This is a genomic window from Psychrobacter sp. NG27, assembly GCF_016106655.1.
GTDB lineage: Bacteria > Pseudomonadota > Gammaproteobacteria > Pseudomonadales > Moraxellaceae > Psychrobacter.
In genome coordinates, this window is record NZ_JADGIN010000003.1 from 57,672 (window position 1) to 173,014 (window position 115,343).

At 43.9% G+C, this 115,343-nt stretch carries 86 protein-coding genes and 2 tRNA genes (2 of these 88 cut by a window edge); 43 read left to right on the forward strand and 45 right to left on the reverse strand.

Features of this window, described 5'->3' with window-relative positions; translation table 11 throughout:
- Together IP485_RS06355 and IP485_RS06360 are read right to left on the reverse strand one after the other, a co-directional pair.
- A protein-coding gene (locus IP485_RS06355; protein ID WP_198326528.1) for an Arm DNA-binding domain-containing protein crosses the window boundary here: on the reverse strand, positions 1 to 328 show its beginning. 917 nt of this gene lie to the left of the window's left edge; the window shows 328 of its 1,245 coding nt (coding positions 1-328); it begins with the start codon at positions 326 to 328; its stop codon lies off the left edge, out of view.
- A gap of 26 nt (positions 329 to 354) precedes the next feature.
- Positions 355 to 570 (reverse strand): hypothetical protein, encoded by a 216-nt coding sequence (locus IP485_RS06360; RefSeq protein WP_021815097.1) that lies wholly within the window; start codon positions 568 to 570, stop codon positions 355 to 357.
- Positions 571 to 692: 122 nt separating this feature from the next.
- Here IP485_RS06360 and IP485_RS06365 point away from each other — a divergent pair, with 122 nt between their 5' ends.
- A complete protein-coding gene (locus IP485_RS06365; RefSeq protein WP_192519426.1) occupies positions 693 to 929 on the forward strand; it encodes a helix-turn-helix domain-containing protein in 237 nt (78 codons plus the stop codon).
- 476 nt (positions 930 to 1,405) lie between these two features.
- On the opposite strand, the gene IP485_RS06370 is transcribed toward IP485_RS06365, so the two are convergent.
- A tRNA-Gly gene (locus IP485_RS06370) sits at positions 1,406 to 1,480 on the reverse strand.
- 261 nt (positions 1,481 to 1,741) lie between these two features.
- Between IP485_RS06370 and IP485_RS06375 the strand changes: the two genes are divergently transcribed.
- The 3 genes from IP485_RS06375 to IP485_RS06385 all read left to right on the forward strand — a co-directional run bounded on the left by IP485_RS06375 (position 1,742) and on the right by IP485_RS06385 (position 6,043).
- On the forward strand, positions 1,742 to 3,412 hold the full coding sequence (locus IP485_RS06375) for an alpha-keto acid decarboxylase family protein (protein ID WP_198326529.1): 1,671 nt from the start codon (positions 1,742 to 1,744) through the stop codon (positions 3,410 to 3,412).
- A 207-nt stretch (positions 3,413 to 3,619) separates the two neighbouring features.
- Positions 3,620 to 3,955, forward strand: coding sequence for a GlpM family protein (locus IP485_RS06380; RefSeq protein WP_320154187.1), 336 nt, complete (start codon positions 3,620 to 3,622; stop codon positions 3,953 to 3,955).
- Between the two features lie 294 nt (positions 3,956 to 4,249).
- The gene (locus IP485_RS06385) at positions 4,250 to 6,043 is read left to right on the forward strand and encodes a potassium/proton antiporter (protein WP_198326530.1); all 1,794 of its coding nucleotides are present in this window, start codon (positions 4,250 to 4,252) and stop codon (positions 6,041 to 6,043) included.
- A gap of 34 nt (positions 6,044 to 6,077) precedes the next feature.
- Here IP485_RS06385 and IP485_RS06390 read toward each other — a convergent pair whose 3' ends face one another.
- Entirely contained in the window at positions 6,078 to 6,980 is a 903-nt protein-coding gene (locus IP485_RS06390) for a LysR family transcriptional regulator (RefSeq protein ID WP_227669559.1), read from the reverse strand.
- A 184-nt stretch (positions 6,981 to 7,164) separates the two neighbouring features.
- Between IP485_RS06390 and speB the strand changes: the two genes are divergently transcribed.
- The 6 genes from speB to IP485_RS06420 all read left to right on the forward strand — a co-directional run bounded on the left by speB (position 7,165) and on the right by IP485_RS06420 (position 15,901).
- Positions 7,165 to 8,133: an agmatinase gene (speB, locus tag IP485_RS06395; RefSeq protein WP_194364116.1), complete on the forward strand. Its 969-nt coding sequence runs from the start codon at positions 7,165 to 7,167 to the stop codon at positions 8,131 to 8,133.
- 149 nt (positions 8,134 to 8,282) lie between these two features.
- A complete protein-coding gene (locus IP485_RS06400; RefSeq protein WP_227686456.1) occupies positions 8,283 to 10,025 on the forward strand; it encodes a 5-guanidino-2-oxopentanoate decarboxylase in 1,743 nt (580 codons plus the stop codon).
- Between the two features lie 53 nt (positions 10,026 to 10,078).
- Entirely contained in the window at positions 10,079 to 11,947 is a 1,869-nt protein-coding gene (gene dld / locus IP485_RS06405; protein WP_198326531.1) for a D-lactate dehydrogenase, read from the forward strand.
- Positions 11,928 to 13,334 carry a YjiH family protein gene (locus IP485_RS06410; protein WP_198326532.1) on the forward strand — a complete coding sequence of 469 codons (1,407 nt, stop codon included), beginning with the start codon at positions 11,928 to 11,930 and terminating at the stop codon, positions 13,332 to 13,334. Before dld ends, IP485_RS06410 begins: the two co-directional genes overlap by 20 nt.
- A 187-nt stretch (positions 13,335 to 13,521) precedes the next feature.
- Entirely contained in the window at positions 13,522 to 15,066 is a 1,545-nt protein-coding gene (locus IP485_RS06415) for an aldehyde dehydrogenase family protein (protein WP_227686457.1), read from the forward strand.
- A 223-nt stretch (positions 15,067 to 15,289) separates the two neighbouring features.
- Positions 15,290 to 15,901, forward strand: coding sequence for a TetR/AcrR family transcriptional regulator (locus IP485_RS06420; protein ID WP_198326533.1), 612 nt, complete (start codon positions 15,290 to 15,292; stop codon positions 15,899 to 15,901).
- A gap of 112 nt (positions 15,902 to 16,013) precedes the next feature.
- Here IP485_RS06420 and IP485_RS06425 read toward each other — a convergent pair whose 3' ends face one another.
- The 7 genes from IP485_RS06425 to IP485_RS06455 all read right to left on the reverse strand — a co-directional run bounded on the left by IP485_RS06425 (position 16,014) and on the right by IP485_RS06455 (position 24,447).
- On the reverse strand, positions 16,014 to 16,643 hold the full coding sequence (locus IP485_RS06425) for a CDP-alcohol phosphatidyltransferase family protein (protein ID WP_198326534.1): 630 nt from the start codon (positions 16,641 to 16,643) through the stop codon (positions 16,014 to 16,016).
- Between the two features lie 71 nt (positions 16,644 to 16,714).
- Complete coding sequence (locus IP485_RS06430; RefSeq protein WP_198326535.1) at positions 16,715 to 17,347, reverse strand: ATP-binding cassette domain-containing protein; 633 nt, start codon at positions 17,345 to 17,347, stop codon at positions 16,715 to 16,717.
- A gap of 79 nt (positions 17,348 to 17,426) precedes the next feature.
- On the reverse strand, positions 17,427 to 19,190 hold the full coding sequence (locus tag IP485_RS06435; protein WP_198326536.1) for an ABC transporter permease: 1,764 nt from the start codon (positions 19,188 to 19,190) through the stop codon (positions 17,427 to 17,429).
- Positions 19,187 to 20,485 carry an ABC transporter substrate-binding protein gene (locus tag IP485_RS06440; RefSeq protein WP_198326537.1) on the reverse strand — a complete coding sequence of 433 codons (1,299 nt, stop codon included), beginning with the start codon at positions 20,483 to 20,485 and terminating at the stop codon, positions 19,187 to 19,189. Before IP485_RS06440 ends, IP485_RS06435 begins: the two co-directional genes overlap by 4 nt.
- A gap of 196 nt (positions 20,486 to 20,681) precedes the next feature.
- On the reverse strand, positions 20,682 to 22,835 hold the full coding sequence (locus IP485_RS06445) for an FAD-dependent oxidoreductase (RefSeq protein ID WP_198326538.1): 2,154 nt from the start codon (positions 22,833 to 22,835) through the stop codon (positions 20,682 to 20,684).
- A gap of 228 nt (positions 22,836 to 23,063) precedes the next feature.
- Entirely contained in the window at positions 23,064 to 23,468 is a 405-nt protein-coding gene (locus tag IP485_RS06450) for a hypothetical protein (protein WP_198326539.1), read from the reverse strand.
- A 445-nt stretch (positions 23,469 to 23,913) separates the two neighbouring features.
- Positions 23,914 to 24,447, reverse strand: coding sequence for a DUF2058 domain-containing protein (locus IP485_RS06455; protein WP_198326540.1), 534 nt, complete (start codon positions 24,445 to 24,447; stop codon positions 23,914 to 23,916).
- A gap of 321 nt (positions 24,448 to 24,768) precedes the next feature.
- Here IP485_RS06455 and IP485_RS06460 point away from each other — a divergent pair, with 321 nt between their 5' ends.
- The 7 genes from IP485_RS06460 (at position 24,769) to IP485_RS06490 (ending at position 42,210) form a co-directional block, all read left to right on the forward strand.
- Positions 24,769 to 25,632 (forward strand): universal stress protein, encoded by an 864-nt coding sequence (locus IP485_RS06460; protein WP_198326541.1) that lies wholly within the window; start codon positions 24,769 to 24,771, stop codon positions 25,630 to 25,632.
- A 78-nt stretch (positions 25,633 to 25,710) separates the two neighbouring features.
- The gene (locus IP485_RS06465) at positions 25,711 to 26,379 is read left to right on the forward strand and encodes a cupin domain-containing protein (protein WP_198326542.1); all 669 of its coding nucleotides are present in this window, start codon (positions 25,711 to 25,713) and stop codon (positions 26,377 to 26,379) included.
- 1,505 nt (positions 26,380 to 27,884) lie between these two features.
- A complete protein-coding gene (locus IP485_RS06470; protein WP_198326543.1) occupies positions 27,885 to 31,748 on the forward strand; it encodes an Ig-like domain-containing protein in 3,864 nt (1,287 codons plus the stop codon).
- 177 nt (positions 31,749 to 31,925) lie between these two features.
- Positions 31,926 to 36,845, forward strand: a complete 4,920-nt coding sequence (locus IP485_RS06475) for a CapA family protein (RefSeq protein ID WP_198326544.1) — start codon at positions 31,926 to 31,928, stop codon at positions 36,843 to 36,845.
- Positions 36,846 to 37,091: 246 nt separating this feature from the next.
- Entirely contained in the window at positions 37,092 to 38,636 is a 1,545-nt protein-coding gene (locus IP485_RS06480) for a TolC family protein (protein WP_198326545.1), read from the forward strand.
- 74 nt (positions 38,637 to 38,710) lie between these two features.
- Positions 38,711 to 41,038, forward strand: a complete 2,328-nt coding sequence (locus IP485_RS06485) for a type I secretion system permease/ATPase (protein WP_194364187.1) — start codon at positions 38,711 to 38,713, stop codon at positions 41,036 to 41,038.
- Positions 41,039 to 41,040: 2 nt separating this feature from the next.
- Positions 41,041 to 42,210: an HlyD family efflux transporter periplasmic adaptor subunit gene (locus IP485_RS06490; protein WP_194364188.1), complete on the forward strand. Its 1,170-nt coding sequence runs from the start codon at positions 41,041 to 41,043 to the stop codon at positions 42,208 to 42,210.
- Between the two features lie 142 nt (positions 42,211 to 42,352).
- Here the strand turns inward: IP485_RS06490 and IP485_RS06495 are convergent, their stop codons facing one another.
- The 7 genes from IP485_RS06495 to IP485_RS06525 all read right to left on the reverse strand — a co-directional run bounded on the left by IP485_RS06495 (position 42,353) and on the right by IP485_RS06525 (position 48,295).
- Positions 42,353 to 43,111, reverse strand: a complete 759-nt coding sequence (locus IP485_RS06495; RefSeq protein WP_198326546.1) for a hypothetical protein — start codon at positions 43,109 to 43,111, stop codon at positions 42,353 to 42,355.
- A 115-nt stretch (positions 43,112 to 43,226) separates the two neighbouring features.
- Positions 43,227 to 44,189 (reverse strand): acyltransferase, encoded by a 963-nt coding sequence (locus IP485_RS06500; protein WP_198326547.1) that lies wholly within the window; start codon positions 44,187 to 44,189, stop codon positions 43,227 to 43,229.
- Between the two features lie 345 nt (positions 44,190 to 44,534).
- Positions 44,535 to 45,077 (reverse strand): peroxiredoxin-like family protein, encoded by a 543-nt coding sequence (locus IP485_RS06505; RefSeq protein ID WP_194364191.1) that lies wholly within the window; start codon positions 45,075 to 45,077, stop codon positions 44,535 to 44,537.
- Between the two features lie 178 nt (positions 45,078 to 45,255).
- On the reverse strand, positions 45,256 to 46,131 hold the full coding sequence (gene yghU / locus IP485_RS06510; RefSeq protein ID WP_198326548.1) for a glutathione-dependent disulfide-bond oxidoreductase: 876 nt from the start codon (positions 46,129 to 46,131) through the stop codon (positions 45,256 to 45,258).
- Between the two features lie 85 nt (positions 46,132 to 46,216).
- Entirely contained in the window at positions 46,217 to 46,870 is a 654-nt protein-coding gene (locus IP485_RS06515; RefSeq protein ID WP_198326549.1) for a DsbA family protein, read from the reverse strand.
- 126 nt (positions 46,871 to 46,996) lie between these two features.
- Positions 46,997 to 47,551, reverse strand: a complete 555-nt coding sequence (locus IP485_RS06520; RefSeq protein ID WP_194364194.1) for a carboxymuconolactone decarboxylase family protein — start codon at positions 47,549 to 47,551, stop codon at positions 46,997 to 46,999.
- A 477-nt stretch (positions 47,552 to 48,028) separates the two neighbouring features.
- Positions 48,029 to 48,295 (reverse strand): putative quinol monooxygenase, encoded by a 267-nt coding sequence (locus tag IP485_RS06525; RefSeq protein WP_198326550.1) that lies wholly within the window; start codon positions 48,293 to 48,295, stop codon positions 48,029 to 48,031.
- A 199-nt stretch (positions 48,296 to 48,494) separates the two neighbouring features.
- On the opposite strand from IP485_RS06525, the gene IP485_RS06530 reads away from it, so the two are divergent.
- Together IP485_RS06530 and IP485_RS06535 are read left to right on the forward strand one after the other, a co-directional pair.
- Entirely contained in the window at positions 48,495 to 49,175 is a 681-nt protein-coding gene (locus tag IP485_RS06530) for a glutathione S-transferase family protein (protein ID WP_198326551.1), read from the forward strand.
- A 146-nt stretch (positions 49,176 to 49,321) separates the two neighbouring features.
- Positions 49,322 to 49,906, forward strand: a complete 585-nt coding sequence (locus tag IP485_RS06535) for a TetR/AcrR family transcriptional regulator (RefSeq protein ID WP_198326552.1) — start codon at positions 49,322 to 49,324, stop codon at positions 49,904 to 49,906.
- 168 nt (positions 49,907 to 50,074) lie between these two features.
- Here IP485_RS06535 and IP485_RS06540 read toward each other — a convergent pair whose 3' ends face one another.
- The 4 genes from IP485_RS06540 to IP485_RS13970 all read right to left on the reverse strand — a co-directional run bounded on the left by IP485_RS06540 (position 50,075) and on the right by IP485_RS13970 (position 53,134).
- Positions 50,075 to 50,986: a haloalkane dehalogenase gene (locus tag IP485_RS06540; protein WP_198326553.1), complete on the reverse strand. Its 912-nt coding sequence runs from the start codon at positions 50,984 to 50,986 to the stop codon at positions 50,075 to 50,077.
- A gap of 410 nt (positions 50,987 to 51,396) precedes the next feature.
- Positions 51,397 to 52,098: a DUF1003 domain-containing protein gene (locus tag IP485_RS06545; RefSeq protein ID WP_198326554.1), complete on the reverse strand. Its 702-nt coding sequence runs from the start codon at positions 52,096 to 52,098 to the stop codon at positions 51,397 to 51,399.
- A 34-nt stretch (positions 52,099 to 52,132) separates the two neighbouring features.
- Positions 52,133 to 52,828 carry a VIT family protein gene (locus tag IP485_RS06550; protein WP_198326555.1) on the reverse strand — a complete coding sequence of 232 codons (696 nt, stop codon included), beginning with the start codon at positions 52,826 to 52,828 and terminating at the stop codon, positions 52,133 to 52,135.
- 114 nt (positions 52,829 to 52,942) lie between these two features.
- Entirely contained in the window at positions 52,943 to 53,134 is a 192-nt protein-coding gene (locus IP485_RS13970) for an IS3 family transposase (RefSeq protein WP_413787022.1), read from the reverse strand.
- A 592-nt stretch (positions 53,135 to 53,726) separates the two neighbouring features.
- On the opposite strand from IP485_RS13970, the gene IP485_RS06555 reads away from it, so the two are divergent.
- Entirely contained in the window at positions 53,727 to 55,409 is a 1,683-nt protein-coding gene (locus IP485_RS06555; protein ID WP_198326556.1) for an NAD-dependent malic enzyme, read from the forward strand.
- A gap of 160 nt (positions 55,410 to 55,569) precedes the next feature.
- Here the strand turns inward: IP485_RS06555 and IP485_RS06560 are convergent.
- From IP485_RS06560 to IP485_RS06590, 7 genes are all read right to left on the reverse strand, one after another.
- Positions 55,570 to 55,646, reverse strand: a tRNA-Ile gene (locus IP485_RS06560).
- 94 nt (positions 55,647 to 55,740) lie between these two features.
- Complete coding sequence (locus IP485_RS06565) at positions 55,741 to 56,553, reverse strand: pteridine reductase (protein ID WP_198326557.1); 813 nt, start codon at positions 56,551 to 56,553, stop codon at positions 55,741 to 55,743.
- Between the two features lie 32 nt (positions 56,554 to 56,585).
- Positions 56,586 to 57,773, reverse strand: a complete 1,188-nt coding sequence (locus tag IP485_RS06570) for a tRNA nucleotidyltransferase (protein WP_198326558.1) — start codon at positions 57,771 to 57,773, stop codon at positions 56,586 to 56,588.
- A 314-nt stretch (positions 57,774 to 58,087) separates the two neighbouring features.
- Complete coding sequence (locus IP485_RS06575) at positions 58,088 to 60,409, reverse strand: NADP-dependent malic enzyme (RefSeq protein ID WP_198326559.1); 2,322 nt, start codon at positions 60,407 to 60,409, stop codon at positions 58,088 to 58,090.
- 333 nt (positions 60,410 to 60,742) lie between these two features.
- Positions 60,743 to 62,209, reverse strand: coding sequence for a protein adenylyltransferase SelO (locus tag IP485_RS06580; RefSeq protein ID WP_198326560.1), 1,467 nt, complete (start codon positions 62,207 to 62,209; stop codon positions 60,743 to 60,745).
- 325 nt (positions 62,210 to 62,534) lie between these two features.
- Positions 62,535 to 63,713 carry an acyl-CoA desaturase gene (locus IP485_RS06585; RefSeq protein WP_194364516.1) on the reverse strand — a complete coding sequence of 393 codons (1,179 nt, stop codon included), beginning with the start codon at positions 63,711 to 63,713 and terminating at the stop codon, positions 62,535 to 62,537.
- Positions 63,714 to 64,185: 472 nt separating this feature from the next.
- Positions 64,186 to 64,914 carry a glycerophosphodiester phosphodiesterase gene (locus IP485_RS06590; protein ID WP_198326561.1) on the reverse strand — a complete coding sequence of 243 codons (729 nt, stop codon included), beginning with the start codon at positions 64,912 to 64,914 and terminating at the stop codon, positions 64,186 to 64,188.
- 342 nt (positions 64,915 to 65,256) lie between these two features.
- Between IP485_RS06590 and IP485_RS06595 the strand changes: the two genes are divergently transcribed.
- Positions 65,257 to 66,207, forward strand: a complete 951-nt coding sequence (locus tag IP485_RS06595) for a hypothetical protein (protein WP_198326562.1) — start codon at positions 65,257 to 65,259, stop codon at positions 66,205 to 66,207.
- A gap of 139 nt (positions 66,208 to 66,346) precedes the next feature.
- Here IP485_RS06595 and IP485_RS06600 read toward each other — a convergent pair whose 3' ends face one another.
- Entirely contained in the window at positions 66,347 to 66,943 is a 597-nt protein-coding gene (locus tag IP485_RS06600) for a cob(I)yrinic acid a,c-diamide adenosyltransferase (RefSeq protein WP_198326563.1), read from the reverse strand.
- Positions 66,944 to 67,159: 216 nt separating this feature from the next.
- Here IP485_RS06600 and cysS point away from each other — a divergent pair, with 216 nt between their 5' ends.
- The 5 genes from cysS to pdxH all read left to right on the forward strand — a co-directional run bounded on the left by cysS (position 67,160) and on the right by pdxH (position 74,995).
- Positions 67,160 to 68,620 carry a cysteine--tRNA ligase gene (gene cysS / locus IP485_RS06605; RefSeq protein WP_198326564.1) on the forward strand — a complete coding sequence of 487 codons (1,461 nt, stop codon included), beginning with the start codon at positions 67,160 to 67,162 and terminating at the stop codon, positions 68,618 to 68,620.
- Between the two features lie 265 nt (positions 68,621 to 68,885).
- Entirely contained in the window at positions 68,886 to 70,877 is a 1,992-nt protein-coding gene (locus tag IP485_RS06610) for a mechanosensitive ion channel family protein (protein ID WP_227686458.1), read from the forward strand.
- A gap of 335 nt (positions 70,878 to 71,212) precedes the next feature.
- Positions 71,213 to 72,685 (forward strand): IMP dehydrogenase, encoded by a 1,473-nt coding sequence (gene guaB / locus IP485_RS06615; protein WP_198326565.1) that lies wholly within the window; start codon positions 71,213 to 71,215, stop codon positions 72,683 to 72,685.
- A gap of 215 nt (positions 72,686 to 72,900) precedes the next feature.
- Positions 72,901 to 74,271, forward strand: coding sequence for a phosphoglucosamine mutase (gene glmM, locus IP485_RS06620; RefSeq protein ID WP_198326566.1), 1,371 nt, complete (start codon positions 72,901 to 72,903; stop codon positions 74,269 to 74,271).
- Between the two features lie 52 nt (positions 74,272 to 74,323).
- The gene (gene pdxH, locus IP485_RS06625) at positions 74,324 to 74,995 is read left to right on the forward strand and encodes a pyridoxamine 5'-phosphate oxidase (RefSeq protein WP_198326734.1); all 672 of its coding nucleotides are present in this window, start codon (positions 74,324 to 74,326) and stop codon (positions 74,993 to 74,995) included.
- A gap of 136 nt (positions 74,996 to 75,131) precedes the next feature.
- Here the strand turns inward: pdxH and IP485_RS06630 are convergent, their stop codons facing one another.
- The 7 genes from IP485_RS06630 to IP485_RS06660 all read right to left on the reverse strand — a co-directional run bounded on the left by IP485_RS06630 (position 75,132) and on the right by IP485_RS06660 (position 83,701).
- A complete protein-coding gene (locus IP485_RS06630; RefSeq protein WP_198326567.1) occupies positions 75,132 to 76,409 on the reverse strand; it encodes an HlyD family secretion protein in 1,278 nt (425 codons plus the stop codon).
- A gap of 89 nt (positions 76,410 to 76,498) precedes the next feature.
- Entirely contained in the window at positions 76,499 to 78,187 is a 1,689-nt protein-coding gene (locus tag IP485_RS06635; protein ID WP_198326568.1) for an MFS transporter, read from the reverse strand.
- 308 nt (positions 78,188 to 78,495) lie between these two features.
- Positions 78,496 to 79,125, reverse strand: coding sequence for a glutathione S-transferase family protein (locus tag IP485_RS06640; RefSeq protein WP_198326569.1), 630 nt, complete (start codon positions 79,123 to 79,125; stop codon positions 78,496 to 78,498).
- Positions 79,126 to 79,169: 44 nt separating this feature from the next.
- Positions 79,170 to 79,847: a type 1 glutamine amidotransferase domain-containing protein gene (locus IP485_RS06645; RefSeq protein WP_197177729.1), complete on the reverse strand. Its 678-nt coding sequence runs from the start codon at positions 79,845 to 79,847 to the stop codon at positions 79,170 to 79,172.
- 246 nt (positions 79,848 to 80,093) lie between these two features.
- Positions 80,094 to 81,143 (reverse strand): NADP-dependent oxidoreductase, encoded by a 1,050-nt coding sequence (locus IP485_RS06650; RefSeq protein ID WP_198326570.1) that lies wholly within the window; start codon positions 81,141 to 81,143, stop codon positions 80,094 to 80,096.
- 159 nt (positions 81,144 to 81,302) lie between these two features.
- On the reverse strand, positions 81,303 to 82,514 hold the full coding sequence (locus IP485_RS06655; RefSeq protein WP_198326571.1) for an iron-containing alcohol dehydrogenase: 1,212 nt from the start codon (positions 82,512 to 82,514) through the stop codon (positions 81,303 to 81,305).
- A 587-nt stretch (positions 82,515 to 83,101) separates the two neighbouring features.
- Positions 83,102 to 83,701: a TetR/AcrR family transcriptional regulator gene (locus IP485_RS06660; RefSeq protein ID WP_197177732.1), complete on the reverse strand. Its 600-nt coding sequence runs from the start codon at positions 83,699 to 83,701 to the stop codon at positions 83,102 to 83,104.
- A gap of 352 nt (positions 83,702 to 84,053) precedes the next feature.
- On the opposite strand from IP485_RS06660, the gene IP485_RS06665 reads away from it, so the two are divergent.
- Positions 84,054 to 85,538 carry an aldehyde dehydrogenase family protein gene (locus IP485_RS06665; protein WP_198326572.1) on the forward strand — a complete coding sequence of 495 codons (1,485 nt, stop codon included), beginning with the start codon at positions 84,054 to 84,056 and terminating at the stop codon, positions 85,536 to 85,538.
- A 115-nt stretch (positions 85,539 to 85,653) separates the two neighbouring features.
- Here the strand turns inward: IP485_RS06665 and IP485_RS06670 are convergent, their stop codons facing one another.
- Positions 85,654 to 85,902, reverse strand: coding sequence for a hypothetical protein (locus IP485_RS06670; protein ID WP_057760515.1), 249 nt, complete (start codon positions 85,900 to 85,902; stop codon positions 85,654 to 85,656).
- Positions 85,903 to 86,101: 199 nt separating this feature from the next.
- Here IP485_RS06670 and IP485_RS06675 point away from each other — a divergent pair, with 199 nt between their 5' ends.
- From IP485_RS06675 to IP485_RS06690, 4 genes are all read left to right on the forward strand, one after another.
- On the forward strand, positions 86,102 to 87,484 hold the full coding sequence (locus tag IP485_RS06675; RefSeq protein WP_198326573.1) for a DASH family cryptochrome: 1,383 nt from the start codon (positions 86,102 to 86,104) through the stop codon (positions 87,482 to 87,484).
- A 69-nt stretch (positions 87,485 to 87,553) separates the two neighbouring features.
- Positions 87,554 to 87,991, forward strand: coding sequence for a DUF3429 domain-containing protein (locus tag IP485_RS06680; protein ID WP_198326574.1), 438 nt, complete (start codon positions 87,554 to 87,556; stop codon positions 87,989 to 87,991).
- Between the two features lie 163 nt (positions 87,992 to 88,154).
- A complete protein-coding gene (locus IP485_RS06685; RefSeq protein ID WP_320159122.1) occupies positions 88,155 to 89,447 on the forward strand; it encodes an NnrS family protein in 1,293 nt (430 codons plus the stop codon).
- Positions 89,448 to 89,559: 112 nt separating this feature from the next.
- A complete protein-coding gene (locus IP485_RS06690) occupies positions 89,560 to 90,075 on the forward strand; it encodes an Rrf2 family transcriptional regulator (RefSeq protein ID WP_198326575.1) in 516 nt (171 codons plus the stop codon).
- A 123-nt stretch (positions 90,076 to 90,198) separates the two neighbouring features.
- Here the strand turns inward: IP485_RS06690 and IP485_RS06695 are convergent, their stop codons facing one another.
- Entirely contained in the window at positions 90,199 to 90,945 is a 747-nt protein-coding gene (locus tag IP485_RS06695) for a hypothetical protein (RefSeq protein ID WP_198326576.1), read from the reverse strand.
- A 106-nt stretch (positions 90,946 to 91,051) separates the two neighbouring features.
- Positions 91,052 to 91,804: a hypothetical protein gene (locus tag IP485_RS06700; protein ID WP_198326577.1), complete on the reverse strand. Its 753-nt coding sequence runs from the start codon at positions 91,802 to 91,804 to the stop codon at positions 91,052 to 91,054.
- A gap of 553 nt (positions 91,805 to 92,357) precedes the next feature.
- Between IP485_RS06700 and IP485_RS06705 the strand changes: the two genes are divergently transcribed.
- From IP485_RS06705 to mmsB, 8 genes are all read left to right on the forward strand, one after another.
- Positions 92,358 to 93,521 carry an MFS transporter gene (locus IP485_RS06705; protein WP_320159124.1) on the forward strand — a complete coding sequence of 388 codons (1,164 nt, stop codon included), beginning with the start codon at positions 92,358 to 92,360 and terminating at the stop codon, positions 93,519 to 93,521.
- Between the two features lie 216 nt (positions 93,522 to 93,737).
- Positions 93,738 to 95,408, forward strand: a complete 1,671-nt coding sequence (locus IP485_RS06710) for a fatty acid--CoA ligase (RefSeq protein WP_198326578.1) — start codon at positions 93,738 to 93,740, stop codon at positions 95,406 to 95,408.
- Positions 95,409 to 95,728: 320 nt separating this feature from the next.
- Positions 95,729 to 97,750, forward strand: coding sequence for a propionate--CoA ligase (locus tag IP485_RS06715; protein ID WP_198326579.1), 2,022 nt, complete (start codon positions 95,729 to 95,731; stop codon positions 97,748 to 97,750).
- A 348-nt stretch (positions 97,751 to 98,098) separates the two neighbouring features.
- Complete coding sequence (locus IP485_RS06720) at positions 98,099 to 99,583, forward strand: CoA-acylating methylmalonate-semialdehyde dehydrogenase (protein ID WP_198326580.1); 1,485 nt, start codon at positions 98,099 to 98,101, stop codon at positions 99,581 to 99,583.
- A gap of 199 nt (positions 99,584 to 99,782) precedes the next feature.
- A complete protein-coding gene (locus tag IP485_RS06725; RefSeq protein ID WP_198326581.1) occupies positions 99,783 to 100,943 on the forward strand; it encodes an acyl-CoA dehydrogenase family protein in 1,161 nt (386 codons plus the stop codon).
- Positions 100,944 to 100,975: 32 nt separating this feature from the next.
- Positions 100,976 to 101,758, forward strand: a complete 783-nt coding sequence (locus IP485_RS06730; RefSeq protein WP_198326582.1) for an enoyl-CoA hydratase — start codon at positions 100,976 to 100,978, stop codon at positions 101,756 to 101,758.
- Between the two features lie 55 nt (positions 101,759 to 101,813).
- Positions 101,814 to 103,079 carry an enoyl-CoA hydratase/isomerase family protein gene (locus tag IP485_RS06735; protein WP_198326583.1) on the forward strand — a complete coding sequence of 422 codons (1,266 nt, stop codon included), beginning with the start codon at positions 101,814 to 101,816 and terminating at the stop codon, positions 103,077 to 103,079.
- A gap of 131 nt (positions 103,080 to 103,210) precedes the next feature.
- Positions 103,211 to 104,131 carry a 3-hydroxyisobutyrate dehydrogenase gene (gene mmsB / locus IP485_RS06740; protein ID WP_227686459.1) on the forward strand — a complete coding sequence of 307 codons (921 nt, stop codon included), beginning with the start codon at positions 103,211 to 103,213 and terminating at the stop codon, positions 104,129 to 104,131.
- 156 nt (positions 104,132 to 104,287) lie between these two features.
- On the opposite strand, the gene IP485_RS06745 is transcribed toward mmsB, so the two are convergent.
- On the reverse strand, positions 104,288 to 105,046 hold the full coding sequence (locus IP485_RS06745; protein ID WP_198326585.1) for an IclR family transcriptional regulator: 759 nt from the start codon (positions 105,044 to 105,046) through the stop codon (positions 104,288 to 104,290).
- 604 nt (positions 105,047 to 105,650) lie between these two features.
- Here IP485_RS06745 and IP485_RS06750 point away from each other — a divergent pair.
- Complete coding sequence (locus IP485_RS06750) at positions 105,651 to 106,553, forward strand: hypothetical protein (RefSeq protein ID WP_198326586.1); 903 nt, start codon at positions 105,651 to 105,653, stop codon at positions 106,551 to 106,553.
- Between the two features lie 124 nt (positions 106,554 to 106,677).
- On the opposite strand, the gene IP485_RS06755 is transcribed toward IP485_RS06750, so the two are convergent.
- The 3 genes from IP485_RS06755 to IP485_RS06765 form a co-directional block, all read right to left on the reverse strand.
- Positions 106,678 to 107,520: a 4'-phosphopantetheinyl transferase superfamily protein gene (locus tag IP485_RS06755; RefSeq protein ID WP_198326587.1), complete on the reverse strand. Its 843-nt coding sequence runs from the start codon at positions 107,518 to 107,520 to the stop codon at positions 106,678 to 106,680.
- Positions 107,521 to 107,706: 186 nt separating this feature from the next.
- Complete coding sequence (gene pal, locus IP485_RS06760) at positions 107,707 to 108,225, reverse strand: peptidoglycan-associated lipoprotein Pal (protein WP_198326588.1); 519 nt, start codon at positions 108,223 to 108,225, stop codon at positions 107,707 to 107,709.
- A 150-nt stretch (positions 108,226 to 108,375) separates the two neighbouring features.
- Positions 108,376 to 108,978, reverse strand: a complete 603-nt coding sequence (locus IP485_RS06765; RefSeq protein ID WP_198326589.1) for a DUF6231 family protein — start codon at positions 108,976 to 108,978, stop codon at positions 108,376 to 108,378.
- Positions 108,979 to 109,304: 326 nt separating this feature from the next.
- Here IP485_RS06765 and pepN point away from each other — a divergent pair, with 326 nt between their 5' ends.
- Entirely contained in the window at positions 109,305 to 111,905 is a 2,601-nt protein-coding gene (gene pepN, locus IP485_RS06770; RefSeq protein ID WP_227686467.1) for an aminopeptidase N, read from the forward strand.
- Between the two features lie 116 nt (positions 111,906 to 112,021).
- On the opposite strand, the gene IP485_RS06775 is transcribed toward pepN, so the two are convergent.
- Entirely contained in the window at positions 112,022 to 113,104 is a 1,083-nt protein-coding gene (locus IP485_RS06775; RefSeq protein WP_198326591.1) for a 3-deoxy-7-phosphoheptulonate synthase, read from the reverse strand.
- 485 nt (positions 113,105 to 113,589) lie between these two features.
- On the opposite strand from IP485_RS06775, the gene lpxB reads away from it, so the two are divergent.
- Together lpxB and IP485_RS06785 are read left to right on the forward strand one after the other, a co-directional pair.
- Positions 113,590 to 114,837 carry a lipid-A-disaccharide synthase gene (gene lpxB / locus IP485_RS06780; RefSeq protein WP_227686468.1) on the forward strand — a complete coding sequence of 416 codons (1,248 nt, stop codon included), beginning with the start codon at positions 113,590 to 113,592 and terminating at the stop codon, positions 114,835 to 114,837.
- A 51-nt stretch (positions 114,838 to 114,888) separates the two neighbouring features.
- Positions 114,889 to 115,343 carry the 5' portion of a ribonuclease HII gene (locus IP485_RS06785; RefSeq protein ID WP_198326593.1) on the forward strand. Its footprint extends 430 nt past the window's final position, so the window shows 455 of its 885 coding nt (coding positions 1-455); its start codon is at positions 114,889 to 114,891; its stop codon lies off the right edge, out of view.

Here is a 115,343-nt window from a genome sequence, read left to right on the forward strand (position 1 = left end):
GTATCTTTTGCCGATAGCTCGGCCGCCATTCAATCTTTTTCTCCTCAAAAAACGTTTCCGAAAACTCCTTAAAGGTCGGATTGCGACTGATACAAGCTTCGGCTCTATCAGCCAGTGCCGTCATCTCCTGCGCTCGTTCACTCTTTGGGAAGTAAGCAGCATAGTCGAAGATGCCTAGGGTAATTTCTGCTTCCATTTTTTCGATAATTTTAGCCAGCTTCTTTCGATTAGCTGGAGTGTCTGTGAGATTAGTCGTCTCACGGCAACGCATATTCATATATCGAAAATCTACGAATAGCTTGCCACGTCTCGATCTTATTGACGCCATTATTTGACTCCTTGTTTAAATAAAACTTACTGTAAAGCCATACCGTTGATGGCACTCATAACCGGCTTGCACATATCCTCTTCGATACGCTCCCAAACGTACAAAATCTTGCGACCGCCAAAAGGACGAATGTAATGGATATTTTCAATCAAAACAGTGTCCTTAAGTTGGTTACGGATAGTACGTGCATCGTATTTGATACGATCGGCTAATTCTTGAGTAGTGAGATAAGTCTGTGACATAATAGTTCTCCATGTGAAATAAATTTACTATTAGTGAATGATTAGTTATCACTAATGAGTACATATTATCTATAAATATTATCACTTGCAAGCACTTTTTTATCACTTTAGGGATTTTATAAATGATTAAGCTCAATTTACCTGTTTTATTTGCACAAAGAGGCATCCGTGTAGCTGATGCTGACAGGATGTCTAAACTAGGAAGATCTACTTTGTATCGAATGTACAATAATGAAGTCACTAGAATAGACTTTGATTCATTAAATGAGCTTTGTAAGCTTTTAGATTGCACACCCGGCGATATTATCCTCTATGAAGAAGATGAAGTTTGTGAGGAAGGGGGTTCAGAAGAAAGTTAGAATGCTTAATAGAATGGTTCTTTGGAGTGTCTTGAAAATCATCAAGCTTAGCGCCGATAAATATTCTACTCGCCCTAATTGTTTTCAAATAGTAGGTTGTGGTCATTACTGTTTAAACGACAATTAATTTTGGATGTTATAGAACTAAAATGCATTTTAGAAACATTAGACCTCTGAGAAACACATTTTTTGCTGAATTGAGGTTGGGTTCAAAAATTAGCATAGTGACAAATTCACTAGGTTAGGTGTCATGATGATTTTTGAACCAAAAATAGCTAGGTTGTGGTCAGATACGTATACGCAGTTTTAGGGCAGGGCACAGTTTGGGCACCAAATGGGCACCGCACCGAAAATGGACTTTTTGACTGAGTAGTTAGACTTAACTATATTCAAAAGATATTTCGAGAATTTCCTTACAAGCTCATGAAAATTAGACAAAAAAAAGCCTCACTGTTAAGTGAGGCTTTTTAAGTATTTGGAGCGGGAAAAGAGATTCGAACTCTCGACCCCAACCTTGGCAAGGTTATGCTCTACCACTGAGCTATTCCCGCTAATTATCAATTAACTATCGTCAGTTGATGATGGCGTATTATACGCAGTTTTTTTGGTGTGTCAACACCCAAAACGAAAAAAACCAAAGTTAATAAAATAGGCGTTTTCTAAGGCCGTGTATGTATGTTATAACGGTTTATTATGATATGTATTCCAAAAGCTTTGTATTGCATAAATAAGCTGGGATACATTTCATAATTTAATCTTAAATCACATTCACAATTATTAATGCTTATAAAGATAAGTCATAGGGATATACAATGAGTCAACACTATACCATCGCCGATTATTTGTTTGATCGTGTCGCAGAAGCAGGTGCTTCTGAGATATTTGGCGTACCTGGTGATTTCAACTTAACTTTTCTAGATAATGTGCTAGCCTCTGATAAGCTACGCTGGGTGGGTAATACCAATGAGCTAAATGCAGGTTATGCAGCTGATGGCTATGCTCGTGAGCGTGGGTTTGCTGCGATGGTGACGACCTTCGGTGTTGGGGAGTTGTCTGCGATTAATGCGACGGCAGGCTCTTTTGCAGAGTACGCACCAGTACTTCATATCGTGGGCGCGCCAAGTACGGCAGTGCAAGACTCAAAACGCCGTATTCATCATTCGCTTGGTGATGGGGTGTTCAATCATTTTATTAAGATGGTTGAGCCAGTAACTGTGGCACGGGCACAGCTTACACCAGAAAACGCTGCCTCAGAGATTGACCGTGTCATTCGTCTGATTCTTAAAAAACACCGCCCTGGTTACTTATTGCTATCGCCTGATGTGGCAAAAATGCCAATTTATCCACCAACGACTAAACTGATTGATAGCCAAGAAGATATTACCAGTCAAGCAGCACTGGCGGATTTTAAAAAAGCGTTAATAGAGTTTTTGCCAAACAAGACCACGACGCTGATGGCAGATTTGATGGTGCATCGTTTAGGGCTACAAAATCAGCTCAAAGCACTCATTGCTGATACCGATATTCCTTATACCACGCTGTCTTGGGGTAAGACATTACTCGATGAAAACAGCGAGCGCTGGGCAGGGACTTATGCAGGGGTTGCTTCACGTCCTGTCGTCAAAGATGCGGTAGAGAACTGCGAATGTCTGATCAAAATAGGGGTGCAGTATACCGACACCACCACCGCAGGTTTTAGCCAAGATATCAACGAAGATGCCGTAGTAGACTTGCATTATGAACGGGCTTCTATCAGCGGTCAAAACTTTGCACCGATTGCCTTGAAGGACGCGCTGCAAGCGTTGCATGAAGTCATGACCTCTGGTATCAATATCGTGCCAAAGGTCTTTTGTGAGCCGGTCAACCCACATGAGCAAAATGGCAAAGATGATGAAGCCATTCGCCAAGATGATCTTTGGCACATCATCGCTGATCGCTTAGACCATAATAATTTGGTGTTTTCTGAACAAGGAACGGCCTATTTTGGTATCAGTGATGTGCGTCTACCAGAAGGGGTGACGTCATATGGGCAGCCGATGTGGGGATCAATTGGCTATACCTTGCCAGCCAGCCTAGGTGCTGCTATTGCCTCGCCAAACAAGCGCAGTGTTTTATTGATTGGTGATGGCTCAGCCTTATTGACCATTCAAGAGATAGCGGTCATGATTCAAGAGCGTATCAATCCAGTCATTGTCCTAATCAATAACGACGGCTATACGGTAGAGCGTGCGATTCATGGTGAAAACCAATACTACAACGATATTCCTAAATGTGACTGGCAGATTATGCCGCAAGCATTTGGTGCCACTAAAGAAAACAGTCTCATGCTGAAAGTCGAAACCGCAGGAGAACTCAAAGCGGCGTTTGATACGGCCGCCGCCACCACCGATAAGCTTATTATGATAGAGGTCATTGCCGATAAGCATGATATTCCGCCATTGCTTGCCGACATCAGCGCGGCACTAAAGCCAAAAGCCGATTAAATAACGCGCAGATAAAACAATGCGCAAATAACACAGACAACAGAATCAGATCACCCCATCTAGCACACAGCTAGGTGGGGTTTTTTTGGTATCTTTACTATATGAATGAATTAAACCAATATCGCTCTTACGTCTGTCTACAGACTTTAGTATCATGGCGGATTGGGCTACGTTCAGCCTTTATATTCAATAGGAGATGGACCCGACGTGATTTGGTTAAAAATGCTTATCGGCGCATTGATGGTACTGGCGATTCAACTATTCGCCCAAACCCGATTTTTTTATTTGGCTGCACTTGCGCCACTATTTCCTACATTTACGTTAATCAGTCACTTCATCGTCGGCACTGAGCGTAGCCCTGCTGATTTAAGAGTAGCACTGATCTTTAGTATGCTCGGTGTCATACCTCATTTGATTTATACCTTTGTGGTGTTTTTCAGTATTGGTTATATGAGTTTGTATAAGGCTTTACTATTAGGCGTCGTCGCTTGGATGATAGCCGCGGCTATCTTAGTACTGACATGGCAATACATTCAAGCTTAACTTAGCTGATACAGATGGCAATTATCGTCGAATAAAAATTGACGCTTACATGAGGTAGTACAGACAGCTTTCATCTATAAACTGATATGATTTGGCTAAAATATCTTTTATAAAATTTGATAGTAGATGTTACGCTTGGCAGTGGTCGATTGACCATCGCTGATAGGCGCTTATCTGGTGTGATATCTACTGACAGTGCGACAACGTAAGTTTTTTTTGAATCAAGTAATATCTCACTTATCATAAATATAACCACAAATACAATCACGACAACGACAAAATAGGGCTTAAAAAATGGATACCTTAAATATCCTCTACTTGGTAGGCGCGATATTAATTTTTGCCAGTATTATGGCAAGCACCTTATCAGCACGTTTGGGTGTACCTTTGCTATTACTGTTTTTGATAGTGGGCATGCTGGCAGGCGAGCAGGGTATCTTGGGTATTGAGTTCTCGCAATATGCGTTGGCCAATTTTGTCGGACAGGCGGCCCTTGCCTGTATCTTGTTAGATGGTGGGTTACGCACCTCGTTCAAGTCGTTTCGCGTTGGGTTAAAACCCGCGATTACCTTAGCCACATGGGGTGTGTTGGTCACGGTGATGGTGCTTGGGGTGTTCGTCACTTGGTTGCTCGATGTCGACTGGCGTTTTGGTTTGTTGATGGCTGCCATTGTCGGCTCAACCGATGCTGCTGCCGTATTTTCGCTGCTGCGAAATGGTGGCGTCAAGCTCAACGATCGCGTCCAAGCCACGCTTGAGCTAGAGTCTGGTGCCAATGATCCGCTGGCCATTTTATTGGTCACGGGTCTTATCGCCTTAAATGTCGATCCTGATGGTCAGACAGTATTTGGCTTCCTCGTTTTGCTGGTGCAGCAGTTGAGCTTTGGGCTAGGCATGGGCCTACTGTTTGGGTACTTTCTATCTCGGCTACTACCAAAAATTCATTTGGCAGAAGGCATGTATGCGATCCTAATCCTCTCTGCAGGATTGGCTGTTTTTGCCGCGACCAACCTAATTGGCGGTAGTGGATTTTTGGCAGTGTATCTCACAGGAGTGTTGATCGGCAATCATAAGGTGCGCTCGACTGAGCATGTCATGCGAGTGATGGACAGTTTTGCTTGGCTATCACAAGCGGTACTGTTTGTCGTATTAGGGCTATTGGTCACGCCGTCCAATGTGCTGAATGTCTGGCACTATTCGGTGGCGATCGCCGCCTTTATGATTTTTGTCGCTCGCCCCATCGCCGTCTACACGAGCGTCAAACCCTTCAAGTTTAAAGACAGAGAGATTGGGTTTATCTCTTGGGTTGGTCTGCGCGGTGCAGTACCTATTACGCTTGCTATCTTGCCCGTCATGGCGGGGATAGATAACGCCTTTATGTTGTTTGATATTGCCTTTGGCGTCGTAGTGCTATCGCTAATTTTGCAAGGTACGACCATCCCGACCATGGCAAATTTGTTTAGAGTACGCATTCCAACCAATAAAGATCCTAAAGAAGAGCATGAAGTATGGGTATCAGATAAGGCAAGTATCACACTATACGAGTTTGAGGCAAAATCTGGTGCCTTTGCGATTGGTCGACACCCAAAAGGCATCTCTAAGAGCATCAGCTCTAATGAGATTAGTGTCTTTGCATTGGTACGTGGTCAGCAGATCGTAGTCGTGGATGAGAGTACCAAGCTGAAATTTGGCGATAGTGTTTGGTATGCGATGAGAGGCAATCATGCCAGCAAAATTGCCAAGATTTTTAATGATACCACCCTAGATCGTAAGGCTATCGATGATTTTTATGGCGATTGGTTGCTATCGCCAAATGTCAAGCTTGGGGATTTGCCATTTTTTACGGAAGCAATGACATCCGAAACACTGGTAAAAACCTTAAAGACGACAGATGAGGACCTCGCGAAAAATATGTGGGAGCAGACGGTCGCTGAATATGTGACATCACATTTGGGTACGGCACCCGTCTCAGGTGACACAGTCGTGATAAGTAATGAATGGTCATTGGTTATCAAAGAAGTAGATGACAAAGGTAAGCTCAGAAACATTGGTCTAAAATACCAAGAGCCTGTAGCAGTTACATCGTAATATTTGTGGTTTTTAGGGCGTTTGTAAACATGCCTTATAGTAGATTCATCATTTTATTCAAAAAATCAGCGATGTGTTTGTGCTGGTTTTCTCGGTATGCCCAGTGGTGCTCGACAGCATAACTGGCTTCCTCTCGCAGTAAAACCTTCATTAGTCCCATTTTCTCATAACGGGCTGCCAGATCACGAGGTAGATAGCCAACATGGTGACCGGCTAGAATCAACTGTGCGGTTGCCTCCATATGATATGTGGTGGCACTCAAGGTTTTGGGGCGCACATGATGGATGCTGACATCAGTGATATAGCCTCTTTTTATCCAAGGATGGTTTTGTTCTAAGTCCTCTAATGTCAAACCTTCTGCATTATAAAACAATCGATGCTCGCGTCCGCAGCACACGACCTGTCTTTCTACAAAGGCGGGCTTAAACGTCAGCAGCGGTGGAAAGCTGCCAAAATAACCAACGCCAATATCGCTTTCATTACTGAGCAGTTTCTCTAACATGCTTTCAGGGCTTTGCACGTCGATAGAAAAGTGTATCAATGGGTTATTACGGTAGCTGTTAGCAAGCCGTTGTCTAAGCACGTCATAAAAAAAGTTGGGCATTTGATCGGTTAGGCACAGTCTGATATGGCCGCCATGAACGGAGTCTAGTTGCTGAATATAATGCAGCTGATGTTGGAAATTGGCGACTGACTCAGTAAAGGCGACGCAAGCCTCATAAACCGCTGCGCCATCTTCTGTCAGCTTAAACCCTGCGCGACCACGATGACATAATGTCATGCCTAGCCGATCTTCTAAATGCGTTAAATGACCGCTGATTACTGAAGGTGTGACGTTTAGGCGTGTCTGCGCGGCTGTCACCCCTTGACAGTCTACAATAGCCATAAAGCTACGCAGCGTTTTTACATCTATTTTGATCAACTCATCTAATATCAAGAACCATCCTCCGATAAATACTCTGTTCAACAAACTTCTGCTAATAACGTATAAGTCTGTTTTACTACGAAAAACCAGAAGTTTACTTCTGAATTTTACCATGGTTCATGCGCTTATATTTATGTATTGTCAATGGCATGTAGCAAATTGTGTACTTAAACCAAATAGAACAAGGAAGTAATGTATGAGCTTCAATCAACCACTCAGCGGTAATGAGATGCCAAGATTTGGCGGTTTCGCCACTATGATGCGCCTGCCAACCCAAGCAGATGCCGAAGGGTTAGACGTGGCGTTTGTTGGCGTACCTTTAGATATTGGTGCATCGAACCGTAGTGGCGCAAGACTAGGCCCAAGACAGATTCGTGATGAGTCAAGAATGATTCGCCCTTACAACGTGGCCACACGCGCCGCACCCTTTGAGTCATTACAAGTCGCTGATATCGGCGATGTTCCTATCAACACCTTCAACTTGCTAAAAAGCGTTGATATCATCGAAAAATTCTATACCGATAAAATCGTCAAACATGGCGCGATTCCTTTAACACTAGGCGGCGACCATACCATCGCATTGCCTATTCTACGTGCCCTTGCCAAAAAACATGGCCCTGTCGGTATGGTACATATCGATGCTCATGCTGATATCAATGATGATATGTTTGGTGAAAAAATCGCTCATGGTACACCGTTCCGCCGCGCGGTCGAAGAAAACCTCATCGACGGTAATCGTGTGGTACAAATTGGTCTGCGCGGTACAGGCTATAGCGCAGAAGAGTTTGATTGGTCAACCCAGCAAGGATTTCGCGTGGTACCTGCTGAGGAGTGCTGGTACAAGTCATTGGCGCCGCTCATGGCAGAAGTTCGCGAAAAGCTAGGCGATGGCCCTGTCTACTTGAGCTTTGATATCGATGGTATCGACCCTGCGTTTGCACCAGGTACGGGTACTGCTGAGATCGGTGGTCTAACATCTACTCAAGGTATCGAAATCATTCGCGGTATGCGCGGTCTTGATGTGGTTGGCGGTGATTTGGTAGAAGTATCGCCACCTTATGACCCATTTGGCAACACCTCTGTACTGGCTGCAAACTTATTGTTTGAGATGCTATGTATCCTGCCGGGCGTACGCTATGACGATAAGGTCAAAGCAGTTTATTAATAGCCATCATTTATTACCTCTATAATTAGCAACCTTTGTAGCCAGTAATTAGTAACTAGTAATCGGTATTAAAGAAAAGATACAAAGGTTGTTTTGAGGTATTGATAATTATCTGAATATTCAGCGAAATTTTTTAGGATGACTGACCCATGACCCAATTGACCCAATTGACGCAAATGCCTGACTCATCGCCTGTTAATTCTTCTGACAGCCCCTCTCTGACCTGTGGTGAGCTATTGGTACAGTGGCTAGAACATTACGGGGTAGAGACAGTTTTTGGTATCCCAGGGGTGCATACGGTTGAGCTGTATCGCGGCTTGCCAAATACCAATATCCGTCATGTGACGCCGCGCCATGAGCAAGGCGCTGGGTTTATGGCTGATGGCTACTACCGTGCTTCTGGCAAGATCGGTGTGTGCTTTATCATCACAGGCCCTGGCATGACCAATATCATGACAGCGATGGCGCAAGCATTGGCGGATTCGATACCGATGCTGGTCATCTCTAGTGTCAATAAAGTCAAAGACACTGGCAGCGGTGAAGGGCACTTGCATGAGTTGCATGATCAGCAGGGCATGGTCAGTAAAGTAGCACTTACTAGTAAAACCATTTGGCAGCCTGAATCGCTACCGAAAGTCATCGCAGAAGCCTTCGCTTTATTTAATGGTGCACGTCCCGGACCAGTTCATATTCAATTGCCAATTGATGTCATCACTGCTGATGCCAGTCATGTCGCTAAGCCGCCTAAGTTAAATGCTGTAGTAAATAGCGAAGCTGGTACAAACAGCTTGAGCCTACCACAGGTCACAAGACCACTACCGAATCCTACGCAATTAGGCCTAATCGTACAGTCATTACAAACCGCGAAAAACCCTGTCATACTTTATGGCGGCGGCTGTGTCGATGTCGACCACGATGCACAACGATTGGCAGAGCTGATAGATGCACCAACATTTTTGACGATTAATGCCAAAGGTCTACTACCACCTGGTCATCCGTTAAGTCTGGGTAGCAACCAGTCATTAGACGCAGGCCGCGCTGTAATTACCGAGGCGGATTGGGTGTTAGCGATTGGTACTGAGCTTGGTGAGACTGACTATGATGTGTTTTTTAATGGTGGGTTTAAGATAAATGGCACGCTAGTACGTATCGACTGCGATGCCCAGCAATTGCAGCGTCCATTTAGAGCAGATATCGCGGTACTGTCCGACGCGCAGATGGCGATTAGTGGTTTATGTAGCCGCTTAAAAGATCAGACATTTGATCATCAGGCATTGTCGCGAGTGAATGAGGCAAAGCAGGCCATTTTAAAGGATGTAACAACAGACTTTGCAGGTCAAAATGCTCTACTGAAGCTGATCAGAGATGAAGTGGAAGACGTCATTTTCGTTGGTGATTCAACACAGCCTGTCTATAGCGGCAACCTTGGTCTTGAAGCCTTAGCGACGCGTAAATGGTTTAATTCATCGACAGGTTTTGGCACGCTAGGCTATGGTTTGCCTGCTGCTATCGGGGCCATGGTTGGCTCAAAATTGCCAGTAGTCAGCTTGATGGGTGATGGCGGTATTCAGTTCACCATTGCTGAGCTCATCTGCGCCGCTGAGCTTGAGCTCCCATTGATTATTTTATTATGGAACAACCAAGGCTACGGTGAGATTCGCCGTTATATGGAGGAGGGCGGTTTACCCCTGATCGGCGTCAATATCAAAACACCTAACTTTGAGCCATTAGCGGCAGGATTTGGCGCTGGCTATCGCAGAATCACCGACAAGCAGCAACTGCTAGACGCATTGAAAACAGATATCAATGGCAAGCAGCCTTTCATCTATGAAGTTGACGAAGCCGATGACTTTCTCAAAGAGATGGGCAAGACGATGACCTATTTTAGTTAAGAGGATAACCGTACCCAAACCCAAGGCTGATCATTCAAGGAAGAAGGTCTCTCATGTCAGATGTGTCACATATTACAAGCGACTCAGCAGCCAAGCATAAGCAGCTACCGAACTTGTTATCGGATTTAGCAGCTGCGGTTAGCGTGAGTAATGTGTTGACCAGTCCCAGCCAGCAGCAAGCTTATGTGCAAGGCGCGATTGATACAATCACGAATGCTACTGTAGCAGTTGTGACACCGCCCACACTTGTGGCACTATGGCGCGCCATCAATGTCTGTGCTACGGCCGATGTGATTATCATTGCTCAAGCGGCCAACACCGGATTGACGGGTGGTTCAACACCGTATGGTGAGTATGACCGACCGCTGGTTATGATTTCTATGCAGCTATTGAGTGGTATTTATCTGCTCAATGACGCGACAGAGCTCATCGCTTTGCCAGCTGCCACGCTGCAGAAATTAGAGTCCACCCTTGCGCCATTAGGCCGTGAGCCGCATTCAGTATTGGGCTCTAGTTGTGTTGGTGCCTCGGTGATTGGTGGTATCTGCAACAGCTCAGGCGGCATGTTGGTGCAGCGTGGCCCTGCTTATACTGAGATGGCGCTGTTTGCCAGACGTAACAGTTCCGGTCATTTTGAGTTGATCAACCATCTAGGCATTGAGTTGGGGACGCAGCCGGAGGAGATACTTGAGACTCTGCAAAATGGCACATTTGATAAAGCCTCAACACCTGCTAGTAGTTCTAGCACTACTGACGACACTCATAATATCAGCCAGAGCAATACTTGTAGCAATCATCATTACCAGCATAAAGTACGTGACTGTGATTCCGATACGCCAGCCAGATTTAACAATGATCCTAATGGCTTGTATGAGGCATCAGGATCGGCTGGCAAGGTCATCGTGTTTGCAGTGAGAGTGGCGACCTTTGCCAAACCTAAGCGAGAGAAAACCTTTTATATCTCGACCAATGATGCAGATACCTTGACCTCGCTGCGTCAGCAGTGGCTAAAAAGCGAGCTAAACCTACCAGTGTTTGCTGAATATATGCATAGAGACTATAACGACATCACCCTGCGTTATGGCCGTGACACTTGTTTGAGTATGCGGAGATTACCTGCAAGTCAGATAGGCGCGCTGTACCGTCTACAAGCCAGAATTGGCTATTACTTGAATAAATGGCGCTTGCCCAAAACATTGCCCGATCGAATATTACAAATGGCATCGAGGTTTATGCCGCCATCATTACCTGCGCCTTTGAGCACGCAAGCGCTCTCATACCGTTATCATTTGATCATAAAAGTAGCAGATGGCGTTGATACAGATACCGGCCATAACGATAGCAACGATAAAGACAAAGATAAAAAAGACCATATTGCCGCAGCTAAAGCTTTTTTGCAAAACCACATACGGCAGTATAAAGGCGCATTGCATCCGTGTACTGAAACAGAGGCCCAAGCATTATTGGTGTTTCGCAGTGCCGCCACCGCTGCTATGTTTCGTTATCATAATCTCAACCACACCGAATTTGGTGAGCTGTTAGCGACTGATATTGCCTTACCAAGAAACGCGACAGATTGGGATGAGACTTTACCTCATCACTTAAAAGAACAAGTCAGTAAAACCTTTTATCTGGGGCATTTTTTCTGCCATGTCATGCACCAAGACTATTTTTTAAATCCCAAAACGGGTGCTAAGCAGTTCAAGGAAGACCTGCTGGCATTTTATGATAAGCGTCATATTGAGTATCCCGCTGAACACAATGTGGGGCACGTATACCCTGCAAAAACGGCCCTACATTATTTTTATAAGAAACTGGATCCAACCAATTCGCTAAACCCAGGTATTGGTCAGACAGAGAAATGGAAAAACTGGCAATCATCGCCCATTAAGGAGAAGTTCAATGACGAGTTATATGGATAAGTCGCAGCAGCCGATTTTAGGGAATAATACGGTCGATCCAGAAACGCCAAAAGCAGGACAGTGGCGTGCAGCAATGTGGAAGTTCCTATTGTTTTCAGCATTGGGTATTGCGCTATTTATCATTCCCTTTCAATGGGATGGTAAGGTCACGATCTTATTGGGTGTATTGACCGATACGCTACAAGTGGCGTTGGGCGGTTTTGTGGTCTATATCACCATGGCCATCGTGTCGGTCTCCTTTATTGGAGCGTTGGCAGTCAAAGTGCTCAAACCCAATTTGCCTGCAGACTCACTGGTCAAAAAGCTGTTCGATGTTGATTGGTTTTGGTTGACCACGCGATTTTTGGGTACGCTGTTTGTTTGGATGATTTACCTGCAAGTCGGCCCTGAGTTTATTATTAACCGTAATACTGGCGGCGTCATTTTCGAAGATTTGATTCCTATTCTGATTCCGTTGTTTTTCTTTGCCATTTTGTCGCTGCCATTTTTGACTGATTTTGGCTTGATGGAGTTTTTGGGTACTTTAGCCAGTAAAGTGTTTATCAAGCTATTTAAGTTGCCGGGTCGTTCTGCCGTTGATGCGATGTCTTCTTGGTTTGGTGCCGCCTCTATCGGTTTGCTGGTCACCATGCAAGAGTATGATAAGAGTTTTTATAGCCAGCGCGAAGCGGCAATCATCGCGACCACTTTTTCCGTAACTTCTATCGCCTTCACCTATGTGGTGGCCAAAACCATCGGCGTGGACAATAACTTCGTCTATTTTTATCTGACTATTGCGCTGACGGGCTTTATCGCTGCGATCATCATGCCGCGTATCCCGCCATTATCGCTCAAGCCTGATACCTATCATTCTGGTAAAAGTATGCTGGATGAAGGTATTCCTGCTGAGTACACCACGTATCAGTGGGCAGTCAACCGTGCTGTGACGCGCGCGCATTCTATGCCAAGCTTGGGTCAGGTATTCAAACGCAGCCTACACAATCTATTTGATATCTATTTTGGCCTCATCCCTGTTATTTTTGCGATTGGTACTATCGGTCTTGGTTTGGCTGAGTACACGCCTGTCTTTAACTGGTTGGCCACGCCATTAGTACCAGTCCTTGAATGGTTACAGATTCCAGAGGCGGCAAAGGCAGCTCCTGCCATGATTATGGGCTTTGCGGATATGTACCTCCCAGCATTGGTCGGCAAAAGTATCGAGAGTGAGATGACACGATTCATCGTTGGTGCGGCCTCAATCACCCAGATTATCTATATGTCTGAGGTGGGTGCGCTGATTTTGAAATCTAATATCAAACTGAATGTGCTAGAGCTGTTCTTCATCTTCGTACTTCGTACACTGATCAGCTTGGTAGTTATCACATCCGTAGCGCATCTGCTCTATTAGTGTTGCGTTTACTATCAATAGAGCATCTCGCATAAAAACAATCGGTTTTTCTGTAGGTAGGAAAACCGATTGTTTGACTCAGTATTTTACGCACGCTATGTACAGCAACTGTCATATTAATAATAGCGACATGATTCATAGCGCAGCATATCAAGACCATTTGATTCGAGAATAAAGGTGATTGACCATGATGGATACGCTGAACCCTGAAAGCTTGACCCGAGAAAGTGCCATACAAACAGCTCAAAATGAAGTTGTGTTAAACGCTGCTTATATCAATGGCGACTGGATTACGATTGAAGCACTGGCGACTGACTCTGTTGTCATGTCTTCTAATAATATAGGCTCTGATAACGCAAACGAGCATGCGTTGTATGATCCAAACTCAGGCGAGGTGATTGCAACGACGCGTCTGTGTACCAGTGCTCATGTAGAAATGGCAGTTAGCGCTGCTTCTGAGGCTGCTGTTAGCTGGTCTCAAACCACGGTAAGCGAACGCGCAGGGTATCTCAATACGATTGCAGATTCTATGGAGCAGCGATTTGATACCTTGGTTGGATTGTCTGTGCTAAATAACGGCAAGCCAATTGAGGAAGCAAAGATAGACGTTGGCGATGCTATCGCTTGCTATCGTTATTATGCCAACCTCATCACGGAGCAGGCAACGTGGTCTGAAGTATCAACGCTTGAGTCAGGCATACGATTGTTAAAGACATATGCGTCTGTGGGTATCTGCGCGCTGATTACGCCTTGGAATTTCCCGATGGTAACGACTTCTTGGAAGCTAGCGCCTGCGTTAGCAGCAGGTTGTACTGTATTATTAAAACCGTCTGAGGTGACATTATTACCAGAGCTCATGCTAGGTAATATCTTATCTGAGATAGGCTTGCCAAAAGGGGTGGTCAATATTTTACCGGGCGCGGCTGAAGTAGGTGCCGCCATGACCAGTCACCCATTCATTGATAAAGTCTCTTTTACGGGTAGTAACGTGGTTGGTGAAAAGGTGATGAGCCAAGCCGCGAAAAGTGTCAAAGACATCAGTTTAGAGCTAGGCGGTAAGTCTGCCATCGTGGTATGCGCAGATGCTGATATTGACCATGCTTGTGATTTAATCATTGGTGGAATATTTACCAATGCAGGTCAGATATGCTCGGCCACTTCGCGATTGGTTGTACATCAAGATATCGCTGAACCGCTTCTTGAGACGTTAAAAGTAAAAACAGCAAGCCTGCAAATTGGCGATGGCTTTAATACTGGTACGCAAATGGGCCCACTGGTCAGCGCGCAGCAATTGACCCAAGTTAAAAAGTATTTTGATATTGCGACAGCTGAAAATCTGGATTGTTTAACGGGTGGCGAGATAGTTGATGGCGCAGGATATTTTGCCCGTCCAACGATTTATACCAACGTGCCAACGACCAGTCAGTTGTGGATGGAGGAAGTGTTTGGGCCTGTATTAGTCAGTACAACGTTTACCGACAATATAGAGGCAATTCGACTCGCGAACGACAGTAAGTATGCCTTGGCGGCGACCATCGTCAGTGCGGATGAAACGGCTGCGCTAGAAATGGCATTACAAATCCAAGCGGGTCATATTTGGATCAATGAGCAACAGATTGTATTGCCAGAGGCTGGATGGGGCGGGTTTAAACACAGCGGTATCGGACGTGAGCTGGGTAGTGACGGTCTATCCGCTTATCAAAAGAGTAAGCATGTATTATTGACTCATTAACCAGATTTTCACGTTTCTCGCTAGCTGTTATTAAGATTTGCACCTAGCTACCATTAAGGTTGTTGATAGCTAGGTCGCGCTCTAACATTACGTTTGTTTACCAGACCGTTTCTTATATTAACTTTACTGTTATGCCCATTCAGGATAAAATTGAGCAATCATTCAAGTTTTCTAGCCGTGCTCATTTTTATATGAGGTCACGGCTTTTTAAATGGGGCACATTATGTCACGCACCGCACTTTATAATCGTCAGGATGCCTTGGAGCGCGCGCTACAGCTTTTTTGGCAAAAAGGTTTTCATGCCACCTCACTGAAGGATATCGAACAAGCGCTTGATATGCGTCCAGGCAGCATTTATGCCGCTTTTGGAAGCAAAGATGGCTTGTTTCAAGAGGCCCTAGAATACTATGCACGTCTAGGACTGACTGAGCTTGAGCGCGTATTAAGCCATCACTCAACGCCATTGCTAGGTCTGGCAGCTTATATCAGACAGCTTGGCGGGATTCTTGATAAAGCGTTACCGAGCCGAGCTTGTATGTTGGTCAAAAGCTTATTAGAGCTCGGTACTCGTGAGCAAACGGCATTGGATAAGGTTGAGATGCTGCTGGCTGGTATGGAGACGCGCTTTATAGAATGCTTTAGAGCTGCTCAAGAGATGGGCGAGCTAGAGAATCAGCTAGATGCCGTGAGGCTCGGACGAAGACTACAAGCGGAAGTCATGGGTCTGCGTGCTTTTGCACAGCGTAATGTTGATAGCTCGGCGGTACATGAGCTCGCTGAGGATATGGCATTATCGATAGAGGCCATGCGAGTGGATGATTTTGCTCAGGTGTAGCTTGTTTATATGTTAGATGACTTAGCGATTTTTGAATTCAGTTTTTGAACTGAATCTTTTATCTTGATCCCTATTAACCTAAATTCAGTCAATAATCCCTTGTCATAGCATACTACCGCCGCGCCGTTTCTAACTGCTTGAGAGTATGATAACCACCATGTATACGGGTAAAAATTGTAATAGCGCAAGCTGCGGCGAAAATACTGGCAAACCATACAAAATGCTGTGGCCAAATGCAGAAGGCGATGAATAACACAATGGTTTCGGTGCCTTCAGTGAGGCCATTGAGGTAATAAAAGCTTTTATATTTAAACTGAGGCTTGTCTAGTGCAAACTTTTCTGCAGCGATGGCAAAGGCCAAAAAGCTCGAACCTGTACCGATAAATGCCGCCAGTAGTAATGCACCTGCAATAGCGTTTTGTGCAGGATTGGCCAAGATAAATCCAAGCGGTACGGCTGCGTAAAACAGAAAGTCGAGGGTAATATCGAGATAACCGCCTGCACTTGAGCTTTGCTGTGCATATCGTGCCATCGCACCATCTAGCCCATCGAAAACACGATTGAGAATAATCGCGGCCAATGCACCATACCATAGCTCAAATGCCAGTAGTGGCAGGGCCAGCATCCCAATCAAAAATCCCACTACCGTCAGCTGATCAGCAGTAACGCCGAGCTTATGCAATGTCGCTACTATTGGGGTTAGCAGCGGCTTGATAACGGGCGTGATAAACTTATCTAACATGCGAGCTGCCTTTTGTATTTTGATACTTTGGTTTGGTATTTAGCGTTGATATTTGGCTTTGATACTCGAAACTATCGTCCTACCTGAATAACCTTGCCATTTGCTGCTTCGGCATCGCTTTGATCGTGCGTGACCATGATAGCAGGCAACTTATGAGTACGAATTTGCTCAAACACCAATTGCCGCGTATCCATTCTCAGCTGGGTATCGAGCTTGCTAAAGGGCTCATCAAGTAGTATCGCTTTGGGCTCACTCAGTAGCGTTCGTAGTAGGGCGACACGCGCTTGTTGACCGCCTGATAGGTTATCAGGGTGACGATCTCCCATCCCTTCTAATCCCACTTGAGCTAACGCCTGCGCTATTTTTTCAACTCGCTGCTTTTTATTTCCTTTTGGCATGGCAAAAGCAATGTTGCCCGCGACTGATAGGTGCGAGAACAGCAGGGCATCTTGATACAGCACACCAATACGGCGCAAATGTGCTGGCAGGTGAGTCACGTTTTCATCGTTCAACCAGACAGTACCAGACGCGGTAAAATCGCTCGCCAAAGTGCCTGTCAGCCAGTTTAGTAGACTGGACTTACCACTACCAGAAGGCCCCATCACGGTTAGGATCTCGCCACCAGCGATGTGCTCATTGATACTCAATAACTGCTCGTTCTGACGAAACAGTTGTAAGTCTTTTATCTGTAAAGATGATGGCATCAGGAACCCTTTGGTTGCATTTTTTAAGACTGATTATTTTAATGTTTGATAACGTTTGCTTTCGTTTATGATTAGCGTGCTATCGAGTGCCACTTCTAAAAAAGTATTTGGGTAGCATCCAAGCCAATATAAAACCGATGAGCGGTAGCGCCATTTGCATAATGGCATAGACAGCACTGGTACGCCTACTGGCACCATTCGCTAGTGTCACCGCTTCAGTCGTGATAGTGGCAATACGTCCGCCACCTGCCAATAGAGTTGGCAAGTACTGACCAAAGCTGATCGCTAGACCGAGTGCTATAGCAATCAAAATAGGGGCAAACAATTGCGGCAGTTTTATCTGAAAAAACACTTTAATGGGTGCAGCGCCAAGGCTGGCAGCCACATGAGCAAAACGAGGGTCTAGGCGTCGATAGCTACTGGCCAGTGATAAAAACACATACGGCAGCACGAATAAAAGATGCGCAAAAGCCACATTAAAAAATGCTGACTGATGATTGGCCAACTGCTGTAACCATACCAAGCCAAACAGAAACGCAATACTTGGCACCAAGAGCGGTAAGTAAATAATAAAGCTGGTGAAGTGTGACAGCGGCTTAGCACTCAGTTGCTCAGCTTCCAAGCATAACAAAGTCAGAAAAACAGCAAAGGCGGTACTGACGGCACCAATGGTAAGCGTATTGACCAGTGGTGTGCTCATTTGGGTAAAGGCACTTTGAAAATGTAATAGCACGAACTGCTCTGGTAGCATCGCCGGAAATCGCCAAAATCCTGCAAATGCCCATAGTACAAGCCCAGCGAGCGACAATATCATAAAACCAATCACGCCTACGGTAAGTATAGCGGTGACTTTTTGCCAGATAGTATCTGCATAATGACGCTTGCCATTGATTGACGAAACACTAAACATGGCTTTGATAGCTTTTTCGCCGCCCAGCCAAAAGGCGACTAAACCTGCTGTCAGTACAAGCTGTAATAATGCGCCTGCTGATGCTTTGATACGCAATGTCAGATCGACATCGTTAAACCATTGTATGATAGAGACAGCAAGCGTTGGCGGTGTATTAGGACCTAATATCAATGGCATCTCGACACTTGCGCTAGCATAGGCAAGCACTGCTAAAATCGGTAAACGTAGAAAAGGATATAACAGAGGCAAGACCGCCTTAAAAAAAGCAGTAATTGGGTAATAACCTAAATTGAGCGCAACGGTATACTGTTGGCGCAATTTTTTGCCAAGCTCAGGCTGAGCAAGCGCGCCCAAGGCCATTAATAACAGAAAAGGCAGCTCTTTTAAGGTTAAACCCAAGATGATGCTAATGCCGTATGGATCATGCGGAAACATACCATCGGGTGCCATCTCCCAACCAGTTAGCCACGGGGAGATGAGCCGTGCAAACATACCTGATGGTGCAATCAAAAACCCAACGGCAATGGCTGCAGCTGCATGAGGAATGACCAAGATAGGACTTAATAAATGCTCAATACGCTGCAACCAAACACTGTTAAAAAACGCAGCCAATATCATCAGGGCAATGACAAAAGCAAGTAGGGTGCTGATAAGTCCTGTAGCGAGACTTAATGCAGCCATTTGCGTGATGCCAGGTGTTTGCCACAGGTCTATAAACCCTTGCAGGTTCAAGGTCGTTTTTTCAAGGGCAGGAAGCCAGCTCAGGGCAGGCAGTAGTACACAGATGAGGCCACAGAGTACCGGTAGTATTAATATGAGAATTAAGAGTTTGGGACTAAAAGACACGATGCGCGTAAACAGGTCTTTTTTCTCAAGCGTAATAGGTCTAGGTTTATCACCTTTTTTTGTTATTTTATCAAAACCTTGGCTCATGGACTTACCCCATAACGTGCTTGCCAGCCTTGCTGGATGGCCTCTACCCAACTTGGATGCGGCTCGCTTACCGTGCGTTTAACACTGTCAAAGGGCAGGGCGCTTGGATGGGGCTGCTTGGTTTTGAATAATGCTTGTTGTGCAGGGCTAAGCGTAGATTGAACCAGTACGCTTTTGTCACCCCATACCGAAGGAGTTTGTTTTTTTGCTTGGGCTTCTGGACTCATCAAAAAATTGGCTACTAATTGTGCCGCCTGAGGGTGGCTAGCATTATAAGGAATGGCAACAAAATGAGTATTGCTTAAGCTGCCATCACTCATCGCATAGCTGCGAATGCTTTTGGGCAAGTCATAACGTTGTACGGCCGCCGGAACTTCCGGTGCCGAAAAGGTAAAGGCAAGACTCAGCTCCGTATCATCGACCAGTCGCCGCATCTGCGCACCTGTCTGTACGAACTGCTCGCCATTACGCCATAGCGTGGGATGAAAATCATCCAAAAATGCCCATAACGGATCTAATACGAGCGCGGCATTGTCTTCAGTGGCAGGCAAGTTGAGCTGCGCGCTAGTATTTTTACCCGTTTGAGCGTCTTGTTGTTCATGCAGCATGACTAAAACGTACTTTAAGAAGCTCATACCCAAAAAATCTGGCGGCTTTGGGTAGCTAAAGCGTCCAGGGTTTTGTGCTGTCCAAGCGGTTAGCTCAGTTAGCGTCGTTGGCGGTTTACTGGTCGATAAGTTGTCGTAATAAAACGTCAGAGAGGCTTGTCCCCATGGTGCTTCCATACCGTTGGTCGGCACACCAAAGTCGAAATTTACGGTTGGATTATTCTCTGGATCAGTCAACGCAAAGTTGGGCAGTTTATTGGCCCATTGCTTAAGTAATAATGAGTTCTCACTCATGGTGGCAAAGTTAGCACCATTGATCCAGACCAAATCAACACTGCCTTGATCGTCATTATGAGCGGATTTTTCTGCGAGTACCCGACTGACTGCTTCACTGGTATCGCTTAATTTGACATGCACTAAGTTGATATTATATTTGTCATCGACTTGATCGCCAACCCACTGTAGATAAGCATTAATCTGTGGATCACCGCCCCATGCATAGAAATAAACGTCTTGATTGCTACCTTGGGCTTCTATCTGCTGCCAAGGTGACAAGTCTTGGTTAATGTTGGCAGTAGTAGGTGATGCGGTGCTTGCTGATATACCAATACAAATGCTCATCACCATAGCGTAGGTGCTATAGCGTGTAAGATGTTTGAGCATCGGTAAAGCGGTAATAACGTGCATTCAAGTTTCCGTCATGATTCAAATGTTAGTAAAGCCGGTAAAGATCTCATAGCCTGCCATGTCAAACCAAACAGATACTACGAAATCTAAACCAGCTTTATTGGAGTCTTTTAGAACTTTGCTACCAGTCGCATCATTTAATGACGTTGATCAGCAAACTGCCATTAATTAACTACTATTAACTAACCGCCATTAATTAACCGCGACGCCAAGTATGGTATTTCTCTAACCAACTTAATACGGTCTCAGGGGCGTGAGCACGTTTCCACTCACCAGCGGCGTATTTGTTACCTTCTGCCCAAGTCGGGTAGCTATGAATGGTGCCCAATATCTTATTAAGACCCAGACCGTGTTTCATGGCCAGTACAAATTCAGCGATTAGGTCGCCTGCATGTTCAGACACCACCGTAACACCCAATATTTTGTCTTTACCTTTTGGCGTAATGACTTTGATAAAGCCTTTAGCCGCGCTATCTGTAATGGCGCGATCTAGCTCTTCAAACTCAAAACGAGTGATTTCGTAATCGATGCCTTTATCAATGGCTTCTTGCTCGTTGATACCGACACGAGCGACTTCTGGGTCGATAAACGTAACCCAAGGAATGACACGATAATCTACTTTAAACTTTTTCAGGTTGCCAAATAAACCATTCACTGCGGCATACCAACCCTGATGAGCGGCGACATGAGTAAACTGGTATGGACCGACGATATCGCCTGCAGCAAAAATATTAGGATATAACGTCTCTAAGTATTCGTTGGTCACGATGGTACGATTGGTTTCGATACCTAGCGCCTCTAAACCATAACCTTCAAGGCGTGCGCTACGACCAACGGCACAAAGTAGCTCATCATACTCGATATCGATTTCTGTTTCATTGTGTTTGACGATAATGTATTTTTTACCATCACGCATCTCGCAGCGCATCGCTTGATGCGAGGTTAAAATATTGACGCCACTTTCAGTGAGCGACTGATGAGCAAAGGTAGAGACTTCAAGGTCTTCTTTACCCATAATACGATCGCTCATCTCAATTTGCGTCACGTTAGAGCCTAAACGGGCAAAGCTTTGAGCAAGCTCGCTACCGATGGGCCCACCGCCTAGTACTACTAGCTTCTTAGGGGCTTCTTCTAGCTCGGCAAACTTAGTCCATAACGTGTCACTGGTTACGTATCCTGTTTCTTCTATACCTGGTAGAGGTGGTACAAATGGACGGGCGCCCGTGGCAATGACGATGGTACGCGCTGTTAGGGTTTGCATGCCACCATCATTCAGTTTGATTTCTACTGTCCATGGGTCGATCAATTTGGCATAGCCTTTGACCACATCGACGCCCAGATTGGTATAGCGCTCAACGCTGTCGTGCGGTGCGATATCAGCCACTACTTGCTGTACACGTGCCATCACTTTTTTGAACGAAAACTGCGGCACGGTATTCTCTAACCCGTAGTTTTCACCATGACGAATTTGATCAGCGATTTTTGCGCTTTTGATAATGGCTTTACTGGGTACACAGCCATAGTTAAGGCAGTCACCACCCATTTCACCCGCTTCAATCAATGTAACTTTTGCTTTGACGGCAGCAGCAATATAGCTTGTAACCAATCCACCAGCGCCTGCGCCAATCACAATCATATTGCGATCGAACTTTTTAGGCTTAGTATGGTTTTTATAAACACGGCGTTTTTTAAACATGTTCAACACTCCTTTTGCTATTAATGGGAAGAAGCCTAATAACGCAAACGAGACAATTAAGTTGAAAGATAAAATACCCGATAAGCTGTCTATCTGTGCCAGCTGTGTCCCTGCATTGACAAAGACAAATGTCCCAGCCAACATACCTATTTGACTGACCCAGTAGTAAGTCCATGTTTTAATAGACGTCACACCCATCAATAGGTTAATCAAAAAGAATGGAAATATGGGTACCAGACGTAAGGTAAATAAGTAAAATCCACCTTCTTTTTCGACGCCTGCATCAATAGCCGACAACCGCTCAGGAAAGCGCTGTTTGATGGTGTCACGCAGTAAATATCGCGATGCCAAGAAGGCAATGGTAGCACCAATACTCGATGCGAACGATGCTACTAGCAAGCCTTGTACCAAGCCAAATAAAGCACCAGCAGCTAGCGTTAAAATCGCAGCGCCTGGTAAGGAGAGGGCAGTGACGACGACATATAGTAAGAAAAACCCACCGATAATCAACAGCGGTGACTGCGCTTTGTATTCATTAAATTGCGCCATCGACCCTTTTAAGCCATCAAGCGTCAATAATTGATTTAGGTCAAAATAAAAAAAGCTTGCCGCTAATATCAATATTAATAGTATTAAAAATATTCTTTTAATCATGAAAAATCCGGCCAAATAAGGGAGCGAAGGCTAAAATCGTAGTTATTGCTCAAACAGTAGAACACTCATCCCTGAGTACCCCTGTTTAAGTAATGGTGGCGATCAAATCGAATCGTCTGAATCGCCTAACCACGATAAAAAGTTTAAGTCGGTAGTCTCAATAGTATATACATTGTGTCTTGTTGTCTGATATTTATACTATAGAGCAATAAAAACTGCTGCCGACGTTTATACTGGGAGATTGTTTTTACCCAATGTTAGGGTGTCATAATCTCTCATTAAGAAAAGCGCTATACAAGCCGCCAACATTGGCCATGCAGCAAAGAACAATAGATTGTCGAAAGGAGTGAGATAGAGACCGAAAGTGGCAAAAGTAGAAACCGCGTGTAGCAATAAGACAATGCCGTATGTCCATTTTTTAAACAGACCCATTACGAACGAGAAGATCAGTATGATTTGTAAGCTACCAATAACGTATACGATACTGGTGCCTAAGCCTTCTAGTGCATAAAATTTAGCAAATACATTGGCGGTGTGGTCAGGATTGACAAATTTGTCGAGCGTCCAAAAAAAGAACACAATGAAGACACCAAGTCGAAGGAATAATAGTGAGAGTGGTAAATGTTTTGGCATAAATAATCTCTTGTTGAGAAAAACTGAAAGTGAATTGAAACAAGCTAAGCAAATAAAACGGGCACTATTGCACTGGACTATCAGATAACAAACACAGGTAAAATATGAACAATATTGAGTGATTACTCAAAAATAAACAAAGTATTACCACTAGAAGTGCTAAAAACGCATTGTAGTGGTTATTGAATGGCTGTTCAAGTTGATATATTCAAATTAGGGCAATTATAGGACTGAGTTACCTTTTTCGACCAAACCAGCAATACTGGCTTAAAGGAGGCTGACTCTAGGTACGTTTGATGGGATATGCTGATACAAAATATGATCGTAGATAACGAGGCCAATGATAAAAAACCCCACATAGAGCAGGCACTCTATGTGGGGTTTTGATTAGATAGTGGGTAATATTCTGATGATTAAGACTGCTAAAACCACAAGAAGCAGGCAGTTACCACATCAAATCATCTGGAATGACATAAGCGGCATAAGGATCGTCTTCTGCCAATGCTTCTTCGGCAGTATCGTTAGACACCACCATAAAGCCTTCCATCTTTGAATCAATACGGTCAGCGAGTGGGCGAGGGAGCAGTGCATAGCTATCTTCTAACCGCGCAATCACCACATGACCTGCCACGATTTGATCATATAGCTTTTGGGTAATAGCAATCTTCTTAACTTTAGACTCATCGACGAACTGATAGCTGATCTCGCCTTGTGTATCCGCAATTTGATGCTGTTTAATCATTTGGACGATATTGGCTTTTAGGGCTTTTTCTTCTAGTGCCTGCTGTTTTTCTTGATTGAGCTTTTGATCTTTCTCCAGTTTTTTTGCTTGTGCCTCTGCCAGTGCTTTCTTTGTCTCTAGGCTTTCTGAATCGCCCGTACGTTTGGCATGTTGAGTTTGCTTGCTGATTTTATTGGCTTTTTTGCTATCAACCAATCCAGCCTTTAATAATTGAGCTTGTAGGGCGTTTTTTGCCATAATCCAATCACCTAAATAACGATAGTTAAATCACAAATACTAAAAAACATATTGTAGCAAACTTTACCAGCGCTTGTGGTTAGACAATGACCAGAGTGGATAGGCGGATCAATATAATACTCTTGCACACCATAAGTAATGATAGGAGTAGCATGTTTGTGATGATGGCAAAAGCGTATACATCACTGGATGAAGCCGCCCAAATTGGTTATCATCAAATTAAGGGATATATTTTCTGTAGATGTCTCCCCAATAAAAGGCATAGCTTGGTTAAGTATGACCAGCTGTATAGGATTAAATAATTCAATCTAAGGACAGATTATGACAACATCACAGCACATTTTGGCCTGTATTGATGGCTCGGCAGTGACTGAATCCGTTTGTGACTATGCCGCTTGGTACGCCAGCAAGCTCAATTTGCCTGTTGGGATATTACACGTCAGCGACATACCGGCATCGAGCAGACGAGACTTATCAGGAGCGATAGGGGTAAATAGCCGCCAGTTTTTGTTAGAGGAGCTGTCCCAATTAGATGAACAACGTGCAAAAGTGGTCAACAGCTATAGCAATGCATTGGTACAAGATGCCAAAAGCCATGTGCAGAGCAGCTTTGCAGAGGTGGGTGTTCGTATCTATCAACGTCATGGCAAATTGCTGCCCAGTATCGAGCATTTTAAAGAAGAAAACCGTGCCATCGTGATGGGACGCCGCGGAGAGGATCATAAGAACAGTCGGATCAATATAGGTAGTCAGATCGAGACCGTTGCCCGCGGCTCAGAGGTGCCGATACTTATTTGCTCAGAGACGTTTGAAGAGCCAAGCTCTTATATGATTGCCTTTGATGGTAGCAAAACCTCTATTAAGGCTGCATGGATGGTGGGCAAAAGCCCTCTATTAAAGGGCTTGAAAGGTCATATTGTCATGGTAGGTAACCATAACGATGCCGCCAAGCAAAGCATGAGTGCGGCAGCGGCGCAACTAGAAGATGCAGGATTCATTGTCGAAGCGCATCATATATCTGCTGCTGATGCCGTTGATGGACTGTTAACGTTTCAACTGGAGTATGATGTCGATATTATGATAGTGGGGGCGTATGGTCATTCTAAATGGCAGCAATTGTTTCTGGGTAGTACCACCACAGAAATCATAGCCAGTACCTTGTCTCCTGTAATCTTAGTACGATAAATACTGAATAAACACCATTTCTAGAGCGTGTTCTGATTTTTTAATTAAGAACGCGCTCTAATACCTTTGGAATACTTTATGCGTCTCAATGCAGATTTTTCCCAACGCGCTTCGCTAGCACCTGAATCCCATCAGTGGGTAAAATCCCCTCAAAATGGTGTCGAGCGCATCATGCTTGATCGAATAGGAGAAGAGAAAGCCCGCGCTACCAGCTTGGTACGATATGCGCCCAGCTCTTATTTTCCGCATCATTTACATCCGGGCGGTGAAGAGATTTTGGTGTTGTCAGGGACTTTTTCTGCAGATGACACTCATTATCCAGCAGGCTGGTACTTGCGCAATCCACCCGCTTCAGGTCACACACCTTATAGTGATGAGGGTGCAGTTATTTTTGTGAAGCTGCGTCAGATGTCGCCGGATGAATCTGACTATGTGGCGATTGATACCCAAGATAGCGCTCATTGGCAGCAACACGGTACCCGTGAGGTTTGCCCTTTATTTTTAGATGATAATGAGCAGGTGAGCTTACAACGTATCAATGCAGATGAGCGGCTATTTAATGAACCTGTCAGTGGTGGGGCGGAGCTGTTGGTGCTGGCAGGTACACTCATAGATGGTGGGCAAGTGTATTCGCGTGGTGGGTGGATACGTCTGCCTACCGATGAGCATCCGCAGATCAAAGCAGGCCTAGAGGGCGCTACGCTGTATCTCAAGACAGGGCATCTCGATCAAGTGATCGGACTGTAGCCAATCCTCTATAAATTAGATGCGGTGTCAGTCTCGCTTGGTCTACTACTTGTCCTACTTTCACTCGGCTTCCTTGTATCTAAATTATATTGGACATTTCGTCTATATAGTCGGTTCAATATAATTTCTGCACTCGCTGTTTTTAGTCCATTCAGATAATCAATTGGTATTACTTGATCTATTAATGTGCTACTTGTACAGATTTTTTTACGTATTGTGCTGCTATAGACATAATCTGCAAATACTTATGCCAGTAATACCGACTCGACTTTGAAGTAAGTCAGTTATATCAATTATTTTTCAGTCGTTGACTATCTTTTGTAGGCTCAGCCTATGGTTGAGAAAAAATCTATTTTCAGTTCCTCTTTTTAAGTATCTCCGCTTAATGAAAAACTCAATCACACACTTCTTAAACTGCCTCAATATCCATTGATGCCCAGTCATGGAGAAGTGTGGTCACGTTGTTTGTACCTACAGCACCGTTTTTTCATTCAATCAGTAAGTGTAATTTTGTCGATTGATAATCGCTTACCTAGAATGATTATTTCAAGAATATGTCACTAAATAGGTGGCAAAAATCAGCTTTTCGAGCCAAAAATATTGCATAAAATTATCTAATTTATCCAATTTTATCTAATAAAATTCAGGTAAAGAGATTCTTTGTTAATTTTTTATAATATATTCAATTTTTGATATATTTTTAATTTAATAAAAATTAAATGCAGTTAAGTATTATTAAATAGTGAGGCTCTATAGCTGTTTATTTGAAATGCCTAATTCACTGAAATGAGTAGATAGAATCTATCTTATAACAAATAACTTTACCAACTATTACAAGAGATTAAGCAGTTACTTCTGAAGAGGAATGGTATGTTTCATAGCTTGATTACTAGCTGAAAAATCTAAATATAATGCCCAATATTCGATAAATTTAATATGTAAATTATATTTGTTATCATGAATATAATTTACATATATATAAAACTAATTATATTGAACGATAAAAAAATATAGCTATTATGAAGATAGGGTAATGAAAATGATAAGCGAATTGTTATCTTTTTAATGTATGTCTGTTTATTTTTAATTTAGATTTCTAGTAAATCAGAGTATGCATTTGTAACTTTATATCATGTGTACAGGGAGTACCGTACTATGAACAGCAGGGCCGTACTATTATCGGCTAAAAGAGCCAGTTTAGTAGGTTGTGAAACGACGCAGGCAGATATGGATTTGCTTAAATCCAGTATGATCGACCCATTCAAAATAATGCCGAAAAAGATAAGTGGCCATGCTGCTTTTTGTTCTAAAAACCATCAATTTCTTTCTCTCATAAAAACATGCTCAATAGCATGTTTGCCTAAAAAAAATCTCGTTTTCATTCAAAAAACATTAGTTAGTAGAACTCTGTTCTTACCTCATTCAATTTGTCAAATCAGCTGTCGTCTATCGAACGGCTTTAATGACACTCATGCAAAATTAATTAACTAATCAGGGAAGATATTATGAAAAATATAATGGTTAAAGTTAATAATCAAGTTGAGACAGTTGCTGAGTATCAAATTGCTACTCAAAGTGGTGCTGCTAAAGTTATTCAAGCTGTCGATAAAACCAATTATGAGCTTTTTGATCTAGACGCTGGGCAAGCACCAAAAAATATTGTCACTAAACGTATGGGTAAAGATCTTCATATTTCATTTGAAAATGAAAGTATCGACTCTGACCTGATTATTGAAGGTTTTTATGACGGTATTGATAGTGCATTGATAGGTATCACGGAAGATGGTAGCTACTCCTATTATGTGCCAAACACTGGCGAAGTAGTAGATGCGGTGACTGAGTTGCAACCCGGTGATATTGAGGGACAGACACTGGGTGGAGACTCACAAGCATCTCCTTGGTGGATAGGCGCTGCAGATGGCTCTAATGCTATGCCTTGGCTATTAGGTTTAGCAGGTATAGGTATTGCAGGTGCTGCACTCTCTGGCGGTGGTAGTAACAATAACAATAATAACGATAATACCGCTCCCGATGCACCAACTGTCGATCCTATCACAGGAGATGACATTATTAATGGCAGCGAAGCAACAGATGGTTTTGATGTCACGGGTACAGGTGTTACTGGTGATACGATTACTTTAACAGATGGTAATGGCAACGTTATTGGGACTGCTACCGTTGGTGCAGATGGTACGTGGAGTATTCCGGTTGATCAAGATGATGTGGACGCGATGGGTGAAGGGGCAGAGCAGTTAACCATAACTGCAACAGATCCTGCTGGTAATGTCAGCGACCCTACGACTATAGATATCAGTGTAGATACGATGGTGCCTGCCACACCGACTCTCGAAATTAATGAAAATGGAACGGAGATTACAGGGACTGGAGAGCCTGGTGCTACGATCGAAGTAGACACTGACGGTGATGGTGAACCCGATTATACCGCTGTAATCGATGGTGATGGTAATTATAGTATTGATACGAGCAGTAACCCATTGATAGATGGTGAAACGGTTACAGCCATTGTCGTTGATACTGCGGGTAATGAAAGTGATCCAATTAGCATGATGGCGCCGGACATAGATGATACAGATGCCGACGCCGACGCCGATGCCGATGCCGACGCCGACGCTGATGCCGACGCTGATGCCGATGCCGATGCCGATGCAGACGCTGATGCCGACGCTGATGCTGACGCTGACGCTGATGCTGACGCTGATGCTGATGCTGATGCTGATGCTGATGCTGACGCTGATGCTGATGCTGACGCTGACGCTGATGCCGACGCTGATGCCGATGCCGATGCCGATGCCGATGCAGACGCTGATGCCGATGCCGATGCCGATGCAGACGCTGATGCTGATGCCGATGCTGATGCCGATGCTGACGCTGATGCTGACGCCGATGCTGATGCTGACGCTGATGCTGACGCTGATGCCGACGCTGATGCCGACGCTGATGCTGATGCTGATGCTGATGCTGATGCTGATGCTGATGCTGATGCCGACGCTGACGCTGACGCTGACGCTGACGCTGACGCTGACGCTGATGCCGATGCCGACGCTGATGCTGATGCTGATGCCGACGCTGACGCTGACGCTGACGCTGACGCTGACGCTGACGCTGACGCTGACGCTGACGCTGACGCTGACGCTGACGCTGACGCTGACGCTGACGCTGACGCTGATGCCGATGCCGACGCTGATGCTGATGCCCCAACCGCACCAACCCTCTCAGCCTCTGCCGAGCTTGAGTTAGGTGAAGCGACTGCCGGTACACTCATAGCAACCGCAAGTGGTTCAACCGATCCAAATGGCGATGCGGTCACCTATGAGCTTGACGCGGCCTCAGCGGTGAACTATGACATTGATGCAGACACCGGTATCATCACGCTGACCCAAGCGGGTGCGGACCTTGTAAATAGTGGTGGTTCACTACCAGCACCAGTGGTCAATGCCACTGATGGTGAGTTGGATAGTGCAGGGACAACGGGCGGGGTTCCAACTATCGTAGACAACAATAACGATGCCCCAACCGCACCAACCCTCTCAGCCTCTGCCGAGCTTGAGTTAGGTGAAGCGACTGCCGGTACACTCATAGCAACCGCAAGTGGTTCAACCGATCCAAATGGCGATGCGGTCACCTATGAGCTTGACGCGGCCTCAGCGGTGAACTATGACATTGATGCAGACACCGGTATCATCACGCTGACCCAAGCGGGTGCGGACCTTGTAAATAGTGGTGGTTCACTACCAGCACCAGTGGTCAATGCCACTGATGGTGAGTTGGATAGTGCAGGGACAACGGGCGGGGTTCCTGTTATTGTTGTGCCACCTATCATTGCTCGAGATGATACTGATAATCTTGAGTTGGAATTACAAGTAGAAACTACTGTACCAATAGATCAAGAGAACTTTACATTGCTTGGAGTTATTGGTGGAAGTGATGGCACGAATAGTAATCTCGGCTTTACAGTGAGTGAAAGCACCAACGGTACTGTCAACATTGAAGTTAAACAGACCGCTTTATTGCAAGTAGCTGATGCGATTAGTCTAGAAATTTATGATAACAATAATCAGCTTCTTTACATCGCTGCTAACGAGAATAATCCACTGGTAGGTAATGTTCTTGGCTTAGAAGTTTTAGGTTTAACAAATAATGCTGGTGGTTTGACAGCAACCGTATCTGGTTTAGAGCCAGGTGACTATAAAATCGTAGTTCGTAAAGATAATAGTTTATTAACAGATTTGGTGAACGACCTTACGTTAGCAGAGCTAGGTGAGTCTGGAGTGGTGTTAGGGCCTAACAATCAAACTGCTGTTTTAAATGCAGTTGAAGATGCCTTAGGACCCTTTGGAGGGCTAACTTTTTCAATTCTTAGCCCTATTCTTACCCCATTGCTAGCTGCCCCTGGAGGGTTAGGAATTGATGGTTTAATAAATACTCTGGGAGTTTTCCTGTCAGACGCACAAATTGACAGAGTACTTGATGATTTAGTGGCTCCATTGCTCAGCAATACTTTGACACTGCTTGAAACGACTGATGTCACAGCCACATTGATTGAGTATAGTTTCGCTAACGATACCGTAGTGACAGGCAATGTTATCGACCCTGATCCTTCAGCAACTAATGAGTCAGGCGAAGATACTGTTAATCCAATTACCACACTTAATATGATAGCAAGCAGTAATAACTCAAACTCAGTACCAACTGCTACTGAACTAAACGGTGTTGACGCACTCTCTATCAATGGTGAATATGGTGTGCTCATTATTAATGAAAATGGTGGTTATACCTATACAGCTAATGGTGATTATGAATCGTCAGGTCAGTCAGATACATTTACATATACTATTTCCGATGGTACCAATAGTGTTACGGCAGATTTAGTGATTGATCTTGACTTCACAGTTAATATGGCAGGTGGTGATGACGTTGTTAATATTACAAATAATATTGTTCAGTCATCTCTAGTTGAATTAGATGGGTTAGATGATAGTGCAAACACGATCAATCTCGACTCGGCTCTAAACGTCAGTATTATAGGTGGTGATGGAGTAGATACTATTAACCTAACTGGATCAAGCCAAACGCTAAGTCTATCTGATATATTCCAAACGGAAGTGCTCGATATTAGCGGTACTGGCGCCAATACACTGCTAGTTCAAACAGCAGATATTGCTAATTCAGAGGTATCTAGTCCTATCTATGTCAAAGGTGATAGTGATGATACGGTCGATCTAGAAGGCGATAGTTGGTCTAATGTGGGACAGACTGCCTCAGAAGGTGAGACATATAATGTGTGGCAAGCAGGTAGTGATATCTCTACACAGATTTATATCGATACTGATATTACCAATATTATCTAATACCAATTAGTCTAATTTCAATTTTAAAACGCTTCCGAAATGGAGGCGTTTTTTACAATGTCTATCTGATTTTTTTGAGATATAGTGAATAAAATTGAAGAATATAGTCTTAATATAAGTGCTGTATGTTTATAATTAAAATATGACAAAGCGCAAGATGCTATAGGACAATAAAACATGGACGAACATATAAACTCAAATTTTTTGGTTAATTTTTTAGAAAAAAAATTACCAGCTATTTATGATAACTGGACGCAGTCACATTTCACAAAATTGAGTCAAGAAAAGGAGAACGGTTCAAATTGCCTAGCGCTAGATACTTTGGCCAATACTTTTATATTGTCGGTATCTGATGGTCACAAAAAAGCCAAAACCGTCTCTTTTATCGTTGATAATTCAATGTTATTGAATGAAATACATAACACTAATAGCTTCTCTGACTTTGGACGAATATTGCCCATCGTTATAGAAAAGTTAGACAAGCTGTCCACAAAATTTGATGCCCCCATTATATGGCTAAGGCTTGAGTGGATCAATCAAGCCTCATTTACCACTTGGTCGGATTTTCAGCAAAGCTTAAAACGATTTAAGCGTAATTATTATCGCTCCGGCATCGCATTTGAAGGTGTACGTGAGCCGTGGTTATTATTAACTGAAATGGAATTGAATGCCAATGCTTGCCTTTATATGGGCAATACCGTCTCTCATGCAGGGGTCAACGCTAACAACTTGAACGTGTATCTGAAGGCGCGTCATGGCAGCAGCCAAATTCCCAACTTTCACGATGATCTGCCTATTGTTAGCTTTAATACCGCTGGTGTATTTATAAATATAGAGACAGGTGAGTACCACACTCTCGAAACCAAACCTCGTCATAAGGGCCATCGTAAATTACGACCCCTGTCGGTAAGCAGCACCCAACCTATTATTGAGCAGGCCACGCATTACCTTGCTAGGCAGGTCACGCCATCAGGCAAATATGTATATGGCTATTTCCCTTGTTTTGGTCGAACGATAGATACTTATAATAGCTTACGTCATGCCAGTAGTACTTATGCGTTGATAGAGGGCTATGAGGCCTGTCGTGGTTTTTATACCGCCCGTAACGATGATACGACAACTGCTTTGACTGATATGCGGAACAATACTGACAATGCGATGGGCTATTTGATTGATGAGCTTATTCAAATTTATGATGACAAAGCATATGTGGTTGATACTGGTGGAGAGATTAAGCTGGGTGCCAATGCGGTTGCGATACTGACACTGGTCAAATATCTGCAAGTATTTGAGGATACGCCTTTTGCAGGCAAATATCATGAGCTAGCAACCAAGTTAGCGTTAGGTATTATCGCGATGCAAAAAGAGGATGGTAGCTTCGTCCATGTATTGCATAGTAAGGATTTATCACTCAAAGCCAAAAACCGCATCATCTATTATGATGGGGAGGCGGCATTTGCATTAATGCGTCTATATGGACTGACTAAAGATGAACGCTGGATTAATTGTGTCACTCGCGCTTTTGATTATTTCATTGCTGCCAAACATCATCAAGCGCACGATCACTGGTTATCATACTGCTCAAACGAGCTGATTATTTACAAACCTGAAAAAAAGTACTTTCAGTTTGCAGTTGATAATATTAGAGGCTATACCGATTTTATCAAAACTCGTATTACTACGTTTCCGACCTTGCTTGAGCTGTCTATGGCGTTTCACAAAATGCTTTTGAAACTAAATGAGCATCCTGAATTTCAAGATGTGTTAGCAGGTTTTGATGTTGAAGGGTTTTATGAAGCGCTACATGCGCGTGCCAATCATTTGATGAATGGTTTTTTCTTTCCAGAAATGGCGATGTTTTTTAAAGCGCCACAAACCATTTTGCATGGGTTTTTTATCCGTCATCACTCATTTAGAGTACGAATTGATGATGTAGAGCATTATTTATCAGGGCTAGTGGCATATCAAAAGCTGCTTGATAATAATACTTATCCCAATATTCTATCGACCATAAATCGTGTCACTGAGCAACCGCTTGTCCCAGTAATAGAAAAAAAGTCAAATAAATCTACGATAGCATGGGGCGGTGATGTAAATTTAGGGCGAAGACAGCATTTTTTAACCAAGCGTTATGGTATAGACAATGTATTGGATATAGCCGCCTTAAAAGAGTCAGATTTTACCATTGTGAACTTAGAGTGCGTGATTTCGGTACTGGGTAATCAAGGCAGAGCGAAAGGCAGGGGTGGTCATTACTATTATCGTGCGCGTCCCGAAATGGTCGAGATACTGCGTACGGCTGGCATAAATGCAGTGGCTTGCGCAAACAATCATAGCGGTGACTACCGGGCAGTAGCACTGTTACAGCAGCAAGAGATATTGGCAGTAGCAGGCATTGACTCCATTGGTACTGGCAAAAATAAAGAAACCGCTTTCGCCCCATTGTACCATCAACTACCCAATGGTATTCGTGTGGCCGTCTTTTCGGTAGATGCCACCATTTCTTATTTTGCAGCGACTGAAGAGACTGCGGGTGCAGCGTATATTGATCCTAAAGATCATTCGCTATGGACAGACACTTACACGCCTTTGTTTAAATTAGCCAAAGAGCAATCAGACTTGATTTTGGTTGCGATCCACTGGGGTGCCAATCGAGTGGATCGACCTGATTTAGATGAAATAGAAATTGGGCATCGATTAATAGACGCAGGCGCCGATGCTGTATTAGGTGCGTCTGCCCACCAGTTACAAGGAATAGAGATTTATAAGTCTAAGCCGATCATACATGATGCGGGTGACCTGCTTTTTGATGCTATGGTTTCTACACCTAAAGCTGGCGGTGTTTTTCAGCTAGAGATTGGCCTAAGCGGCATTGAGCGTATTCGGTTTTATCCTGTACACGTAGGATACGGTCAAACGCAACCTGCAACGGGTGAACAAGCCGTGGCTATCAGTCGTGACTTTGCTTCTATGTGTGCGGCAATGGGTAGTCAGGCGTCATTGCATGAAGATGGTAGCTTGTCGTTGGTGATTGAGCCAAGCTTAAAAAAAGAAAGAAGCACCGCCTCTATCAACCCAAAAGCGAACATCCCTCCTTTGAAAAAGCCGCGTATCAATTATGCTCAGTGGTCAGCACAAGAGCGTAGCGCTTTAGTCTTTGATGAGGTACCGGCAGATGCTCGCATTGAGCCGATTCATTTTGGTGCATTACAATTGGTAGGTGTAAGGGCCAGCCCAAGATTTTTTAACCGCCGCCGCATGTTAGGGATAGAGAGTTTTTGGCAAACCACTGAAGTGTTATCAGAGGATATTCGAATACATTTTAGGGCAAAACCTACCTTTGCCACTGAAAAAATGCGTGCGTGGGGTGTTGGGTCTGATCACGATCCTTGTGATTGGCTCATCCCAACCTCACACTGGCGTACTGATAAGGTATATCGCGACTTTTATGGATTACGTCCACCTTTTCTGACCGCATGGGAGGATGGTGTTCTACAGTTGGAAGTGGGTATTGTAGACAATAAAAAGCAGCATGCCTTTGTGGCATTGCCATTTCATTTTGTATTGTCGGCTGATAAGGTCAAGTATTCTGATCAGCTAGCCAAACACATGCATTACCGTCAAGCTTTTACTGATAAAGTCTATGACAATCATACCAACGGTACGTGGAATGCAGAACAACTGGCGTTAATTACGCGTGGAAAATGGCTGGTTGCACCGCCTGCTGATTGGTATGTGGATTCTCTCGTCGCTGGTTGGAGTCATGTAGGTCTGGCCTCTGGTAAAGTCATGTTTGTTGCTAACAATAATGACAACCGAGCCGCTCATGAAAACAGCATAAAAAAACCGAAACCATTTGATAGACATGATTTTCTGTTAAAGCTTCAAGACAGTTTGGCAGGTGCTATTGTTGATCATCCTGTAAAAAATTTGCATCCTGATTTTCCTATCTTGCAGGTAGATGACCCAATAAAAGCTTGGATGGAAATAGGCATTGCTGCTCGTACTCGATTCGCCAAACCGATTGTAGCAGTCACAGGTACAGTCGGTAAGTCTAGTACTTGCCATATGATACGAACCATGATGGGTGATGACCAGCATGTGTTGACCTCATTAGCGAACTATAACTCTCGTGTGGGTGTGCTTGGCATGCTAGCAAGCTTATCACCAAATCATGATGCAGCTGTCATAGAGGTGGCCCAAAGCGCCTTATGGATGAACCGAGGACCCATCACGCGTTTCTTGCGTCCTAACGTGGCGCTCATAACAGAAATTGGTATCTCACAAATTGAGATGGTCAAAACATTAGAGCGGGCAGTACGTTTTAAATGTATGGTGTTTGATGGTCTGGCTGGTGATGCTATTGCGGTTGTTGGGGCTCATTTACCACACTTTGATCAGGTGCTAGGCTATGCCCGTAAGCACGCTAAAAGCGTCCTTATATATGGCGACCATATAGATAGTGACATACGTGTAAAAAACATAGAAAGCACCTACTTTGGCAGTCAGGTGGCGCTTGATACCAATCGCGGAAGTTATTCATTCTCTATACCAATGCCAACAGCAGGTATGGCAAAAAGTGCCATCGCAGCGTTTGCAGTGATGTATGCGCTGGGTGAAGACTTGGACAAGGCTTGTCAGAATATTGGTCAATACCAATCTATCGAAGGACGGCTGTTAACCCACGAGGTTGCAGTAACTGGCGGTAATGTGACTATTATTGATGACAATTGGAATGCTCTATACGAGTCTATGGTCAACGCGCTGTCATTGTTTGGTGCACAAAGAAAGTCAGATAAACGCTTTATCTTTGTATTGGGACGCTTGGTTGATTTGGGTGAAAAAACCAAAGAGATGCACCAAAGCTTGTCAGTGCCTATACTAGAGAGTAAACCTGACCTCGTTATTACCCATGGTGAAGAAATGAAGTATCTACGCGAGGTACTACCTAAAGACATGCTAGGCGAACATTTTGACAACGTTGCTGATTTGGCTATGTATATAAAAAGTTTATGGCAACCGAATGATGTTATTTTGATCAAAGGCTCGCGAACTGGTAGTGACTTTGTGGGGTTATCTCCATTATTACAAGGCTGATATCAGAGAAGATTTTGTCAGACGATATTGCTGGTATCTTTGATGTTGGCGCCTTGGATATTGATACCCTTGATATGGCGTATGATTTCATTATCACGATAATCGTAATAGTATCAGAGTCAATATTTTTCTATGTTTTATTCATGCTCTCGTTGCCTTATCAAGTCAAATTTAGTAAGGTTTGTTGCATAAACACTAAACATCTCGTTAAAAGCACCTTCACGAGGCCAACCACTGAAACTTCATATGAAAAAATTGTTAAATAAAAAGCAGCTATTTTGTAGCCTATCAGTGCGTCATCATATCGCGATTATGGTGGCTGGTATGTGCTTTACTATGACAGCGCAAGCGGCAGTACAAGATTTGCAGATCAATAGTCTGGTTGCTCAAGCGGTTCAAATGCACCCTTTAGTCGGATCGGCCAGAGCGAGCCAACAAGCGACCACGGAAGGAATCAATGCCGCCAAATTGAATCTTTTACCGACGCCAAGCGTGAGCTCAGGTTACGATCGAGACAATGATTTTGTCTCAGAGGTGACCATTCGTCAGCCGTTATGGACAGGGGGGAAGCTCACCGCAGATGTCAATCAAGCCATATTTGATGACAAAGCTGCAGTAGAGTATGTTTATGAGCAACAAAACCTCGTGGCCAAAACGACGATTGAGGCTTGGCAAAGCTACATTCAAGCTGTCAACAAGCAACAAGTGCATATCGATAATTTAAAAGAGCTTGATGATTTTGAGGCCATGATGCAGCGCCGCGTGGGTCAAGGCGTGTCCGCTCGTATTGAGCTAGATCTGGTGACCAATCGCATCTTACAAGAGCAAACGTCTTATCAGGCGGCAGTCGAGCAGCAACGAATTGCCGCTGCTAGGCTTGAGCAAATCATCGGTCAACCCTTGTCTCAATTGAGCTCAACAAGTGTGCCAAACATCAAAGTATTGGTGAATGAGGCCAAGAGACAAGCGGTTGATTTTGAGAAAATGGCGTTCGATCGGGTGGGGTTTTATAATCCTACTGTCGTAAAAGAGCACTTTCAAATCGAATCTGCTAAACAAGGTGTCGAATCGCAGCAAGCGTCTCGATACCCGACCGTCTATGCTCAGTATGAACATGCTTACTATCACGAAAATAAAGAAAACGATGGTCAGTTTTCATTGGGGCTAAGCTATGCACCAGGGGCAGGGTTTTCTAACTTTGCGCTCGCCCGTGCCTCACAAGCAGAAGTCAATAGCTTGATACAGTCTCAAGAAGCAGCTCGCCGTAATGTCATAGAGGAAATTCAAGTACAGTACCAGCAATTTGTGAGCGCCAAGGATCGAGAGACCTCGCTGGTGGCTGCGGTTGCAGGGGCACAGATTGTGGTAAATTCCTATCGCAGACAGTTCATTGCAGGACGTAAGTCATGGCTTGAGGTACTCAATGCGGTGCGTGAGCATAATGATTATCAAGTGCAACTGGTACAGACTCGTGCGGAGATACTCGGTGCTTTTTATAGGTTACAAGTAGATTTTGGTCTGATGCCGTGGCAACAGTTCTCTCATAATCGTAAGCCTGTAACCTTATTTAGCCCGACAGCCTCTGTCAAAGAATGGTTGCAGAAGCAAGACAAACGCGCGGCTGCGGCTAGTGAAAACTTTGGCTATGGTAAAAACACAGCAGAAGAGTATGTTGAGATTAACTTACCTGAGACGGCAGAGCAAAGTTTGAATAATGGCGAATACCTCATGTTAAATGACGACTATAGTATTACACCGATAACCGACCAAGGCGATAGTGAAAACAATTAAATAAAAATGCCATATAAGATCGTCTACAGTATCTTGAATACGCAATTATCTCAAATATCAAATAAGTGATTCATATGAGTGCACCTTTACAAACGACATCCTCTCAGCCTGTGAGTCATCATGACGCATTGCCACAGTCAAGTGAGCCGAATTTTACCGAGACGCTGACAGATGCTATTAAACATTTGCTTGGGCAGCAAGGTTATCCTGTCGATAATATACGGCTTCATGATGTTGTTAAGCGCCACAGTGAGCTATCGGATAGACAAGGCCAAAGCATTCATGAATTGGGCGGTGTCATTGCAGTACTCAAAGGTATTGGTATCACAGACACGCCTGAAATATTAGAGCAGCCTGATGCCGCATTTCTGCCGTTATTGGCTTATCGCTCAGATATCGGTTGGGGCGTGATCGACAGCCAAACCCCGCAAAAAATCTGGAATTTTAGACAAGCAGATAAGCAAGTGCATACGCGTGTCGATGAGCTGTCATTGGTATTACGTATTCGTCTACAAGACGACCATGTTAAGCAGCGAAAAGCCTCATTCTCTGATTTGCTCAAGTCTGATTTAGGCAACTATAAAGGCATCCTTGTTGAAGCAGTTATTGCAACATTTTTGATCAATATGCTAGCGCTGGCTGTGTCGCTATTCTCAATGCAGGTTTATGACCGTGTGATACCGACACGTAGCGAATACACACTTATTATTTTGGCAAGTGGCGTGTTCTTGGTCATTATATTCGAAGCGTTCATGAAATTCTCACGATCGCGCATCATGGATAAAGTGGTCGTCGGGCTCGATCAGTATCTGTCTCGAGAAGTATTTCAACGTTTACTCAAAGTCCGTATCGATCAGATGCCAGGGTCAGTGGGTTCAATGGCAGCGCAGTTGCGCGGTTATGAGCAAGTACGCAGCTTTTTTACGGCCAGTACATTGTTCGGATTGGTCGATTTGCCCATGACTATTATTTTCATCAGTTTGATCGCTTTTATCGGCTCTCCTTTAGTCGCAGTCGTACCGGTGATTGCTGCGGTCATCGCTATCACGATGGGACTGATCGCACGCAAACGTATTGATGCGATTGCAGCAGAAGGTGCTAAGGCTTCTTATTACAAAACAGGCTTGCTCGTCGAGGCTGTGGAAGGGGTTGAAACCATAAAAGCAGGCGCGGGCAGTTGGAAGTTTTTGTCGCGTTGGCTCAATGTGATGGATGTCACGATCAAAAATGATCTGGACATGAAGCATGCCAACGACAATCTGACGTATTTTACGCAGATGCTACAGCAAACTAGTTATGTCGGTATCGTGATCGTGGGGTCGTTTGTCGTGATGCAAGGCGATATGACCATGGGTGGATTGATTGCCTGCTCGATACTTGGTGGTAGGGTGCTCGCACCAGTGATGGCCATACCAGGTCTGTTGGTGCAATATGCTCATGCTAAGGCGGCCAAATCAAATATCGAGAGTTTATTTGCCCTAGAGCAGGACAATCAAGGCGTTGCCTACCCGTTGTCGCCCACACATATTAAAGGTGCCTATCAGTGTGACGGCATGACATTCAACTACCAAGGCAATGATCGACCAGCCATCAATGTGCCGAAACTGGTGATCAAACCAGGGGAGCGTATAGCGATACTTGGGCCGATTGGCTCAGGCAAGTCTACATTGCTCAAAGTCCTAGCAGGTCTGTATGCGCCTACAGAAGGTCGAGTGTTATTGGATGGGTTGGATATCCATCAAATCAGCCGTGATACGCTGAGCGAACGTTTGGGATATTTGCAGCAAGACCATCGATTGTTTCAAGGAACCCTGCGTGAGAACCTATTGATTGGTATGGCAGCGCCAGACGATGATATCCTACAAGACACGCTGAATAGAACGGGGCTGATTAACTTAGTGTCTAGCCACTCAAGTGGTCTTGATTTACCAATCAGTGAAGGTGGTAAAGGGCTATCCGGTGGACAAAAACAACTGGTGGCATTCACCCGATTACTATTGACCAAACCTGATGTGTTTTTATTAGATGAGCCCACCGCTTCTATGGACAATCGCCAAGAGCAGCGCTGCCTACAAGTGCTGCGTCAGGAGTTGACGAAGGGGCAGACATTCATCGTGTCTACCCACAAAACCGCATTACTGGATTTGGTTGACCGTCTTATTATCATGGACAATCAGCGTATTATTATCGATGGCCCAAAACAGGCGGTACTCGACGAACTCCGAAAAAATGATCAAGTAAAAAACAAGACGACCATACAGCAAAAAGACAAAATCGTTGATAAGACCAAACAATCGACAAAAGAGGGTGCTGATGACTCAACGCCTACTAGATCTAGAGTGCAAAGCATCAGTGTAAAACCCATCAGTGCTAAAAAACCAACAGACGATCAAGGGAAGTAGGCATGTCAGAGTATAAGTACACACCCACCAAGCCCAAAGTTGATCGTTCAAGATTGAGTATTTGGATCGCTTTGATTGGTATCATTGCTTTGATTGTTTGGGCATCATTTGCCAAAATTGATCAAGTCACTCGCGCACAAGCAACCGTCATTGCCAGCGCTCGCACGCAAGAGATTCAAGCATCAGAGGGCGGCGTATTGACCAAGCTTGCGGTCTCAGAAGGCCAAGAGGTCAAAGCGGGGCAGCTATTAGTTGTCTTAGAAGAAGAACGTGCCAAAGCTGCTGTCGATAATTCAGCGTCTAAAACAGCGGCGTTGACCGCGAAATTGGCGAGATTAAATGCTGAAATTTTCGAAAAACCATTGGTGTTTCCTAAAGGGGTACAGCAATATCCTGAATATGTACAAAACCAAAGAGCGCTCTACAATCGACGCCGTCAGGCCATCAATGAAGAGGTGTCTTCTCTTGAAAAAATGCTAGTACTGGCTCGACAAGAGCTGAGCATGAATGAGCCATTACTCAAGTATGGCGATGTCAGTCAGGCTGATGTCATAAAGCTGAGCCGCCAAGTTGCTGATATCGAAGCGCAGATTAATAACAAGCGCAACAAGTACTTTGAAGAAGCACAGGCTGAGATGACCAAAGCTCAGGAGGAATTAGATACTGAGCTTGAACAGTTACGAGACCGCGCGCAAGTTTTAGAAGAAAAGCGTTTGATGTCGCCCACAGATGGGAAAATTAAGAATATCAATGTCACTACTATCGGCGGTGTGGTCAAGCCAGGTGAGGTCATTATGCAGATTTTACCGACCAGTAGTGATTTGGTTATCGATGCCAAGGTCAGCCCTGCTGACATTGCTTATGTTAGAGAAGGGCAAGATGCGACGGTCAAGCTTGATGCCTATGACTATTCTATTTTTGGGGCGATGAGGGGCACGGTCAACTATATCAGTCCAGACACATTGATGGAGCAAACGCCTAAGGGAGAAGAGCCTTACTATCGTGTGCTGATCGTGATTAATGGTGCCGAATTTAAAGGTCGCGGTGATGAAATCGTCATCAAGCCTGGTATGACGGCATCAGTGGATATCAAAGCGATGGAGCGAACTGTACTGTCTTACCTGACTAAGCCGATTACTAAGACCTTATCAGAGGGTCTGGGTGAGCGATAGTCTAAGGATAAGTGCTTAATTGCTGAATCTATAAACGCTGAACAGATAACAAAAGCCCCAGTCATTGACTGGGGCTTTTGTGTTATATAGGCTAGCATCGTATATAAACTGAATGATAATCCTATATTTGAAACTGAGATTTTCATTCAGAACTTTCTATCGAGTTTTGATTATTTTGAATGATTGTCTCATCTCGTAACGCTTGCCTGTTATCAATTTTTTGCTGATTGCGTTTTTTGACTTCATTGATGGCTGAGCTTAATTGATTGTTGATTTCCTCTACTTCAGATTTTGCAGACAAATAGTCTTTATCCAGTTTGACATTACTTTGGCGTGTGGGAACGTCGATATCCAATAGTCCTGCATTATTTCTGAACGTCTCTAGGGTTTCATTAGAGTTTGTCACTATAGATTGAGTGTTTTCATTCAATTGGTTTTCTAGAAGCTTGTTGTTTTGACGTGCACTTTTTTGAGTAGGGACATCATTTTCTTGAGCAGTTTTTTTAGCAGTAGATGCTGGTTTTTGAGCGTTATCTTCAATACTGCTTGACGTGTTAGCAGATGTTTCTTTGTTACTGCTCGTCAGTTCGGTACGGCTGGATGTGTCAGTACCTGTACGATCAGCAGCATTGACAGCAGTATCACCACTGTCAGAGCCTGTACTGTCAGAGTCTTTACTGTCAGATGCTTCCGTACTTTTAAGCGTTGTAGTATAGATTTTATCTGGAACAGACGAGTCTTGACTGTTAATAGCCAAGGGTTCGTCTTTATTTATACTGCTACTAGCAACGTCTGACGAGTCTGTCTTATTCATGTTCATATAAAAAATAAAAAAAACAGCTACATGTACCAATACAGCCAGACATAGTGCCCAAAACCATTTTTCACGGAACTTTATCATTGTATGGCGTCACCTTGTTTAAGCTAGGGCTTGTCATTATTTAACCCACAGAGAGACAGACAAGCAGCATATTATAAGGTTATCAAACAATAAAGTAGATGGCCATCAGTATCTGCTAGGCGCTTTTGGCTGCATCTGTGGTTTCAAATTCGGCAAGCATGTCCGTGATAAGTTGATCCTTTTGCTGCCATATCTGTTCGACCCATTCAAACATCTGCGCTTTTATGCTCTCGTCTGCTTCGTAGCCACCTTCTTTAATAGCCGTAAATAGCGCTGGAGGTATCTCGATATGTCGCACATCGACGCCCAGACGTTTGATATTGCCTTTCCACAGGTCACTATAAGTAGGCACGCCATCAGGATAGACAATCGTCATGTCCAAAATACCATCAATCTCTTCGCCCAATGCACTGATAGCAAGTGACAATCCGCCCGCGCGCGGCTTGAGTAAGTGGGTATAAGGTGAGTTCTGTTGTTTGCTTTTAGAAGGAGTGAAGCGTGTGCCCTCTAAATAATTCAATAGCGTGAAAGGTTTGTCTTTTAGCAGTGCACAGGCACGCTTTGCCTCTTCGATATCCTTGCCCTTTAATGCAGGATTTTTGGCAACAGCTTCTTTAGAATGTCTGCGCATCATTGGAAAATCAAGAAAGTAAAAAGCTTGACCAATGACTGGAATATAGATGAGCTCAAACTTGGTAAAAAACCGCGTCAATGGCAAACGTTTTTCGCTGATATATTGCACGATGCTGGTATCGACCCATGACTGATGGTTACTCATCAGTAAATACTTACCATTTATATGCACATCGTCAGGCAAACTGATGCGCCAGTCTTTTTTTGGCAATACGTTATCGATCAGCGCATTATTGCTATTGATCCAGTAATTGGTCACATCGATGACCGCTTTATCCGCAATGGCCGCACCAGTGATGGCTTTGGTTGTACCCATCACCCAGATAGGCAGTCCAGCCAGCATGCTGTTAAAGGTGATAACGCTAGTAGCGGTGGTAAGCGAGGCAGCTTTGCCCAATATAGGCGCACGTTCATGTAGTTTTTGAACGATCGATTTCAATCGCATATTAAATCCTTTTTGCTCATACTTCTGATGAGGTGTTGAGAATATCACGGTATGATTTTAGCAGAAATAAATCTCAGTGTACGACTGTTGACAACAAATAATACACAACAGATTGTCTTAGATAATAGATATCTTATAGTCCATCTAGAATAAAATAGATAGGTTGTCCAGTGATAAGCCCTAGATAAGAAAAGAATAGCGAAAAAACAGGCAAAAATAAGGGCGTACTGAGAATTCTCCTCAATACGCCCTTATCATTTTTTATTCACTTATTTGTGCATTAGCCAAACAGTCAAAGATAACAAGGTGCTATGTCTGACCATTTAGCTATCAAGCTAATAGTACTTATTGATGCATACCGCGAATTGGGTAGTTGTTTTCTGGCTTTCTAACAAAAACCAAGCCGTTTGCCAATGCTTCAAGGTCAGGTCTTGCAAAAGGCGCATTTGAGATATCAACGATTTGAATCTTACCATCACCATTGATGACAAAGACAGCAGGCTCTGCAAATGGATGATCTGTCTCTTTTTCTGAGCGTGGATCAGAGACATATAGACCTAGCGTGTTCATTTGCTCGACAGTGAGACCATAAGCAATAGGGAAGCTGATGTCTAAATCATTCAAATGGCCTTCTAGTTGCTCTTTGCTGTCACCAGATACGGCAATCACGTCAACACCGTTGTCATAAAATGAAGGCAGAACAGTCTCTAACGTATTCAGATATTTGGTGCAAATTGGGCAATGCTTGCCGCGATAGACCACGACCAGTTTCCAATCATGACCATTTTTAGGCTGACCTAACTGAGTCATTTCTCCGTTCAGCACTTGCACTTCCATTTCAGGGAAAGTAGCGCCAGCTTGAATTTTTTGTGCATAATCGTTTGACATAATATTATCCTTTTTAGTGGTGTTTTTGTCATTTTTACATTCATACCTTAACAGCCATAAATGTAAAAGTATTGAATGTTTACAGTAATCCAAAGTAGTCATGGAAAACGTTAACATTGGTTATAAAACCACCTAATAAATCTGTTTAAACTAGGTGGCTATTGCTTGATATAAAATATTATTTATCTGTTTGAGCGTCTATCTTGTCTTGGGTTTTTAACTCGAAGTCTGATGCATCATGACGCTCATGTAACTGTTCGGATGGCTCGCCCCATGTACGGTTTACCTTGCGGCCGCGCTGTACAGCAGGACGTTCAAGAATCTCGGTTGCCCAGCGGCGCACGTTTTTATAACTTTCAACTTGCAAGAATTCGGCTGCATTATATGCCTCACCTAGTATCAGGTTGCCATACCAAGGCCAAGTGGCGATATCAGCAATCGTATACTCATCTCCGCCCAAATAGCGGTTTTCTGCCAGCTCTCTATCCAATACGTCTAATTGGCGTTTGACTTCCATCGTAAATCGATTGATAGGGTACTCAAATTTTTCTGGCGCATAAAAGTAAAAGTGTCCGAAACCGCCACCTAGATAAGGCGCAGACCCTTGCAGCCAAAATAGCCAGTTCATCACTTCGGTACGGGCGGCGGCATCTTCGGGCAGTAATTTCCCAAATTTTTCAGCCAAATAAAACAAGATGGCACCACTCTCAAACACACGGCTACCGGTATCAGTATCGAACAAGGCAGGGATTTTTGAGTTTGGATTGACATCCACAAATCCTGATGAGAACTGATCTCCCTCACCAATTTGGATAAGGTGCGCATCATATTCAGCTTCTGTGACGCCTAACGCTAGCAACTCTTCCGCCATGATGGTCACTTTTTGACCATTGGGTGTTCCTATTGAATAGATCTGCAAAGGATGTTTGCCACGAGGCAAGGCTGCCTCATGCGTTGGACCAGCGATAGGGCGATTGACACTGGCCCATTTACCGCCGCTTTCTGCATCCCACGTCCAAACGCTGGGCGGCTCGTAATGAGTAGAATTTGACATAATTATGATACCTTTTTAAGTGGTGTGTGCAGTATGAGATAGGTGCGAACGGGTGGTTTTAGCTTTGGCTTTGTGAATGCCAACGCTAGTCGGGCATGTCCGCCAATTGCTTTAGAATGTTTTTATAATTTTCGACCCCTTGGGCACCGCTAACCAAATGACGACCATTAAAGATAACGGATGGCACACTTTGAATGCCTTGTTGTTTAGAGTGTTGTACCGACTGACGTATGTCTTCAGCAAAGCGCTGATCTTCGATAACAGTGAGCGCTTCATTACGATCGAGTCCAATACTGGCGGCAACATCGGCAAGCACAGTGCTGTCACCTACATTAAGATTATCGATGAAATGTGCGATGAACAATGCTTGTTTTAGGTCATGCATGCGCCCTTGCTGATCTGCCCAATGTAGCAACTGATGGGTGTTGAATGTATTGTAGGTATGAAAGTCATCGGTAAATTGAAAGTTGAAACCGACTTCTGCACCTGCTGCTGTCATTCTATCTCGGTTCTCTTGAACGTCTTCAGCGGTGTTGCCGTACTTTTCCATGATGTGCTCACGATAGTTGCGTCCTTTAGCTGGCGTGTTAGGATTTAGCTCAAAAGGATGCCAGTGTATCTCAAAAGGCGTGTTGGTTTGCTTTAATGCTTCAGCCAATTGGCTATAACCGATCGCACACCAAGGGCATACAACGTCTGACACAATATCTATTTGTAATGGTTTTTCTGAATGCTGCATATGATCCCTCATTAGCGATAAGTTAAAACGAAAAAACTGCTGCCCGAAGATGTTTCGAACAACAGTATGAAAACATCAAATAAACTATATTACCGTAAATTGAGCTATCGTAAACGGCTAAATAGATTAGTCAGCTTTGTGCCATTCGAATTTTTGAAATGGTTTGTCGATTGGGGTATTGGCCAGATGGTTTGTGTAGTTACTCATGACTTTCTGAGCAGCACCTAGGATAACTTCTAGAATCTGACGTTTGGTGTAGCCAGCATCCAAGAATGCTTGCACTGCGCTATCATCAACGTTACCACGACCACGAACCACAGAAAGCGTGAAATCGCGAAGGGCTTCTAGGCGTGCTGTTGGTAGTGGTGTCTCATCACGTAGTGCATCAGTGATGGCGTCATCTACTTTCATGCTTTTCGCAATACCAGTATGGGCAGGAACACAGTAATGGCAAGCATGTTCAACGTTGATGGTTTGCCATACGACAGTGGTTTCTTCATCGTCAAAGCTGCTGTTTAAAAACAATTCATGCAGACGTTGATAGCCTTCTAGCAAACCTGGCGCTTCAGCCATGACTGCATGTAGGTTCGGCACCATACCAAAAGCGTTGATAGATACGTCAAGTAGTGCTTTGCTTTCTTCTGGGGCGCTGTCTTTATCGTGAAGGGTAAAGTCGGTCATAATATTATTCCTAATAATAGGTGTAAGATTTGGTTTGTTTTAGAGTTTTCATGCCAGCTTTAAAGCAGTTGCCGATTTCAATTTAGTGATTGGCTTGAGTGATTACTCAAAATCAGCGACTTTTTTGCTTAGTAAGCGAGTCAATAGAGACTACTATAAAGGATATTGAGCAGTCGCTCAATAATTATTTGAGTAATCATTCAAATAAATTGTAATGGTGCGATTACACTTCTCTGTTTTATTATAGTTATGATATAAATATCAATAACTTAATAAAGTAACACTGTGTAAGTAATGGCATGAAAATAACAAGAGAAAAGTTATTATTGGGCGTTGAGAGGATTTATAATGTTCAGAAAGTTAATCGAACTGCCCTCTTAAAGTGTTAGTAAAGAAACAGAAAAACAGAGCAGGGTATAGCTCTCCTTATAATTACCGATATATCGTGATTCTAGTAATCAATGAATCGAGACGATATTAATTAACTTGCGTCATTTCATGTAGAACAAATGATTTCACCTCACCTTCTGTGGCAGTTGAAAAATCTTTTAGAGTTTGGTTTTCCATATGTATTTGCCATAACTCGCGCGTCGCCCAGCTCTCATGAAACATAAAGTGAGTAGGTTTGTCGTTATCTTGGAACAGATCATAACGAATACAGCCTTCTTCACTACGTGTCACTGGTATCAGTTTTTCGAGCTCAGACTTCACGAGGGCGATGCTATTGTCTTTTGCCGTTATCATTCATTCATAGGATGGATAGAGTAGCCTGTATGGGTACATAATTGACCATATCAATATATTACTACTTGAACGTACGTTCATTTATGGCTATAGTATTTGTCAGACAATAAGAAAATGCTTCAGATCACGATGCCTATTTTTTGTTATCTCTTACCCCTTTTATAGTCATCAGACTACCACTTATTAATAGGATAAGATTATGTTTAAGTTGTATTTCCATCAAACCCCAAATCCAATGAAAGTAGCACTGTTTTTCGAAGAGACTGGGCTGCCTTACGAGCTTGTGGCAGTAGATACGCTAAAAGGGGAGCAACATACGCCTGAGTACTGTGCTATTAACCCAAATGCCAAAACGCCAGCCCTTGAGGACGATGGCAAGCGCGTGTTCGACTCTACTGCTATCTTGATGTATTTGTCTGAAAAGACAGGATTGCTGGCAGGACAGCCAGAAGATCGTAGTGAGATGCTGTCATGGCTACTGTTTGTTGCATCAGGGTTGGGTCCTTTTTCTGGTCAATCGGTACACTTTCAACACAAAGCGCCAGAAAAAATCCCTTATGCCATCAATCGCTATTTGCGTGAAGCACAGCGTCACTACGAAGTGCTAGACACGCATTTAGAAGGTCGTGAGTATATGGTCGGCGATAGCTATTCAATTGCTGATATTTCTACTTGGGGCTGGATTGATAAGGCGACATTTGTATTGGGCGAGGGCGGCTTGGATAATTACCCGAATCTAAAGCGTTGGTTTGCTAGTATTGATTCCCGTCCTGCTGTGCAAAAAGCCCGTGATATCCCTAAAGGTATTGATTTCAAGACAGACTTCGATGACGTGGCTGCACGCGCCCTTTATCCGCAAAATTTTGACAAAAATAGTTAATCACTACTAGATATAATGTATGGGTGTTAAACAAGCCTTATACTATAAAAAGTGATTAAAACCAATGATTGGGGCATGCCCTAAGGTTGATTCTACAAACTTTGCCTTAACATAGGTGTTAAGGCAAGGATATTAAGGTGAAAATTATGAGTGCTCCGATAAAGTTCAATCGTGATGAAGTGATTGAAAAAGCAAAAAATCTCTATTGGGAAAAAGGCTATCACGCAACCTCAATGCGAAACCTGCAAGATGTGGTGAACATGCACCCAGGCAGTATTTATGCCGCTTTCGGCAGTAAAGACAAATTGTTTACAGAATCGCTCAATCGTTATGCAGTAGAAGGCGCTAAACGCTTGGCGGACTGTGTGGCGCAAAAAGACACGGTGTTAGACGGCTTAAAGCATTTTATTCATACAGTGATAGTCTGTAATAAAGCCACGGCGCCAAGTGGTATGTGCATGATTGTAAAGACAGTCGCCGAGCTTACGCAAAATGACAGTCCAGAATTGCTGGCTCATGCCACGAGCATCTTAGAGGGTATTGAGGCATCATTTGCCAAGCTGTTTGCACAAGCTGTCGATAGTAGCGAGATTGGCAAAGACAAAGACCCGATCGAGTTGGCACGTTATCTTCAGATTCAAATCATCGGTCTACGCACTTATGCTCAAGTGACGAGTGATCAGCAGGCAGTAGAAAGATATATTAATAATATTTTCAAGAACATGTTGTAAGAAATCTACTACTATATCGACCACAAATTTGCTTTTCTCATCAATATAATTCTTTCTCTTACAAAAGTAGTTATATACCTCATAAAAAACCGCACGCTAAACAGCGTGCGGTTTTTTGATGCTATGTTTAACCTATTAATATATCAAGACAGTGATGAATAAGATGTATTAGGCTGGATTATCTTCGATAAATTTCAGCAACAGCTCAGCCAACTTTTCGCCTTGGTCTTCTTGTAGAAAATGACCGCCGTTGACAATGGTCGTATGGTTTTGACCTTTGGTACCCGGAATGAGCTTTTGCATGATCCGATCACCGCCACCAGTCACTGGGTCAGAATCACTAAACAGTGTGATAAAAGGCTTTGTCCACTTGCTCAGCTCGACCCAAGCGGCACGGTTGTTTGCTGAAGCGGGATCATCTGGTGTAGTGGGCACAAGCAACGGAAACTGTCTGGCGCCTTCTTTATAAGACTCATCAGGGAATGGCGCATCGTAAGCATCCAGTACGGCTTGTGACAGCGTTGTTGTGGTACCACTTTTGATAGTCGCTCCTGCATTGAATTGAGGTGTCTCTTGCGAAAACTGCTGCCATTTACGAAACCCTTCGCCAGGATCGTGATCACCAGTAGGAAGCATGGTATTACCAGCCGCTACCCGAGCAAACTTATCAGGATGTGCTGCTACCAAGCGTAGACCAATTAAACCGCCCCAATCCTGACAAAACAACGTGATGTTTTTTAAATCTAATTGATCGAGCACCGATTGCATCCAGTCGACATGGCGCTGATACGTATAGTCAGTACGAGAGGCGGGCTTGTCTGAGCGTCCAAAACCAGGAAGGTCTGGCACAATCACACGGTGTCCTGCTGCTGTTAATATTGGAATGACTTTACGATACAGATAAGACCAGGAAGGCTCACCGTGTAGTAGTAATACGGGGTCAGCATCACGTGGGCCTTCATCGAGGTAATGCACCCGCAGCTCACCGCCCTCGGTATCATCGACCATCAGATAGTTCGGTTCAAAATCGTAATCTTGCAAGTTAGCAAAACACGAATCAGGTGTCCTAAGTGCTTTCATATATCGTCCTTGAGTGAGATAAATAACGGTGCGTTCTCGCACGGATATCAAAAATTGGTTGAAGAATGGATGCTGGTACGCTCATGTATTCATGTTTGTAGGTACACAGCACTGACAGAGTAGAGATTATGATGTAAAAGGCTGTCTGTATTTTATGCCAGTCACTGGCTATGAAATACCATAAATAAAGACTATAACGTATAAACCTTAGCCACTGCAAACCATTAGCATGTGGACGGTCCGTTCTTTGATTTTAGTGGTATACGTTTTTCTTCAGTTATTCCTAATCGTCTGGATATTGCGCGACGTCTTTAAGATTGGGTCTCTTGCCAAGCCATCGTTAAACATTGAAGCTTTCACTTACTTGAAGTGGATTTAGAGTTATCTCAAATAGCAGGGTGCGCACTATCCTAATCTTTTTTGCCCATCTCAGATAATAAATCGAGTTGTATTTCTTGTATTTCAGCCAGCCTTTCCCATTGATGAATCAAAAGGTGATCCAACTTTTCATGTAAATGCTGAATTTCAAGCTCGGCTTTGAGGTTAATTTGATAATCGTTTTCTGAGCGCAATCTATCTTTTGATTCTTGTCTATTTTGGCTCATCATAATTACCGGCGCCTGAATAGCCGCAATACACGATAGTATTAGATTTAACAGAATAAAGGGATAAGGATCAGATGGACGTGTCACCATAACCATCGTATTAAAAGTAATCCAAACCGTTATAAAAATAGCAAAGCAGATGAGAAAAGACCAACTACCACCAAACGTTGCAATTTTATCTGCCAATCGTTCACCCAAAGTCCAGTTTTGATCTAGCGTGCTGTCAGTGTTTTTGGTGATTAAATCATGCTCTTGCATGCTTTTGATCAATTCGTACTCAAGATCAGTCACTTCTCCTTTCTCAGATTTTAATAACGAGTGGACATATTGCATGCGATATTTGCTCAAATCTGTCTGACAAATATAGTTTTTCGATGAACATTCTGGAAAGTCATGTGAAATCTCTGCCATAACCACTTTTCGTACGGTGCCTATAGGTATAAGGCTGTCTATCGGATAGTTTAGTTTGCATATACAACATTGATGCAAGTCGTTTTTTTCGCTCATAGCCACACTCTTTATCATAATTATTAATATATGTTTATGCCACGCCAAATAAACGTCCGATCAACGATGTGGCTAGCATGGCAAGCACACCCCAAACCACTACTCGAGCAGTAGCAGGAATGATAGGCGCGCCACCCAAGCGTGCTGACACTATACCTAGTAATATCAATCCTAATAAAGTTATAGACGCTAACGACCAGATTAATGATTGCGCTGGCAATATCAAAATACCAAGAATAGGTAGTATAGCGCCTGCGATGAATGACAATCCTGAAGCAATTGAGGCATGAATCGGCTTTGCTTGGCTAAGATCGGTCAAGCCTATCTCATCACGAGCATGGGCTTCAAGCGCATCGTGCTCCGTTAAGGCGATGGCAACTTGATGCGCTAAGGCATGATCAAGTCCACGAGCCTCATAAATTTTCGTCAGCTCAAGCATCTCGCGTTCAGCATTATGAGTCAGCTCGTAAAGCTCCTTTTCTAAATCAGCCTTTTCAGTATCCGCTTGTGAGGACACTGAAATATACTCGCCAGCAGCCATCGATAGCGCACCTGCGGTTAGTGCTGCCATCCCTGTTAGCAATAACGTCTGACTGCTTGGGTTTGCCGCTGCAACACCAACTAATAAACTGGCAGTTGAGATCAGTCCATCATTTGCACCCAACACCGCTGCGCGCAACCAATGATTACGGTTACTTAAGTGCGCCTCATTATGAATAGAGTGATTCATAAATACCCTTAAATATTAATATATGGATTTCAGTACTAGGGTCTGTTTGATATTCAAATTCTTTAATAACATTCTGCACACAGAAGCCTAAGAGAATACTGAACCGCCCCGACTTTATCGGAGGCTGATTAATTTGAGACAAGCAGCAATGCCTGACAGGGTTAAATGATTATAATAGCGCTTTTCAAACTTAAAAGGTGACACATAACCGATCGTACTATGTAGACGAGACTTATTGAAGCAGTCTACCCATTCAAGAACTGCAACATCGTTAACGCTATTGCAGTTCTCTTTTAAATAATGAATTACTTCAGTCTAATAAAGGCCATTGACCGTTTCAGCCAATGCCTTGTCGTATGAATCACCAGTCGTAACTACAGAAGTAACAATGCAGAGTGAGTCATACTAGAAGGGTAGCGAATAGACAGATACTGACCATCTCTATCACTATGGTAAATCACATCTTTGGGGTTGTTTCTGTCTGTTATCGCTTGATCTAATCGGCGTGTGATTTACTTGATTGCTTCAAGAATTGCCATAACTCCAGTATAATAGGGTGCTGCGGTGACAAGCGTGCTTTGACGGGCTTTATTCTGCCAATGAGATAATGCTTCTGTCTCTACTTCTGGCTACCAAAGACTTGTACTTAAGTGCGCATTATTAGTGGCTGTTTTTTTGATTGATTCGACTTTGAATTCCGTATTATCGCTCTGTACTTTCTTGCTCGTGATACACTTGCTGTCAAGTGGTGGGTTGATCAATCCATTGTACTGCCACGATTGTTTTAGCATCGCTCAATCAACTTGAATAATGACTCTGAGTTCGATGAAATAGTCAAATCATTCAAATCATTAAATTTTATTCATATACCTTCAATAATTAATAAGAAGATTTTATTATGCAAACCAAACGTCCGTTATATATCCCTTTTGCTGGACCAGCATTGTTAGAAACCCCTTTATTAAATAAGGGCAGTGCTTTTTCATCAGAAGAACGTGATAGCTTTAATTTAACGGGTTTATTGCCTCATAACATTGAGACGATTGAAGAGCAGTCATTACGTGCTTATCATCAACTTCGCTCATTCACTAATGATATGGATAAGCATATTTATTTGCGTAACATCCAAGATACCAATGAGACCTTATTTCATCATCTGATTGAACAGCATATCGAAGAGGTCATGCCGCTTATATACACCCCAACGGTTGGGCAAGCGTGTGAAAAATTCTCTCAGATTTATCGCCGCAAACGTGGGTTGTTTGTCTCTTATCCTGAGCGTCATAAAATCGATGACATGCTGCAAAATGCCACCAAACAAAACGTGAAGGTAATCGTTGTCACCGATGGTGAACGTATATTAGGCCTAGGCGATCAAGGTATTGGCGGTATGGGTATTCCCATTGGTAAATTGTCGTTATATACGGCTTGTGGTGGTATCAGCCCCGCTTATTGCCTACCAATTTTGTTGGACGTTGGCACAAATAACCAACAGTTGCTTGACGATCCTATGTACATGGGCTGGAGAAATCCACGCATCTCGGGTGATGAATATAATGAGTTTGTAGATTTATTTATTCAAGCCGTTAAACGTCGTTGGCCTGAGGCATTATTACAATTTGAAGATTTTGCCCAAGAGAATGCGACACCATTATTGAATAAATATCGTGACCAATTATGCTGCTTTAATGATGACATTCAGGGCACTGCTGCTGTTTCAGTCGGCACCTTGATTGCAGCGTGCTTGAATAAAGGTCAAAAACTTAGCCAACAGAATATCGCGTTTTTAGGCGCAGGATCTGCTGGTTGCGGTATTGCTGAGCATATTATTCGCCAAATGCAGCGTGAAGGCTTAACGGAGGCGCAGGCTCGCAGCCAAGTCTTTATGGTTGATCGTTATGGCTTGCTTACTGATGGCATGACAGAGCTACAAAAGTTCCAAGAGCCGTTAGTACAAAAAGAATCGGCTATTGCAAGCTGGGATAGAAGTAAGAAACTTGGTTTAGCGCAAGTGGTCAAACAAGCAAAAATAACCGTATTATTCGGTGTCAGTGGACAAAAAGGTTTGTTCACCCAAGAGGTGATCGAAACGCTATGTGCTAATACGGAACATCCGATTGTATTACCGCTGTCAAACCCAACGTCGCGTGTTGAAGCAACACCGCAAGAAGTGACTAATTGGAGTAAGGGTAAGGCAATTATTGCAACCGGTAGTCCTTTTCCTCATACCACTTATGAGGGTCAAACTTTTGAAGTGTCGCAGTGTAATAACAGCTATATTTTCCCCGGTATTGGTTTGGGTGTTTTAGCCGCACGTGCAACGGGCATTAGCGATAATATGTTGATGGCGGCAAGCCAAGCACTTGCAGATATATCTATGGAACACGAAAAGGCACCAGGCGCTATATTGCCGCCAATTAGAGTTATTAGAGAGATCAGTGAAAAAATAGCCTATGCAGTCGCACAACAAGCGATTGAAGATAAATTGGCACTACCTGTCACTGCAGAGAATTTAGAGCGTCAATTAAAAGCCAATTTTTGGTTACCGACATACCGCAACTATCGCCGTACCTCTTTCTAATTTTATAAAGCACATATAAAAAGCCAAATGTTACTCTTAGCGGTAGCATTTGGCTTTTTTATTATAGGATATTATGAACATATTATATCGTTCAAAACCCATAAAAAAAGGCTTGCCGCATCGCTGCGAACAAGCCTGATTTCTTTTTGCACTATAAATTTGGTGGGCCCAGTAGGACTTGAACCTACGACCAAAGGATTATGAGTCCTCTGCTCTAACCAACTGAGCTATGGGCCCTAACGCTAGACGGACAATGATACCTTATTTTTTGAATTTTTCAAGCAAAAAATGGGCCATTATCAAGATATTTTTTATAAAATGCTATTTTTTATCAAACCTGACCACCAGCCAATGTCAGGCTGCGACCCCCATCAACAGTAATCATTTCACCAGTGACATAATTGGCTTGCACCAAATACAGCACAGCATGAGCAATATCATTAGGTGTACCGATGCGCTGCATCGGAATAGAGGCAATGATATTTTGCTGCTGCGCCTCAGCAATCGCTTGATCGCTATTAGCATCAGGAAGAATATTGACCCCTGGTGCGACACCATTTACACGTACATCTGGTGCCATCTCTAATGCTAATGACTGTACCATCATACGGTGAGCCGCTTTTGCCATATTATAGACAGCATAATTGCTAAAGGGTCTGTCCTGCGCATGAATATCTAATAAGCTGACAATACAACCTTGTTGCTGTTTAAGATAGGGTAGTAGTGCTTGGCTCAACAATAAAGGCGCTTTTGCATTGGTCAACATCAGCTCGTCCCACTGTGCATGGGTGATGTGTCCGAGTGGACTGGGATAAAATCGCGATGCATTGTGTATCAGTACATCGAGCTGGCCAAAGGCATCCATAACATTTTGAATAAACAGATCCAAGGCTCTGTCGTCATTGACGATACTTAAGTCAGCAACAACGATTAAAGCACTATTAGCACGGCAGGCATTGAGTTGGTCAGCCAAAATAGTAGCGTCCTCTATGCTACGGTGACAATGGATAATGACGCGGTAACCTTCGCTATGAGCAGCTGTAATGATAGCGGCACCAATACGTTTGGCACTCCCTGTGACGAGCATGACGGGCGCAATAGCGTCAGTATGCTCTGATGAACACCCATTTAAATCTTGGCTCATGATGACATTCCTACTTACTTTTTAAGCTTTCTTTAATATAAGTGCTGCGCTTGCAAATGCTCAATTCTAGATTGGCGCAGCGCTGCACCAATCGCTGGGCCGCGCAGATCTGGCTCAATATCAGCCATATTAACTGCATGAAAACTGTTTAGCGCTATCATCATTTGACGGTGCTGCATGGCCAGTTGTAATACATGACTACACACGAGTAATTGAGACAATTTATCAGGTTCTTTATGAGCCCCGCAAGTTTGTATCAGGTCGATTTTTTCAGCAGCGCTCAGGCTATTTATCTTGCTGAGATTTTCGGCTTGTTGTACAAATAAATTGGCAAACTGGGTGTGTGCTTTTGGTACCTTAGTGATGTTGCCTATATCGTTGATGCCTTTTATATGGGCTGCTGTATTAGCGTTTTTGTTTGTAGGCTCTGAGGTAAATAGAGATAGATTAAGGCTACTCATTAGCAGCGCCCAACGCTGTGACAAATTAAGCTGCATTTGCCCTGCGAAATATAGCGCAGTCTGTACGGTCTCTCGTATTGGAGTATCAGTCCACGCCTGATGCAATGGCGCAAAATACTCTGTCAGTGCACCGATTTCGAACAGCTGTTGCCAGTAGACTTGGGGTGATAACTGCATCATCGCACGGCTTGACTCTTGCCAAATGCGTTCGCTACTTAGATGTGTCAGCTCACCTGAGTCGACCAGTTGGCGCATTAGCGTCAAGGTATCCTCTGCGATACTGAACCCTAAATCATAGTAACGACTATAGAAACGAGCTGTTCGGAGCACGCGTAATGGGTCTTCGCTAAATGCACTTGATACATGGCGCAAAGTTTTGTTTTCTAAATCAACCAGTCCACCATAATAGTCAATGACGTCACCATTGATAGGGGTGTCATCATTTAGGCTAGTGACTTCTATTGCCATGGCATTGATGGTCAAGTCACGGCGTTGTAAGTCGTCTTCTAAACTCACATCAGGACTGGCATGTATGCTGAAGCCTTTATAGCCCGAGCCTTGCTTGCGCTCTGTGCGAGCTAGGGCATATTCTTCGTGACTGGTCGGGTGCAAAAACACCGGAAAATCGGCACCGACTTGTTGAAACCCTGCTTCAAGCATCTGTGTCACGGTGGCACCAACGACGACGAAGTCTTTATCTTTGATCGGACGTTTCAAGAGTCGATCACGTACCGCACCACCCACAAGGTAAATCTGCATAAAAGCCTCTGTTTGTTTAGCCAAATATCGCTGTACTTATCACCGCTGTACTTATCAACGTATCATTAGCTTAATTTTTTATAGTCAAAGAAATCTAAAATTGCTACAAGGCAGCCGCCTGCAGATTGTACAAGTAGTACATCTAGGAAGGCTAACACCGTAGCAGTTTAGTAGTTCTCTAACTATACATCAAAAAAAACAGCCAATGCTTTATAGGTCGCATTGACTGTTTTTAGTATAGCAGACGGGCTTTGTGAATAGATAACAGCACCCGTCTTAATCAAGCATTCTTATTGAATACGAGGTTTCACTGACTACTGGGCTTCGCTTTCTAAGTCTTGAGCTTCAGTCACTGTCAGTGCAGTCATGTTGACGATACCACGTGCAGTCGCTGATGGCGTCAAAATGTGGACTGGCTTATTGGTACCCAATAGGATAGGACCAATAGAAGCACTGCCAGTTGCTGTTTTAAGCAGGTTAAAGGCAATATTCGACGCATCAAGTGTTGGTAAGATGAGCAAGTTTGCTGCACCTTTTAATGGGCTTGATGGCATGTCGTTTAAGCGGATATGTTCATTCAAAGCGGAATCACCTTGCATCTCGCCATCAAACTCAAAGTCTACATTCATGTCTGTCAGTATCTGGTATACCTTGCGCATTTTAACAGCGCTGGTACGGTTTGAGGCACCAAAGTTAGAATGAGACACTAATGCGACACGTGGTGTGATACCGAAGCGGCGTAACTGATCCGCAGCCAAGACGGTCATTTCAGCCAACTGTTCAGCGGTTGGATCTTCGTGGATATAGGTATCTGCGATGAAAATATTACGATCTTGCATGAGTACTGCATTCATCGCATAGAAGTCGTTCATACCTTGTTTTTTGCCAATGACGCTTTCGACATATTTCAGATGCAATTGGTAATGACCAAATGTACCACATACCATACCATCCGCTGCACCATTTTCGACTAACAAAGAACCTATCAGAGTCGTCTTACGGCGAACATCACGACGAGCAAGCTCAATGCTTACGCCGCGGCGTTTGTTTTTCTCGTAATAGCCTTGCCAGTAGTCTTTATAACGAGGATCGTCATCAACGTTAACGATGGTAATATTCTCGCCAGCTTTTAAACGTAGGCCCAGTTTTTCGATATTGGCTTCAATCACAGCAGGACGACCAACCAAGATAGGTTGTGCTAGTTTCTCATCAACGACCACTTGCACAGCGAGCAGGATATTGTTGTCTTCACCTTCACAGTACACGATACGTTTTGGATCGGCTTTAGCACGAGCAAATATTGGCTTCATGACAAACGCTGAGTTATAAACAAACTCAGACAGACGCTGACGGTAGGCTTGCATGTCATCGATCGGTAGCGTGGCAACGCCAGAATCCATCGCTGCTTTGGCTACAGCAGACGCGATCTCAATGATTAGATTTGGCTCTAGAGGGCCTGGGATTAAATAGTCACGACCAAAACTCTGCATCTTTTCGATGTTTCTAGCGCTGGTAGTTGGAGTGGCTTCGACGTGCGCCATCGCAGCGATTGCTTTTACGCAAGCCACTTTCATCTCTTCGTTGACAGTTGTTGCACCAACATCCAATGCACCGCGGAAGATGTACGGGAAGCACAAGGCGTTGTTTACTTGGTTTGGATAGTCTGAGCGACCAGTTGCCATAATGACGTCTGGACGTACCGCATGTGCTAATTCTGGCATGATTTCAGGTGTTGGATTGGCAAGTGCAAAGACGATAGGGTCTTTTGCCATACGGCGAACCATATCTTCTGATAGTGTACCGGGCATTGATAAGCCTAGGAACATATCGACATCGTCCATGACCTCTTCGATAGAAGTAGCCGTGATATCACGAGCATAGCGCTGTTTGGTTTCATCAAGGTTTTCACGGCTAGTGCTGATGATACCGCGAGAGTCTGAAACAATGATATTGTTTTTATTCACACCAAGGGCGCAAATGATATCTAAACAAGAAATGGCTGCTGCGCCTGCGCCTGAACAAACAATTTTAATCTCTTCGATTTTCTTGCCAGTAATCAATAGCGCGTTTAGCATCGCTGCCGCAACGATGATTGATGTACCATGTTGGTCGTCATGGAACACAGGGATGTTCATGCGCGCGCGAAGTTCACGCTCGATTTTGAAACATTCTGGTGCTTTGATGTCTTCTAAGTTGATACCACCGAAAGTTGGCTCAAGAGAGGCAACCGCTTCGATGAATTTGTCAGGATCGTTTTGAGCGATTTCAATATCAAATACATCGATACCTGCAAACTTTTTGAATAGTACGCCTTTACCTTCCATAACAGGTTTTGATGCCAATGGGCCAATGTTACCCAAACCTAGTACCGCAGTACCGTTAGTGATGACACCGACCAAGTTACTACGTGCCGTATATTTGGCTGCCAATGTTGGGTCTCTTTCAATTTCGAGACAAGGCACAGCAACACCTGGAGAATAGGCAAGTGCTAGATCACGTTGGTTAGCAAGCTGTTTGGTCGGTGTGACTGAGATTTTACCTGGACGTGGGAACTCATGGTAATGCAGGGCAGCTTGTTCAAACTGCTCTTGTGCGGTACTAAGCTTATCCGTATTCGAATTGGTATCGTCATTCATAATAATTGCCATGGTTGGAATAAATTAAATGGTGATAAAAATAATAACTCGCCCTTAAACATTATTAAATGATAATAATCAAAGGGTAAGGTAACATTGGGTGTTAATGACCAAAAACATCACGATGGGTTAGGGATTGGGTCAAAAAACAGGCTAGAAAAGACAGTTATTCTAGCACTATTGACAAATCACTGCCTAGTCAGCAGCAGTGATTTGTACGAATAATATAATGAAATGATATTCATTATTTATCTAATTAATAATGCCAAAGAATAAGGGTAAATATCAACCTTAATTTGAATATATTTCAAAATGTTACAGAGTATAGAGAAGTTAAGACGAGCAGCTAATAGGCATTTGCGCAACATCAGGTGCAGGCGCGGCACTATCAAGCTCAGTAGCAATATCTTGAACAGTATAAGGATGAGATAGCAAACGGAACACCCGATCCACTTCTTCAAACTGACCTTGTTCTGCAGCAGTGATAGCACGTTGCGCCATGCTATTACGCAAGACATAAACAGGATTGCTGGTTTGCATGGATAAGATAGCTTCCTCGCGGGATTGCTGCTCAATCTGTGCCAAATAACGGCTTGACCACTCTTGCCAAACTAGGCTTGCTTCTGCATTTAGTTCAGTGGTCAGAACAGACAGTAGTTTTTTCTCATAAGGATGGTCATCTGGCGCGACTAGGCCTAGTAGGGCACGAAAGCTATTGGTATAGTCGAGCAAGTTATCTTCTAACAAGGTCAACCATTCAAAGGCTAGACGCAAACTTTCAGATTTGTGCGGCAAGCCAAGTTTGCGGCACAGTCCTTGTTGATAGTGCTGCATAAAGCTCGCTTCATAAGGCGCCAGGCACTCAGCGAGGGTCTCACGAGTGACGCCTGGTAGGCGCATAAAATGCGGTAGCCAAACGTTGAGGTTCCAGTGACCGATAGCAGGCTGGTTTTGGTAAGCATAGCGCCCAGTATGATCAGAGTGATTATTGATCCAAGCAGGGTTGAAGCGCTCCATAAAGCCAAAAGGCCCGAAGTCCAACGTACTACCTGTAATCGACAAGTTATCCGTATTCATAACCCCATGAGCAAAGCCAATCAGTTGCCAGTCGGCAATCATCCGCGCAGTGCGCTCAACCACTGAGGTTAAAAATGCCAATACCGGCGTCTCACTATCACGGCACTCTGGATAATAAGTATCGATCATATAGTCGGTAAACTCACCCAATACGTCAGGCGCAAAGCTGGCAATCCACTCAACATGACCCAAGCGAATGTGACTGTCAGCCACGCGCATTAGCGCTGCACCTGCCTCAATACGCTCACGGCGTACCCTCGTATCAGAGACCACAAAGCCCAATGCGTTAGAGGAGGCGATGCCAAGCTGCGTCAATGCATGACCACATAAATACTCACGAATGGTACTGCGCAATACTGCCCGTCCATCTCCCATCCGCGAGTAAGGCGTCAGGCCAGCACCCTTAAGATGCAAATCTTTTGGTTGATTGTCTTGATCGAGTACTTGTGCCATGAGCAAGCCGCGCCCATCACCCAACTGTCCTGCCCACTGTCCAAATTGATGACCTGCATATGCCATTGCCAGTGGTTTGAAGTCGGCTGGCACGTATTGACCAGCCAAAATATCAACCCAGTTGGACATCAGATTATCGTCATCTGACCAGCCTAATTGCTGTGCAACGTGTGTATTGAAATGACCAGCGCGTGGGTTGTCTAGTGACGTGGGTGGCTGCTCATGATAGAGGCGTGTGTCTAGGTTGACATAGGTGTTTTTATAACGCATACAGGCCGTGTCCATTAATATATAAGAGAGAGTGTTCACTATAACATAGCTCTCATCATCCATCATTTCGCTCTGTCCATCTCTTGTAATATCCAGTCAAAAAACAGTCGCTATCAGGACGATATTAGGCCTATATTAGTCTCAAAATAGAATAATAAAATGCATCCTGATGATACATTTATGACCACGTATTATTTATGACAAAAAGCGATTTACAACAGCATATGCTATAAATAACGCAAAAAAATCCCCTCTATCTCTAAAGATAAAGGGGAGGAGAAACGTTACGATTAAGACGATGACTCAATATGAATCAGGGACTGACTTAAGCAGCTTTTTGATTTGCGCCGATAGAACGGAACGCTGTCTTCAGATTGCTATTATGCTCAAGGATTTTCTCTTCAATCTTGGCATAATCATGCTTCAGCTTGTCATCAACTTCATGCAAGCGATCTGCATACTCTGTCTTTTTCAGCTCAATGGTTTTCGCTTTGAGCGCTTGCCATTCTTCAACCGTTTGCATGAAGGCATCATATTCAAACTTGATACGATCTTGAAAGCTTTTCATTGCATGAGGCAAGTCAATGCCGCCAACTGTTGCTGTATCAATTTGCTGCTGTGCTGCTTTGAACTGCATTTGAACTTCAGCATGCTTGATGGTGGTGTCATCAACAGTACGCAGCTCACTAGTCAGACCAATTTTTGATAGACCTGCGATCAACCATTTGGTTGGATCATACTGCCACCATTTTACGCCATTACGATAATCGTACTGGAAGAAGTGATGGTAATTATGATAACCCTCACCCCACGTAAATATGGCCAAGAAGAAGTTATCACGGGCTGTATTAGTGTCCGTATAAGGACGGCTACCAAACATATGGCATAACGAGTTGATAAAGAACGTAAAGTGATGCGTCAATACCAAACGTAGCAAACCAGCTATAACCAGCGTACCCCAGACATCACCCAATAACCAACCAATAGCGGCGACCATACCAACATTCAAGGCAACGACCCATAGACCGTAGTATTTATGCTGAATCTGTAACGTTCTGTCTTTGGTCAAGTCAGGAATATTTTTGTAGTCAAACTTGCCGCTAGGGTAGTTGCGTAGCATCCAACCAATATGACTGAACCAAAAACCGCGTTTTGCTGAATATGGATCATCTAAACGGTCATCTACATGACGATGATGAGTACGGTGACCTGATACCCAATCAAACGCTGAACCCTGTACCGCTAAAGTAGAACCAAGCAATAGGAAGTTTTTGACAATTGGATGCGCTTTATAAGCACGATGTGCCAATAGGCGATGGTAACCGGTTGTGATACTCATGCCTGTCCATACCATAAAGGCACCAAACACGCCCCACACAGGTGCGCTCACGTCATGAGTGAACAGATACCATGGCGTAATAATCGCGGCAGCAATAGGCGTCGCAACCAAAATAGTCGCTGGAATCCAGTTAATCGGTGCTTTTGTAAACTCAAACTCACGCATATCTATGCTTTGCTCTTTTGTGAGAGCATCAGTTTGCTCAGGAGCTTTGGCATAGTTGCGTTTTGCTATAGGTTGCTCATCAAAAGCAGCTTGCGCCTTTTTTTCATCAAAACGGGTTTTAAAACGCGTTACTTTATTATTGGCAGTTTTTATCAACGCATCGCCAGATTTGATAGCGAAACGTACGCCTTTAAGCGGCAAGCCAAGTGCTTTTTTTGCAATCATATAATATCCTTAACGGTATTAATTTAAGTCCCCATAGTACCTGAAAAACTGTATAAAGTGAACACTTATACACTATAAAAATATTGCTAAATAACAATAACTTGTATGAATTATAGAGTGTATTGGTCAAAATAATGGCTGACTTATCAGGCATGACGTGAATATGTAAGTAACATGATAGATATGTAGGGGACTTGAAGGACGCTCAGTCAAATTACTGAGCGACATTAAAGCATCTATCAGTCGTTTAAGGCAACAATAAGGGCGTTGGAAAATCAGTGATGATAACATCTGTTTTCCATTTAATAAGCTGATCTATAGTAGCGATATCATTGACTGTCCAAGCGCTTACCGGTAAGTCATATCGATGACTGTGCTCAATCACTGATTGGCTCAACAGTGGATAGTGAATGCCCAATTGAATACAGCCAAGTTGCAAAGCTGTATTTGTCGCTCTCGCTAAGGCTTCTGGCGTACGAATCAGTAAGCCTCGTGGTATGCGAGACAGTAGTTTGTGACGTTGTAGTCGAATATGCAGCTCTGTATCAAAGCTGGTCAACACCACAGGCAAACTGGCAATAGGTGTATTGATGACCTCGCGAGCCAGTGCCTCGATTAACACTGCATAGTTGGTGCGATCATGCGTTTTAATCTCGAGCTCAATTACCTTAAACCCTGCCAGTAAGGGCACGATACTCGCTAGAGTAATGATGGGTTGTCCAAACTGCAAACGGCATTGTACTTCATTTAGACACAGCTGATCGATACGTGACTGCTGACCGCACATCCGCTCTAAATTATCATCGTGAAACACGATCAGATGACCATCAGCATTCAGCTGTACGTCGAACTCAACGCCTGCCAAACCCTTCAATTTCAGGTTTTGAGAATGCTCAAAGCCTGCAAAGGTATTTTCTAAGGCTTCCCCGCGTGCACCGCGATGCCCCAATAACTGCGTGTTTCTAAAATTTATCATATCAAACGACTATCGCTCGGTTTTGTACATCATCATATAGGGTCGTATTCTTAGCGTCTAATGAAATTTGTGACACCAATACTCAGATTTGAGTGTTATTTTCCAAAAAATTATTTTTCGATGTTTGTTATGTTTTTGCAACAAAACCACTGTTTTTCATAGAATGAGGGACGCTATTTGTACATCCATGAGCTACACTAATGACCATTTCATCCAAACACCGTATAATAGTATGGTTTTCAAATTCGTCGTGTAAAGCGCTTGTGATGCTAAGCGACAGTTGAATGTCAAACACTGTCAGTCAGTGACGGTACGAATCAGAACATTGGGAGTAGAGTAAGTATGAGCGTAGCAAATATAAGTTTAAGCAAGTGGCATAAAGTTGCTGGAATCGGGTTGGTATGTAGTTTGGTGCTTGCAGGCTGTGATCGCTCAGATAAAGAAGAGTCTACTGAGGCAGCAGAGCTCACTGAGCAGGACGCTGCAGAGTCTGAAACCGCTGTTGCTCCTGCCGTTAGCTGTGACGACCCAATGGTACAAGATCGCCTAAAGACAGCACTACGAAACACCCTGAATCAACAAGCACAGTCATTGGCTGCCAACTATGCCAATGAGGCAGAGATCAGCCTGGACAGTGGCTCTATTACCGAAAAAACCAATGGTATCGTCATTGATGTGCAGAATGCAGCCATTCTCCAACAAGCCAATGACAACGGCATGACCACGTGTCAAGCAAGTGTCAGTATGACACTGCCAAGCGAAGATCTGTATCAAGCCAGCCAAGTACAAGCGGCTAATAATCAGCCAAGCCTACAATCGCGTTTAGCACAAGACAACATCCGTATCAATAACAATATGCTCGTTGATGATGCCTTTACTTATATCGTTGGTACTCAGGGCGGTCAAGTACGTACACGTATTGCTGGACAGCCAGCCCTAATGACAGTTGTGGCAGATGTGGTGGCAGGTTCTGTATTCAAAGGCGCCATGGATGCACAGCGTACACAACGCGCTGCTGAGCGTCCTGCGCCTACGCAAAATAATAGAACCCAACCAGCACCAGTTCGCCAGCCTAAGATAGTCACGCCAACTGAGCCGACGCCTCCTGCTCAGCCTGCAACGCCGCCGACTATTAACAAACCGACCAGTAGTCAAAGCAGCTCAACAGACAACAGCCAAGCGGCTACCAGTACTGAGCCTAAAAAACCAGCAACGCCTGCTGTCCCTAAGATGGTGCCAAAAGATGACAGCATCGATATGGTGATTATTGAAGATGACAGCGCTACTTATTAATTTTTATCCCATTAATAGGATTTAATTATTAGCCAGTAACCTTAATCACTATGCTAAATAACAAAAATCCCGCAACAGCAATGTCGCGGGGTTTTTTATGCGTTTAAGAGTATCAATAGCCGTTATCTAGTCTTTGTCATTAGCCTTTTTTAGCGAATGACTGCAATGCTTGACTGTCCCACAACACCTCAGAGACTTGTTCGGGATCAGTACAAAAGCGCGCGGCGACAAACAACCAATCAGATAAACGGTTGATAAAGCTTACCGCAGTCAGGCGAATGGCGTCTGGACGTTGCTGCTGCAATAGTACAGCTTGGCGCTCAGCACGGCGACAGACACTACGTGCGACATGCAGCTGACTCACTAATACTGACCCTGTTGGCAGAATAAAGTCTTTTAGCGGCGGCAGGGTGGTATTCATTGCATCAATTTGCTGCTCTACCCATTCAATATGAGTGGCATTCACGCCTTCGTATTCTGGCATCGCAAGTTCACCGCCTATATTGAACAATAAGTGCTGAATGATAACTAAGGCTTCAGAAAACTCCTTTTCGATAGATTGCCCTTTATTTCTTTTTAGTTGCGCCCGTACTAGACCAATGTGTGAGTTGAGCTCATCGATATCACCCATGACGTTGAATAGATTGTCCGCTTTGCTGACGCGGCTACCATCAGCCATACCAGTGCTGCCATCATCTCCAGTACGCGTATATATTTTGCTCAAGCGATTGCCCATGTCTATATCCTTAACGGTTTTTACCATTGAATGGTGTTAGTTGCGTGCTTATTGTAGTATTTTACAGCGCTTTTCGCTAAGATAATGGGTTACGTTTTATGATGAGCATCACAGTTGTCCCTATCGATGATTGATTGAGTGCTGCTCATATCATTACTTTCGTTTATTTTGTTTACCTATTTTTATTTTACCTATTGTTAAAAAGGCTTTTTTACTATGACCACACCACTTGCCGATGCGATGTCTCAGCTTGCCATTCATGACTCACTCACTGGCGGCAAACGTCAGTTTGTACCACTCAAAGCAGGACAAGTCGGCATGTATGTGTGCGGTATGACCGTTTATGATTATTGTCATATTGGGCATGCACGTGTGATGGTTGGGTTCGATATGGCAGTACGCTGGCTGACGCAGTTGGGCTATAACGTCAATTACGTTCGTAATATCACCGATATCGATGACAAGATTATTGCGCGTGCTGCTGAAAATGGCGAAGAGATTGGTACGTTGACGCAGCGTTTTATTGAAGCCATGCACGCAGACGCGACTGCCCTTGGCTGCGAGATGCCAAATGCTGAGCCGCGCGCGACCGATCATATCGATGACATGCAAGATATGATTGAGACGCTAGTCACCGGCGACTATGCCTATGCAGGCAATAATGGCGATGTCTATTATGCAGTCGACAGTTTTGCTGATTATGGCAAATTATCCAAGCGTAATCTTGATGAGATGCAGGCAGGCTCGCGCGTCGATGTCGAAAACGACAAACGCAATCCGTTCGACTTTGTACTATGGAAAGCGGCAAAGCCTGATGAGCCGCAGTGGGCGTCACCGTGGGGACAAGGTCGTCCAGGCTGGCATATTGAATGCTCTGCCATGTCAACCAAGTGCCTAGGTAGTACGTTTGATATTCATGGCGGTGGTCATGACTTGCAGTTCCCGCATCATGAGAATGAAATTGCCCAGTCAGAGGCAGCAACGGGCTGTGAGTATGCCCGTAATTGGATGCATGTCGGCTTTATCAATGTCGATGGTGAGAAGATGTCTAAATCGTTAGGTAACTTTTTTACCATTCGTGACGTGATAGCAAAATACTTGCCAGAAACGGTACGTTTTTTCTTATTATCGAGTCACTATCGTAGCCAAGTCAACTTCTCTGATAGTGCATTGGATGAAGCACACAATGGCCTAAGCAGACTATATAATGTTCTAAAACTGGCTGAACAGCTAAAGGGTGAGACGCTAATAATCGACGAAGCGCTGACTACTGAAGCCTATAGTAGTGCAGCTGGGCAAGATTTTATCAAAGCGATGAATGATGACTTTAATAGTTCAACCGCGATCAGTGTCTTGTTTGGGCTGGCACGAGATATTACTAAAGCCATCAAAGCTGAGGAAATAGACACCGCATGGCAGTCGGCACAGCAACTAAAGGCATTGGCGCAAGTGCTCAATATCTTGCAGCAGCCTGTGAATCAGTTTTTGCAAGCCGTGATTGGGGAGCAGGCAGAAGACGGTTTGAGTGATGCGGCCATTGATGGACTAATCACCCAGCGTGCAGAAGCGAAGGCCAACAAAAACTTTGCGCGTGCTGATGAGGTGCGTGAGCAGCTAAAAGAAGCTGGGATTGAGCTTGAAGACAGTCGTGCTGGTACGACATGGCGCCGTGCCTAAAACATGGCTGACTGAAAAAGGCAATCATTGACGGTGATTGATATCGTTTTGTCTAAAGTGCTATTTCTAACGTTTCTTCCTTAAATACGCAAATGTGAGTGATAAAATATATATGCGCTTTACCTTTATCTTAATGAATCAAGTCAGCGTTGCGCTGGCTTTTTTTTGCGTAATAGTTGAATATGAAATAGACCTTAAATTAAGTTAAGCTTTATTCAGTGCAGCTTTGTCCCATCATTTCTCGCAAACCAGTGATTGATAAAATATGAAAACTTTTAAAAATAGCCCTATTGATTGTCATAGAACGACCACGAGTTCTGACCACAATCATGACCTAAATAAAGAGCCACGTCATATTTTCTACCATGCTTGGCAATTACTGCTCGGATATATGGTGGTTGCAATGATGGCGATTGGTATGCCTGTCAATGCTGCAAGCAATAACGATGAGATAAGTAGCAGTGAACAAGCGACATCCTCATCCTCGGACAAACCTGACAGTTTAACGGAATATGCCGCCCAACAGGTGGACACGCTAAAAAACACAAATATCAGTCTCTCTGCTGTGGCGGAAGAGATTTTTGATCCTACTGAGCGCAGTGCAGTGGAGCAGGCAGGCACGCTACAGGGTGACTCTGCACTGACCGGAGAGTTTAATGAGGGCTACTATTTACTCGACACGCTCAATAGAGGGCTGCCACCACTGGTTGAGCCACCAAACCTAGAGACACCACTTGCCGCTTTAGAGTTTTTTCAATCAGCAGTTATGAAGCAGCAATACGATTTGGCTTCTTATGCACTGAACATGAATTTGATTGATGAGACTACCCAACGTAGCCGTGCGATTGATTTAACGAAACGGCTGGATTTTTTATTGTCTGAAAAAGAGCTGTATGTTTTCGATGATATGCCAGATCGTCCTGACGGCCTCATCGAGCCACCGCTTGGCAATAGCAGCAGTATCATGGGGATTGCGAGACGTTCTATTCAATTGGGTTATATCGATTACCGAGAGCGCCGCGTGCCTATTTATTTACAGCGAGTACGAGTAGGGGACGGGGCACCTATTTGGGTGTTTTCTGCGCAGACGGTAGGCAATATTGACAACCTGTATGAGCAATATCATCCAGCAGAATTCGAGCGTTATTTACCTACATGGCTTAAGCTCAAATTTTTTGGGATTGCGCTATGGGAGTTTGCCTCGTTATTGCTGTTTTTCTTATTGACCATGGGCGTAGGCTGGCTACTCAGTAAAGGCACGGAAAAGCTCATCAGTCGTTATATTGATGATGAAAAATACACCATGTACGTCGGCAGTACCAACGGCATAGCAGATTTGGTCAGTAAGCTGACGGTACCGCTGACATTTACCATCAGTTTTTCACTGGTTTTTACCTTGGTTTCTGGTGGGTTTCCTTATTTGGATGCGGTTGCCTCGTCCACTCGTCCGCTTATCTGGATTGGCTTGGTGTCTAGCACCATGTGGTTTGGCATACGTGCGATCAACTTTTTTGCCAATCGCTATCAAGACATGCAGATTGAAAATCTAGGAGAGGAGCACTTTGATAAAGTGCGACAACGCCGTACTTATGTTTCGATATTTCGCCGAGTTTTCATCTTTGTCATGATATTGGGCAGTATCTGGATAGGTCTGAGTGAGTTTGCCAACATGGAAGGTCTTGGCAAAACGTTACTTACATCGGCTGGGATCGCGGGCGTGGTTATTGGTATCGCAGCTCAACCGATACTGGGTAACATCATTGCTGGAGTACAAGTGGCAGTGACGCAGCCTGTTAGGATTGGTGACAGTGTGATCATGGACGGCAACTTTAGTACGATTGAAGACCTGCGTTATACCTATGCGGTCCTAAAAACATGGGATGAGCGCCGATTAATCGTGCCAATGCGCCAATTGATTACTGATACGGTTGAGAACTGGTCACATACCGAAGTACACCAGACTTGTCCGGTATTTTTATATATCGATTATGGGGCAGATATTGATGCCATTCGTGAGCAATTTGTATCGGTGACCAAGGATAACAAGCTCTGGGATGAGAAGACCGAGCCTGAAATTTTTGTGGTAGAAGTGACTGAAAGAACCATTCAACTGCGTGGTGCCGTGTCAGCGGTAGGCCCCATAGAGGCTTGGACATTGGCCTGTGAGGTACGTGAGCAGATGCTGGGCTACTTGCATCAGCAGCAGAATAAGTATTTACCGACAGAACGTTATATATTAAAGAACAATGATGAGTGAGTCATCAGGATGCGATAAGGTACTGCTTTTAGGTCGAGGACTTTCTAATTGCTTTTATATTTAGGTTTGTAAAATAATCTGACAAATATAGCATGTGATTTGTGCGCTTATTTGTTATAATGTGGCGTTATTTTTAAGGGATAAATGAGTCATTAAGCGTGAAGCGATACTATATTTGTTTCGACATTATATTTTATCCACTAACGACCCATCAATCAATTGCGATCCTAAAGCGTTTAGTGTAACCAGCTTTTGATCAATGATTTGTATCAGCCATGTTGATTGTCTTAATGCAAAAATCCCACCCATCAAAATAACCACCACTAGGGGTCTGTATGTTGCGAATTGTCGATGAAGCCTTAACCTTTGATGACGTTTTATTGTTGCCAGCCTATTCTGAAGTCTTGCCAAAAACTGCCGATCTGACGACCCGTTTGACCAAAAACATCACACTGAATCTACCGCTGATTTCTGCGGCTATGGATACAGTGACTGAGTCTGAAATGGCCATCACAATGGCACAGCTAGGCGGCATGGGTATCCTGCACAAGAGCATGGATATTGCTAAGCAAGCCACGCAAGTACGCCGCGTCAAAAAGTTTGAAGCGGGTACGGTAGTTGATCCAATCACAGTACATCCAGAGATGACGATTGGTGAGTTGTTGCGATTGACTCAAGACAATAACATCTCAGGCGTCCCTGTGGTAGAGAGAGGCACTGATAATGTGGTGGGTATTGTGACTCACCGAGATTGGCGTTTTGAGACCAATCTGTCACTACCAGTCAGCCAAATCATGACACCAAAAGATCAGCTAGTCACGGTACACGAAGGTGAGAGCAACGAAAATATCAAACGCTTGCTACACGAACACCGTATCGAAAAAGTCATTGTCATTGACGATCAATTCCGTTTGCGCGGTTTGATTACGGTCAATGACTTTGCTAAAGCTGAAAACAACCCGAATGCTTGTAAAGATGAGCAAGGTCGCCTACGTGTTGGCGCGGCAGTTGGTACTGGTGCAGATACGCAAGCGCGCGTTGAAGCATTAATTGCAGCTGATGTCGATATCATCGTAGTGGATACCGCACACGGCCACTCAAAAGGGGTGATCGATAAAGTCTCTTGGATCAAAAAGCACTATCCTAATGTACAAGTGATCGGTGGCAACATTGCCACAGGTGATGCGGCACTGGCATTACGTGATGCAGGCGCCGATGCAGTAAAAGTGGGTATTGGCCCTGGTTCTATCTGTACCACGCGTATCATCGCCGGTATCGGTGTACCGCAAATTTCAGCAATTGATAACGTTGCTAGTGCATTAAAAGACAGTATTCCATTGATCGCTGATGGCGGTATCCGCTATTCAGGTGATATGGCAAAAGCCATTGCCGCTGGTGCATCATGCATCATGGTCGGGTCATTGATGGCAGGTACAGAAGAAGCGCCAGGTGAGGTTGAGCTGTTCCAAGGTCGTTACTACAAAGCTTATCGCGGTATGGGTAGCTTAGGTGCGATGTCAGGATCAAATGGTTCATCAGACCGTTACTTCCAAGACGCCAAAGATGGCGTTGAAAAACTGGTACCAGAAGGTATCGAAGGCCGCGTCCCTTATAAAGGTCCAGTCGCTGGTATTGTCAACCAATTGGTTGGTGGCTTACGTTCATCAATGGGCTATACAGGTTCTGCAACCATCGAAGACATGCGTACCAATCCGCAATTTATCAAAGTAACGTCAGCGGGTATGAAAGAGTCGCATGTGCATGATGTACAAATAACCAAAGAAGCGCCTAACTACCGAGTAGATTAGACTGTGTTTGATCGCTCTGTATTGCGTTAATGATAGCTGGTTTGTAGAGCTGCATTGACTTTAAAATAGAAACAGCCAACAATGCTTTGCTATTGTTGGCTGTTTTTTTGTAAAATATAGAAATAAATTATTATAATGACAGTATTGCCTGAGTATATATCGGGCCTTTTACTTTTTGATATATCACGAATTTTAAAACTTGGAGAGCAGACATAATGAGCTACTTTGGTACTGATGGTATTCGCGGAAAATTTGGTGAGCTACCCATTACCCCGGATTTTATTCTAAAATTGGGCTATGTTACTGGACAGGTGCTGGTAGAAAGAAACGATAATCCTGCACGTAGGCCAAGTGTGGTGATTGGGAAGGACACACGCCTGTCAGGTTATGTGATTGAAGGCGCATTACAAGCAGGATTTAATGCAGCAGGCGTCGATGTGCATATGCTTGGCCCACTGCCAACCCCAGCCATCGCGCATCTGACGCGCAGTTTTAATGCGGATGCTGGCGTGGTTATCTCAGCCTCGCATAATCCTTACTATGACAACGGCATCAAGTTGTTTTCAGGTGATGGCAAAAAGCTGACTGATGAGATGCAAAATGCCATCAATGATAAGCTAAAAACCATCATGAATATCGATAGCAGTGACAGCAGTTTGATGATGCCGATTTTAGACCCAGCACAACTGGGGAAGAACAATCGGATCGATGATGCAAAAGGCCGCTATATTGAGTTTTGCAAAGGCAGCTTCCCTTATCAGTACGATCTCAGTCATCTAACCATTGTGGTCGACTGTGCTAATGGTGCAGGCTATAGTGTTGCACCCAGAGTCATGCGTGAATTAGGCGCTAAAGTGATCGCTATTCACAATACACCTGATGGTATCAACATCAATGCTGATTGCGGTTCTACTCATCCTGAGAGTCTACAAAAAGCAGTGGTTGAGCACGAAGCAGATGTCGGTATCGCATTGGATGGTGATGGCGATCGTATTGTGATGGTTGATGAGACCGGTAAGCTTGTTGATGGTGATGGTATTTTGTATGTACTCGCAACCAAGGGTCTAAACAGAGCTGCAGGTGTTGTGGGCACACTCATGAGTAACATGGGATTAGAGCTGGCGCTGAAAGAGGCAGACATTGAGTTCACTCGTGCAAAAGTAGGTGATCGCTACGTGATGCATGAGCTTGAAGCAAATGGTTGGATATTGGGCGGCGAGCCATCAGGACATATTTTATGCTTAGATAAGAGCCGTACTGGGGATGCGATCATCGCAAGCTTGCAAGTATTGGCAGTGATGCAAGCGCAAGGACGTGCCTTGAGTGAGCTTGTCGAAGGTTTTGAGGTATTGCCACAGAAGCTGGTCAATGTACGCTTGTCTCAAATGCAAGATCCTTTTGAGCATGAAGAGCTGGTTGCAGCTTTTGATAAAGCTCAGGCAACCTTAGAAGGTCGTGGTCGTCTACTGATACGTCAGTCAGGTACAGAGCCGATGATTCGAGTAATGGTCGAGTCAGATGACGAAATAGAATGCGATGTGATGGCCAATGCTCTGGCTAATCATATAAAAACGGTACTAGGCTAAGATCAGTTCATATAATAAGACAACAACGTTAAAATAAGGAGTGATCATGAGTATGGACTTTACCGATCAACGCCTCTCCTATGAGAAAGGTGAGCTGGATCAGCAATCAGTACCAACGTCACCATTCGAGCTTTTCAAAGCTTGGATGAGTGAGGCGTTAGTACAAAAGGTGCAAGAGCCTTATGCAATGAGTCTAGCAACATGCGGTGCAGACAATAAACCCAGCGTCCGTATTGTCTTGTTACGCGAAGTTACGAATACAGGTATCGTCTTTTATACCAATTATGAAAGCGCGAAAGGGCATGATATCGAAGAGAACCCCAATGCCGAAGCACTGTTCTTTTGGCATGAGCTTGAGCGTCAAGTTCGTATCAGCGGTAGTATTGCTAAGATCGCTTCCGATAAATCTGCAGCCTACTTTCAAAAGCGTCCACACGATAGCCAAGTAGGTGCTTGGGTCAGTCAGCCGCAAAGTGGTGAAGTGGCCAATCGTGCTGTCATGGAGCAAACGTTTGAACAGCTCCAAGCAGAGCATCCAGACAGTAGCACTGTGCCAACGCCAGAGTTTTGGGGTGGGTATGAGATTACCATTGAAAAGATTGAGTTTTGGCAAGGTCGGGCCAATCGTATGCATGATCGAATTGTGTATACGCAGAGTAGCGGCGACAACAGTGAAGGTAATGAAGACAGCGTCAGTTGGACAACCAAGCGTCTGTTACCATAGTATTTGTCTTATTTTGAAATCCTAGAGTATTTGAAAGTATAAAAAAGCCACTCTACATCCAGTTTTTCTGGTTTATAGAGTGGCTTTTTTTATGTCAGTCATTTGCATTATTTGACACTGTTTTTTATTTAACTTTCTATTTAACTTCGGTATCGACATCCACTGAGACTGACATACCAGGGCGTAAGCGTGCCAGTTCAGGCTGGTTTTGATCTAAATCGATGCGTACAGGGATGCGTTGAGCAATTTTTATGTAGTTACCTGTCGCAGGGTTGGCTGCCCCTGCACTAAACTCACTGCCAGTCGCTGGTGAGATATTACTGACGCGACCAGTAAATTTGGCACCGCCAAGCGCATCTACATGGATAGTAGCGGGCTCGCCGACGGCCATACTGGCTATTTGGGTTTCCTTAAAGTTCGCAATAATCCAGATGCCTTTTGGCACGATATACATGAGCTGTGTGCCTGCACTAACATACTGACCTTCTTTGACGCTGACTTGGCTCAACTGCCCTGATTCAGGTGCTGTGATGATGGTATTGTCCAGATTGATTTGCGCCTGCTTAACCCCTGCTTCAGCATTTTTGATATTCGCATCTAGGGATGAGCGACTACCACTGGTTTTTTCACGATTCTCTTGAGCAGCTTGTAGGTTGGCTTCTGCTTGTTGCACGCCTGCCTGTGCTTGAGCAAGTTGTGCCTTGATGTGAGCCACTTCTGCTTTTGATACAGCGCCGATAGCATCTAAGCCTTGATAGCGATTTACATCTTCACGAGCACTCTCTACATTGATTTTGGCACTATATAGGTCAGCTTTGCGCGCTTCGATTTGTGCTTGACTAGATTGGGTGTCTTGATCATTGCTAGAGCGGTTGGTGACAGCCACTTCGGTATTGGCCTGTGCTTGTTCGAGCTGCTGCTGAAAGGTTCGATCGTCTATTTTTATCAATAGGTCACCGGCTCTGACATTGGCAAAATCTTGTACTGCTACCTCGGTGACATAGCCAGAGACTTGCGGGCTGATGATGGTCGTCTGGCCTTTGACAAAGGCGTTGTTGGTTTGCTGTACCGTCGGGGTAAACGGTGGGAGCTTCCATGCATACAAAATCAATGCCACACCAATGACAATCATGACAACCAATAATCCTAAATTCAGATAGGATTTTTTCTTTGGCGACCAGCCAGTAGCCGCAGCGATAGGTTCTTTTGGTGGCATAGGCGTCTCATCATCTGAGCCTTTTTGTATGTCAGTAGCTGGATTTGCCTCAGAGGTATCCGTTTGCTCTCTTATAGGATCTTGGGCAATTTCGGCCTGATGGGTATTGGTATTTGACGCAATATGTGCGTCTGTTACGGGAGCATCAGTTGACGTCTGAGGTGTTTGATTCAGCTCACTGGGTTTCTCTTGGCTCATGACGCGCTCCTAAATGTTTAATTAGCAAGTACTTAAATAGTGTGGCGATAAATCAATAGAGTGAAAAATCACTCATGCAATAAAAGGCGTTATTTTGGTTCACGCATTTTTGCAATAACAGCAAGCTCTTTGGCCAGAGGATTGCGTTTGTGATAACGATAGTAAAAATAATTGAGTAATAACATAGCAGTAGCCACAGTTGATAGAATGGCCATGATAAAAAACAAATCACCATAAGCGGAGACCGTTGCTTGGCGCTGAATCCCTTGCAACATTTGGCTCATTGCAGCTACATTCGCTTGTGCTATATCTGTCGTTTGCTGAGACAATACACTACGAGTACCAGCAATTTGAGCGCTGAATGCCGGATCACCCATATTCAGGGAGCTGACCATATCGGCATAATGCATTTGTGTACGAATGGTGGTAAATGCCTGAATCGCCGCTGCACCTGCCAAGCCGCCCACCGTTTGTGAAATACCAAAAATAACGGAAAAACTAATAATATAAGCAGGACCACTGGCAATCGCACGCAAAAATCCTTCAAAAACCAGCGGCCCCATAAAATATACCGCGGCAAATGCAATCAAAAATTGGCTGAGATAAAACATATAGGGCGCAGAATTGATAGACACCCCCACATCCATCCAAGAGCCTAATGCAATCAATGCCACGGCAAAAATAACGGGTCGACGTAAATCCATCGGATTGGTGCTAAAAATACTAATCACCAAAGCCAACACACTGGCAGCCAATATGACCGCATAAAAAGTAACCAGCTGATCATTACCATAGCCTAAGTTGGCAAGTAATCCTGCCGCACCGACATTTTGCTCAGATAACAAAATTCGCATGACCGCGCCCGTAATCATAAAAGCGATGATATTGCGGCTACGCATCCAGCGAACTTGTAGCATTGGGTTTTTGCGATGCGTTTCGATCCATAAGGCGATGCTGATTCCAACAATGGCAATCATCAGTGGATAGACCAGCCAAGGCGTCGTCCACCATAAAATCCTACCTTGAACCAAAATGACTGCTAATGCAGCCAGACCGCTCGCAAAAAAACCAAAGCTCAAAAAATCGAGTTTCTCAAATACTTTTTCTGTATTGCCTGGTGGTAGCTCTAATAAATTAATCAGCCCAAAACAAATCAGCGCCAAGCCAAATTGGAATAAAAATAAGTTTTCAAGCTGACCATCGATGGTGAGGTAGGGCGAGATGATGCGTGATAGTGGAATACCGAACTGTACCAAGCCAAAGCCCAATATGAGGCCACTAGTACGTTTGACGGTTGGCATACCTTGTAAGCAATAAAATAAGCCCAATATGGTCATGCCACTGGCCACCATACCGCTAAGTCCCCTTGCGACAATCTCTAGGTAATAGGGCTCGATGCCAATGTTGGGCGTATCTAATAAGTGACTACTGATCAGCCACTGTAGACTCGTGGCGGCTAACAGAAAAAATAGGGTGATTTTACTAAACAGTGACATGCCAAATTGTTGGCGAATTTTGTACAGTAGAACGGTGATACAGGCATTGGTCATATTGTAGCTGACAGATATCCAACCCCCTTCAGCGGGCGTTAACCCCAATTGGCCTTGAATTTGAGTGAGATTTGCGACAAGTAGACCGTTTTGGAAGCTGGCTGTGAGACCAACGAAAATGCCAATCAGCAAATAAAATACTTTACGGCGTGCAGGATGGTCAGGGTTGGCTGGAGAGCCCACCATCATTGGTTGTTCGTGGGGCTTAAACTGGTATTCGTTACTCATGGGCGTACCACAATCTGTATAAGAAAATAAAGTGACATAGGACAGATTTCAGATAAGAGGTCAGGTCATTGCAATTGATATCTATAGCGTTAAAAATCTGTCGATTCACTAATGGAATGTGAGAGATAACCCAAGAAATACAGGCGCAATTTTATCATAACTTTTATGGTGCTATTGTCATCCACACGTAAAATAGAGCACGCATAAAAAACAGCTCTATAGAGAGCTGTTTCTGTCTATCAAAAAATTGGCCGACCGGTTGATGAGTCGTATGTCAGTTAGTACTAAGCACGAGTGAGTATCACATACTAAATTGATTCGTCATACTTTGCTTCTAACTGCATCGCACGCTGATAGCTTTCAAGGCTAGCCAACTTATCCGCATATTGCTTAATATGTGGATAAGCATCGAGCTTTTGACGCTTAGCAAGAATGATCAAGTCAAATGACAACATAAAATCAGCACCACTGAGCGTATCCCCTACAATAAAAGACTTACCCTCAACAGAGGTATCCAGATATTTAAACAATCTGGTTTTTTCTGTCTCGATATAACCGTTCAAAAACGCATTATCATTGATGCCTGCTTTGTTGGTAAATAGCTCTAGCATTAATGGCAACATGAGTGAGCTTTCGGCAAAATCAATCCACTCTAGATAATGGCCATAGTCTGAGCTACCCGTTACAGGGCGCAGACGCTCTGGCGCAAATCGTTCAATCAATAACTCAGTAATGGCCCCTGACTCAGCATAGATTTGTCCGTCCATCTCGATAACCGGAGATTTACCGAGTGGATGTACCGCTTTTAGAGAGTCTGGTGCTAAATGAGTCTCGGCATCGCGCTGATGACTGACAACCTCATAAGGCACACCTAGCTCTTCTAAGAGCCATAAAGTGCGTAATGAGCGTGATTGATTAAGATGATGTAAGCGAACCATGATATCGACCTTATTGCGTGGTGTGATTTGTTAACTGTTGAGTCTTAACCTTTGAGCTTTGCGATTAGACGCGTAGCCGCTTCCTCTGATGATGCTGGGTTTTGACCTGTAATCAATAAACCATCTTCAACCACAAACGATTCCCAGTCAGCCGCTTTTTCATAGTTACCGCCATTGGCTTTAAGTGCGTCTTCTACTAAAAATGGTACGACGTCTGTTAGGCCAACTGCATCTTCTTCTGAGTTGGTAAAACCAGTCACAGTTTTGCCTTTTACCAAATATTCGCCGTCAATTTTGACGTTTTTAAGCGCTGCAGGAGAGTGACAAACAAAAGCAACAGGTTTGTCTTGCTTGACGAAAGTCTCGATCAATTCGATAGAGTTTTTATCTACTGCTAAATCCCATAATGGACCGTGGCCACCTGGATAAAATACTGAATCAAAATCTTCAGCTTTCATGTCAGCAAGCTTTTTGGTATTGGCCAAATGCTCTTGAGCGTCTTTGTCTTCTTTGAAGCGCGTGGTGTCTTTAGTTTGCGTGTCTTCAGTATCACTACTAGGATCTAGTGGTGGCTGACCGCCTGCTGGAGAGGCTAGGGTCACATTGACGCCAGCATCAAGAAAAGCATAGTAAGGTGCAGCAAATTCTTCTAGCCAAAAGCCTGTTTTTTTACCAGTATCGCCTAATTTATCGTGTGAAGTTAGTACCATTAAAATATTCATAGTTATCCTTGTTTATTATTTATATAAGAGTGAAGCAAGTGATTAGCAGCCACATTTCTTTATCTGCATAAATATAGATGGTATTTAAGAGGCTAATCCATATTCATGTAAACGATGACTGCTAACATTATTCCTGCTTCGAACGTAATGTTCAATAGTGATCTTAGCAAGTTGTGTTGTTAAGTAGTTATTAACAACGGTCATTGTATAGCGTTAATTTCTTAACCTGAGCTACATAGCCATGATCTATATAACGTCAGATACTTTAACCACGGTTTTACCAAAGTTATCACCGTTTAGCATACCTACAAAGGCATCTGGTGCATTATCTAGACCGTCAGCGATGTATTCTTTGGTTTTGACGTCACCTGACTCTACCCATTTGCTCATGGTTGCTAAGAACTCTGGGAAATGGTCGCCATACTCTTCAAAGATGATAAAGCCTCTGACTGTTAGGCGTTGGCTTAAGATTAGGCCCATTAGCATACCGAGACGGTCTTTACCATCAGGTAAATCAGTTGCGTTGTACTGCGAGACTAGGCCACAGACTGGAATACGGGCATGGTCATTGAGTAATGGCAACACAGCGTCCAATACTTTACCACCAACGCTTTCATAATAGATATCGATACCATCTGGGCACGCGGCTTTTAATTGCTCAGCGAAGTCGTCAGCTCTATGGTCGATACAGATATCAAAGCCAAGCTCATTGACGGCGAAATCGCATTTTTCTTTACCGCCTGCCACACCGATGGTGCGTAGACCATATTGATTACCTACTTGACCGACTGTTGCGCCAACAGGACCAGTGGCCGCTGCGACAACTAAGGTTTCGCCTTTTTGCGGTTTACCAATATCGGTTAAACCCATATAACCAGTAAAGCCTGGCATACCTAACACGCCTAAACCATAAGACGGGTTTGACATATTTTTATCAAGCTTAAGGATACCTTCGCCATCACTGACGCTGTAGTCCTGCCAGCCTGAGTTTGATACGACCAAATCACCGACAGCAAAGCCATCAACGTTAGACTCGACGACTTGAGCGACTGTGCCGCCCATGATGACATCACCGATGGCTAAGGGGTCAGCGTAGCTTTTGGCATCGCTCATACGGCCACGCATATAGGGATCTAATGACAGATATACGGTACGCAGCAGCATCTCATTCGCATTGGCCGTTGGGATGTCACTGGTTGCCATGTCAAAATTTTCAGCGGTTGGTTCACCGTTAGGGCGGCTGGCAAGTTTGATTTGACGGTTTGTTTGTTGATTCTGTTGTTTGTCGAAGCTCATGGTAGGACTCCTTTATATTTATTCATTGTGATTATTATAGAGGTATTAGATGTAATAGCTACTCGGCACCGAGCCGAATAACTACTATAAATAGCATAACGATATGTACTTATTGTTACGGTTGTGATTTTTCTTAAGGTTGTTTTTGCGCAGTTCTTATTAAGACGCTTTGCTGGTCACAGCACGCTGTAAGATACGACGAGATACTTCTAAATCGTTTGTACCGTGTTCACCCAGTTTGACCATGTTGTGTACTTCAAGCTGTTTGATGATTGGATCAATGGCTGATTCCGTCAAGTCAACGTCTTCTAGGCTAACTGGCAAGCCAAGCTCGCGGAAGAAGTTTTCGGTATGAACAATGGCCGTTTCGATGATGGCATCGTCGTCTTGATCTGTATCAGTAAGATTCCATACGTTGCGAGCATACTGAAGCAGTTTTGCTTTTTTGCTTTCTTTTAGCTCACGCATCACTGATGGCAATACGATGGTTAGCGTACGTGCATGGTCAATTGCATGTAACGATGTGAGCTCATGACCAACCATATGAGTTGTCCAGTCTTGTGGTACACCAGTACCGATCAGACCATTCAATGCCATGGTCGCTGTCCACATAATGTTTTTACGTGTTTCTAGGTTGTCGGAATCTTGCTTAACGATACGGCCTTCATCGATAAGGATTTTAAGCAAACTTTCAGCAAAGGCGTCTTGAACTTTCGCATTGACTGGATAAGTTAGATACTGCTCCATTACATGAACAAATGCATCAGCAACACCATTCATAACCTGACGTTCAGGCAGTGTTAGCGTTTTGATTGGATCTAGAATTGAGAATTTAGGGAAGGCAAGTGGGTTACCAAAGGGTAGTTTTGCTTGACGTTCGCTATAGTTGATAACGCCGCCTGAATTCATCTCAGAACCTGTGGCTGGGATGGTCAATACGGCACCTAAGTCCACAGCAGAGTCGATGCTTTTGCAATAGCCAGTCAACGCATCCCACGCTTTATCACGTGAGACACTGCCGTCTTCTTCAGTTAATGAAGAGACAAGTGCAACGAATTTACTGCCGTCAATCACTGAGCCGCCGCCAACTGCTAATAAAAAGTCGATGTTGTGCTCATTCACCATGTCAGCGGCTTTAAGTAGCGTGGTGAATTCTGGGTTGGCTTCGATACCACCAAATTCAAATACGGTACGGTTACCGCTCGCCGCTAAGGCTGTTTTTACTTCGTCTAGTGTACCAGTGCGCTGTGCTGAACCACCACCGTAAGTAATAAGAACGCGAGCTTCAGTAGGGACTAGGGTTGATAATTGTTCGATTTGACCTTCACCAAAAACGATGCGGACTGGGTTGTAATATTGAAAGTTATTCATAAAATTCCTAATGTTAATAAAAATGTTTATATCAAATGTTTTGACGTTGAACAATGGATGATAAGCAATGCTTATTTTGCATTTGCTCTAAAGCTTGATGCGCATTGTACACCAATTAGACCAGTCGTCTAGTGATATTTACAAAACTATCGTACAAAACCTTTTTTGCGATCATTGATAAGATTGGTTTAAATGCGGATGTCGAATGACAAGCTATGATATAGCGCGGCGGTTGAGAACTTAGCCACCGCGCTATTCATATTAGGGCGTGTTGAACATTCAAATGTGGTGCTGGCAGTGACTATTTTTTAGACAATATGCAGTGAAATTTTTGATGCCTAGTCATTCTAGGTGAAACAATTTCGCCATAGATTGGCAAAAAAGAGTACTGCCCTAAAAGGCTGATGCTAAAATCACCCCAAACATTGTTGAAAGCCTAGCTAAGGTCTCGACATTATCGTCGGTTTTCGCCTAGTCTGGTGCAATTTTAACAATCAGCAGCCCTAATATTTGAATGTTCAACACGCCCTAATGAAGATTCCCTTGCTTAGAAATAATTGGCTTGAGGATAGTTTGCTTAAAAAGAGTTAACGTCCCATCTGAGTGGTCGTCATATGCCAAATCTCTGCTAACGGCGTGTTGGTTTGACTAATTTTAGCCATTAGACTGGCACCGAGCCAGGCAAAGTACCAGCGCTTGGCCATACTCTCAGCTGAAATATTGTCGAGACGAGGTACCGACCCGTCTGCCCAGCCTGCCTTAATCTGCTCAGCAAGCCACATGGTGGTTTGCTGATAGCCTGCATCAAGTGCTTTACGCATGGTCTCTGACATATCTGCCACCTCTGCACTGAGCTTAACAACCAAGCATTTCTCATGGTCACAGCCATTCTGCTGAGTGTCGTACCAGTTCTGAAAATAATCATATAGCTTTTGCTGGGCATTGACGTCTTGTGCATCGATGACATCTAAACGCGTCTTATATAAGCCAAAGTAGTGATTGATTATCGATTCACCAAAAGCTTCTTTAGAAGAAAAATAATGGTAAAAAGAGCCTTTGGGCACACCTGCGGTATCTAAAATCTGCTTGAGCCCAACAGCTGTAAAGCCTTTTTTGGCTATTAATTGATAACCAGTCGCAAGTAAGTGCGTTTTGGTGTCTGATGTAGTAGCGTCTGTATTAGACATAAATAGGATTGTCTCCCTTGATGGTTCTGTGTATTAAGTAGTCAGTCGAAACAGTTAGCATTCACTTGAACGTCATGTTGATGGCGTATTGTAATAGGATATAGTTATATGTGTTACGTTTTATCAACAATATTCACTGACAAAGTAGTCTTGTTTTATTAATAGCTATGGTAGCATTAGACCAGTCGTCTAGCAAGGTAGGTTTTATTCTCATCAGTCACTGGTTAGATATTTATTTTATTTCATAGCTTAATAAAGACTTTAAACCTACTACTTACAAGACAGCTTTAACCACTCTATTTAGACTATTAACAATAAATTCGTCAAACAACAAAGCAAAATAAGGATGATTATGTCAACCAACGATAGTAACAACAGCGCCTACAATGATTTTCACTTGCAGTTCATCGCAGGCGAATGGCAAAAAGGTAAAGATGATAGCACTAATACCAATACCAATCCTTACAATGGCGATACGCTCGTAGAGATTCAGCAAGCGACCAAAGATCAGCTTAATGAAGCGTACGACGCTGCAACACAAGCTCAAGAAGCGTGGGCCAAGCAAACGCCTGCAACACGTGCTGCTGTATTATACAAAGTGGTCAACATACTGGATCAGCGCCAAGAAGAAATCGTTGATTGGCTGATTAAAGAGTCTGGCAGTACACGTATTAAAGCAATGGTTGAGTTTGGTGCAACACGCGCGATTACGCTTGAAGCAGCGACGTTCCCTAATCGTGTCCATGGTGAGATTCGCCCATCGAACACTCCCGGTAAAGAGAACTTCATTTATCGTGAGCCTATCGGTGTGGTAGCAGTCATTAGCCCATGGAACTTTCCGCTACATTTAACCCAGCGCTCTATCGCCCCAGCCCTAGCACTTGGTAACGCAGTGGTACTAAAACCTGCTAGCGATACGCCAGTGACCGGTGGTCTACTGCTAGCAAAAGTGTTTGAAGAAGCGGGTCTGCCAAAAGGTCTATTAAACGTTGTAGTCGGCTCAGGTAGTGAGATAGGCGATGCAATCGTTGAACACAAAGCGCCAAGTCTAGTGTCGTTTACAGGTTCGACCTCAGTGGGTAAACATATTGGTGAGTTGGCAAATGGTGGTGAATACATCAAACAAGTGGCACTTGAGCTTGGTGGTAATAGTCCATTTGTTGTACTAAAAGATGCTGATATCGAACAAGCGGTAAAAGCGGCTGCCTTTGGTAAATTCTTGCATCAAGGTCAAATCTGCATCGCGATTAACAGAGTCATCGTAGAAGACGAGATATATGATGATTTCGTAGCGCGTTTCTTAGCGCATGTCAAAACATTGAACGTTGGGGACCCTAATAAGCAAGACACCGCTGTTGGTCCAATCATCAACGAAAAACAAGTCAAATCACTCAAAGAAAAAATCGCTAAAGCGCAGGAAGAAGGCGCAAAAATGATATTAAGTGGCGAGATTGAAGGCCAAGTCGTACCACCGCATATCTTTACTGAAGTGACTCGCGAAATGGACCTATCACGTAATGAAGTGTTTGGACCACTGGTCGGTATCATCCGTGCCAAAGACGAAGACGATGCGCTATCAATTGCCAATGATTCTATGTATGGTCTGTCTAGCGCGGTGTTCACTGCTGATATGCAAAAAGGTCTACGTTTCGCTCGCGGTATCAGAGCTGGCATGACCCATATCAATGACATCTCAGTCAATGATGAAAGCAATACGCCATTCGGTGGTGAGAAAAACTCAGGTATCGGCCGTTTTAACGGTGAGTGGGTACTAGAAGAGTTTACTAGAACGCATTGGATCTCAATGCAAAATGAGCCACGTGAATATCCATTCTAATTGTCCTAAAATAGAATGCTAATAGCTAATAAAAAAGACCGCTTTGATAGTGGTCTTTTTTTGTGTGTCATTTGGCAACTTACTGAGAATGACGTATCTGAAGTTGGTCAATCATTTATCTAGCATGAAAGCCAAGCAACCCTTCAATCTCTTCCATCGTCATTCGTCTTACCAGTGCTTGTTCTTCTACCGACAGGCGGTTGGTGTGCTCTTTTATCATTGTATGAATACTTCGCGATATCTCAGAGGTAGTCGCGTAATACATTTGAGGCTGTTCCTTTGTCAATCTCATTAAAAATCGATTGATAAGTTTACGCTTTTCATCTGATTTATTTTCTTCAGTCGTAGTATTATTTTGAGTCATGGTGTTCTCCTAGAGGTAAGCCATTTAAGCAGTCAGACATATGAGAGTCAATGTTTATAAGTGGTTTCTGGGGCTGAGCGCATTGCCTTACAAGTGTTAGGCTCGCATCATAGTTGAATGCTAAGGATTTTTTACACTGTATATGATATTTCAAGATTAAAAATAATAAATTAGCGCTAAATAGCTAGAAGGATAGAGTATGTCAAATCAAGCAGCGAACAACTCAGAGAACAATAATGTCACATTAGTACTGTTTCATAATGACTTACGGGTAGCGGACAACGCAACTCTGATAAAAGCATCTGAAATATCCATTAAAGGCAAATTGTTGCTAGTTTATGCGTCATCGTTGACAGATATATTAGATAATAAAGACCATTACGATGCCTATCGTTATGAGGCTATGGGTCAAGCCCGCCAGCAGTTTTTGCATGAGAGCCTAGCTGATTTAAATGCGTCACTGATACAGCGTGGTAATAGATTGCTGTATTTACAGAAAGGCGAAGAAGTATTGGATGTCTTTACTCAGTTGAGTGATCTAATAGAGCAGCAACAAGTGACAGATATCTGCATCAGTCAGACGGCAGATTATAATCAAAACAAAGTATATGACCTTATACAGGCGAAGCATCCTGAGATACAGTGGCACATTCAAACAACAGCGACTTTGTTTGATGAGTTACCGCTAAAGAGCTTATCCAAGAGTTTTACACAGTTTCGTAAACAAATAGAAACTGATTATGATTTGCTACATGCAGAAAAAGATATAGTGATTTATCCAACGCCAGAATCACTTGCTCCATTGCCTGAAAATATGCAGAGTAGGGACGAGTACTTTTTTCAATCTCAGTTGTCTAATGAGGCAGGGCGTGATAAGCCATCACAGCACCTATCCAGTTTTAGAGGTGGTGAGTTAAATGGCCTCAAGCACTTACATACCTATTTTGACTCCGATGCACCCAGCACTTATAAAACAACCCGAAACGCGTTAGATGACTGGACACATTCTACGAAGTTCTCCGCATGGCTTGCAAACGGCTCGCTATCTGTAAACACAGTATTTAACCGTCTACGTCGTTATGAGCGCGATATTATCGCAAATGACTCTACTTATTGGATATGGTTTGAGCTGCTGTGGCGTGAGTATTTCTACTGGTATGCTGTTACCCATCAGCAAAAGTTATTTTGGTTTAAAGGCATCGCTCAGTACGCGCCTTCAACCCAATTGGACGAAAATCTATTAGCGCAATGGAAGAGTGGTACAACACCGTATCCTATCGTCAACGCTTGCATGAATCAATTGAGTACGACAGGTTATATGTCGAATCGCGGGCGACAACTGGTTGCTAGCTGCTTTATCCATGAGCTAGGGCTTGATTGGCGTTACGGGGCAGCTTACTTTGAGCAACATCTTGTTGATTACGATGTCGGCAGCAATTGGGGTAATTGGCAGTATCTGGCAGGCGTGGGTGCTGATCCAAGAGGATGCAGACAGTTTAATCTCGACAAGCAAACTCAGCAATACGATCCAAACGGTGAATTTATCCGTCAGTGGCAAGGCAACACTCAAAAGAGCGATTAATGTATGTTGAAAACTTCCACTCAACAGGTGACAACTATTATTAGACTAATCATAAGATAGGTTTAAACGATGAAAAAGCCCAGTCCTTATCTCACTTTTGCAGGTACGATTCCATTTATAGCCTGTGCATTTTTATTGATGGTAGACGTTGTTACCGTGCCTATGCTTGGTTCAGTAGGCGATGTATTAAGTGCTTATGGGCTAGTGATTGCATCATTTATGGCAGGCGCGCATTGGGGTAATCATTTGAGCTTGGCTGATGACAATAAGTGGGCTGTTAGGCTTCCACTGTATAGCAATGTCATTGCACTTGGCCTTTGGCTTGGTTTTTTAATCTTATCAGATATTGATTTTATTTGGCTATTAGTGATTGGTTTTATAAGTTTGTTGGTTATTGATTATAGTCTGCATCGAGCGCAGATTATCAGTCACACATATTTTAAAGTTAGGCAGTATGTCACGGTGATAGTGGTCATATCGTTAGTCATCGCGGCATTACAGTTGTAAATGGTATTAACTAAGTCATGGCCAAATAACAGCTAAAGAACAGCCAGCCTGATTTCTCTATTTTTATAATTGGGACATTGATTTTAGAGATTTCCGCAAGCGTAGCACTTCGATGAGTAAAGTGTTTGATAGTTAGACTAAATATTTATAAAGTTCATTTAAAATGAATGTTATAATCAAAGCCATCTATATTCCTAAGAAGATGGCTATGCACTCTATCAAGTTACCTAGCAAACCACCAAGCTCTCCATATCCTATCCTTAATTTAAGCTTTCGCATATTTTTTAGTTCTGCTGCGCTATTTGCTGTAGTAACGATGCTGCTATGGGCGTTTGTGTTTACTGGTCACACCGATATCGATGCACAGGTTTTGAACCCGTTATACTGGCATGGCCATGAAATGGTGTATGGTTATGCCCTGGCAGTGATAGCCGGGTTTTTGCTAACCGCAGTCAAAACATGGACAGGGGTGATGATGCCGCATGGCTATAAGTTGCTAGGTATCTTTGTCTGTTGGTTGTTGGCACGTCTGAGCTGGTTGTGTTTTGGGCTTGGCATAACGCTCATAGGTAATAGTATGTCGTGGTTATATATAGCAGCCCTTTTTGATGTAGTATTTGTCGCTTCGATGGCATATGTGATAGGTCAAGCAGTATGGCAAGTTAAGCAATACAAGCAAATAGGTATCTTGGCAAAATTGACACTGCTGACCTTTGGCAACGGACTTTGCTATTGGGGCATTATCAATGCTGATATGAACACAACTAAGATAGGTATTTATCTTGGGTTCTATTTAATTATCGGGTTAGTGCTGACGATTGGCCGCCGCGTAGTGCCATTTTTTATCGAACGTGGTCTTAGTATGGATATGGAAACGTCAGAACCCATTAAGTTACGTAATAGTAAGACACAAGATATCGCAAGCTTAGGGTTTTTCTTCGCCTTCTTTATTAGTGATGTATTTTATCCAAATAAGTATTTCTTGACGGTTACCGCGCTCGGTGTGGCAGTGATTAATATTGTTCGTCTGATAGGATGGTATCATCAAGGTATTTGGCAAAAGCCATTACTTTGGTCGTTGTATATTGCGTTTTTGGGCATGTGTTTGAGTTTCTTATTGTATGCACTACAACCTTGGCTCGGTTATCCGCACAGCATCGCCATGCATGGACTAGCGATTTCTGGTGTTGGTATGATGACGTTAGCAATGATGACTAGAGTATCTTTGGGACATACGGGTCGCAGTATTCATCAACCGCCAAAAATGGTAAACGTTATGTATGGCTTGATGGTATTGGTATTTATCAGCCGCGTGTTACTACCGCTAGTAGATATGAATCATTACCTAATATGGATTATGATGGCGCAAAGTGCTTGGATTGCGTGTTTTGTGCTATTTTGCATCAGTTATCTGCCCATGTTGGCACGTCCTCGGCCTGATGGTTTATTTGGTTAAAGCGGGCTAACGATACTGTTTACAAATGCTATGTCTAAACGTTATTACCAAAAATACGACTTATTTTGTCTGGCTTAATATATAAAATTTATAAAAATAGGAGCGCAAGTACATGCGACTGACCAATTATAGTGACTACGCGTTACGCTCATTGATTTATTTGGCTGTGAGACCAGATCCATCATTATTGGCTAATATTAGCGATATCGCTGACAGCTATGGTATTTCTAAAAGTCATTTGACCAAGATTATTCATCAGCTGGGTCAGCTCGGTTATATAGAAAGTGTGCGCGGCAAAAACGGTGGTATACGCTTGGCACGTGCACCTAAAGATATAAATTTGGGCATATTGATTAAACAGATAGAGCCTGATTTTAATCTGGTAGAGTGCTTTGCCGTACCAGCGTCTCATAATGATAGTGAGCAGGGCGCTCATCAGACGGATTTGCCGGTGACTTTTATTGAAGAAAAAAAGAATAAATCACTAGGCTGTGTAATCAGTCCAGCCTGTCAGCTTAAAAGCGTGTTCTTTGAAGCGCTCACCGCATTTATTAATGTGCTAGAGCGTTATACATTGGCAGATATTCTGAACAATGAGGATGAGCTGGCGACATTGCTGTTTCGGTAACAGCTTCGATAGTGGCTGCGATAATAGTTTTACTATTACTATGATCAGCTCACAAGAATGGGTCGCTATATTAGCGACCCATTCTTGTGTTTAGCAAAGGTATTTGTCAGAATACGCTAAAAACTATGCTGCTTCTAACTTTGGGCGAGCTTTCTTAATGGCTTTCACCAGTGCTTTCTCAAACCCACCTTCTTTGAACTGAACGAGATAAGAGTGTGCTGCGCAGAAGTTGCGAACGTCACGCCACTCATGAGCCAAATTGGTCGCCCAGTCGCAGTATTGCGCGCCAGCGTTTGGCTCGTTTTTCAGGGCTTTTTTGGTCGTAGGATGCAGTATTAGCTCAGGCAATACAGCTTCTAATAACTTCGTTGGTGGACTCATAAAAGTATCATCTACGTGCAAGCTTTGACTGGCAGGATGATAGGCCAATAAAGAACCTGCATGAATCATCTCATTGGGCGATATATAGTAAATGCCCTCTGACATTGAAAACTTAAGCTCAGGATAGCGTGCAGCGACTGCATTACTTTCAACCAAGTCATCTGCCCAGTTGATTTCTGGTACTTTTTTATGATGACGGCTACTGCCATAAAAGGTGGCTTGCGGAAAGTCTTTGGCCATTTGAGCACAGCTGACTGTATGAAACGGATGTACGTTAAGGACAGCTTCGACATCTTGACCATTATTAGTGAGTGCCATAATCTCATCTCGAACATCACCCGTTAGGGCGTAACTGTCCAAAAAGATGAATTTTCCTGAGGATAGTTTGACCAATGAGCAGTGAGTACCAATGTTTAGAACACCGCCAATGCGGAATGATCCGCGTATGTTCCAAAATCCTGCCCCTAAATCATGAATTTGATCTGACATCTATCGTTTTCCTTATAGTAAGTATTGAGTGGTATGCGTCAAAAAATGACGATGCTTTATGGTTCTTTGTTTTATTTTTTAACCTATACGCTTAACATAGTAGCTTTTAAAGTGCTGTTGCCTCAAGCTCATTACGAGCGCTATCAATGACTGACAAGAGTGCTGCCTCAAATTTACCTTCCTCAAACACCACTAAGCCTGAATGTGCGCCGCAAAAATGACGGCCACTGCGCCACTCATGTGCCAGCTCTATTGCCCAATCACAATACTCTTTACCAGCATTAGCGTCATCTTTGAGCGCTTTTTTGGTGGTTGGATGTAAGCCTAGGTTAGGCTGTACGGCATTGAATCGCTTGGAAGGTGGTATCTCAAAAGTATCATCGACATAAATGCTTTGGCTAGCAGGGTGGTAGACTAACAGCGAGCTGGCATGAACCGTTTCATCCGGTGAGATGTAATGGATGCCTTGAGGCAAGGAAAATTTAAGTTCAGGGTAGCGCGCAGCAACGGAATCGCTTTCGACTAAGTCATCTGCCCAATTGACTTCAGGCACTTGTTCTGGATGTCGGCTACTGCCATAAAATGTCGCTTGCGGGAAGTCTTTCGCCATTTGAGCACAGTATACCGTATGGAACGGATGAACGTTGAGCACGGCTTCGACATCTCGACCATCATTGGTCAGTGCCATTACTTGCTGACGAACGTCATTTTTTAACGTATAGCTATCTAAGAATATAAATCGTCCTGATGGTAGTTTTATGAGGGCACATTGGACACCGATATCAAGTATGCCGTTCTTTATAAATGAGCCTCGAATACTCCAAAACCCTGCCCCTAGATCATAAATTTCATCAGTCATCGACATTGCTCCTTGAAAGTTCATTTGTTCAATTGTTTTATTTGTTTGTATATAGCACGCTACGATTATTGATTTTTATGGCAGTAATGTCTGTAAGAAAAAAGATAGAAGCAATGTAGATGTGTAAAAATAAAAAAGAGTTGTTATTCAAATGTCACTATGGGCAATGATGGCCATGCGTCTACTTATAAAAAGCTATGTATCCTGAACATAGCATCGGCATTAAACATATGAGTAAAAAAGTGTCTATAGTTCTGTCAAATGTTCTTGTGCAGCTAGTGCCTTTTGTCCATCATTAATAACACATTGACACCTGAGTATTTCAGTCGATGTGCTAACATGATTTTTTGTCATTATGCTGCGCATTTATCAGTCGATAACGGTGTTTTTATTTTACAAATGTAGCATGATTTGACGTTATATATCTCTATCATCCACGCCAGTGACCTCTTACCGTCCTGGCATAACCAATATAGTCAGATCCCCTGTGAATCATTCTACCGCTCAAACTCAAAATCTGGTATCAAAACCATCACACACTCCTCACCAGTCGATCTCATGGATCTTAAAGCTCACGATTGGGCTGATAGGCATGTTTGCTTTTTTGCAGGTGTATTCTATCCAAGCCGTCTTGCCTGTTTTGATGATGGACTTTTCAGCGACCGAAGTCCAAGCTGGTATGATCGTTGGGGCGACGATAATGGCGATTGCTATTATGTCACCATTTTTGGGTATGCTCTCTGATGCAGTAGGGCGCAAACCTTTTATCGTCGGGGCGTTATTGTTTTTGGCGATACCTACGGCTTTAATCGCCCAGAGTCCGAGCATTGGTTGGTTAGGACTATGGCGTTTTATGCAGGGTTTGTCGGTACCTGGTATTACGGTCGTGACGATTGCTTATATCGGTGAGGAGTTTGAAGGGCGAGCGGTGACCGATCTGATGTCGTTCTATGTGTCGGGCTGCGTCCTCGGTGGTTTCCTTGGTCGGTTTTTGCTTGGGCATTTACATGAGGTCGTTGGCTGGCGTGCAGGGTATTATGTGATGGCAGTCATGACCCTTATCGGTGCAATATGGGTTTGGAAAATGCTACCCGCATCGCGGCAATTTTCTGCCAATCCGGACTTTCGCGCTGCGATACAGACGCTTGGTGAGCACTTGATCAATCGTTACGTCGTGACGGCCTGTCTGCTTGGTGCTTGTGTGTTGTTTTCACTGGTAGGCTGTTTTACCTTTATCAATCTACATCTGGCCAATACGCCTTATGAGCTGAGCACTGGCGCGCTGGCCAATATTTTTGCCGTCTACTTAATAGGCGTTGTCATTACGCCACTATCGACCACTTTGTTACGTCGATTTGGATCGGCGCGTACAGTGCGAGTGGCTATTTTTATCTCTATGATAGGGGTGTTAATAACACTCGTGACGCCATTGTGGGGCGTGGTGGTAGGGCTGGCCATTATGTCCTCTGGTGTGTTTGTGACCCAAGCGGCGACCATCAGTTATATCGCTGTTAATGTCAAAAAAGGACGCTCACTGGCATCGGGGTTGTATTATCTGGGATATTACACAGGTGGGACGCTAGGAGCATGGCTGTGCGGTATTGCCTATGCAAAAGGGCAATGGTCGCTGACGGTATGGCTGCTTGTATTTGTGCAGATATTGGCATTGCTCGTTGCCAGTTTTGGTATGGTTAAAACAAAATTACGTGCCGCTTGATTGTTAGACTTGCGTATAGTTTTTCTAGTGACTAACTTGTGCTACTTAATGTAAGGCGGCTTTACATGGCACTGATTTTTTCTTACTATCAATAACGATGTTATTACTATAAAAAGTAAAATAATGAGATGGTTTGATTTTGCATCGGTATTTTTCACTGCTACTTATCATGACTATTTATAACTTATAAGCACGACCAACAAGGACGTCAGATCTATGTCAAATATTTACCACAGTGCCCCTTCGGCCTATGATTATCCACTACTTGTAAAGCAATTATTGAGCCGTGCCAAAACAGTATCGCAAGACCAAGAGATTGTTTATGCGGACAAAAAACGTCTGACTTATAAAGATTTGTTTGAGCGTATCAATCGCTTGGCCAATGTATTGGCAAGTCTGAATCTTGATGCAGGTGATGTGGTGGCAGTGATGGATTGGGACAGTCATCGCTACCTTGAGTCGTACTTTGCCGTACCAATGTCAGAGTACGTTTTACAAACCGTCAATATCCGACTATCACCAGAAAAAATCCTCTATACCATCAACCATGCTAAGCCCAAAGTGCTGATGCTCAATTCTGAGTTTGCGCCACTGGTCAAAGACTATCAGTTTGAAAACTCAAGCATTGAACATATTATCTGGCTTGATGATAACGGTGTCACTGCTGAAGGTATCTTTGGTAGTAATCAAAGCCGTGTCACAGGTGAGTATGAAGCCTTGCTAGAGTCAGCTGATAGTGATTTTGATTTCCCAGATTTTGATGAAAATACCATTGCCACGACTTTTTATACGTCAGGTACGACAGGGGATCCAAAAGGCGTTTTCTTTAGCCACCGCCAGTTGGTATTACACACTTTAGCAGAGGCGGCGACCCTAGGTATGTTGCCAGATAAGCAGGGCGTCAGCTATGGCGATGTCTATATGCCGATGACGCCAATGTTTCATGTGCATGCATGGGGTTTTCCATTTACGGCGACGATGGTCGGTCTAAAGCAAGTCTATCCAGGACGTTATGCACCCGATACGTTGATGGATTTAATCATCAATGAAAAGGTCAGTATCACCCATTGTGTACCAACGATTTTGCAAATGGTGCTCAAAGAAGCCAAAGATCGCGATGCCAGTTTTAATGGGCTAAAGATGATCATTGGTGGTTCACGATTGACAGAAGGTTTAGCCAAAACGGCAATGGCACAAGGTATCGAAGTCTATACAGGTTATGGCATGTCAGAGACTGCACCGCTCATCAGTTTGACCCACTTTAGCTTAGATGAGCCAGCAATGACGGAAGAAGAGGATATTGAACGTCGCTGCATGACGGGTCAACCAGTATTGATGGTCGATGCTCAAGTATGGGGCGAGGGCAACAAATCTGTAGGTACAGGACCAGACAATACAGGTGAGCTGGTACTACGAGCACCTTGGTTGACCCAAAGCTATCTCAAAAACGACGATGCTGGCAAGGAGCTGTGGGAAAACGGCTATATGCATACCCAAGATATTGCTTATATACGTCCTGATGGCTATATCAAAATCACGGATCGCCTAAAAGACGTGATTAAGTCGGGCGGTGAATGGATATCGTCGCTCGAGATTGAGACGATCTTGTCATTGCATCCATCCGTAGCCGACGTATCCGTGATTGGGGTACGTGATAAGCAGTGGGGCGAACGTCCACTCGCATTGGTAGTGCTAAAGCCTGATGCTAAGGAGACCAGTGCTGACGATATTAAAGCACTGGCAGAGAAAGCAGTAGAGCGAGGTATCATTCCTAAGTATGGCGTGCCAAGTCAGTTTAAGTTCGTAGATGAGTTGCCAAAAACTTCCGTTGGTAAGCATGACAAAAAAGCCATGCGTAAAATCTATGCTGATCAGACTGAAATATAAAACAGTTCGTATTATTGATGATCACAGGACTTTTACTTAAAAATGGGCATCTCATAGCGCATTGTTCGCTTAAGAGTTGACCTTTACCGTTGGCTCTGCTACATTTTAAACCGATACGTTATGTATCGGTTTTTGACTTCTGGCAAGGATGACCAGTATTTATAAAGGCACTGTCTACTGCCATAAAATCAGTGTAGAGTTGGTAGTGGTAATCGCACACGGATAACGTATAAAGCGAGGCCAATACCTTACCAGCTTATAAATATCTCGATTATAAAATAACATTGCCCCATTTCTCGTTTATGCTAAGGACAGCTACTATGAGCGACCATTCCAAATCCCCAGTTTCTACCCAAACGACAGATACACCCACATTTGCTGATATCTATCATGCGTCGATTACTGACCGAGAGCAGTTTTGGGCTGAGCAAGCAAAACGCATCTATTGGCATAAAGCCCCTGAAAAAATCCTTGATGACAGTAACTTGCCCTTTACGCAGTGGTTTGTTGGCGGTGAAACCAATCTTTGCTACAACTGCGTCGATCGTCATTTGGCAGACCGCGCAGAGCAAGATGCGTTTGTGTGGGTGTCATCAGAGATCAACCAAGAGCTGATAGAGACTTTTCCAGGCGTCACAAATGCATTTACAGACTTGGGCAATAACGTCGAGTTTTATACAGACTATGCCAAGCGTCGTCTGACTTATAATGACCTATATAAAGAAGTGAATTATTTTGCGGATGTACTACAACGTCATGGCATCCAAACCGGTGATCGTGTGGTTATCTATATGCCGATGATTTTAGAAGCGGCATATGCGATGCTGGCGTGTGCGCGTATCGGTGCGGTACATTCTGTTGTCTTTGGTGGATTTGCTGCCCACAACTTGGCCATTCGTATGGATGATGCCGAGGCAAAAATGGTCATCACAGTGGATGCAGGATTACGCGGCGGTAAAGTCGTCAATTATAAAAGCTTAGTCAACCAAGGCGTTGAGCAAGCCACCATAAAACCTGATCACGTATTGGTCATCAATCGCGGTATCTTACCGTTTGAGGCACAAGCAATCGATGTTGATTATGCCACTGAACGCCGACTCAGCTGTGAGGCACAGGCGATAGTAGAGCCCGTTTGGCTTGAGTCCAATACTCCCTCTTATTTACTGTACACCTCTGGTACGACTGGCACACCAAAAGGGGTGCAACGTGATACCGGTGGCCATGCGGTGGCCCTGACGACATCGATAGACTATGTCTATGACGGCAAAGCGGGCGAGACGTTTTGGGCAATATCAGATATTGGCTGGGCAGTTGGCCACTCTTACACCATCTATGCGCCATTACTGGCTGGCATGACCAGTGTTATGTATGAAGGATTACCGCACTCACCAAACCCAGGTATCTGGTGGCGTATTGTTGAGGCAAATAAAGTCAATATCTTGTTTACGGCCCCGACAGGTGTGCGTATGCTTAAAAAGCAAGATGAGAGCTGGATGACGCGCTACGATGTCTCTAGCGTTAAGTCGTTCTTTTTGGCAGGTGAGCCGTTAGATGAGTCAACGGCCAGTTGGCTGACTCAGCATCTAGGCGTGCCAATTTTGGATCACTATTGGCAAACTGAATCTGGCTGGCCCATCCTCAGTCATACGCCAAAATTCAATCATAAACCGCACAAGCAAGGATCGCCTGGTTATCCCATGTATGGCTATGAGGCACATGTCATCAATGAAGAGACGGGTGAACTTTGCAAGGCGGGTGAAAAAGGGTTACTTGCGATCAAAGCACCACTGCCGCCTGGTTGTCTCACCACAGTGTGGCGTAATGACGAGCGTTTTGTCAGCAGTTATTTTGGTTTGTTTGATGGTCAGCAGTACTCAACTTCAGACTATGCGGTGACCGATGAAGAGGGTTATTTTTATATCTTAGGGCGTACTGATGACGTGATAAACGTCGCAGGTCATCGAATAGGCACGCAAGAGATTGAAGAGGCCATCAGTATGCATCCAGAGATGGCAGAGTGTGCTGTGGTAGGGATTCAAGACGAGCTAAAAGGTGAGTTGCCTATTGCATTCTGCGTCCTAAAGGATCAGACAAAAATTGAAACCACCGAAAACCGCTTCCGTATTGAGCAGCAAGTCATCGGCGCTGTTGTCAAATCTTTGGGCGGCATTGCCCGACCTGCTGCTATTTATTTCCCTCAGGCATTGCCAAAGACCCGCTCGGGTAAAATCCTACGTCGCTCAATTCGTGCGCTAGCGGAAGACCAGCCAACAGGAGATATGTCAACACTTGACAACCCCTCAGCCATCGATGCGATCAAGCAAGCAATGAAGGACTATTGATTGGCGCAATGTATCGATCTATAAGCCAACAATCTATGAGTCAGCAGTGATCGTCATTTTACATAACAAATAGATTTATTTTCTAAAAGCTCATGAGTAATCATGGGCTTTTTTGATTTTATGAGTCAACCAAAATAGGGTTTATAAAAATACGTTTATAGAAAATTTTGATAAAGCGCTTGACCGTAAAAATGATTTATTGTTATAGTCAATAACGATACAAAATAAATCATTTTAAAATTCAATTTTTAACAATGTTTTATAGACAAACACTCATCGCTTTTATTTTTCTAATAAATATCTAGGTGCCGTCACACGGTAGTCTTGCAAAAAAGATAAGGATATCTTATGCACCACGTTCAACAGCTCATCAATGGCCAATTCACTCAATCAAGCACCGACGAATGGATTGATATCACGGATCCTGCGACTCAAGAAGTCATCGCTAAAGTCCCGCAAACCACCAATGATGAGATTAACCAAGCAGTCGCAGCTGCACAGACTGCGTTTGAGACATGGCGCAAAACGCCAATCACCACGCGTGCGCGTATCTTTTTAAAGTATCAGTCTCTGATTCGTGATCATATGGATGAGCTGGCAGAGATTCTGACCGCAGAGCAAGGCAAGACGATTGCTGATGCGCGTGGTGATGTGTTCCGTGGTCTAGAAGTGGTAGAACATGCCGCTGGTATCGCCAATCTACAAATCGGCGACTTTGTAGAAAACGTTGCCTCAGGTGTCGATACTTATAGCATTTGGCAGCCACTCGGTGTTTGTGCTGGTATCACGCCCTTTAACTTCCCAGCGATGATTCCTTTGTGGATGTTCCCAATGGCGATTGCTACGGGTAATACGTTTATCCTAAAACCGTCTGAACAGGATCCGATGGTGACTATGCGTCTGGTAGAGCTGGCGATTGAAGCGGGCGTACCAGAAGGCGTGCTAAACGTCGTACATGGTGGCAAAGCAACCGTCGATGCTATCTGTGACCATCCAGATATCAAAGCCGTCTCTTTTGTGGGCTCTACTCATGTAGGCAAACACGTCTATGAGCGTGCCAGCCAATCAGGTAAGCGTGCACAGTGTATGATGGGCGCGAAAAACCATGGCGTTATCCTACCAGATGCCAACAAAGAGCAAACGCTCAATCAGCTAGCAGGCGCGGCATTTGGCGCAGCTGGTCAGCGCTGTATGGCGCTGTCCGTAGTAGTATTAGTAGGCGCAGCAGGTGAGTGGATTGATGAGATTAAAGCAAAAGCAGAAAGTTTGGTCGTTTCAGCTGGTAAGCATGACAAAGACTTGGGTCCACTGATTTCTCCTGCGGCAAAAGCCCGTGTCGAGCACTTGATTGGGACTGGGGTGGAAGAAGGCGCGAGCTTGATTTTAGATGGTCGCGGCATTACCGTCGAAGGGTTTGAAAAAGGTAACTTCGTTGGCCCAACTATCTTTGATAACGTCACAAGCGATATGCAAATTTATCAACAAGAAATCTTTGGCCCAGTACTGTGTATCATGCGTGCTAACAGCTTAGATGAAGCGATTGCACTACTCAATGCCAACCCGCATGGCAATGGCACCGCGATATTTACCCAGTCAGGCGCGGCCGCACATAAATTCCAGCAAGACATTCAAGTCGGTCAAATCGGTATTAACTTGCCAATCCCTGTGCCACTACCTATGTTCTCGTTCTCAGGGTCGCGTGGTAGTAAGCTTGGCGACCTAGGTCCTTATGGTAAGCAAGCAGTACAGTTCTATACTCAGACTAAAACTGTGACGGCACGTTGGTTTGATGATGAAGCGAGCCGCGGTGTTAATACGACGATTTCAATTTAAGCGTCAGCTTATTGTTTTTTCAGTATGACGATAATACTACTTGCGGTACTATTGCACGCAATTTTATTATCGTTATGCCGCTATCATGTCGCGCTAATGTCTTATAAAATTGCTTACCAATACGCTTATGAGCACTTGTATTAAAGCTTCTATGAAAGACAAGACCCTCTATTTGATCTAAAAGAACAAGGATGACCCGATGGACTTTTCATTGACCGATGACCAAGTCGCCTTTCGCCAAACCGCCCGTCAGTTTGCGCAAAAAGAGCTCAAGCCAAATGCTGCTGAATGGGATCGCAACTCGCACTTCCCAGTAGATATAATCAAAAAATCTGGTGAGCTTGGTTTTTTGGGACTGTATGCCAATCCAGAATATGACGGCTTAGGCTTACCAAGACTCGACTCAGCAATGGTGTTTGAAGAGCTTGCATGGGGCGATACGGCTGTAGCCGCTTATATGAGTATTCATAATATGGCGGCATGGATGATTGGTGAGTATGGGAGCGATACCTTATGTAAAAAGTATTTGCCTAATATGGTTAGCGGTGAGTGGCTGGGTAGTTACTGTCTCACAGAACCGAATGCAGGATCAGATGCCGCATCATTACGCACCAAGGCGGATAAGCAAGGCGATTATTATGTGCTAACGGGTGAAAAAACCTTTATTTCAGGCGCAGGCTCAACCGATGTTTTGGTGGTAATGGCGCGTACTGGCGGTACTGGGCCAAAAGGCATATCCGCGTTTGTGGTAGATGCCAATAGTGCTGGCATAGAATATGGCAAAAACGAGCACAAAATGGGCTGGAAAGCACAGCCAACACGAACCATTAGTTTTAAAGATGTAAAAGTCCCAGTAGAAAACCTAATAGGCGAGGAAGGTCAAGGCTTTCGTATCGCTATGAAAGGACTGGATGGTGGCCGTATCAATATCGGTATTTGTGCAGTAGGAACTGCACAAGCAGCATTAGAAACCGCAACCAGTTATGTGCAAGAGCGCAGCCAGTTTGGTAGCCCAATTGCCAGCTTACAGTCAGTACAGTTTAAGCTTGCTGATATGTTGACTCAGACTATTGCCGCACGCCAAATGCTGTATCTAGCAGCTGACAAAGTCGACAATAATGATGGACAAGCGTCTACCTACTGCGCAATGGCAAAACGTCTATCTACGGATCTTTGTTTCGATGTTGCCAATGAAGCCTTACAGTTGCACGGCGGCTATGGTTATCTAAATGAGTATCCACTTGAGCGCCACGTACGAGACTTACGTGTGCATCAAATCTTGGAAGGCACCAATGAGATCATGCGAGTGATTATTTCACGTCAGGTTTTACAGGATGAAGGATTAAGTCAGCTGCGCTAATTTATCTCGTTTTACTAAAACAAGGATGTTTTATGACAGATTATACAAATCTAAAGCTATCAATTGATGGTCATACCGCAACATTAATGTTGAATAACCCACCTGCGCATACGTGGACGATGGACAGTCTGTATGCACTTAAGCAGCTCATCACAGACCTCAATACCAATGATGATGTCTACGCATTGATCGTGCATGGTGATGGCGAAAAATTCTTCTCAGCTGGTGCAGATTTAAACAACTTCTCAGACGGTGATAAAGGCCGTGCTATCAGCATGGCGATTGCATTTGGTGAGGCGTTTGAAGCATTGTCTGCCTATCGTGGCGTCAGTATCGCTGTGATTAACGGCTATGCAATGGGTGGTGGACTAGAGTGTGCGCTCGCATGTGATATCCGTATCGCAGAAGCGCACGCCCAGATGGCACTGCCAGAGACGGGCGTAGGATTATTGCCATGTGCTGGCGGCACACAGAATTTACCTATGTTAGTAGGAGAGGGTTGGGCCAAACGCATGATACTGTGCGGTGAGCGTGTTGATGCAGAGACGGCGTTGCGTATCGGTTTGGTTGAAGAGGTCGCGGCAAAAGGTGAAGGGTTGCAAGTCGCTCAGGACTTAGCAAAAAAAGTCGCTAAGCAATCACCCGTCGCCGTCAGTTACTCCAAGAAACTTATTCAAGCGGCTAGAGACACCCCGCCTGCGCAAAATCTTATCCATGAGCGTGAAGCTTTCGTGAAATTGTTTGACACGATGGATCAGCGCGAAGGGGTACAAGCCTTTTTAGATAAGCGTAAACCCAATTGGCAAAACAAATAAGCAGCGGTCAAAATGCTTTAGCCATCTTTATTATTTAATTTTGTAGGTCACTTTTATGACAGCAGCGACAAACGATACCAACCCCCAAGCATCAGTACATAATGCAGCCCAAGAAGCGTCTGTATTGTTCAATACTGAACCGACGGATTGCGGACACTTGATTGGGATTATGACACTTAACACACCCAAATCGCTCAATGCGCTTAGCGTCGATATGTGCCAATTGCTCTCAGCGCAGCTAGAGCAGTGGCAAGCCGATGATCAAGTGGTGGCAATGGTATTAAAAGGCGCAGGAGATAAAGCGTTCTGTGCAGGCGGCGATATTCGTAAGCTCTATGACAGTATGTCTACCAGTGCGCCAATGCCAAATCCTTATGCTACTGAGTTTTTTAGTCACGAATATCGTCTCTATCGTCAAATGCACTTTTATCCGAAACCATTAATACTTTGGGGTGATGGCATCGTTATGGGCGGCGGTATGGGGCTAATGGCAGGATGTAGCCATCGTCTGGTCACTGAGCGCACACGTTTTGCCATGCCTGAGGTCACCATTGGACTATTCCCTGATGCATCTGGTAGTTGGTTTTTACAGCGTATGCCTGCTAAGACGGGTTTGTTTTTAGGTCTAACTGGCGCGATGTGTAATGGCAGCGATGCGCTATTGGCCAATCTGGCAGAGTATGCCGTTGCCAGTCAGGATTATGATACCGTCATGCAGCGCCTCAAACAGAGCAACTGGCAGGCAGTCGATAACACGAGCGGTGCAGATAAATGCCATGACAATAGTGCGCATAGTATTGTCAGCCGTGCGCTTGCTGAGCTGTCAGTAGCTGAGCTGCCAGATAGTAAGCTTGCAACATACTGGCAACCTATCCAGAAATTGATGAATAGTGGCAGTCTGGCTGATATCGATGCACTGTTACAAAGCGATGCAGCACTCGCACAGCTAAACCAAGACTTTGCAGAAGACAGCTGGACGCAGCGCGCAGTCGTCACCTATCGCCATGGCTGCCCAGTAACAGCCGCATTGACCTATGCGCTCTATTACAAAGTCGCTGACTTATCGATCGAACAAGTGCTGTATTTAGAGACCAATGTAGCTGTTCACTGTGCAGCCAATCCTGACTTCAAGGAAGGTGTGCGAGCACTATTAATTGATAAAGATAGAAGTCCTAAATGGTCGCGCTCATTAGTAGACTGTCTCAGTGTAGAAGGGCAGGCGTATATCGATCAGCATTTTGTCAATCCTTATCCAAAAGGTGAGCATCCTTTGGGCGATTGGCTGGGTAATGACGCCTTGGGTAGTCAGTATGTCCGCTAGCTGTTTAAAAGCAGTTTATAAAGTAGGACGCAAGCAAGATTTACTAATAAATACTGTTAAATAGTACGTAGCAATAGCTACATCATAAATCATCAAGGAGTGATGAGATGGGTACAAAGGATATAAGTACGATGGATAATAATAACTCTAAACCAAATATTGCCTTTATTGGGCTTGGTAATATGGGTGCACCAATGGCAGAGAACTTATTAAAAGCAGGTTACGAGCTATCTGTTTTTGATTTGTCTGAGGTTGCAACCCAGCGCTTAGCACAAGCAGGGGCCAGCGTCGCAGAAAGTCCTAAAGATGCTGCAAGTAATGCTCAAGTTGTGATTAGTATGTTGCCTGCAGGTCAGCACGTGCATTCGGTGTACTTGGGTGATAGCGGATCTAATGGTCTGCTAGCAGAACTGCCAAAAGGAACGCTTGTGATTGATAGTAGTACGATTGCGGCGGCTGATGCAAGGACAGTGGCAGAAGCGGCAAGTAAAGCAGGGATCGACTTTTTAGATGCACCGGTCTCTGGTGGTACAGGCGGAGCAATTGCGGGTAGTTTGACTTTTATTGTTGGCGGTAGCGTTGAAGCTTTTGCCAAGGCTGAGCCTATTCTCGCTGTCATGGGGAAGAACATCTTTCATGCAGGCGAGCACGGCGCAGGACAAGTGGCTAAAATCTGTAATAATATGCTGTTAGGCATTCTGATGGCAGGCACGGCAGAGGCAATCAATTTAGGAGTCAAGAACGGTCTAGATCCCAAAGTGCTATCAGATATCATGCTACAGAGCTCAGGGCGTAACTGGACATTAGAAGTTTATAACCCTTATCCAAAAGTCATGGAAAATGTGCCATCTAGCAATGGCTACCAAGGCGGATTTATGAGTAAGCTGATGCAAAAAGATTTGAACTTAGCGATGCAAACGGCTCAAGATACGCAGGTGGATACCCCGATGGGGGCAAAAGCGACGGAGCTATATGCTTCACATGCGATAGAGAATGGTGATAAGGATTTCTCTAGCATCATAGGGCGTCATGATGACTCGTTATTGTCTTAGCGCTATCGTCAAATTCATATAAAATTGCTAGTGACAAGTGTTATCTAAACATCCTTTATGTCAAAAATGTTCTATAAGTATAAAATTAGATAATAACAAAAAGGTCTGCGTTCTCATTAGAGCGCAGACCTTTTTTGTGACTTGTCTATTAAGACATTAGCTTTGTAGATCATATACGAGACTCTGAACGTCTTGTGCTGCTTCTTGCAGTCTTGGTACGTGCGTCAGCAAATCATCCAATGAGACGCGTATGGTGGGCGCATGTAAATAAAGAGATGCCAGATAGCGTTGCTTTTTATCCAAGATAGGTACAGCGACTGCCACCATCTCAGATATAAATTCCTCATTATCGATACCGACGCCAGTGGCAGCGATATGATCCAGCTCGATATTCAATGTATCGATATCAGTGATGGTGTTTTTGGTGAACTTATCTAATGGCAAACCCTGCAGTATTTTCATACGGCTGCTCTTAGACAATTGGCTTAAATAAAGCTTGCCTGTCGCGGTACACCACATTGGAGATTTTGCACCTACAGGAAGATATATTTGTAGCGGTAACGTCGTCTGTGCTCGGTTGGTGTAGATCATATTCATATGATAAGGAATACCAATACCACAAGTTTCTTTGAGCTCATCGACAAGTTTTTGCAAAATCATCTGTCGCTCATTAAAAAACAGACGCTGCTGCCAGAGCTCAACGCTTAGGTTACGTACTCTCTTACCAGGAATAATGCCGCCACCAATATCAACGGTTAAAAACCCATCATCGACTAAATTTTGAATCAATCTATGGATGGTGGGTTTGGGAATATCCAGCTCTTGTGATAGCTCAAGGGGAGAGAGTGGTTTTGCGGCATAAGATACGGCTTCTATAATCTCCAGCACACGGGTAATCGACGATACTTTAGGCATATACATGGCTCAGTAGTGGTAAGAAAGGCACATCACAATGTGTTCATAGTGTTCATAAATAAGACAAACAGTCATAAACCTGAAGCCTTATGACGAGTTCGTTATTATCTTTCAGTTATCTCTAATTTAGCACAATATGCAGCTGAGACAAGGCTTAGTGTGCCTTTATAAGCACATTTATTTGATTTAACCAATAACCTCTGATTTTTCGCAAAAGTAACATTAGATACACCCATTCACAGAATGCAACACTCTGTAGTAATAAGCTATATAAGTGTCATTGAGTCTCATCGTAATTTTGGTCACTATACAGACATATTTTGTAATACCCTTACATGAACGTTAAGCAGCTCGATATTCATGTTTACACTGTTCGGTTACTTTGAGAGCGTTGTGTAACTCAAACACAGAGTTTTGCAGATTGGTGTAGCAATTATTACAGTATCTATGCAATCTTTACATAATGGCAAATAAAAAGAGCATCACTAGGGGTGACTTTTGATGCCAAAATTGTTTTAATTCGCTCAACAAAATGATGGTCTAAAAAAAGCAGAATTATCATTTTTTACGGGCGGGTTTTATTTCACACTTTAGGAGCGTAACTATGAAATTTATTAAATTAACAGCAATTTCTGCTGCAGTTTTGGCATCAACTGCTGCATTAGCAGCTGAGCCAGTTATCGTTGTTGATAACAATGACGCAGTTGTATACGAAGCTGAGCCAGTTGCGGTAGCTTATCAAGCTGAACCAGTTGCAGTTGCTTATGAAGCAGAAGAAACTAACACTGGCATCATCGGTAAAACGACAGGTGCAGTTCGTAACACTACTGGTGCTATCTTTGGTGGTACTAAGACTTTGTTCCAAACAGCTATTAACCCAGCATCTGTTAGCGCCGAAGCGGGTACTTTAGGTTATGGTGCTAACATCGGTTGGTCAATCAATGACAAAACTGAATTGCAAGCTGGTTGGGCAGGTGGCGATGCAGCTGACCTTTTCGGCGGTGATTTTGACGCAGACGATGTAAACTACGACGTTGACTCTGACTTTAGCAACCCATACTTAGGCGTACAAGTACGTCCTATGGCTAACTGGTTCACAGTTGGTGCTGGTATCATCGTTCCTGATAACGATATCGATGTACGTGCTAACGCTGAAGGTCCAAATTTCAGAATTGATAACGTTGATTATAACGCTGCTGAAACTGGTACTTTATCAGGTACTATCGAGCATCGTAATAAGCTAGCACCTTACGGAACTATCGGTTTCCGTCCTAACATCACCAATAACTTCGGTGTATTTGGTGAAATTGGTGCCGCTTACATGGGCAAAACAGACGCTACTGTGACCTCAAGCAATTCAGGTCAAAATGTTACAGCTACTACTGTAAATGGAACAACACAGGTTTCTGCTGATGACGTTGCTAAAGCAGCTGAGCAAGAGCTTGAGAATAAAGATTACTTAGAATGGTTCCCAATTGTTAAAGTTGGTGCAACTTACCGTTTCTAATCTAATCGCAGTCTGAGTACTGTTGTTAGAAGAAAAGTAAGCAAAAAGAACGACCCTCTTAGGGTCGTTTTTTTTTGTGTCTAAAATATGATGATAAGGTTCTACAGCAATATAAAAAGCCAACTTAAAATACAATGACGATTTGCTGTGAGGGTAATACCGAAATGCGATAAGAGGTTTGATGGTCTGTACTATCTATTGTATAGAGGTGCTCTATAGCATGTTGGTGGTTATTGGATCTAAATACATCAAGCGCAGGCAAGTTAGTACTTGATAGGCTGGGAATAAGATAGGCATAATCCTTACCCAAACCTTGAGCCAAGGTATATTGATGTATTTTGATAAAGCTTTCTTTTATCTGCCAAAGAAATTTGGCCGTCATATCTCGCTGACTCGTTGGCATCGCTTGTAAAAGGGTAATTTCATTGTCTGAATAGAAACGGGTCACTATATGCCACGCAATATTACTGGTCTCCACATCAATCCCAGCAGGACGATGATGGCTGATAACCACTGCTACTTGATTGTATGAAACTTTGCCGATTTTTTCATTTAATGATTCATCAGTATTGTTTTTATGACTGGCAGCTGTATGGCTGAAACAAATGTAATATCTGCTGTTAGTCAATCGATAAGGAAAGCTCGATTCATCCAAAGTGTCATCAATCTCTAGCTTATGTAGCAGCATTTGTAATAATTGTCGCACCCCTTGGCGCTGCTGTTGACGCTGAGTATGGGCAATACGGCGTGCTGATGGGCGTGTTTGCTGTCTATGAAAATGCCAGTCAACATTATCAAGCCTGATGGTGTCTATAGATACCGTATCAGAAAAGCCTGCCCATGATAGATGATTCCATATATCTATACTGTCTATAGAAAAAGATGCAGCGCTAACGTGTGCGGTCATGCACCATGTCGTCGGGTCGAGCTGAGTATGCTGAATATGAGTTAACGGTATCGTTGGCATTGTTGGTTCTGTTTATTATAGGTTCTAGAAGTAGGGCTTTGTTAGCATTAAGCCAATAGTCATGTCATGATTTGACTATATTCAGATCAGAAACATGTTCCTTATCTGAACAAATAATACAGAAAAGCCCAGTAATTTACTATTACTGGGCTTTTTTGCATTCAATGCGTGTCTTAGAAGGATACCTTAGTAAGACAATTCAGCACGGCGGTTCTGTGCATAAGCATCTTCAGCATTGCCAGCGGCAGCAGGACGTTCTTCACCGTAGCTAATAACACGGATGTTGTTGGCAGCAACACCCTGAGCTGCCAGATAGTCACGTGCTGCTTGTGCACGGCGCTCGCCTAGAGCCATGTTGTACTCTCGGCTACCGCGCTCATCGGTATGGCCTGCGACAACGACACCAGCTGATGGGTTTGAGTTTAGCAAACTTACGTGCTGGTTAAGGACACTCGCCGCTTGTGTAGTGATTTCGCTGCTATCAAAAGCAAAGTAAACCACTGCCTGTATATTTTCAGCACCAGTGATGACAGCGTTTGAGTTACCAACCATCACAGCACCAGTGTAGCCGGCTTGTCCACCTGGGATGCCTAATGGCGCCACTACAACTTCAGAAGTGGCGCGCTTGGTAGCACAACCTGTGGTAATAGCCACAGCGCTTGATAATACAGCAAGAACAGCGATCTTAGAAAAACTGATTGACATGACGAGCTCCTAAAATTTTAATTAAATTTGTTTTTTTGAACTGCTCACGATAAAAACCAGGCAATTGCTATCTATAATATACTAGATGTTACTTTATGTAATTAGTTTTACTGTAAATTATCTAAGAACTTACATAGAGCCATAAGATGGCTACCAGCGGTGCTTGCCCCAATTTTCAGGATTGGCCCAGTAGTCAGCATTGAGCCAGTTTGGCAGTTGCTTATAATCGTATAGATTAAATTGCCAGAGCGTCGCTGATGCAGAAGATGAGGTAATCGCCGCCATATCCTCTATATTTAGTGATGGCTCACTTAAGATATCGAATGGCGTGAAGCCATAGGGTTGTAAATTGATTGAATCATCAATCGCGATGAGCAAATGTGCTGCATACAGGTCGCGATAGCGCATCAGTAATGGCACGTACTGCTGTATCTGCTCTTGTGACAAGGCAGGTAGCCAAAAACAAACCAGCTCATAGCGACTGAGTAGTGGTTGCCTATTAAGATCCGAGAGTGTCGACGTATCCCAGGCTTCTGCTGTCAAAGTATCCGTCGTGGCCATGCTGTGTTTTAACTGTATTTGTAGTGCAGCTAGGTCGGCTTTCTCATGCGCTACCCATAGCAGCTCAGTGGCGTTATTAGCCGGCTCGGGGGTTTGTGACAGTTGGACATCTAATGAGGGTAGGAGTGCATCGACATACTCTATCAATAACGGTAGAGTAATCTTGGAGTGGCTGGTAGTAGGTGTGGTCATAGAATAGGCCGTTGGTTAAATAGGATTATCAGTGTCCCTATTAAATCATTTTCGACGAGATAGTCAATCTACGATAGAGGGCAAATTATAGTGCCATAGTTAAATGTCCAAACATAACGTAAATTATAAACGCAGTTATCTGAACCATGACACTTGAAATTTGGCGGTTTAAGTCAATTTAGTTATAACGCGTTGCTTACTAATATCATATATCATCATTGTCAGCTCAACGTAAAATCGCTATCAACCATATATCTATATCATCAATAATAATAGGAAGTCTTATGTCTACTGCTGAAACGGATGCTCAAATCATCAATCCTGACATGCCTGATGTGCCGCCACATGCGCCAAGCAAAATTAATTTAAAGGATTATCAGAAGCCCAGCTTTGATGTCGATACTGTCCATCTGGATATTAAACTATTTGAGGATTATGCCCAAGTAGACAGCACACTTAAAATGACGCGTCAGACAGCGGGCGCTATTGTCCTATTTGGTGAAGATTTAGAGCTACTGGCCATTACTATGAATGGTGACAAACTAGCAGCTGAGCATTACAGCCAAGAAGCGGGTAAGCTCACGATTCATGATGCGCCTGAGCAAGTCACCTTAGATATTCAAGTACGCATCTGCCCGCAGACCAATACCGCGCTTGAAGGTCTATACATGGCAGGTAGCGGTGCCGATACGATGTTTGTGACCCAGTGTGAGCCAGAAGGCTTTCGCAAGATTACTTTTTACCCAGATCGTCCTGATGTATTGGCGATATTCACCACGCGTCTAGAAGCAGACAAGCGTTACCCGACACTATTGGCTAATGGTAATCTGGTCGAAGCAGGTGAGGTGACCGATGCGCCAGACCGTCATTATGCAATTTGGCATGACCCAACCAATAAACCAAGCTATCTATTTGCTTGTGTCGTCGCTGATTTGGATGTATTGACGGATGCTTATACGACCAGTGAAGGCCGCGAGGTCTTGCTTGAAATATATGCAAAATCTGTCGATATCGATAAATGCGATGTCGGCATGCAAGCGCTAAAAGATGCCATGAAATGGGATGAGGTCAATTATGGCCGAGCCTATGATTTAGATCGTTATATGATCGTTGCGGTCAGTCAGTTCAACATGGGTGCGATGGAAAACAAAGGCCTCAATATCTTCAATACAGCCTGCGTGTTGTCTAGTCCTGAGACGACCACCGATGCGCGTAGCTTTAGCGTCAAAGCCATCATCGCTCATGAGTACTTTCATAACTGGACAGGCAATCGCATCACCTGCCGTGATTGGTTTCAGCTGTGCCTAAAAGAAGGTTTCACTGTCTACCGCGACCAATCATTCTCAGCGGATCAGCAGTCGAGTGCGGTACAGCGTATTGATGATGTGGCAACGTTGCGTGCCCATCAGTTTGCCGAGGATGCAGGCCCACTGGCACATCCAGTACGCCCAGAGAGCTTTGTTGAGATTAATAACTTTTATACGACCACCGTCTATGAGAAAGGCGCTGAAATTGTGCGGATGATTGCCAATACCTTAGGGCCAGATGACTTCCGTAAGGGCACGGATGAGTATTTCCGTCGTTACGATGGACAAGCAGTGACGGTTGAGGATTTTTTGTCAGCACTCAGTATCACTGATAACAAAATCGAGGATTTCATTGATTGGTATCGTCAGCCTGGGACACCAGTGGTATCGGGTCATCAAAACTATGACAGCGCTGCAAAAACACTGACTATTAGCTTAAGTCAGCAGACTCGCCATGTTAGTGGTTTTGACGCGCCAAAACCGTTGCCGATACCGGTGGCGACTGCGCTGTTTGATAAAGAGTCTGGCGATATTGTCGCTGAGCGTATGCTACTGCTCGATCAAGCTGCCCAAACCTTTGTCTTTGGGAATGTCGTCAGTGAGCCTGTGGTGTCTTTACTGCGAGATTTTAGTGCGCCGGTACAGCTCAACTACGATTATCAAGACGCAGATTTGGCATTTTTGCTCAAGCATGAGACCAATGGCTTCAATCGCTGGCAAGTGACTCAAATGCTGGTGAATCGTATTTTATTACAAGGTCAAGGTGCGAAAAGCAGCCCTGATGTGTACTTAGAGGCATTGGCACAGACATTGCCTGTCTTGGCGGCTGATGATGCGATGCTGGCCGCAAGGTTGCTTGATGTTCCTTCCGCGCAAGAGCTGGCTTCTGCCATTCACAAAGACTATGATCCCGCATTGGTCAAAAACCAACGCAATAGCTTATACAAGCAAGTAGCTGATACCCTAAAAGATCAGTGGGCCGTCTTATATGCAACTCTGCCAATGCAGTCTTATGAAGACAGTGCTGAGGCTCGCGGGACTCGTGCTTTGCGTAATGTGGTACTCGATATGGCGTTGACTGCTGATGTGGATGGTGCAGCCGACTGGGCGCAGCAGCAATATGACAATGCCAGCTGTATGACAGAACGTTTTGGTGCACTAAAAGCAATGGTCAACCATCAATTGGACATAGCTGACGATTACTTGGCGGACTTCTATGAGCGCTTTCAAGCCAATGATTTGGTGATTGACTTGTGGTTCAGTGTACAAGCTGCCGCTGATAATGTGACGCCTGATAAAGTAACATCATTACTTAAGCATGCAGATTTTGACTGGAATACACCAAACCGTGTCCGTTCAGTGATCAGTGCCTTTAGCTCACAGCCAACGGTATTATGGACGGCAGAGGGTCTGAAGATATATACTGATGTGATCAAAAAACTGGATGATGCCAATCCAGTATTAGCCTCGCGTCTGGTTCAAGTGCTGGCACGTTGGAATACCTTGGCAGAGCCGCACCGTCAAATAGCACAGGATCAGCTGATAGATTTACAGCAGAACGTAACGTCTAAGCATGTCATTGAAAGCTTGGATAGCGTGTTGGGTGCTGCAGATAGTTAATTAAAGAGATACGAACAAAAAAAGCCCGTTTGGCACTGGTTATAAAGTGCCAAACGGGCTTTTTGTTATTTGCTGATATAACTGTGTTCTAAAACGCAAACGATCAGCAATCGATATTAACGATTTGGTAGTATATCTTTTACCATAGCATGTAAGCTACGCATGGCTACGACGGTGCTATCCCAGTCTAGGCAACCATCAGTGATAGATTTACCATACTCAAGCTGGCTTAGATCAGCAGTCAGCTTTTGATTGCCGCCTTTTAGATGACTCTCAATCATCATGCCAATAATTGATTTATTGCCATTTTGAATTTGTTCTGCAACGTTTTGGATGACCATCGGTTGTAGATACGGGTCTTTTCCTGAGTTGGCATGGCTTGAGTCAATCATGATTTTACTATTGGTTTTGCCTTTTGCTAGCTCGTTTTCGACTTGAGCAACCGCAGTTTCATCATAATTCGGTTTGCCGTTACCACCGCGTAGTACCACATGTGCGTAAGGGTTGCCTTTAGATTTGATGATTGATACTTTACCATCTGAGGATAGACCTAAGAAGCTATGACCTTCCTTAACCGCTTGCATCGCATTGACTGCTACCGTCATACCACCATCAGTACCGTTTTTGAACCCAACTGGGCAAGACAAGCCTGAGCTCATCTCACGATGCGTTTGACTTTCAGTGGTACGAGCGCCAATTGCTGACCAGCTGATCAAGTCCTGCATGTACTGCGGGGTATTTGGGTCAAGTGCTTCAGTCGCACACGGTAGCCCTTTTTCATTTAGATCAAGAAGTAGTTTACGAGCAGTACGCAAGCCTTTTTCGATATCGAAACTGTCATTCATGTCAGGGTCATTGATCATGCCTTTCCAGCCGACGGTGGTACGCGGTTTTTCAAAATAAACACGCATCACGACAAACACGCTGTCTTCGATCTCTTTTGCCAATACGGCCAAGCGATCAGCATATTCATGAGCGGCTTTGATATCATGAATAGAGCAAGGTCCGATGACCACAAACAGACGCTTGTCTTTACCATCCAAGATGTTTTGAATGGTTTTTCGACCGTTTAGTACGGTTTTATAAGCCTCGTCTGATAGAGGTAGCTCGGTTTTTAGCTCATCGGGAGTAATCAAAGGAATAAATTTTTCAATATTCACGTCGTCAATATCTACATTATGGGTAACTGATGTTGTCATGATTATATATCGTCTAGCTGATTTATAGGAACAATCATTATGCGGACAAAAGTGTTGGTTGACAAGGGCAGTCGAGCAGTTAATTGACTGATAACTGGAATGAGGAAACCAAAACTTAGTTATACTTATAAGTACTTGGCATGATATTTAGTGTCTTAAATGTCGCTTTAGCATTTGGTTTTTCTGTTTAATTATAAAGTTTGGCGATACATGGGCACCGTAAACGCTGAAATTTTATATACGAATTTAGCTATTTGTATCATGGTCACGTATGATAGCAACATTAAGACACACCCTAACAGTAGACCGCTAAAATAATAAAGGTGCAAAACGTTTATTATTCATAAGATGCTATCGCCGATTGATTGTGTTGTATTTCACAACAATGGCTTTTTATTTTATTTGTATGTTTTTAATATTGAGAGCTTATCATGACAGATTCTGCGATGTCTCATCAACAAGCTGAGCTGATTTACCAGACCCAGATGAATGCCCAAGCGGCCAAAACAGATGTCAAGCCGCTAGTGATCGCCATTGTCGCAGGGGAGGTGTCAGGCGATAGCTTGGGCGCAGATTTTATGCAGCAGATGAATAACCTACGCGATGACATCGTCTGGGTAGGTGTGGGCGGCGCAAAGATGCAGGCGCAAGGGTTACAGAGTATTTTTCCATTGGAGCGTCTGGCCGTGATGGGTCTGGTCGAGGTCATGGCGCAACTACCAGACTTACTCAAAGCACGCCGAGAGCTATTAAGTGCCTTTAAGGCCGCTAGTATCGATTGGTTTATCGGTATTGATGCGCCTGATTTTAATCTGCGAGTGGCCAAAAAGCTCAAGCCTCAAGGTATATATTGTGTACAGTATGTCAGCCCTTCTGTGTGGGCGTGGCGTGAGTCGCGTATCCATAATATTAAAGCGGCGACCCATTTAGTGTTGTGTTTGTTTCCATTTGAGCTGTCGGTCTATGAGCGTCACAATCATCCAGCAATCTGTGTGGGTCATCCGTTGCTAAGAACCATCGATCAGGCGCTGATAGATGTACCGATTAATCAGCGCCGCAGTGAGCTCGTTTGGCACAATGACGGTCTACAGCAGTTTTTTATCGAGCGCTTTGATGATGTGAGCCAGCTGATTTGTGTGATGCCAGGCTCACGCCGCGGCGAAATCACAGCGATTTTGCCATTGATGCTTGATGGGATTCAAAAGCTCATACTGTTAGACCCAAAACTGTGCTTTATCATTCCAACGGTCGATCAAAACCATCAATACATTGTCCAAGATGTCATTGATCGGTGCTCAGAGCAACTGCGTGCAGCCATTGTCGTCGTCTACGATGATACACAGCCAGAATTTAGCCAGCACGCGATGGCCGCGTCAGATATCGTCATGCTCGCGTCTGGCACCGCCACATTAGAGGCGCTGCTGCTCGAGCGACCGATGGTTGTGGTGTATCAGCTGAACCAGCTGACCTATCAGATTGCCAAACGATTGGTAAAAGTCCCTTATGTGGCACTGCCCAATATTTTGGCAGGTGCGGCTATTGTTCCTGAACTCATACAAGAGCAGGCGAGTGGGGATAATATTTGCCGTACGGTCATGCGCTTATTGCAGCCACGCGCTTACGCTGAGCAGCTAAAAGACCTTATCACCACCAAGCAAGCCTTGCAGCAGCAAAGCAATCACGAGCCTGCCAATAGCGTGATTGACCAGTTCTTTGTTCAAACGCAGGATTAACACAGCCAACGACTCTTCATTTATTATCAATAAGACAGACAGCAAAGCGCTATGAATACTCAGTCCAATGTAGAAAACACCATTAAGCCAATTGGTGCGGATATCGAAAAAATCGATATTAAAGGTCAGTATATCGAGTTGGCCACACCCATCCGCTTGTTTGGACAATTAAACGTCTCCCAGCTGCAGGCTCAGTATCCAATGCAGAGTAAGCAAGGTTCAACGCCGTCAATATTACAGATTGGGGTAGATGAAGCGGGACGTGGCCCGCTACTGGGTAGCGTTAATGTGGCCGCAGCGATATTACCAGCCACTTGGTCGGGATTGATTGAAGAGCAGCTGCTTAAAGAAACACCATTGTCAATACTGACAGATTCCAAAAAATTGAGTGAAAAAAAGCGAGACCTGCTCTATCCACTGGTTCAACAGCATGCAGTGGGTTATCTCATTGCGGAGATACCGGCAGCGGTCATTGATCAGGTCAACATTCTACAAGCAACGATGCT

Excerpts from the sequence above, each read along its gene's own strand:
- IP485_RS06360 (WP_021815097.1), bottom strand. The coding sequence starts at position 570 with ATGTCACAGACTTATCTCACTACTCAAGAATTAGCCGATCGTATCAAA.
- IP485_RS06365 (WP_192519426.1), top strand. The coding sequence starts at position 693 with ATGATTAAGCTCAATTTACCTGTTTTATTTGCACAAAGAGGCATCCGT.
- IP485_RS06375 (WP_198326529.1), top strand. The coding sequence starts at position 1,742 with ATGAGTCAACACTATACCATCGCCGATTATTTGTTTGATCGTGTCGCA.
- IP485_RS06385 (WP_198326530.1), top strand. The coding sequence starts at position 4,250 with ATGGATACCTTAAATATCCTCTACTTGGTAGGCGCGATATTAATTTTT.
- speB (WP_194364116.1), top strand. The coding sequence starts at position 7,165 with ATGAGCTTCAATCAACCACTCAGCGGTAATGAGATGCCAAGATTTGGC.
- IP485_RS06400 (WP_227686456.1), top strand. The coding sequence starts at position 8,283 with ATGACCCAATTGACCCAATTGACGCAAATGCCTGACTCATCGCCTGTT.
- dld (WP_198326531.1), top strand. The coding sequence starts at position 10,079 with ATGTCAGATGTGTCACATATTACAAGCGACTCAGCAGCCAAGCATAAG.
- IP485_RS06410 (WP_198326532.1), top strand. The coding sequence starts at position 11,928 with ATGACGAGTTATATGGATAAGTCGCAGCAGCCGATTTTAGGGAATAAT.
- IP485_RS06415 (WP_227686457.1), top strand. The coding sequence starts at position 13,522 with ATGATGGATACGCTGAACCCTGAAAGCTTGACCCGAGAAAGTGCCATA.
- IP485_RS06420 (WP_198326533.1), top strand. The coding sequence starts at position 15,290 with ATGTCACGCACCGCACTTTATAATCGTCAGGATGCCTTGGAGCGCGCG.
- IP485_RS06425 (WP_198326534.1), bottom strand. The coding sequence starts at position 16,643 with ATGTTAGATAAGTTTATCACGCCCGTTATCAAGCCGCTGCTAACCCCA.
- IP485_RS06430 (WP_198326535.1), bottom strand. The coding sequence starts at position 17,347 with ATGCCATCATCTTTACAGATAAAAGACTTACAACTGTTTCGTCAGAAC.
- IP485_RS06435 (WP_198326536.1), bottom strand. The coding sequence starts at position 19,190 with ATGAGCCAAGGTTTTGATAAAATAACAAAAAAAGGTGATAAACCTAGA.
- IP485_RS06440 (WP_198326537.1), bottom strand. The coding sequence starts at position 20,485 with ATGCACGTTATTACCGCTTTACCGATGCTCAAACATCTTACACGCTAT.
- IP485_RS06445 (WP_198326538.1), bottom strand. The coding sequence starts at position 22,835 with ATGATTAAAAGAATATTTTTAATACTATTAATATTGATATTAGCGGCA.
- IP485_RS06450 (WP_198326539.1), bottom strand. The coding sequence starts at position 23,468 with ATGCCAAAACATTTACCACTCTCACTATTATTCCTTCGACTTGGTGTC.
- IP485_RS06455 (WP_198326540.1), bottom strand. The coding sequence starts at position 24,447 with ATGGCAAAAAACGCCCTACAAGCTCAATTATTAAAGGCTGGATTGGTT.
- IP485_RS06460 (WP_198326541.1), top strand. The coding sequence starts at position 24,769 with ATGACAACATCACAGCACATTTTGGCCTGTATTGATGGCTCGGCAGTG.
- IP485_RS06465 (WP_198326542.1), top strand. The coding sequence starts at position 25,711 with ATGCGTCTCAATGCAGATTTTTCCCAACGCGCTTCGCTAGCACCTGAA.
- IP485_RS06470 (WP_198326543.1), top strand. The coding sequence starts at position 27,885 with ATGAAAAATATAATGGTTAAAGTTAATAATCAAGTTGAGACAGTTGCT.
- IP485_RS06475 (WP_198326544.1), top strand. The coding sequence starts at position 31,926 with ATGGACGAACATATAAACTCAAATTTTTTGGTTAATTTTTTAGAAAAA.
- IP485_RS06480 (WP_198326545.1), top strand. The coding sequence starts at position 37,092 with ATGAAAAAATTGTTAAATAAAAAGCAGCTATTTTGTAGCCTATCAGTG.
- IP485_RS06485 (WP_194364187.1), top strand. The coding sequence starts at position 38,711 with ATGAGTGCACCTTTACAAACGACATCCTCTCAGCCTGTGAGTCATCAT.
- IP485_RS06490 (WP_194364188.1), top strand. The coding sequence starts at position 41,041 with ATGTCAGAGTATAAGTACACACCCACCAAGCCCAAAGTTGATCGTTCA.
- IP485_RS06495 (WP_198326546.1), bottom strand. The coding sequence starts at position 43,111 with ATGATAAAGTTCCGTGAAAAATGGTTTTGGGCACTATGTCTGGCTGTA.
- IP485_RS06500 (WP_198326547.1), bottom strand. The coding sequence starts at position 44,189 with ATGCGATTGAAATCGATCGTTCAAAAACTACATGAACGTGCGCCTATA.
- IP485_RS06505 (WP_194364191.1), bottom strand. The coding sequence starts at position 45,077 with ATGTCAAACGATTATGCACAAAAAATTCAAGCTGGCGCTACTTTCCCT.
- yghU (WP_198326548.1), bottom strand. The coding sequence starts at position 46,131 with ATGTCAAATTCTACTCATTACGAGCCGCCCAGCGTTTGGACGTGGGAT.
- IP485_RS06515 (WP_198326549.1), bottom strand. The coding sequence starts at position 46,870 with ATGCAGCATTCAGAAAAACCATTACAAATAGATATTGTGTCAGACGTT.
- IP485_RS06520 (WP_194364194.1), bottom strand. The coding sequence starts at position 47,551 with ATGACCGACTTTACCCTTCACGATAAAGACAGCGCCCCAGAAGAAAGC.
- IP485_RS06525 (WP_198326550.1), bottom strand. The coding sequence starts at position 48,295 with ATGATAACGGCAAAAGACAATAGCATCGCCCTCGTGAAGTCTGAGCTC.
- IP485_RS06530 (WP_198326551.1), top strand. The coding sequence starts at position 48,495 with ATGTTTAAGTTGTATTTCCATCAAACCCCAAATCCAATGAAAGTAGCA.
- IP485_RS06535 (WP_198326552.1), top strand. The coding sequence starts at position 49,322 with ATGAGTGCTCCGATAAAGTTCAATCGTGATGAAGTGATTGAAAAAGCA.
- IP485_RS06540 (WP_198326553.1), bottom strand. The coding sequence starts at position 50,986 with ATGAAAGCACTTAGGACACCTGATTCGTGTTTTGCTAACTTGCAAGAT.
- IP485_RS06545 (WP_198326554.1), bottom strand. The coding sequence starts at position 52,098 with ATGAGCGAAAAAAACGACTTGCATCAATGTTGTATATGCAAACTAAAC.
- IP485_RS06550 (WP_198326555.1), bottom strand. The coding sequence starts at position 52,828 with ATGAATCACTCTATTCATAATGAGGCGCACTTAAGTAACCGTAATCAT.
- IP485_RS06555 (WP_198326556.1), top strand. The coding sequence starts at position 53,727 with ATGCAAACCAAACGTCCGTTATATATCCCTTTTGCTGGACCAGCATTG.
- IP485_RS06565 (WP_198326557.1), bottom strand. The coding sequence starts at position 56,553 with ATGAGCCAAGATTTAAATGGGTGTTCATCAGAGCATACTGACGCTATT.
- IP485_RS06570 (WP_198326558.1), bottom strand. The coding sequence starts at position 57,773 with ATGCAGATTTACCTTGTGGGTGGTGCGGTACGTGATCGACTCTTGAAA.
- IP485_RS06575 (WP_198326559.1), bottom strand. The coding sequence starts at position 60,409 with ATGAATGACGATACCAATTCGAATACGGATAAGCTTAGTACCGCACAA.
- IP485_RS06580 (WP_198326560.1), bottom strand. The coding sequence starts at position 62,209 with ATGCGTTATAAAAACACCTATGTCAACCTAGACACACGCCTCTATCAT.
- IP485_RS06585 (WP_194364516.1), bottom strand. The coding sequence starts at position 63,713 with ATGCGTGAGTTTGAGTTTACAAAAGCACCGATTAACTGGATTCCAGCG.
- IP485_RS06590 (WP_198326561.1), bottom strand. The coding sequence starts at position 64,914 with ATGATAAATTTTAGAAACACGCAGTTATTGGGGCATCGCGGTGCACGC.
- IP485_RS06595 (WP_198326562.1), top strand. The coding sequence starts at position 65,257 with ATGAGCGTAGCAAATATAAGTTTAAGCAAGTGGCATAAAGTTGCTGGA.
- IP485_RS06600 (WP_198326563.1), bottom strand. The coding sequence starts at position 66,943 with ATGGGCAATCGCTTGAGCAAAATATATACGCGTACTGGAGATGATGGC.
- cysS (WP_198326564.1), top strand. The coding sequence starts at position 67,160 with ATGACCACACCACTTGCCGATGCGATGTCTCAGCTTGCCATTCATGAC.
- IP485_RS06610 (WP_227686458.1), top strand. The coding sequence starts at position 68,886 with ATGAAAACTTTTAAAAATAGCCCTATTGATTGTCATAGAACGACCACG.
- guaB (WP_198326565.1), top strand. The coding sequence starts at position 71,213 with ATGTTGCGAATTGTCGATGAAGCCTTAACCTTTGATGACGTTTTATTG.
- glmM (WP_198326566.1), top strand. The coding sequence starts at position 72,901 with ATGAGCTACTTTGGTACTGATGGTATTCGCGGAAAATTTGGTGAGCTA.
- pdxH (WP_198326734.1), top strand. The coding sequence starts at position 74,324 with ATGGACTTTACCGATCAACGCCTCTCCTATGAGAAAGGTGAGCTGGAT.
- IP485_RS06630 (WP_198326567.1), bottom strand. The coding sequence starts at position 76,409 with ATGAGCCAAGAGAAACCCAGTGAGCTGAATCAAACACCTCAGACGTCA.
- IP485_RS06635 (WP_198326568.1), bottom strand. The coding sequence starts at position 78,187 with ATGAGTAACGAATACCAGTTTAAGCCCCACGAACAACCAATGATGGTG.
- IP485_RS06640 (WP_198326569.1), bottom strand. The coding sequence starts at position 79,125 with ATGGTTCGCTTACATCATCTTAATCAATCACGCTCATTACGCACTTTA.
- IP485_RS06645 (WP_197177729.1), bottom strand. The coding sequence starts at position 79,847 with ATGAATATTTTAATGGTACTAACTTCACACGATAAATTAGGCGATACT.
- IP485_RS06650 (WP_198326570.1), bottom strand. The coding sequence starts at position 81,143 with ATGAGCTTCGACAAACAACAGAATCAACAAACAAACCGTCAAATCAAA.
- IP485_RS06655 (WP_198326571.1), bottom strand. The coding sequence starts at position 82,514 with ATGAATAACTTTCAATATTACAACCCAGTCCGCATCGTTTTTGGTGAA.
- IP485_RS06660 (WP_197177732.1), bottom strand. The coding sequence starts at position 83,701 with ATGTCTAATACAGACGCTACTACATCAGACACCAAAACGCACTTACTT.
- IP485_RS06665 (WP_198326572.1), top strand. The coding sequence starts at position 84,054 with ATGTCAACCAACGATAGTAACAACAGCGCCTACAATGATTTTCACTTG.
- IP485_RS06670 (WP_057760515.1), bottom strand. The coding sequence starts at position 85,902 with ATGACTCAAAATAATACTACGACTGAAGAAAATAAATCAGATGAAAAG.
- IP485_RS06675 (WP_198326573.1), top strand. The coding sequence starts at position 86,102 with ATGTCAAATCAAGCAGCGAACAACTCAGAGAACAATAATGTCACATTA.
- IP485_RS06680 (WP_198326574.1), top strand. The coding sequence starts at position 87,554 with ATGAAAAAGCCCAGTCCTTATCTCACTTTTGCAGGTACGATTCCATTT.
- IP485_RS06685 (WP_320159122.1), top strand. The coding sequence starts at position 88,155 with ATGAATGTTATAATCAAAGCCATCTATATTCCTAAGAAGATGGCTATG.
- IP485_RS06690 (WP_198326575.1), top strand. The coding sequence starts at position 89,560 with ATGCGACTGACCAATTATAGTGACTACGCGTTACGCTCATTGATTTAT.
- IP485_RS06695 (WP_198326576.1), bottom strand. The coding sequence starts at position 90,945 with ATGTCAGATCAAATTCATGATTTAGGGGCAGGATTTTGGAACATACGC.
- IP485_RS06700 (WP_198326577.1), bottom strand. The coding sequence starts at position 91,804 with ATGACTGATGAAATTTATGATCTAGGGGCAGGGTTTTGGAGTATTCGA.
- IP485_RS06710 (WP_198326578.1), top strand. The coding sequence starts at position 93,738 with ATGTCAAATATTTACCACAGTGCCCCTTCGGCCTATGATTATCCACTA.
- IP485_RS06715 (WP_198326579.1), top strand. The coding sequence starts at position 95,729 with ATGAGCGACCATTCCAAATCCCCAGTTTCTACCCAAACGACAGATACA.
- IP485_RS06720 (WP_198326580.1), top strand. The coding sequence starts at position 98,099 with ATGCACCACGTTCAACAGCTCATCAATGGCCAATTCACTCAATCAAGC.
- IP485_RS06725 (WP_198326581.1), top strand. The coding sequence starts at position 99,783 with ATGGACTTTTCATTGACCGATGACCAAGTCGCCTTTCGCCAAACCGCC.
- IP485_RS06730 (WP_198326582.1), top strand. The coding sequence starts at position 100,976 with ATGACAGATTATACAAATCTAAAGCTATCAATTGATGGTCATACCGCA.
- IP485_RS06735 (WP_198326583.1), top strand. The coding sequence starts at position 101,814 with ATGACAGCAGCGACAAACGATACCAACCCCCAAGCATCAGTACATAAT.
- mmsB (WP_227686459.1), top strand. The coding sequence starts at position 103,211 with ATGGATAATAATAACTCTAAACCAAATATTGCCTTTATTGGGCTTGGT.
- IP485_RS06745 (WP_198326585.1), bottom strand. The coding sequence starts at position 105,046 with ATGCCTAAAGTATCGTCGATTACCCGTGTGCTGGAGATTATAGAAGCC.
- IP485_RS06750 (WP_198326586.1), top strand. The coding sequence starts at position 105,651 with ATGAAATTTATTAAATTAACAGCAATTTCTGCTGCAGTTTTGGCATCA.
- IP485_RS06755 (WP_198326587.1), bottom strand. The coding sequence starts at position 107,520 with ATGCCAACGATACCGTTAACTCATATTCAGCATACTCAGCTCGACCCG.
- pal (WP_198326588.1), bottom strand. The coding sequence starts at position 108,225 with ATGTCAATCAGTTTTTCTAAGATCGCTGTTCTTGCTGTATTATCAAGC.
- IP485_RS06765 (WP_198326589.1), bottom strand. The coding sequence starts at position 108,978 with ATGACCACACCTACTACCAGCCACTCCAAGATTACTCTACCGTTATTG.
- pepN (WP_227686467.1), top strand. The coding sequence starts at position 109,305 with ATGCCTGATGTGCCGCCACATGCGCCAAGCAAAATTAATTTAAAGGAT.
- IP485_RS06775 (WP_198326591.1), bottom strand. The coding sequence starts at position 113,104 with ATGACAACATCAGTTACCCATAATGTAGATATTGACGACGTGAATATT.
- lpxB (WP_227686468.1), top strand. The coding sequence starts at position 113,590 with ATGAATGCCCAAGCGGCCAAAACAGATGTCAAGCCGCTAGTGATCGCC.